The sequence below is a fragment of the Fundidesulfovibrio sp. YSD1 genome (assembly GCF_055397115.1).
Genome location: NZ_AP043666.1, coordinates 2,667,274 through 2,780,510, shown reverse-complemented (window position 1 = coordinate 2,780,510; position 113,237 = coordinate 2,667,274). Strand labels below are relative to the sequence as shown.

Here is a 113,237-nt window from a genome sequence, read left to right as displayed (position 1 = left end):
CGCCATCACCGGGGTGCTTCTCATGGTTGCCCTGGGCGTGGCCGCGCTCGGGGTCTCGGTGACGCTCACGGTGCGGGTGCTCGAGCGCTCCCGCCAGCTCTCCACGCTCTTCGCCTTGGGCGCGAGCGGCGGGCAGATGGCGCGCATGGTGCTCTTCGAGGCACTGCACCTGGGCCTTGCCGGGCTTGCGCTCGGGATCGCCGGGGGCGCGGGCCTGGCAGCCATCCTGGTCTACAGCGTCAACCGCCAGTCCTTTGGCTGGACGTTTCCCTACCTCACGGACTGGCGCGCCCTGGCCTTCTCGCTGCCCCTCGTGCTGGCCGCCGTGCTTCTGGCCGGGCCGCCCGCGTGCCGGGCCGCGCTCTCGCGCCCGCCCGCCCTGGCCCTGAGGGAGCGTTGAGATGAGGCTTCGCTTGGCGTCCCTTTGCCTCGCGTGGGCGCTTCTTGCCTTGTTTCCTGCGCTTTCCCGTGGGGAGGACGCCTTCACACCCGTGACCGGCCCCTGCGGCTTCACCTTCCCCCGCGACCACGGCCCGCATCCCGGGCACAAGACCGAGTGGTGGTACTACACCGGAAGCCTCGCCGCATCCGACGGCAGACGCTTCGGGTTCCAGTTCACCATCTTCCGCAGCCAGCTCGCGCCTTCGGGCGCGGAAAAGACCTGGCCGGACCCGCCCTCGGCCTGGCGCTCCAACCAGATCATGCTCGGGCACGCTGCCCTGACGGACGTGTCCGGGCGCAGGCACGTCCAGTCCGAGCGCGTTTCTCGCCAAGCCCTGGGCCTGGCCGGATGGGAGCAAGGGCCGGTGTCGGTCCGTTTCTTCCTGGGGGATTGGAATTTGGCGATCTCTCAAGGCGCGCACGCCCTCAAGGCCACCGGGGACGGCTTCTCGTTCGAGCTCGCGCTTTCGCCGCAAAAAGGCCCCGTGGCCCACGGAAACGGCGGCTACAGCCTCAAAGGCTCCCGGCCCGAGAGCGCCAGTTGCTACTACAGCTTCCCGCGCTTGTTCGTGAGCGGGTCCGTGACGACAGACGGCAAGACCGTCCCGGTCACTGGCCAGGCCTGGATGGACCACGAGTACTCGTCGGCCCCGCTGGAGCAGGGCATTTCCGGGTGGGATTGGTTCAGCCTGCGCCTGACCGGCGGGTGGGACCTGATGGTCTTCTTCCTGCGCACCGGGGACGGCTTCGCCGAGGCCTCGTCCGGGACGCTCATCGCGCCTGACGGCACGGCCACGCATCTTCCGCTTTCGGCCCTGATGCTCGCTTCCACCAGCACGTGGACCAGCCCGCGCAGCCAGGCCCGCTACCCCGCCGGCTGGAAGCTCGCGGCTGGCGGGCTCGAGCTCGAGATCACGCCCGAGGCCGCCGACCAGGAGATGAACACCCAGGGCTCCACCGGAGTGAACTATTGGGAGGGGCTCGTGCGCGCCAAGGGGACGAATAACGGGGAGCCCGTGACGGGCGAGGGCCATGTGGAGCTTACAGGCTACGACAAGCCGTTCACGGCGAGGTACTGAGGCTTCGGAACGCAGGCCGCCACGGCAAATGGACGCGGTGGGACCGGCCGGATATTCGGCCGCGCGGGGGGCGCGAAAGCGGCGCGTGTCCATCCCGCAGGGAATGCGAGGGGATATCTAGGCCGGCCCGGCCTTCTTCCCGGCGGCGAAGCGCGCGCTGGCGCTCACGAAGTTCACGGCCCAACGCGGCGAACCCAGGGCGTGGATGTGCGTGTAGGCCGCGAAGGTGTTGGCGCTGACCACGCCGTCCATGCCTTCGAGCATGCCCGAGCCCCTGTCCATCTCCAGGGCGAACGCGGGCCTCTCGCCGTGGCCGGTGTAGTACGACTGGGCCAGGCAGCGCGAGTAATGGAACTCGTGGCCTTTGACGAGCGCCCCCACCGGATGGAAGGGGTTTTCCGCCACCACCCTGGCCTGGGCGTAGCCCAGCCCCTGGGGCCGCGCGCAGAGCGTGGTGGCCAGGGGGAACACGCCCGCCATGGGGTAGATCTTGCCCTCGGCGTGCAACTCCTCGCAAAGGTACATGAAGCCGCCGCACTCGGCGTAGATGGGCATCCCAGCACGCGAAAATTCCAGCACGCGGGCGCGCACGGCCGCGTTGTCCGCCAGGGCCTGGGCCTGGGTCTCGGGGAAGCCGCCGCCCAGGTAGAGCCCGTCGAGGTCCGGCCAGGGCGCGTCCGAGAGAAGGCTCACCTCCACCAGCTCCGCGCCCGCGCGGCGCAGGGCCTCCAGGTTCTCCTGGTAGTAGAACCACAGGGCCGCATCCAGCACGTAGCCGATGCGCGGTTTTTCGTCCGTCACCGGGGAGGGCCAGATGTCCGCACTGTTTACGCGCAGATCAGGGGCCTTTCGCGCGATCTCCAGGAGCTTGGCCGTGTCGCAGCAGTCCCCCACGACCGAGGCGATGGATTCCAGGATGGCTTCCTGCCCCTCGTACTCGCGGTTGGAGATGAGCCCCATGTGCCGCTCGGGGATGGGGTTCTCGCGCAGCTTGGGCAGCGCGCCCAGCACCGGGACGCCCGTGTAGTGCTCGATGGTTTCGCGCAGGATGCGCCTGTGCCTGTCGCCCGCCGTGCGGTTCAGGATCACGCCCGCCAGGTCGAGCCCGGGTTCGAAATTGGCGCAGCCCTGCACCACGGCGGCCACGGTGCGGGTCATCTTGGTGGCGTCGATGACCAGGATCAGCGGGCAGGAGAGTTTTCGCGCCAGCTGGCTGGTGGAATAGGTGCCTGCCAGGTCCCCGCCGTCGAAGAGCCCCCGGTTGCCCTCCGTGAAGGCCAGGTCCGAGCCTTGGGCCTTGTGCGCGAACAGCGCGGCCATGACGTCCGGGTCCATGAGGAACGGGTCCAGGTTGCAGGCGGGACGCCTGACGGCAAGGCCCAGCCAGGCCGCGTCGATGTAGTCCGGGCCTTTCTTGAAGGGCGCGACGCCAAGCCCCTGGTTCACCCAGGCGCGCGTGAGGCCCAAGGAAACGATGGTCTTGCCGGAACCGCCGGAAAGACCGGCGAGCACGAGGCGGGGGATGCGGTACATGGAAGGATGGGGACCGTCCGGCCCCTTGAACTACTGACCACGCCCCGCGCCCCTCTTGCCGTCGGCATTCATGCCTGAGGGAAGACGGGCGCGGAACGCGGAGAAAATGTAGCTCCGAAGCGGCTTAGTCGCCTTCCTCGGTGGCGTGCTGCTTGCCAGCGCCCTTGAGGCCGATCATGGTGGTGGAGCCGGAGGACCAGTATTCCAGGGAACCCTCGGCGACCATCTGGTTGACCAGCTTGGAGACCTGCATCTTCTTCATGTCCGGCAGGAAGGCGTAGAAGTCCTTCAGGTAGAACTTGGACTTGTTGGTCTTGGCCTTCAGCGTATCGATGATATGCTGTTTGGCTTGTGCTTCGTCCATTCGGAACCTCGCTTTGGTTTCCGGGGGGCGCGGGCCTCACGGCCCGCGCCCCCCGGTATGGGTTGCCTAGAACTTGAAGTTGGTGGACTGACGCCAGGTGAAGTACGCCGGATCGCGGAAGTCGTCGATCAGGTGGTGCGTGAAGTCCAGCTCGCACTTCTCGAAGAAGCTCTCCCAGCCGATGCGCTCGGCCCAGTCGCCCAGGCGCTCGTACTTGTTGGCTTCGGCCGCGTACACTTCGATGATCTTCTTGACCACCTTGGCCAGGGTAGGCCAGCGGGGCGGCTCGTTGGGGATGAAGGCCACGGCGACCTTGGAGAACTTGGGCATGGAGATGCGGTTGGACACCTTGCCGCCGACCATGATGATCACGCCGTCGCCTTCCTGGTCGGAAAGGGGCAGCGAGGGGCACATGGTGTAGCAGTTGCCGCAGTACATGCAACGCTCGTTGTTCACCAGGATGGTGTTGACCTTGCGGCCGTCGGGCAGATCGGTCTTGCCGGGCTTCAGGGCGCCGGTGGGGCAGGAGGCGATCGCCAGCGGGATTTCGCAGAGGTTGTCGAGGTACTCGTGGTCGATGAGCGGCGGCTTGCGGTGGTAGCCCACGACGGCCACGTCGGAGCAGTGGCAGGCGCCGCACATGTTCAGGCAGCAGGCCACGGCCACGCGGACGATGGCGGGCATGCGCATGTTGGTGAAGTCATCAAAGAGCTCGTCCATGATGATCTTCACGGTGCCCGAGGCGTCGGTGGCCGGGGTGTGGCAGTGGACCCAACCCTGGGTGTGGACGATGTTGGACACGGAGGCGCCGGTGCCGCCGACGGGGAACTTGAAGGAACCCTTGTCGAACTTGCGGGAGTTCAGGTCGGCCTTCAGAGCCTTGGCGGTCTCCAGGGAAGGCGTCATGAACTCGATGTTGTTGCGGGTGGTCCAGCGCAGGTAGCCGTCGCAGTACTGCTTGGCGATGGCGCAGGCCTCGCGGATGTACTCGGTGGACACCAGGCGGGCGGAACCCACGCGCACGGTGTAGACCTTGTCGCCGCTTTCGGCTTCGTGAACCAGAAGGCCGGGCTCGAGGATCTCGTGGGAGACCCACTTGCCGTAGTTCTTCTCCAGGACCGGAGGCAGGAATTCCTTGAAGAACCGGGGTCCGATGTCGGAAATGCGGTTCTCCATCGGCTTGGCGGGATTGTACCCGGAAGAAACGAACGCCATGTGTTGTTCCCCCTTTTAGCGCTGGTGCAGTTTGCGGTATTCGTTGATGTCACGGGACCAGCCGCCGGGCACCTCGTCTTCCTTCCAGAAGATGTAGGGGTTGGTGCGGGGCTCCTTGACATGCTGGGCCATGGCCGGAATGCCGGTGACTTCCAGGACCTTCTGGAAGCCCAAGCGCTTCAGGGTCTCGCCCAGGCGCTCACGGTTCTTGCCTTCTTCCATCCACCAGTCCCAGATGTTCTCGATGACTTCCTTGATCTCGTCGTAGGGATCCTCGGCCGGGATGAAGGGCACGAGCAGGGAGCTCATCTGAGCGCCGTCCAGGATGGGCGCCTTGGCGCCGACCAGGATGGACGCGCCGCGCTCGTCACCCACGCGCAGGGCCTTGGGCATGACGTTGATGCAGTGCATGCAGCGGTAGCAGTTCTTGGTGTCGATCGCCAGCTTGCCGCCCTCGTAGCTCATGCACTTGGTGGGGCACAGGTCGATGACTTCCTTCTGGATGTCGAACTTGCCCCAGTCGCGGCCGGAGTGGGCGCCGCCGTTGGGCGGGATCTCGCCACCGACGTAGGCCTTCACGGCGGCCTGGTCGATCTTGATGTCGTCCTTCCAGGTGCCGATCACGGAGAAGTCGGAGCGGGCGATGGAGGCCACGCAGCCGTTGGGGCAGCCGTCGAACTTGAACTTGAACTTGTAGGGGAACTGGGGACGGTGCAGCATGTCCTGATACTCGTTGGTCAGAGTATGGCACATGTGCTGCGCGTCGATGCAGGCGAACTCACAACGCGACATGCCGATGCAGCAGGCAGGGGTGCGCAGGTTGGAGCCGGAACCGCCCAGGTCCTGGTTGTGCTTGTGGGTCAGCTCGTAGAAGATCTCTTCCAGCTGGGGGGTAGTGGTGCCCAGCCAGATGATGTCGCCGGTCGAGCCGTGCATGTTGGTCAGGCCGGAGCCGCGGAAGTCCCACAGGTCGCACAGCTCTTCCATGTAGTCGGCCTTGTAGAACAGGCCGGAGGGCTGAGCCACGCGCACGGTGTGGAAGTGGGCCACGCCGGGGAACCTTTCGGGCTGGTCGCAGTAACGGCCGATGACGCCGCCGCCATAGCCGAACACGCCGACGATGCCGCCGTGCTTCCAGTGGGTGGTTCCGTCGGTGTAGGACATTTCAAGCAGGCCCAGCAGATCGTCGATGACGTCCTCGGGGATCTGCAGTTCGATGCCCTTGGGGTTCTTGTGGCGAACTTCCGCGGCATGCTTCAAGTCTGAGACGAAGCTGGGCCACGGACCGCTCTCAAGCTGGTCCAGCAACGGGGTCGGGTGTTTGGCCATGTGTTCCTCCAAAAGAGTTGTAAGAGTTACAGCCCTGTTAACGAAAATCGCGCCCCGCCCTTGCGGATGCGACGTTTTCCCGACTTAAGCCCACGAACGCACGGCAAGCGCTCGTGGCGCGGCTCGACATGGGGATAAACAAGGATTAGAAGCATAAGAGATTACTGTCAATCCTCCAAGGCTACCACGCGCGTGAAGTTTCTAACATGCTTTCCACCGGGCTGCAAAGAAAATTCAACCCCGGCCCGCGCGGGCCGGGCACTTGCCGGGTTTGATCCCTTGCCCGGCGCGGCTTCACGCGTTATAAATTTCACAAGGAAACCATGACAAACTTCACCGACACCCCTTCCTGCCGCCGCTGCGGCGAGTGCTGCCTCAAGGGCGGCCCGGCCTTACACCGCGAGGACCTCGAACTGGTCCGCCCGGGGCTGATCGCCCGGGAAAGCCTGATGACGCTGCGCCGGGGCGAGCCCGTGCACGAGAACGTGGCCGGGGCCGTCGGGGGGCTCGCGGCCGAGGTCGTCAAGCTGGCCGGGGCCGGCGGCGGGCACGCCTGCGTGTTCTACGACCGCGCGGCGAAAGCCTGCCTGATCCACGGCAACAGCCCGGCCGAGTGCAGGGCGCTTTTTTGCGAGGACACCTCGGCCCTGGAGGCCATCTACCGGGAGGGACGGCTCACGCGGGCCGACCTGGTGGACACGGGCGGGGGGCTCTGGGAGCTGATCGAGTACCATGACGCGGCGTTCGGGGCGGGCGAGGCAGCGGGGCTTGCCCGGGAGGCCCGGGCCGGGGACAGCGCCGCGCTGGCCCGGCTGCGGGAGGTCATCCGGGCCGAGGCCGCGTTCAGGCGGGAGTTCGCCGCGAAGACCGGCGTTTCGGCCCGCGAGATGGACTTCTATTTCGGACGGGCGATGGGTGTCGTTTGCAAGCCGTTCGGCCTGCCGGAGGAAATCTGAAGGACAGTCCAGGGGGAGGCTTCTCCCCCTGGCCGCCCCTGAATTACTGCGGCTGCGTGACCTCGCCGCCTTTCTGCTGCGGATAATCGAACGCGCGGCGGCAGTAGATGATGCACCAGTCCGTCGCGTTGCCGATGGCGTGCTCGCAGTTGCGCATGGCGTTCTGGCGCATTTCGAGCATCTGGAGTTCGTTGCATCCCTTGATGCATTCCTCCTTGCTGGCGTGCTCCTGCTCCAGGTAGTCCCTGTAGGTCTGGCAGAGCGAGTCGTCCCAGCAGTCGTAGTCGATCTGGGCGGGCCAGCAGAATCCGTAGAACTCCCCTGGGGTCAGGGGGCGCTGGGCCCCGGCGCATCCGGCGGCGAGCGCGGCCAGCGCGAGGGCGGCGAGAATGCGGGAAAGCTTGCCGGTCATGGTTCCCCCTAGCTCTTCATGTTCACGTACTGGAGCGGCGTGGGCAGCTCCGAGGAGTTCAGCAGGCGCATCACGGCCTGGAGGTCGTCGATCTTCTTGCCGGTCACGCGGACCATGTCGTCCATGATCTGGGCCTGGACCTTGATCTTGGAGTCCTTGATGAGCCCGGTGATCTTGCGGGCGGTGTCCTTGTCCACGCCTTCCTTGACCTTGACCTCCATGCGCATGAGCGAGCCCCCGGCGGGCTTGGCCTCGCCGAACTCCATGAAGCGGGTGTCCACCTTGCGCTTGACCAGGTTGCCGATGAGCATCTCGCGCACGGCCTTGGCGCGCATCTCGCTTTCCGTGGTCACGGTGAGGACCTTGGTCTTCTTGTCCAGGCCGATCTCCGTCTTGGACCCCTTGAAATCGAAGCGGGTGGCGATCTCCTTGACCGTGTTGTTCACGGCGTTGTCCACCTCCTGCAGGTCCACCTTGCTGACGGCGTCGAAAGAAGGCATGATATACTCCTGTATTTCCGGAATTTTCTTGATGCTCTCCGCTTTTACCGCGTGCGGGCTCACTTGGCAAGCAGCAGGAGGAGGAGGCGGACATGAACGAACGCAGGGCGCGCCTCGTCTCCGGGGGCGCCACGGGGCCGGGGCCGGTGGTCTTCTGGATGCACCGCGACCACAGGGCGCGCGACAACTGGACGCTCTTGTTCGCAGCCGGGCTCGCGGCGCGTCTGGGACGCGGCTTCGTGGCCGCCCACTGCCTGGACCCCGCCTATCCGGCCGCCACGCCGGGGCATTTCAGGTTCCTGGTGGACGGGCTCAAAAAGACCGCGCGGGAGCTCGAGGCCCTGGGCGTGCCTTTCGTGCGCCTGCTGGGCGACCCGCCCGTGGAAATCGCCCGGCTGGCCGGGGAGCTTGGCGCGGCGGCCGTGGCGACGGACTTCGACCCCCTGCGCCACAAGCGGGCCTGGATGCGCCGGGCGGGCACGGCGCTCCCCTGCCCGCTTTACGAGGTGGACTCGCGCAACGTGGTCCCCTGCTTCGCGGCCTCGGACAAGGCCGAGTACATGGCCAGGACCATCAGGCCCAAGATCCACAGGCTGCTGCCCGAATTCCTTGAGGACTTCCCCGAGCCGCCGCGCCAGGCCGGGCACGTGCCCGCGATCCGGACGAGCTACTCCTGGGACGAGGTGGAGCGCGCCCTGCCCGGCCTGGCCGGGGCCAGGGCGCCAGGAGGGTTCGAGCCGGGCGAGGCCGCCGGGCTGGCCGCGCTCGGGCGCTTCGTGGACGCGGGGCTCGAGGGGTACGCGCAAAAGCGCAACGACCCCTCGCGGGACGGGCAGTCCGGGCTGTCGCCCTGGCTGCACTTCGGCATGCTCTCGGCCCAGCGCGCCGCGCTCGCGGTCTTCTCAAGCCGCGCCCCGGCCGCGGACAAGGAAGCCTTCGTCGAGGAGCTCGTGGTGCGCCGGGAGCTCTCGGACAACTTCTGCCTGTACAGGGAGGATTACGACCGAACCTCCTGCTTCCCGGACTGGGCCAGAAAGACCCTGGCCGCCCACGCCGGGGACCAAAGGCCCTACCTGTACGCGCGCGACGTCCTGGAGGCCGGGCGCACGCACGATCCGGCCTGGAACGCGGCCCAGCGCGAGATGCTCCTCACGGGCAAGATGCACGGCTACATGCGCATGTACTGGGGGAAGAAGATCCTGGAGTGGACCGCAAGCCCGGAAGAGGCCCTGGAGACGATACTGGCCCTAAACGACCGCCACTCCCTGGACGGGCGCGACCCCAACGGCTACGCGGGCGCGGCCTGGTGCGTGGGCGGTGTGCACGACCGGCCGTGGGGGGAGCGGGCCGTGTTCGGCACGGTGCGGTACATGAATTTCGCGGGGCTCAGGCGCAAGTTCGACGTGGAGGCCTACGCGGCCAAGGTGGCCGCGCTGGAGTGAGGAGCGTGCCCCGAATTCACGCGCCAGGGCTCGACATGTTCCGTTTATCCTGTATTGTTCCCGCAGGATGAGGACAAGTCCTTCCCGCAACGCCAAAACCACGCACGCCAACGATGAACAGAATGCTCTCCCGGAGACTGCACGCGATCATGCGGCGCTGGCGGCAAAAGGCGTCCTGCCAGGCGCTCAGGCTTCAGGACCTCGAGAGCTACTTCTCGTCGGGGGTGATCCTGCTGGCCGTGATCGACGCGAAGGGCAGGTTCCTGCGCCTTAACACGGCCTGGGAGGCGACCCTCGGCCACCCTCTCTCCGAACTGACCGGCATGCCCTACAAGGAGCTCGTCCACCCGGACGACCTCGTGACCACGGACGAAGCCATCGCGCACGTGCGCAAGGGGGAAAAGGTCAAGAGCTTCGTGAACCGCTACCGCCACAAGGACGGCTCCTACCGCTTCATCGAATGGGACGCCTCGATGCGAGGCGGTTGCTTCTTCTGCGGCGCGCGCGACGTCACGGAGGCTGTCACGGCCCGTGAGTTGCTGTGCGAGAGCGAGGAGCGCTTCCGCGCGCTCCTGGACACCATCGAATCCGTGTCCGTGCAGGGCTACTCCGCCGACGGCACCGTGCATTACTGGAACCCGGCCTCGGAAAAACTCTACGGCTACACCCGCGAGGAGGCATTGGGGAACAACCTGATCGAACTGATCATCCCTCCGCCCATGCGTGACGAGGTGCGCCAGGCCATCCGGGGCATGGCCGAGACCGGGCGGGCCATCCCGGCGGGGGAGCTGACGCTTATGCGCAAGGACGGCTCACCCGCGCCGGTTCTTTCCAGCCACGCCGTGATCAGGACCGCCAGCGGCGAGAGCGTCCAATACTGCATGGACGTGGACATCGCGCAGCTCAAGCGCGCGGAAGCCGAAACGGCCGCCTCGCTCGAGGAGAAGAAGGTGCTCCTGCGCGAAATCCACCACCGGGTGAAGAACAACCTCCAGATCATCTCCAGCCTGCTCTCGCTTCAGGAGCACACCCTGGACAGCCCGGAAGGCCGCGCCGCCCTCGCGGACAGCCGGGGCCGCATCGCCTCGATGGCCGCGATCCACGAGCAGCTCTACCGCTCCAATGACTTCGCCGGGATAGATGCGGCCGCCTACCTCAGGCAACTGCTGGCGAGGCTCGTGAGCTCCCACCGGGGCAAGCGCGAGATAAGCCTGGAGATCGAGGCGGAACCGGTCTTCCTGACCCTGGAACAGGCCATCCCCTTCGGCCTGGCCATGAACGAACTGGCCACCAACGCGATCAAGCACGGCTTCGCGGACCGCGACAAGGGCAGGATACGCGTGGCGGTGGAATTCACGGGAGGGCGCGTCGAGACGCTGATTGAGAACGACGGGCTCGAACTGACCCGCGACTTCGACCCGTTCGAGGCGCAGACCCTGGGCATGCGCCTCGTGACGTCGCTGGCCGGGCAGCTCAAGGGCCGGATCGCAGCAGGGCCTGGCCGCGACGGCGAGGGCGCCATGTTCCAGTTGAGCTTCCCGCTGGCCAAGCCTTGACGTGAGCGGATCAGACCGTGTGGACGTGGCCCGGCAGGGGGACGAAACCCGCGCCGTCCAGGAGGGCCTCCACCTCGGCCATGCTCCCGGCCCTGAGCCGGCGCTCAAGGTGCACCAATGCCAGGGCTCCGGGGCTGGTCACGCGCGCAAGCTCCGCGGCCTCGACCACGGAGCCGTGCCCCGGGTCGCCGGGCTCCAGCGCGAAGGCCTCCTGGACCACGAGCCCTGCTCCCCAGGCCAGGGCCAGGCACTCTGAAGCCGGGGCTCCGTCGCCGGAGTAGTAGAGGCTCGCGTCGTCGTCCTCAAGGCGCAGCGCCAGGCAGGGCTCGGCGTGGGTGGTGTAGGCCCCGGCCAGCGAAAGGCCCAGGACGTCCAGGCATTCGCCGGGCTCGCACTCGGCGTAGCGAATGGGGAAGTCCAATTTTTCCCGGAGGTTGGGATAGGCCAGATCCAGGGCCTTGGTCACGGCCATGCCCACGCCCGGGCGCCCGGCCACGACGAGCTCGCGAGTGCGCCCGGCCAGGCGCATGCGCGCGGCCAGGGCCGGAAAGCCGAGGAAGTGGTCGCCGTGGAAGTGCGAGAGCCACACGGCGTCGGGGCCGTCGGGCGAGGCGTCGAGCTTTGGTCCGTGCAGCCAGTAGGCGTGAGCGGCGGTGAAGCCGCAGTCCAGCAGCACCTCGCGGCGCTGTCCGTTCGCCGTGGCCTCCACCAGCAGGCTCGTGTTGGGCAGGGCCTCGTCGAAGGCCTCGCCCACCCCGCAAAACAGGACGCGCACGGGCTAGAATCCCTTGGAGCGCTTGCGCTCCTCCCAGCGGCCGTAGATGAAGCCGCAGAGGATGCCTATGATGCAGCTCAGGATGCACATGATCCCGAAGACGCCGATGAGGGCGTTGATCTCGCCCACGGTGCGCTTGCCGAAGAGCATCCGGGCGAAGGCGAAGAGCACCCAGATGATCATGCCCGCGTGGAAGCCGTAGAACAGGCCGTCCATCATGCGGTCGTGCACCTCGGTGGACTCGATGTAGCGGTAGCAGATGAGCTGGCTGATCACGCCGAAGAGCGTGATGGAGCCGAACGAGGCCAAAAACTGGATCAGGATGGTGATCACGGACGCGTACAAAGGGTCGTTCTTGAACACCGAGATCATAAACGCCGGGACGAGGCTCGTTATCCAGATGCCTCCGACGATCAGGTCGCTCCGGTGCGGGGAAAGAAAGGACGACGATTTTTCGCGCTTATTGGATTTGGGGAAGGTCATTGCGCTTTGCGGACTCCAGGAAAGGTCAGCGATTGCTCCCTGCCCTGCGCTAGCTACCGTCATCGCCACCGGAAAGCAAGCGGGGCTTGGCCCTTGCCAGTGAAAACCCCTGAGGCTATCCTGGGCCCGATGCGCACCCTCGTCACAGCCCTTCTGCTGGCCCTGGCCCTCCTGCGGCCCCAGGCCCACGCCGCCCAGGCGGCCGCCTCCCCCGAGGAAATGGAGGAGCGCGGCGGCCTCATACACAAATCCGGGGACTCCGCCCCCTATTCAGGCCAGGTGCAGGACCTCCACCAGTCCGGCAAACCCCGGCTGGAGGCCGTGTACTCCGGCGGCAGGCTCGTCTCCAGCAAGGTCTGGTACGAGAACGGCCAGATCGCGGAGGAAGTTTCCGTGGCCTCCGACACCTGGACCATCCGGCGCTACGGCGAGTCCGGCCGCCTGGAGGAGGAGACCGTGGCCGTGTTCCAGGGCGGGCGCAAGGTCTCGGAGAACACGAAGCTCTGGGGAGAGACCGGGCACGTGCGCACCGAGGCGGGCTTCAAGGGGGGCAAGCTCCACGGCCCGCTCAAGGAATACGACGACTCCGGGCAACTCGTGCGCGACGAACTCTACGAGCAGGGCAAACTGGTCAAGAAGATCAAATAGGAGCTCCCATGAAACGCATCCTCCTGGCCGCCCTGGCGGCCCTTGTCCTGGGCGGCTGCTCGGGAGAGGACCTCAAGAAGCAGCTCGCCCAGAAGAACCAGCTCATCGCGGCCCAGGAAGCCGAGATCAAGAAGATCAAGGACGACATGGCCGCCCGAGAGGCTGACCTCAAGAACCAGTGCGAGCAGCGCGTCCAGAAGCTCTCGGCCCAGCAGAAGCACCAGGTGGACACGTTGAACGCGCGCATCGCCCAGCTGACCAAGGCCAAGGAAGCCCAGGAGAAAAAGCCGGCCCCCGCGCCCGCCAAGGCCAAGAAAAGCTCCGGCGGGCGTTGACCGTGGCCGCCGGCCAAGCCGGACATACCCCGGCTGGCGAAGGTTTCTGGGAGCGCGTTCGCGCCCCGCGCTTCCGGGGCCCCTCCCCCCGCCTGCTCCTCTTCACCAGCGGCTACTTCCTGCAGCGCGAGATAACGTCCGCCTCGGCCCGCCTGGGCTGGGAGCTCTTCCAGCTGCCCCTGCCGCTGGGCGGCAGGCTCGAGAGCGGGTTCGTGGAGGCCCTGCTCACGGCGGCGGCCACGTTCAGGCCCGATTTCGCCCTCACCGTGAACCACCTGGGCCTGGACCGCCAGGGAGAACTCATGCGCCTGTTCGAGCGCATGGCCCTGCCCCTGGCCTCCTGGTTCGTGGACAGCCCAAGGCTCATCCTGCACGACCATCCGGGGCAGGCAAGCCCCTGGTGCGCGCTCTTCACCTGGGACGCCGACACGCTCCCGGGGCTTCGCGGCCTGGGCTTCGACCTGGTGAGCCATCTGCCCCTGGCCACGGACACGGCGCTCTTCGCCCCCGGCTGCCCAGGGCGCGGGCAGTGGCTCGCGGACGCGGGCTTCGTGGGCGACTCCATGGAAAGGCCCGTGGCCGGGCTCGCAAAGCGCCTTTCGGCCCACCCCGAGGCCAGGCGTGCGGCCCTGGCGGCAGCGGCGGATTTCGCGGCCTCGCCAGAGCGCGAGGCCCTTGGCTTCATGCGAAACGCCCGCCCGGACCTCGCCGCCCTGTGGGAAGCCCTGCCGGACGCCCAGGCGAGGCTCGACATGGAGCAACTGCTCACCTGGGAGGCCACGAGGCTCTACCGGCTGGAGCGCGTGCGCGCGCTTTTGTCCTTCTCGCCGCTCATCGCCGGGGACGGCGGCTGGATGAGGCTCCTGCCCCCGGGCGGCTGGCGGCTGCACCCTCCGCTCGACTACTACCGCGACCTGCCCGGGTTCTACCCGCGCTGCCGGGTCAACTTCAACGCCACCAGCCTGCAGATGAAGGGCGCGCCCAACCAGCGCGCCTTCGACGTCCCGGCCTGCGGCGGGTTCCTGCTCACCGACCGGCGCGAGCAGCTGGAGGCGCTGTTCGACCCGGAAACGGAGCTGGCCTGCTACGGCCCCCCGGAGGAGATACCGGCGCTCGCCCGCCGCTGGCTGGACGACCCCGGGGGACGCGAGCGCCTGGCCCGGGCCGCGCGCGCCCGGGTGCTCGCGGAGCACGACTACACCCACCGGCTGAAGGCCATGCTCAGGGCCATGCGCAAGAACTACGCCTAGCTGCCCGCCCAAAGACTCCCGCTGGCGGCGCTGCCCCGAGAAAGCCAAACCTTCGCGCGGCTGGGGACAAAACAAAAGGCGCGCTTTCGCGCGCCCGAAGCTGCACGGCGCTCGGAGGCCGGGCGCAAAAGAGGGAGAAGAACCCCGCGAGCCCTAGTACGGCCGGTTCCTGCGGCGCTCCTCGGCGTTGACGCTCTTGGCCTTTTCCCAGGCCAGCTTGTACTTCTCGGTGGCCTTGGCGATGCGGGCCTTGTCGCCCGAGGCCTGGGCCTCGGCCAGTTCGGACTGGGCCTGCTCGAGCTCTTTGATCGCGATGGACCTCTCGGCCTCGAAGGTCTCCATGGTCATGTACTGGAGGTTTCTCTCGTAGACCTCGTATTTCGAGCACCCGGACGCGGCGAAAACCACCGCGAGGGCGAAAAGCACGTATTTCATCGTGTCTATCCTGTCATGTTCGCTGTGTGGGAAAGAGGGAGAATAGCAGAAAGTGAACCCGTCCGTCCACACTCATGGCCGCGCGGGCGGGGCCGTCAATCCAGCATGTAGTTCATGGGGTCCACGGGCTGGCCGCTCACGCGCACCTCGTAGTGCAGGTGCGAGCCCGTGGTGCGGCCGCTCATGCCCGAAAGGGCGATGCGCGAGCCCCTGGCCACCTCGTCGCCCTCCTCCACCAGGGAGGACTTGAGGTGCGCGTAGATGGTGCTCACGCCGTGGCGGTGCTCCAGTTCGACCTTGAGCCCGTAGCCGGACTCGTAGCCCACGAAGGCCACCTTGCCGTCGGCCGGGGCCACGATGGGGCTGCCGACCGGCACGCCGATGTCCACGCCCTTGTGGTGGTCGCGAGAGCGGCCCATGTAGCGGTAGCCGAAGGCTGAATTGAGGTTGCCCCGCACCGGCCACAGCGACGGCCTGGCCGCGAACTCCAGGGCGCGCTCGCGCATGATCGAGGCGAGCTGGCGCTGCCGGGACTCCTGGAAGGCGATCTCCTCCACCAGGGCCCGGGCCATGGCCGTGAGCTGGCGGCCCAGGCGGCGCTCGTCGGCCGCGCCCGTCTCCATCATCCCGGCCGAGCCCACGCCGCGCACCTCGCCGGAGGCGTCGGAGAGGTTCGTGAATCCGGCGAGCTTGGAGTTGAGGGTGGCCACGGGGTCCAGCTCCCGGCGAAGCGAGGCCAGGCGCTCGTGCGCCACGAGCAGGTCGATGCGCTCCTTGGCGCGCTGGTGGCGGGCCTGGCGCACCTCCTGCCCCAGGGCGCGAAGCCCGGCCATCTCCGGCAGCCTGAAGGCCAGGTGCGCGGCCCCGGCCAGGGACAACGCGGCCACGAAGGCGGGCAGCCAGACGGGCAGCCTGAGCAGGCGGCGCAGGCGGCCGTCCCTGGTGCGGCGGTAGACGACGTAGCTCGCGGGCACCGCGCCTATTCCTCCAGCCAGGTCGCCAGCGCGGGGGGATCGAGGTCGAGTTCGTCCTCGGCGCGCAGGTCGCACGCGGCGTTCAGCTGAACCCCGCCCTGAAAGATGAATACCGGGGTGTCCGAAGAGACGACCACGGCGATGATGCCCGGGTGCATGGCCGTGAAGCGCATGGCCGAATTGAAGCGCGCCCCCCGGGAGCGGTCCTCGGACTCGACGGCCTTGCCGTCCAGCAGGCAGCCGAAGGCCTTGAGGCAGCTGCCCCCGGTGAGCAGCAGCGCGCCGTCGAGCTTGGCCAGGGACTTGGCCAGGTCCAGGAACTGCGGCTCGGAAAGGCACAGGGGCGGGTCCACGTGCTGGCCCGCGAGCACGGGCAGGGCCTCGCGCGGGTCCAGCACCAGGGAGCAGCCGAAGCCCTCCTTGCGGGCCTCGTCCACGATGGCGCTGACCACCTGGAAGAGCGAATGCCCCTGCTCGGCGGATATCTCGGTCTCCAGGAGCGCCTCCTCCAGGATCACCAGGTTGGGCTTGCGCGTGGTGGACTGGTAGGCCCCGTCCACGAAGCTGCACACGGGCTTGCCGCCCAGGCGCAAAAATCCGAAGCGGTCCTGGAAGTCGGCCGTGAGCCTCGAGGCCAGGCCGTTGGCCGGGCCGCTGACGCCGAGCACCCGTTCGCCGTCGCTCACCAGCCTGCGCATGGAGTTCTCCACGCTCAGAAGCAGCTTGCGCACGTGCTTGGCGTTGTGCAGGAGGGGCCGCTCGATCTCGGGGAAGCGCACCAGCCAGGGCACGTTGTCCGCGTCGGCGGGCTCCACGAAGACGATCCGCCCGGCAGGGGGCTGGCCCTCCTCGCGAGTGGTGGAGATGTCCAGCACGGCCTGGAGCACGGGATAGAGCGGGATGCGCGGAGGCCGGCCCAGGGTCCTGCTCATCTCCTGGAAGAGGTGGTTCCTTATGGCGTGCTGCTCGAAGGCCTCCAGGGCGTGCTTGGAGGCCGAGGTGAAGAACGCGCCCTCGGAGGCGTAGTCGTGGGCCAGAAGCCAGGAGGCGTGCTCCAGCCAACGCTCCGTGGGGCCGGTGGAGCACATGTTCGGGTGCAGCTCGGTGAACCACATCTGGTAGAAGAGCGGCTGGGAGTAGCCCCCGGCGCAGATGAGCCCGGTGAGGTGGAGCTTCTCGGCCCAGGAGGCCTGCCCGAAGGGCTTCATGGCCGCCGTGTCCGGGGCGTTGTCGCGCCAATCCTGGGATTCCAGGAAAAGTTTCGCCAGCTTGGGCTCGTGCCCGCGCAGAAGCCGCCTGGGGTCGAGCACCTTGAGGGGCGCGTCCCTGGTTTCGGCCATGACCAGCGCCACGCGGCTGGGCCCCGAGAACCTGGACAGGCCCTGGCGCAGCCCTTCGAGCACGTTGCGGGCGGATATCTGCTTGGCGGTGTGTAGGATCATGCTCCACGCGACGCTTATGGGCCAGGGGTCCCGGGGCGCGTTTCGCGCCCTGGGGGCGGGGTGCCGGGGGTGAGTGGGGATGGCGGTCCGCTAAAGACCCTGACCAAACGTCCGCTGCACTTGCTAACGCCAAACCTCGCCGCTTGGCAACCCCGCTCAGGCCCAGGGGCGGACCATGGTCAGGACGTTCTTGCCGCCCTTGCGCTCGAACCCGACCTTCTCCATCACCGCGCCCATGATGCGAAGCCCCCAGCCGCCCAGCGGCATCTCGTCGAGGTCGCGCCCGTCGGGCATGGGGGGCGTGACCTCCGGGAAGCGCTCGAAGCCCTTGCCCGCGTCGGCCACGGTCACGGTGAGCGCACCGGCCTCGAAGCGCAGGCCCACCTCCACCAGGTGGCCCGGCTCGCGCCCGTAGCCGTGGATGATGGAGTTGTTCACGGCCTCGCACACGGCCACCTCCACCAGGGAGGCGTCCTGGGTGGGGCCGGGCTCGCGCTCCAGGATTCCCCGGACCGCGTTGCCCACCAGGGACACGTTCTCCAGGGAGCTTCCGATGGCCAGGGCCAGGGACCGCGCGCCGCTCACGACCCGCCCTCCCCGCGCCGGGCCAGGGCCTCCACGGCGTCGTCCACCGTGGGGTAGAGCCCGAGGAGCCCTCGGTCCAGCTTGACCACCTCGAAGAGCCTGCGCACCTGGGGCAGCACGCCCGAGCAGGCCAGGCGGCCCTTGCCCGAGAGCGCGCGCAGGGCGCCCAGCAGCACGGCCAGCCCCGTGGAGTCCATGAAGCTCACGGCCGAGAGGTCGCAGACCACGAAGCGCTGCCCGCGCGCGAGCGCGCGCTCGAGCCTGTCGCGGAACGCGCCGCACCCGGCCGCGTCCAGCCTGGCGCCCAGGGGCGCGAGCACCGTGACGCCGTTCATCACGCTTTCCAGCACGTTCATGCGCCTCCTCCGCGGCCGCCCGGGGCGGCCAGCTCCAGAAGCAGGACCGAGAGGTCGTCCTGCGGTTTGGCCTTGCCGCCGAAAGCCTTGAGCCTGCGGCGCAGCGACTTCATCATTCCGCCGAGCCCGCCGGCCTGCCGGGCCGCGAGCCACTGCTCCAGGTTGTCCGCGCCGAAGCGCCCGCCCTCCGGCCCCTCGAACTCCGTGAGCCCGTCGGTGTAGAGCGCCAGGACGTCCCCGGGCTCGAGCAGCGCCTCGCCCTCCTCGAAGGGCATGAGCCCGCCCAGCCCGATGACAGTCCCGCCCGCGTCCAGGCGCGCAAGCCCCCCGCCCCTGCGCCTGAGCACCGGGGAGGGATGGCCCGCGCCGCAATAGTCGAGCTTGCCCGTGCCCAGGTCCAGGGTGAGGTAGAAGAGCGAGAAGTAGCGCCCGAAGCGCTCCAGGGGGAATTCCTCGTCCAGGGCCGCGAGCACGTCCCGGGGCCGGGCCGGGCCCAAACCCGCCCGGGAATGGAACTGGAGCGCCTGGGCGGCGGCGGCCGCCACCAGGGCCGAGGGCACGCCGTGGCCGCTCACGTCCAGGATGTAGGCCGCGATCACGTCCGGGCCCAGGGCCAGGATGTTGAAGATGTCGCCCCCGATGGCGGCGCTGGGCTCGAAGAGCCAGAGGGCGTTGTAGCGGGGGTCCTCGGGCAGGCCCTTGGGCAGGAGGCTCTTCTGGATCTCGGCGGCGGCGCGCAGGTCGCGCTCCAGGGCGGCCTGCTGCTCGGCCAGCCTGCGGGTGTAGCCGCGCTGGGCCTCCTCGGCCTGGCGCCTGGCGGTGATGTCGCGCAGGATGCAGGTCCGGAGCGACTTGGACGCGAACTCCACCGTGCTCACGGTGAGCTCCATGGGAAACGTGGAGCCGTCGGCGCGCACGCCCACGGCCTCCCGGCCGGGCCCGCCGTACGGCCCATGGGCCTGGTCCAGGGCTCCGGGGGCCACGTCCTCGAAGGCCAGCCCGTCAAGGCCCCCCTCGGGGCGGCCGAACATGGCCTCGGCCGCGGGGTTGGCCGTCTCGATGAGCCCGCGGCCGTCCACGGTGACGATGCCCTCGCCCGCGCCGTTCAGGATGGCCCGCAGCCTGGCCTCGCGCTCGGCCATGGCCTCCTCGGCCTTCTTGCGTCCGGAGATGTCCACGCCCACCAGGAGGTAGCCCTCCACGCCGTGGGGACCCTCAATGGCCGAGATGACGAGCTCCGCCGCGAACGAACCGCCGTCCTTGCGGTTGAGCGTCCATTCGCCGAAATCCTGCCCGCCCCGGCGGGCCAGGGCCGCGAGCACCCCCACCCCGGCCTGGCCGAGCTCCCTGCCGCGCCGGGCCAGCTCGTCCTCGTCCAGGAAGGCCAGGGGGGTTTCGCGGCCCTCCATCTCCTCCACCGTGAAGCCCAGCAGGTTCACCGCGCCCGGGTTGAACATGGTGATGATACCGCTAGGGCTCGTGGCCACCACGGCCACGCGGGAGGCGGCGGCCAGCACGCTCTTCAGGCGGGCGGAGAGCTCCTCCAGGGCCTGGAGCGCCATCTGCCTGGCCGTGGACTCCCTCCGCAATTCGGCGTTGAAGCGGATGACGTCCAGGGTGCCGCGCCTGAGCCGCTCGGCCTGCTCGTGCTCGGCGGTGATGTCGCGCGCCAGGAAGGCCAGGGCCGCCCCGTCCGGGTCCGCGTCCGGAACGGGCAGGACCGAGACCGCCAGCACGCGCCTGCGGCCCTCGCCGTGCCCGGCCTCCAGGAGGGCCGTGCGGGTCGCGCCCAGGGAGGAGGCGTCCTCGACCAGTTGCTCGAGCGCCATCCACTGGTCCTGAGGGAAGAACCCGGCCACGGGCTCCCCGGGCAGCGGCGGCCGGGAGAGCCCGAGCGGCGAGCCCGCCCCGGGCCCGGCCGCGACCACCCTGCCCGCGCCGTCCATGAGGATGGCGGCCAGGGCGTCGCTGCCCGCGAGGGCCCTGGCCAGGGCCATGAGCGTCGCCGGGGGGACGTCGCGGGCCTGGTCCGGCCCGGTGGTGGGCGATGAGTCCTTCACGCCCGGAGGTATAACCTGTTGGCCAGAAGAAACAATCCTCCCGCCAGGACGCGCCGCCACACGCTTCTTGCCTGCCCGCTCCGGGGCGTGCTATCCGCAGGGCGTAATTCCAACAGACATCCGGGGTTGAGCCGTGGAGGAATCAAACAGGCGAAAGGACTACAGGGTCCTGGTTCCGGGCGAACTCATCGAGGAGTTGGCCCTCTGGCCCTGCCCCGAGCAGGAATACGTCCGCCTGGGCGTCGAGAGGTTGGGCAGGCCCGAGTTCGCCCTCTCCTCGCGGGGGCCGGGGAGCCTTGCGGTGTCCGACCTCTCCATCCGGGGCATGGGCCTTCTCGTGAACGCGCCGGACGAACTGCCTCCCGGCCTTGCCGGGGCCACGGCCCTCTTCGCCTACATGCGCCTGGCCGACCCGGACAGCTGGGACCCCCACGGGGTGCTCAGCGTATTCGTCTACTGCTCCCTGGTGCGCACGGCGCGGCAAGGGGGCTCGCTTTTCCTCGCGTTGCGCTTTTTGCGCTTCGCCGTGGCGTCCCGCCTGGACAAGTCCTTGGATTTCCTGGACGCCCAGTCCTGCGGCGTCAACTCTCTGGCCAGATGGTGCGACAACGTCGCCAGGGGCCTCTACCACCCCGAGGCCCTCAAGCGCCCCGGCCTGGACATGGACGACCTGCTGGGCGAGATAGAACGGGCGCTGTCCAGTCCCGGCGGCGCCCCGAAGGAGTCCTGATGATCGCTTTGCTTGGCATATTCGTGGTGGTCGCGTGCGTCGCCGGAGGCTACTGGGTGGCCGGCGGCAAGTTCGGCGTGCTCTTCCAGCCCGCCGAAATCCTGGTGATCGGCGGCGCGGCCCTTGGCTCGTTCCTCATCGCCGCCACCCGCTCCACCCTCTCGGTGGTGCTCGCGAACCTGAAGGAGATCTTCTCGGGCCAGCACTACTCGCGCGAGGACTACGCCGAGGTCCTGAGCCTCCTGTCCCGGCTGCTCATCAAGATCAGGCGCGAGGGCCTGGCCAGCGTGGAGCAGGACATCGAGCACCCCGAATCGAGCGCCATCTTCTCCACCCACCGCCGCGTGCGCCAGGACGAGCAGGCCACGCGCTTCATCTGCGACACCTTCAGGGTCTACCTGGTCACGGGGGAGCCCGGCGAGATCGAGGGCATCATGCACGCGGACATCGAGTCCATGCACGCGCTCTCCTCGCTGCCCGCGTACAACATCTCCAAGGTGGCGGAATCTCTCCCGGGGCTCGGCATCGTGGCCGCGGTGCTCGGCGTGGTGCTGACCATGCAGAAGATCACCGCCCCGCCCGACGAACTGGGGCACTCCATCGGCGCGGCCCTGGTGGGCACGTTCCTGGGCGTGCTGCTCTGCTACGGGTTCATAGGCCCCATGGGCACCAAGCTCGAGAACCGCGCCCAGGAGCGCGAGGCCTTCTTCGGCGTGATCCGGGCCACCATCTCGGCCACGGCCCACGGGGCCACGCCCATGATCGCCATGGAGTTCGGACGCCGCAGCGTGCCCGAGATCTACCGGCCCACCTTCGAGGAACTGGAGAAGATCATCCGGGGCTGATGCGCCCGGGCGACCAAGGACCACGCGCATGAAGGGCCAAAAGAGCACGTTCGCGGCCAAGCCCGCCACAAGGCGGCACCGGGCCTTCCACGGAGGGAGCTGGAAGGTGGCCTACGCCGACTTCGTCACGGCCATGATGGCCTTCTTCCTGCTCATGTGGATCCTGAACATGATCCCCAAGGACGTGCAGAAGGCCCTGGAAACCTACTTCAAGTCCGATGGCGCGCCCGGCATCGGGGCCATCCACCCGGACCTGCCCCACACCGGCCCGCCCGAGACCAAGGCCGTGAAGCTCAGCGAGGAGCAGGCCGCGCGCTACGCCATCGCCATGCGCTTCAAGAAGATCATCACCGAGGACCCCTTCCTGAAGACCAGCTCCGGCGTCAGCTCCGACGACACGGGGGTGCTCCTGCGCGTGAACAACTCGCTCATGTTCAAGCCCGGCTCGGCCGAGCTCGCGCCCGAGGCCAAGAAGATCGTCGGCGAAGTCCAGGACGTTCTGCGCTCCTTCAACCTGAACCTCGTGGTGCGCGGCCACGCCCTGCCCGGGGAGTTCACGGGCGGGCCGTTCCCCTCCAACTGGGAGCTCTCGGGAGCGCGCGCCGGGGCCGTGGTGCGCGCCCTGCTCGAGGACAAGGCCATCTCCCCGGGGCGCATCCGGGCCGTCTCCTACTCCGACACCCTGCCGCTGGTGCCGCCGCTCAGCCCGGACAGCGAGGCCGTCAACCGCCGCGTGGAGTTCTATTTCCACCGGCCCGACGTCATGAACCGCAACGTTGTGAACTGATGCCCGCGAACCCGTCGCTCGCGCCCAGGACGAAGGTCTTCCTGATCCTGGCCGCCATCGCGGCCGGGACCATCGCGCTCTCCCTGGGCCTGGCCAGACTCTTCCACGCCGAGAGCGTGGAGGCCGTCCAGGAGCGCGACATCGCCAGGACCCTGGAACTGGCCTCCTCGCTCATCCGCGACCGCTACGGCGACCTCTCCGACAAGCGCCTGGATTCGATCATGGACAAGCGCTCGGCCCTGCGGCGCGAGCTGGGCCTCTACCTGGCCGAGGTCGAGGCGCTCCATTCCCTGGAGCTTCGCGGGACGATGACGCGCGCCCAGGCCCAGGCCGCCGCCGTGGAGACGGCCCGCCTGGCCTCGATCAAGGCGGGGGTGAACATCTTCGCCTTCGACGAAGGCTTCGCCGGGGTGGTGCACTCGGATCTGTCGCTGGCCGGGATGTCCTGGAAGGGGCTCAAGGGCGTCACCGGGAGCGGCGCGCTGGAAAAGGCGGCCCAGGTGGTGGCCCGCGACGGCTCGGACACCCTGCTCCTGTGGTGGCCCGGCGGCGACTCCGGGGTGGAGTCCAAGCACTTGGCGCGCCTGGCCTTCTTCGCCCCGTGGGGCTGGCACGTGGGCGCGAGCCTGGATTACGGCCGCCTGGAGGCCCGCGCCGTCCAGGACCGCAACCAGACCGTGCGCGACATCGTGGACTCGCTGGCCCGCATCCGCATGGGCGAGACGGGCAGGCTCTTCATCATGGACGCCCAGAGCCTGGCGTTCCTCCTGCCGCCTCCCGGCGGGGTCCCGCCCGAGTTCGCCGCCTCCCTGGAGCAGGCGTCCAGGCAGGCCCAACACCCCCTCGCGCGCGTCCCCTGGGGCGGGCCTGGCGCGGGCGGGATGGCTTTCGCGGTGTCCATCCCCGAAACGGGCTGGCACGTGGGCATGACCATGGAATCGCGCGAGCTGGGCCAGGCCTCCATGAACCTCGCCTGGCGGGAGGGCCTCGCGTTCGCCCTGGCCCTGGCCCTGGCCCTGGCCCTGGCCTGGGCAGCCGCCGGGCGCATCACGCGCCCGCTCTCCCGGCTCGCGGGCCTGGCGGCCGGCATCGACCCCGCCCGGGGGGCCTCGCCGGAGACCATCGCCGGGCTGCGCAGGGCCGCCCAGGAGGAGCGGGGCGAGGCGGGCGCCCTGGCCAGGGCCGGCGCGGACATCCTGGAGTCCCTGGGCACGACCGTGCGCGAGTTGGAGAACGCCTCCCAGGGCCGGGAGCGCTCCTCCCGCGAGCTCGACGACTCCAAGCGCGAACTGGAGCGGCTGAACGCCGAGCTTGAGAGCCGGGTCCGCCTGCGCACCGCCGCCCTGGAGGCGGCCAACCAGCGCCTGAAGAACAGCGAGGCCCGCTACAGGGGCCTGTTCACCGATTCGCCCGTGCCCTTCCTGGAGCTGGATTTCTCCGCCCTGGCGGCCTTCATGCGCTCCCCCGAGGTGCTGCCCGTCTGCGACCTGGAGGCGCTCTTCAGGAACAACCCCGACTTCGCCGCCGACTGCGCCAAGCTGGTCGGCGTGCTCGACGCCAACCCTGCGGCGATGGAGTTCGCCGGGGCGGCCAGCAAGGCCCTGCTGGTGGAGAAGATGGACTCGGTGCGCATCCCCGAAGCCTTCGCGCTCTTCTCGGGCATGGACAAGGCCCTCTCGGAGGGGGCCGCCTCCTACACCTGCGAGCTGGCGGTTCCCTCCCCGGGGAGGGAGCCGCGCCACTGCGTGGTGACCCTCAGGCCCCTGCCCGGCCACGAGCGCAGCCTGGACAGGGTGGTGGCCGCCCTCCAGGACATCACCGACATCCGCCGCGGCGAGGAGCGCCTGCGCGCCGCCCACGAGGAGGCCCGCGCCGCCAGCCGGGCCAAGAGCGAATTTTTGGCCAACATGAGCCACGAGATCAGAACGCCCATCAGCGCCATCCTGGGCCTGTCGGAGCTCTCCAGGCGCCAGACCGATCCGGCCAAGACCCACGTGCACCTGAGCATGATCTCGGAGGCCGCGCAGTCCCTGCTGGACGTGGTCGCGGACGTGCTCGCCCTCTCGCGCATGGAGTCGGGCAGGCTGGTGCTGGACGCGAAGCCGTTCGAGCTTTCCGACGCGCTCGAGAAACCCCTCGCGGCAGCTCGCGCGCAGTGCAGGCAGAAGGGCCTCGACTTCGAGCAGGACATCCCCGGCGACCTGCCCGGCCCCCTCCTCGGCGACCCGGCGCGGCTCGGCCAGCTGGTCTCCAAGCTGCTGGACAACGCCGTCAAGTTCACCCCGGCCGGCAGCGTGCGCTTCACGGTGGCGGCGAGCCCTTCCGGGGCGGGCGTCACCCTCCTCCTCCGCGTGCGCGACACCGGCGAGGGCGTGCCCCCGGACCAGGCTGGGGCCATCTTCGAGAGCTTCCGCCAGGCGGATTCCTCCTTCTCCAAGAAATACCAGGGCGCGGGCCTGGGCCTGACCATCTCCCGGGAGCTGGCCGCGCTCATGGGCGGCAGGATCTGGGTGGAGAGCGAGCCCGGCTTCGGCAGCGAGTTCTGCTTCGAGGCCGATTTCGCCCTGGCCGGGCAGGCGCGGAACCTTCCGCCCGAGCCCGCGCCCGAGCCCGCGCGCGAGGCCGCGCGCGAGGCCGCGCCGCGAACCGGCGCGGGCGAGCGCGCCGAAGCCGGGGAGGAGCCCACGGCGCGCGCTCCCGAGAGCTCCCAGTTGGAGGGGAACGGCCAGCCCGTGAACTCCCCGGCCGGGCGGGAAGCGCCCCGCGAGAAGGCCCGCAGGCTCCTTCGCGTGCTCGTGGCCGAGGACAACCCGGTCAACCGCCACGTGTTCACCGAGTTTTTGACCTCGCTCGGCCACGAGGTGGCCACGGCCTCGGACGGCCACGAGGCCCTGGAGGCGGTCGGCGCGGGCGGAGTCGATTTCGTGTTCATGGACGTGCAGATGCCCAGGCTCGACGGCGTGGAGGCCGTGCGCCGCATCCGCGACGGCTCGTGCGGGAGCCTGGCGGCTGACCTGCCCGTGGTGGCGCTCACGGCCTACGCCCTGGACGGCGACCGCGAGCGCTTCCTGGAGGCGGGCATGACCGGCTACCTGTCCAAGCCTGTGACGCTCGACGCCCTGAAGGAGGCCCTGCGCGCCTTCGACCCGGACACCGCGCCGGAGAGGGACGTCGAGGGCGGCCCAAGGGAAGAACTCGAGCCGCTCATGGCCGAGTTCGCGGCGTACATCCGCATGCGCGCGGACGAGGCGGGGGATTTCCTGGCTGCTGGGAACCTGGCCGAGGCGGCCAAGGCGGGTCACGACGTGAAGGGGTCGTCCATGGCCTTCGGCGTGCTCCCGGTGAACAAGGCCGGGGCCAGGCTGGAGGCGGCCTCGCGCGAAGGCGACGCGAGGGCCGCCGGGGAAGCCCTGAAAGCGGTCTACACGGCCCTTTCGGAACTGGAGAACGCCGCGCCCGCGAGCCCCCTCTCGATGGCGTAGACGATCATCTCGGCCGAGGTCCTCGCGCCGATCTTGCGCTTGATGTTCACCTTGTGCGCGTCCACGGTTTTGGGGCTCAGGTCGAGCTTCGAGGCCACCTCCTTGCAGGTGAGCCCGGAGGCCACCAGCGAGAGCACCTCCCGCTCGCGCTCGGTGAGCACGTCCGCCACGGCCGAGGCCGTGGCGGCCTGCCCCGAATTCACGAAGGAATCTATGAGCATCTGGGCGATCTCGGGGCAGACGTAGGGGCTGCCCCCGGCCACTGTCTCGATGGCGGCGGCCAGCTCGTCGCCCTTGACGTTTTTCAGCAGGTAGCCGTCGGCGCCGGCGGAAAGGGTCCTGCGCACGAGATCGGGCTCCATGTAGGCCGTGAGCGCCAGTATCCCGGTGGCCGGGCGCAGGCGCTTGATCTCGGCGATGGCCTCGGCCCCGTCCTTGCGCGGCATGGAGAGGTCCATGAGCACCACGTCGGGCTCCAGGGTCATGGCCAGTTCCACGGCCTCGACGCCGTCGCAGGCCTCGCCCGCCACCTGGAGGTGGGGGTGCGCGGCCAGCAGCACCTTGAGCCCCTTGCGCAGTATCTCGATGTCCTCGGCCAGAAGAATACGGATGGTCGCATCCGCCATGATGCCCTCCAGGGAAACGCTGCCTTTTCCATAGGCGTTCGCGTCCCTGGCGGCAATGGGAATAAGGAGAAAAGCGGGCGGGGGCTACTTGCCCTTGGACGCCTTCACGGCCTCCTCGAGCTCGGCGAAGCTCGGGCGGTGGTGGTTGGGGATGGCCCGTCTGCCGGCCTCCAGGGCCACGGGCGGAGGGTTGCCGCCCACGAACGCGGCCAGGGCGCACTTGACCACGATCAGACAGTGCTCGCCCTCCTTGGCCTTGGCCTCCATGCTCGCGGCGATGGGGCCGACGATGCCGTAGCACATGAGCACGCCCAGGAACGTGCCCACCAGCGCCGCGCCGATGTGGTGGCCGATGACCTCGGGCGGCTCGCTGATGACGCCCATGGTGATGACCACGCCGAGCACCGCGGCCACGATGCCGAGGCCCGGCAGCGCGTCGGCCATCTTGTTCACGGCCCCGGCCGGGGCCACGGCCTCGTGGGAGTAGGCCTCTATGTCGGCCTCCATGATGTTCTCGAACTCGTGCTGCTCGATGTTCACGGTGGAGAACACGCGCATGGTGTCGCAGACGAACTCCACTATGAACTTGTTGGACTTGTCCTTGAGGAAGGTGGTGAAGATCTGGCTCGATTCAGGGGCCTCGATGTCCTTTTCGATGGCCACCAGGCCCTCGCGGCGGATCTTCATGAAGAGCATCGAGAGCATGATGAGCATGTCCAGGAAGAAGGCCTTGCTGGTCTTGGAGGAGCCGAACACGCTCCCCAGGCCCTTGAGCGCGCCGATGACCACTTCCTTGGGATTGCCGAGCACCAGCGAACCGAACGCCGCGCCGAAAATGATGACCAGTTCCGCAGGCTGCCAGAGCACGCTGAAGTTGCCATGCTCGAGCATGTAGCCGAGGATGACCGCGCCAAAGACCATGGCTATGCCGATTATGGCGAACATAATCTCTCTTCGCTGCCTGCCGGTTTACTGTTTGCCCTTGATGGATTCGTCGTAAAGCCTTTCTATCTGCTGGTCCAGGATTTCCCGCTTCTCCCGGGGGATGGGCGACGCCGGGGGCGGAGGCGGCGCGGGCGGCTCCTGGGGCGTGGCGAAAATGTTGGCCGGCTTCTTGGACTCGGCCTTGCCGTTTCCGGGCTTGGCCTCCTCCTTGGGCGGCTTGGGCAGCTCCACCACCAGGCGGATGCGCCTGTTCTTGGGGTCCAGGGGCTTCTCGGGCAGAAGCGGGCGCGTGGCCGCGAAGCCCGCCACCATCCCGACGGAGTCCTGGGCCACGCCGTTCTTTTCGAGCTCGCGCCTGGCGGCCGCCGCCCGCTCCGTGGAGAGCTCCCAGTTGGTGAAGCGCTCCCCGGCGTAGGCGTAGGCGTCCGTGTGGCCCTCGATGGTCAGCTTGCCCTTGGACGCCTTGGCCGCCTGGGGGGCCACCAAGGCCATGGCGCGCCTGGCGTCCTGGGTGAGGTCGGCCTTGCCCAGGGCGAAAAGCGGCTTGCCCTTGGTGTCCTCCGTGACCTCGATCACCAGCCGGTCCGCCTCGGTCTTGACGATGATCTGTTCCTTGAGGTCCGGGGCCTCGGTCTCGATGGCCTCCTTCACGGCTTCGGCGGCCTTCTGGGCCTCGGACTTTTCCTGGGCCGGGCCGGCGGGCGTCTCGGAGATGGGCTCCACAATGGCCGGGGGGTTCTGGGGCTGGGCGATCTGGGAGAGGTCCGCCGCCGGGACGAGCCCGGGCTTGCCGCCGGTGTCCAGGAGGCTGAAGGACTGGAAATACTGGGCGATCTGCTCGCGCTTCTCCACGGTGACGGAGTTGACCAGCCACATGACCAGGAAGAACGCCATCATGGCCGTGACGAAGTCGGCGTAGGCCACCTTCCAGCTGCCGCCGTGGTGGCCGCCGTGGCCGCCCTTCTTCACCTTCTTGATGATGACTTTCTTTTGTTCCTTGTCCGCCATGGGCTCCCTTCCGTGGGATAATCACCGAAAATCAATGCAAGACGCGAGCCATGCAAGAGTTGCCGGACCCGGCCCCAAGATATAGGTCCCGCCGCTCCGCGAGGCAAGCGCGCCGGGCAGGGCCTGCGGACGGCGAACGAAAAAAGGCGGCCCATACGGACCGCCCTTTCTCGGAACGATGTCTTGAGGCGTCCGCTACGCCGCGGCAGGGACCACGCAGACGCGGGTCTTGACCTTGCGGTTGCGGATGTACTTCTCGTAGGAGACGGTGCCGTCCACCAGAGCGAAAAGGGTGTAATCCCTGCCCAGGCCGACGTTCTCGCCGGGATGGAACTTGGTTCCCAGCTGACGCACCAGGATGTTGCCGGCCTTCACGACCTGGCCGCCGTAGCGCTTCACGCCCCGGCGCTGTCCGGCGCTGTCGCGGCCGTTGCGCGAGCTGCCGCCTGCTTTTTTATGAGCCATGGTGAGCCTCCTAAGCCTGGATCGCCTTGATCTTCAGGGTGGTAAGGTCCTGGCGGTGGCCGGTCTTCTTGTGGGAGTCGTTGCGACGCCACTTGTGGAAGACCACGATCTTGGGGCCGCGCACGTGCTCGACGACCTCGCAGGTCACCTTGGCGCCGTCCACGTAGGGAGCGCCGACCTTCAGGCCACTGTCCTGGCCGACCAGGAGCACCTTCTCCAGGGCCACTTCGGCGCCGGCGTCAACCGTGAGCTTCTCAACGGTGATTTTGGCGCCCTCGACGACGCGGTACTGCTTACCGCCGGTTTCAATAATAGCGTACATGATAGACCTCCGCAAACGGGGAAGCAGTTCTTAAGAGGCGGACAAAAAAATGTCAACCCGTTTTTCGGATAAATGCGGATCTCGCCCGCGCGGGCGGTGGGCGCTTCCTCCCATGCCTCCCCTTGCTTCGCTCCGCGCGGGAAAGGTAGGGCAACTGGAAACTCTTTTGCCAACCCTTCCAATTCCTTACTCGTTCTGCTAATCGTCGCAGGCCTTTCAGTGAATCCCACGCGACATTCCGAAACAAGGAATCGGCATGAAGGCAATCAAAACAGATAGACGGGCTGCGTCGGTAAAGCGTGCTCCATCTTCGATGGCTCTCCTAACCGTCCTCTCCTTACTTGTTTCGTTCTGCATCACTTGTCAAGCATTGGCCGCACAGGAACAGGACAACGGCCCCATCAAGATCGCTATCCTGCAATTCGATTCGCTGAGCTCGGACGTAAAAGACAGCAACAAGGGTAAGATGGTTTCCGAATTCATGATAACGTCCGCAGTGAACATCGGAGCCTATGATGTCGTCGAGCGGGAAGCCCTGATGAAGATCCTTGACGAGATGGAGTTCGGGGCGCAGGGAAAAAGCTACTCTTCAGTCGCCCAGAAGATCGGCCAACTTTCCGGAGCGAAGTACGTCATATCCGGGTCCATCACGGGATACAACGACGCCATCCGCATCGACGCCCGCCTCATAAGGGTCACCGACGGGAAGATAGAGGCGGCGCATGGGTCCTTCACGAAAAACGACCTGGAAAGCATCTTCAACGCATCCAGGTTCATTATCGAAAAGCTCACGGAACTTTGCACGCCGACCACCGCGAAGATGGTCATCGGGCAAACCGCGTGGACCGCTCCGGAGGCAATGCTGGTCGGCAAGGACGAAAAGCTGTGGCTGAGCCCCAACTACAGCGTCCGGATGGAAAGAAATCCTAAATCCTGCCTTTCCGTCAAACGCATGGAGTCCGGATTCGAGGTCAACGTGACAAACTGCAACATGAAGTGGAAAACCCGTGACGACATAGACACGAAGCAACTGCTTCCCGTTGCGAACATCATTTACTGATACTGAACGCACACATCCGCGAGACTACGATGCACGCACTCCGCCAAGCCCTTGCATACGCCTCATGCCTGCTCCTGCTGCTTACGTTCGCCCTGCCGCCCGCCATGGCCCAGCAAGCGACCATCCCAAAGGGCCTCATCGACGACGGCACCGAGGAGAAACCCAAACCGAAGCCCGCACCGAAGACCGAAACACCGCAGCCCAAGCCGGCGGCTCCAAAGCCCAAACGCGTCGAGCCGGCCGCGGAACCCGTTCAGGCGGCCAAGCCCGCCCCCGCCAAGCGCGACGAATACACGACCGTATACACTGACGATTTTACCTCACCCGAGTTGACGTGGCCGGAGGTTGACACGAAAGACGCAACCATTCAGAAGCGGCACAATGGATACTACATCGCCCACAAGCGGTCAAAAGAGAGTTGGGTAACGTACAAATCGCTCGGATTCCGTCCAGACGACGATTTCGTGCTCGAAACGAAAATAATGAAGATTGATGGAACACAAACGCATGGATATGGAATAATCTGGGGGTACAACAAAGAACCGAGAAACTACTATCGTTTCACAATCACTGGAAATGGATCATACTGCATCGACAAGGTCATGGACGACAAGTACTCTGTCATCCAGGATTGGACTCCTTCGCCACACATCGTCAAAGGAAATGCGAGTCTCAACACTCTGACAATCAAGAAAACAGGCGACACAATCAACTTCATCATCAACGACAACCAAGTCGCCACGATGAGATATGAAAGGCCGAGCTACGCCAAGTGCGGGTTTTCCGTGGCCAACAGCCAATCCATCGAGGTCAAATCCATCACGTTCAAATCGAAGACGCCCTGATCCGCGTCAATCCCGGGCGAGAACAAGCACCTCCACCCGCGCGGCCCCGGCGGCGCGAAGCGCCCGGGACGCGGCCTCCAGCGTCGATCCCGTGGTCATCACGTCGTCCACCACGAGCACGTTTTTTCCTCCCACGAGTTCCCTCTCCGCCCTGAACGCCCCGGCCAGGTTGGCCTTGCGCGCCCTGGCCCCGAGCCTGCTCTGGGCCGTGGTGGCCCTGGTCTTGGCCAGCGCGTACGGCGCGAACCCCACGCCGAGCCCGGAAGCCACGGCCCGGGCCAGCTCCGCGCCCTGGTTGTAGCCGCGCGCCCAGAGCCTGCGCCAGTGCATGGGCACGGCGGCCACGACGTCCGGCCCGTGGGGCGAGAACCCGTCCACGCGCCCTCGGTGCAGGCGGTAGGCGTGCAGGGCCAGGTCGCCGAGCAGGGCCGCGCCCCGCAACCTGCCGCCGAACTTGAACCCGAGCACCGCCTCGCGCAGCGCGCCCCCGTACTCGCCGAAAAAGCCCATGGCGTCCCAGGGCCTGGGCTCCACGCGGCAGCGCCCGCAGCGCGTGGGCGCGCCCCACGGTTCCCCGGCCAGCTCGCCGCAGCCCGGGCAGTAGCCGCCCGTCCTGGGCGTGAACTCCCGCGAGCACGGCCCGCAGAGCCCGGGCCCGCCGGTGACTGCCCCGCAGAAGAGGCAGCGCGCCCCGGTCAGCTCCAGGACGAGCGCCCTGGGCACAAGCCTCGCGCAAAGGTCGCGCCAGTCCACGGGGCCTACCGCCGGAGCTTCGCCGCCTTCACGGCGCGGCACCGTTCCAGGCGTCCGAGGCGTAGCGGGCCACGCGCGCAAGCGTGGCCTCGTCCCCGGCCAGGTCGCCGGGGCCGTCGAAGCCGGGCAGGCAGAGCGGTTCGGCCAGGGCCGCGTTGAAGGGCTTGAGGAAGTAGCGCAGGGTCAGAAGCGACCCCTCGAAGAGCTTCTCCCCCCTGGGTCGCCCGGACACCAGGCAGGCGAAGGCCTGCCTGGTCTCGAGCGCATTCAGCACCGGGTCTCCCGCCAATTGCGCCGCGTAGTAGCGCTGCGCCCGGTCGATGAAGCCCTTGAACGCTCCGGGGAGGTGGTAGAAGTAGATGGGGGCCGTGAAGAAGAGCATGGGCGCGCGCACGATCAGCGCGAAAAGCGCCTCGGCCTCGTCGCGCTCCATGAGCACGCAGGCGTGCCCCACGCTTCTCGCGCAGGCCTGGCAGCCCCTGCAGGGCAGCACCGCGTGGTCGCGCAGGTGCGTGACCCTGGCCTCGACCCCGGCCGAGGCGAGCCCCCGGGCCAGGGCCTCGGCGGCGGCGTCGCTGTTGCCGCCCTTGCGCGGGCTGCAAGAGAGGACCAGGGGCGAGGCGTCGCGGCCGGGATTTCTGACGATGCTCTCCATGCCCGCCCCCTTGGCGTCAGGCCGTGAAGTCGCTGAAGTAGGGGTTGTGCAGCATCTCCTCGCCCACGGTGGTCTCCAGGCCGTGGCCGGGGTAGATCACGGTCTCGGGCGGCAGGGTGAAGATCCTGGTCTTCACGGAATCGAGGAGCGTCTGCATGCTCCCGCCCGGAAAATCCGTGCGCCCGACGGCCCGGTAGAAGATCACGTCCCCGGCGAAGACGACGCCCGCCCGAGGGAAATGGTACGAGAGGCTTCCGGCCGAATGCCCAGGGGTCGCGAGCACCCGGCAGTTCTGTCCCAGAAGCTCGATCTCGCCCTCTTCGAGGGGCCTGAACTCGAAGTCCTTCACCTTGGGGAAGCCCATGAACCCGCCCCGGCCCAATTCGCTTTCCATCAGGTAGGCGTCCCCGGCCCCGGCCAGCACTGGCGCGCCCGTGGCCTCGGAGAGCCTGGCCGCGCCGTAGACGTGGTCGAAATGCAGGTGCGTGAGCAGCACGTGGGTGAGCGCAAGCCCGTTGCGTTCGAGGTACTTGAGCATGGGCGCGGGATCGCCGCCCACGTCCACGGCCACGGCCGATCCGCCCTCGCTGGCCAGGTAGCTGTTGGTTTCCAGGGGGCCGATGGCGAAAGTCTCTATCTTCATGCGTCCTCATCTCCCACGGGCTCCACAAGGAGCGCGTCCATGGGCTTTCTCTCCGAGGAACCGCGCTTGGCGGGCCTGCCCACGGCCAGCACGGCCATGAGCTCGAGCTTGTCCTCGTCCAGGCCCAGCGCGGCGGTCACCTCGGGTTCACGGTTGATGATCTCGCCCAGCCAGACCGCGCCTAGCCCCAACGAATGCGCGGCCAGGAGCATGTTCTGCAGGCAGGCCCCGATGCCCTGGAGATCCTTGGCGCGGTTGTAGACCGTGCCCTTGTCCAGGAACACGCAGAAGAGCGCCCGGGCCTGGCGCACGATGTGGGCGTACTTGGTGTGGGCGGCCAGGGCCTCCTGGCGCGGCTCGCCCGCGCGCACCACCAGAAACCGCCAGGGCTGGTTGTTGAGCCCGCTGGGGGCCCAGCGCCCGGCCTCGAGCACGGCGGCCATCTCCGCCCCGGTCACGGGCTCCGCCGTGTAGGAGCGGACGCTGCGGCGCGAATGGATCGCCTCGAGCACAGGATTGCCGGTCATTGCTTGTTCCTCATGAGCCCGGCCTATAGCCCACGGCGCGAGGGCGCACAACCCCGCGCCCCTTGCCGCGCGCCCTGCCTGGCGCTACAACCCGGGACATGCGAGAAACCACCCCTCCCCTGCGCCCCTCGGGCGCCCGCCTGACCCGCCACGACCTCATCGCCGGCGAGCACGCCCTGAAGGACGCGCTCCAGGCCTTCGTGGATTTCAAGTCCTACAGCCTGTACTTCCCGCCGCCGGACACGCCCGGCGAGGAGCTGGAGGCGGTGTGGCTGCGCGGGGAGAAGAAGCTCCTGCTACCCCTGCGCCTGGACGGGGAGCTCATGGGCATGTTCATGGCCAGGGGGGTCAAGGCCGGGCCGGGCAAGGGCGCGCTGGCCATGCTCGTGGGCGCGGCCTCGCTGTGCCTGGAGAACCTCCTGCTGGCCAAGGCCTGCCGCACGGACCCGGTCTCGGGGCTTTTGAACCGCCAGTCGCTCCAGGCGGCCATGGAGCGCGAGATCGAGCTGGTGCAAGCCTGCATCCTGCCGGGCTCGGCCGACTGCCTGGACGCCCCGGGCGAGGCAAGGGGCGGCTTCGGGCTCGCGCTCTTCGACGTGGATTTCTTCTCCTGGGTCAACCAGAACTACGGCTACCTCTTCGGCGATTCCATCCTGGCCCGGCTGGGAGCGCTCCTGGCCGCCACCGCCCCGGGCGACGCCCTGTGCGCCCGGCTCGGCGAGGACGTGTTCGCGGTGCTCATGCCCGGGGCCTCGGCCTCGCGCTGCCAGGATCTGGCCGAGGCCTTCCGCGCGGCCGTGGCCGAGGAGGTCTTCGAGTACCCGGTCAACGGCGAGCGCATCCGCCTGACCGTGAGCGCCGGTTTCTCGCTCTACCCGCGCGACCTGCACGGCGGGCAGCTGGCCGCACCCACGGGCGAGGCCGCGCGCATCCTGGTGCAGAAGGCGCGCAAGACGCTCTCCTGCGCCAAGGACCTGGGGCGCGACCAGGTGATGAGCTTCTCGCGCCTCCTGCGCGAGGGCGGGCAGGTGCTGGAGCGCCTGCCGCTGGGGCGGCTCGCCGTGAGCCTCGGGCGCGCCGTGGACGCCAAGGAGGGCCAGCGCTACCTGGTGTGGTCGCCGCGCGCGGGCGGGGCGCACCCGCTGGTGCGCGGGGGCGAGCACCGCGTTTCCGGGCGCTACCCGGCCATGGTCAAGGGCGAGATCATCCTCATGGAGACCCAGGAGGACGTGTCCTTCGCCGAGGTGCTGCACCTCACCGACACCGCCTGGGACATCGAGCCCGGCGACCGCCTGCTCCTGGCCCAGGACCCGGAGGACCTCTTCGCGGCCGACGCCGAGCCCGCCGCGCCGCTGCAGCGCGACATGGTCAGCGGGCTTTTGGGCCACCGCGACTTCATCCGCCACCTGACCATCGCGCGCGAGGCCCAGAGCGTGTTCAGCCTGGCCCTGGTGCGCCTGCCCGACAGCGGCAAGGACCGCCAGGGCCAGGGCCTGTCGCCCGCCGAGGCCCGCGTGCAGGAGGTGGCCGCGCTGTGCCGCGAGGCCTTCGGGCAGGAGGCGCTGGGCGGGCGCTTCTCCACGGGCAGCCTGATCCTCTACGTGCCCGGCCACGACCCCGTGGCCCTGCGCTCCCGCTTCGAGGCCCTGATGGTTGCGGCCGAGGCGCGCCTGGGGCTCAGGCTGGCCATCGGCATCGCGGGCTATCCCTTCCTCAATTTCGGCAAGGCCGACGTGCTGGAGAACTGCCGCAAGGCCCTGGACCACTCGCTGCTCCTGACCGAGGGACAACGCCTGGCCGTGTTCGACTCCATCTCGCTGACCATCAGCGCGGACAGGCTCTTCACCGTGGGCGACGTGTACGGGGCCATCGAAGACTACAAGCTGGCGCTCCTCGCCGACGAGGGCAACCTGCTGGCGCGCAACTCCCTGGGCATCTGCCTGGCCAGGCTCGGGCGCATGCCCCAGGCCAAGGCCGAGTTCGAGCGCGTGCTGGCCAAGGACCCGAAGAACGTCATGGCCCTCTACAACCTGGGCCACGCCTGCCACCGCCTGGGCGAGGAGGCCTTGGCGCGCAAGGCCTTCCAGCGCTGCCTGAAACTCAATGCCCAGGACGTCTACAGCCTCTTGCGCCTGGGCCGGATGGCCGAGGAGTCCGGCAAGCTCGCCAACGCGCGCAAATACTACGAAAAGGCCGCCGCGCTCCCGCCGGGCAGGGGCATGACCATGCGCCACCTGGCGCGCGTGGCCCTGGCCCAAGGCCGCGCGGGCGAAGGCCGCGAGTTCCTGCACCAGGCCCTGGTGCACGACCCCAAGGACGCTTTTTCGCTGAACCTCCTGGCCCGGCTCTACCTGGACGAAGGCGAAGACCCGGCCATCGCCGAGGCCCTGGCGCGCCAGAGCGCGGCCCTGCGGCCCGACCAGAAGCAGTTCTGGCGCGACCTCTCCCGGGCCCTGGACAAGCAGGGCAAGACCGAGGAGGCCAGGCAGGCCATGGCCCGCGCTTAGAGGCACAAGACTGGAGAGGGCGCTGCCCTCTCCAAACCTCTCCCGCCAGGGGGATGATCCCCCTGGACCCTCAATGGCTTCGCGGGCATCACCGCCCACCTGAAATAATCGAATGCCCCGTGAGCCGCGCAAAAGCGCGGCTCACGGGGCATTCGAATTGTTTGAATAATTAACCCCTCGCCGCTTGCGGCGACGGCGGTCCGCCGGGGCAAGCGCCGCCTTGGGCGCGGTCCCGGCGGTTCCCTCCCCGCGCCCCAGGCGTCTGCGTCACCGGCTCCCTGGCCCACCGCAACTTGTCCGCGCCCCGGTCCGGGCCAGCCGGTGAAGCCCGCGAAGCTGAACGCCGGGGTCTGGGGGCAGGCATCTGCCCCCAGCGGGTGCAGGGCGGAGCCCTGCTCTTCTCTTCCCCCTCTTACTCTCTTACGCCTTGAACAGGCGCAGCCTGAGCGCGTTGGACACCACGGACACCGAGCTCGCGGCCATGGCCGCTCCCGCGATCATGGGGGAGAGGGTCGGCCCGCCGAACGCGTGCAGCAGCCCTGCGGCCACGGGGATGCCCAGCACGTTGTAGGCGAAGGCCCAGAACAGGTTCTGCCTGATGTTTCGCACCGTGGCCTTGGAGAGCGCCAGGGCCGTGACCAGCGAACGCAGGTCGCCGCGCATGAGCACCACGTCGCCGGTCTCGATGGCCACGTCGATGCCCGTGCCCATGGAGACGCCCACGTCGGCCTCGGCCAGGGCCGGGGCGTCGTTGATGCCGTCGCCGACCATGGCCACCTTGAAGCCGCGCGCCTTGAGCTCGCGGACCTTCTCGGCCTTTCCCTCGGGCGTGACCTGGGCGAAGACCTCCTCCACCCCGGCCTTTTCAGCCACCGCGCGCGCCGTGCGCTCGTTGTCGCCCGTGAGCATCACGGTGAGCACGTTCATGGCCTTGAGCCTGGCGACCACTTCCGCCGCCTCGGGGCGAAGACCGTCGGCCACGGCCAGCACGCCGAGCGCCCGGGTTCCGGCCGCCACGAAGAGGGGCGTCTTGCCCTCGGCCGAGAGGCGCTCGCCCGCGTCCAGGAGCTCGCGGGGCATCTCCACGCCTTCACCGGCCAGCCACTGCGCGCGGCCGACCAAGGTGCGCACGCCGCCGGTCACGGCGGCCACGCCCTGGCCCGGGACCGCCTGGGCGTCGGAGGCCGGGGGCAGCGCGAGCCCTCGCGCCTGGGCCGCTCCCACCACGGCCTGGCCCAGCGGGTGTGCGGAGAGAGCCTCGACTGCCGCCGCGCGGGCCAGCAGCTCGGTCCCGGCAACGCCCTGGGCGGGTACGGCGTCGGTGAGTTCGGGCTTGCCCTGCGTCAGCGTGCCGGTCTTGTCCAGGACCACGGCGTTCACCCCGGCTGCGGCTTCCAGCGCGCCGCCGCTTTTTATCAGCACGCCGAGCGCCGCGCCCCGGCCAGTGCCCACCATGATGGACGTGGGCGTGGCCAGGCCCATGGCGCACGGGCAGGCGATGACCATCACCGAGACGAAGATGCGAAGCGAGAAGCCCCAGCCTTCCCCGGCGGCCAGCCAGGCCAGTGCGGAGAGCGCGGCCAGGGCCATGACGGCGGGCACGAAGTAGAGGCTCACGCGGTCGGCCAGGCTGGCGATGGGGGCCTTGGAGCCCTGGGCTTCGCGCACCAGGCGCACGATGCGCGCGAGCACCGTGTCCCGGCCCACGCGCTCGGCGCGCACGGTCAGCGCGCCCAGGGCGTTGAGCGTGCCGGAGGAGACGCGGTCGCCCGGGTTCTTGGCCACGGGCACGCTCTCGCCCGTGAGCATGGACTCGTCCACCTCGGAGGCCCCTTCGGCCACCACGCCGTCCACGGGCACGCGCTCGCCCGGGCGCACCAGGAGCATGTGCCCGGGGCGCACCTGGCTCACGTGCACGGTCTTTTGTTCGCCGTCCTCGACGAGCGTGGCCGTGTCCGGGGCCAGGGCCACGAGCGCGCGCACCGCCTCGGTGGTGCGCGCCTTGGAGCGGGCCTCGAAGTACTTTCCCAGGCTGATGAGCGCCACGATCACGGCGGCGGACTCGTAGTAGAGCTGGTGCACGGTGTGCTGCGGGTCGATGCCGAGAAGAATCTCGGCCGTGCTCCAGAGGGACGCCAGGAAGGCAGCGCCCGTGCCCAGGGCGATGAGCGAATCCATGTTCGGGCCGCCGCGCAGAAGCGCGGGGACGCCGTCCAGGTAGAAGCGCCGCCCCAGCCAGAGGAGCGGCGCGGTGAGCGCGAGTTGCAAGAGGGCGTAGGCGGCCGGGGACGCGTGCGGAGAAATGGCGTCCGGCAGGGGCAGGCCGATCATGGGCCCCATGGCCAGCACCAGCACCAGGGCGCCGAGGATCAACTGGGGGGCGAGCATCCTGCGCTGCGCCTCCAGGCGGGCCTCGGCCTCCCTGCGGCGGGACTCGAAGAGTTCCTCGTCCTCGTCGGGCAGAGGTTCGGCCGTGAAGCCGAGTTCCTGGATGCGCCCGATGACCACGTCCAGGGGCGGGCCTCCGGGCGAAAGCTCGAGCTCACCGGTCTCGTCGGCCAGGTTCACGCGCATGCCCGCCACGCCCTCCATGCCGCCCACGGCCTTCTCGATGCGGCTGGAGCAGGAGGCGCAGTGCATGCCGCCGATGGCCAGGCGCGTTACCGACGCCGGTTTCGGGGGCACGAGCTCGAAGCCCAGGTCCTTGATGCGCGCGGCCATGTCGTCAAGCGTCACCTTCGCGGGGTCGAAGCTGACCTGCATGGTCTCGGAGGCCAGGTTGACCACGGCCTCGGCCACGCCGTCCATGGCCCCGACCACGCGCTCGATGCGCCCGGAGCAGGACGCGCAGTGCATGCCCCTGATGGCTACGGTGCGTTTTTCCATGATCGTTTCCGCCTATTTGAGGAAGCGCGAGAGCGCGGTTTTGACTTCGTCCAGCAGTTCCTCTCGCGTCAGGGGTTTGGCGCTCTCGTGCTCGGAGCCCGTGCCGTGGCCGAGCACGCACGTCTCCAGGTGTTTCGTCAGCAGTTCCACGCCCAGGGCGTCCAGGGCCGAGCGCGCGGCCGCGATCTGGTTCAGGATGTCCACGCAGTAGCGTTTCTCGGCGAGCATGCGCTCGATCCCGGCCACCTGGCCCGAGACGCGCCTGACCCTGTCCATCAGCTTCTTTTCCGGCGAGCAGCAATCCATGGGAATCCTCCAGGAGGGATACCCCCTCGGGGTATAAAGATACCCACTGGGGGTATGCTGTCAAGGCCGGGCGATTCGGCGTTGGCTCCGTGGGGGAAGTCTGGTAGGGGTCGCGCTCCCATGCCGCCCACCGAAAGAGTGCTGATCCTGGCCGCCCACGGCTCCTCGCATCCCGCCGCGCGCGGGGCGCTGGAGGCGTTCGCGGCCCTGGCCGCCGCGCGCAGGCCGGAGCTTTGCGTGCGGCTCGCGCGCACGGGCTCGCCCAGGCCCGTGGGGCACGGGTCCGGCAGCCCCGGGCCGGGGCTCGGGGAGGTGCTGGCCGGGCTCGACGACGGCGTCAGGGACATCCGCGTACAGTCGCTGCACGTGATCGCGGGCGGGGAGTTCGACAGGATGCGCCGGATGATCGAGGAGCACGCCGGGCGCTCGGGCGCTGGCTACAGGCTGGCCGGGCCGCTTCTCTCCGGTCCCGGGGACGCCCCGGCCGTGGCCAGGGCGCTGGCCGGGTGCCTGGGCGCGGCGGCAGGCCCGGACAGGGCCGTGGTGCTCATGGGCCACGGCACCACCCACGACGCGCAGGAGCTCTACCGCGCGCTCTCCGGGGAACTCGGCGCGGCGCTGCCGGGCGCGAGGCTCGGGGTGCTTGAGGCAGCCGATCCGGACGATCCGCTCTCGATCCGGGCCATCGCCAGGGACTTGCAGGGTCGCGGCGTCCGGGAGGCGGTGCTCGCGCCCTTCCTCACCGTGGCCGGACGCCACGCGCACAAGGATCTGGCCGGGGAGCAGGAAGGATCGTGGTTGAGCGTGCTGGCCGCGCACGGCGTCGCCTGCACGCCCGACCTGGCCGGGCTCATCGAAAGAAAAGCCTTTTCCGAGGCCTGGCTCGACTCCATCGACGCCCTGGCCGGACCAGCCGACGCATTCGGGCGTTGACGGCTCGCGCGTCTGAGCGGCGTCACCCGCCGTTTCCGCCCAGCCACCCCTTCCTTCTGAAATAGAAGAGCATCCCCACTGCTACCCCGCCCATCAGCGCGAGCGCCGCGTAATACCCGTAATCCCATTCCAGCTCTGGCATGTGCTTGAAGTTCATTCCGTAGAGTCCGGCCAGGAACGTCAGCGGAGTGAAGAAGCTGGCGAACATGGCCAGCACCTTCATTATCTCGTTCATCTTCAGGCTGATGTTGGAGAGGTACAGCTCCACCATGCCCGAGAGCATGTCCCGGAACGTTTCCACGGTGTCCATCACCTGGATGGTGTGGTCGTAGAGGTCGCGCAGGTAGAAGATCGTCTCCGGCGCGATCAGCTCCGTGCCGCCCTTCTCGAGCCTCGCCACCACCTCGCGCAGGGGGAAGATGTGCTTGCGCAGGTACAGGGCCTCGCGGCGCAGGTCGTTGAGCGTCTCCAACTGCTCGGGGCGCGGGCGCGCCAGGAGCTTTTCCTCCACTTCCTCGATGTCCTCGCCCATGCGCTCCAGCACCACGAAGTAGTGGTCCACGATGGCGTCCAGCAGGGCGTACATCAGGTAGTCCGGCCCGAGCGAGCAGGTGCGGCCCTTCTGGCCCAGGATGCGCTTCCTCACCTCGCCGAACACGTCCCCGCCGGAGCGCTCCTGGAAGGTGAGCAGGTAATGCCTGCCCAGGACGAAGCTGACCTGCTCGTCTTCGACCGTGCGCTCCTTCTCGTTGTAGGTGAGCATCTTGAGGATGACGAAGATGGAGCCGTCGGCCAGTTCCTCCATCTTGGGGCGCTGGCCCGTGTGCAGGATGTCTTCCAGCACCAGGGGGTGGATGCCGAAGACCTTGGCGGCCTGCTCGTTCACGGCCATGTCGTGCAGGCCGTCGATGTTGATCCAGGTGTTGCGCGGGCCGTCGCCGAAGCAGGCGCACTCGCCCAGGTCGGCGGGCTTCACGGACTCGGCCCCGGAGGCGTCGTAGGTGATCATTTCGATGTCCACCGGCCCGGAGCGCTCCACGCCCACGTACATGGGCGAGCCGGGCGGGCGTCCGGCGGTCTTGCTGCGGCGGCGCAGATAATCGAACATGCGGGGCGGCTCCTTGGTCTTCCGGGGATTCTCCCCGCTTTCCTACGCGCGCGCCAGGAAAAAGGAAACCGCCGGGAAAGCCCGGTCCGTGTACCGCGCGGAAGCGAGCCGGCCCGGTCCGGTTCGTTTCCGGCTCATTATATTCGCACGAACAGACAAGACGAATTCTGTCGCCGATACGATTTCGTGTTCTCCCACCTGGATAACAAAGCCCGATGAAGATAGCCTAACCCACTGTTTCCATTAAACCGCCCACGGAGGGAGGGATTCATGCGTCCGAAGCGCCTTGTGCTGTCGTTCCTGGCGTTGGTGATGCTGGCCGGTTGCGGGCAAGCATCGAAAAAGGCGAACGAAATTGCTGACCAGAACCTCTACAAGGAGGTCCAGTACGCCAACGCCGGGCAGCCCGGCCCGACGGTGCTCGTCCTGCCCGGACAGGTATCGGCGACCAACTACGAATTCCTGGCCCGGGTGTCGCCTGACTCCCTGCGCGACTTCGCCGAAGCGGAAATGGGCAAGTGCAATTTCAAGGTGCTGGACAACGCCGAACAGCAGGCCATGTTCCGCGAGATCGCCGTGGCCGCCAACCTGGGCGACGCCTCGGTGGCCTCCAAGTTCAAGAAGTTCAAGCTCACCCCGCCCCAGTGGCTGGTCAGCTTCGATATCGTGGGCGTGCAGGCCCGCTCCACGGGCTTCAAGCACCTGGACAAGCAGATGGCCGCCATGGCCGGTTCGTTCATGGGCAGCATGCTCCTGGGCGACCTGGGCTCCAAGGCTGGCGGGGCGGCCCTGGGCTCCATCTCCTCGGCCGAGGAGCAGCGCGAATGGACCGTCACCATGCGCTACCGCATCCTGGACGGGGCCGGCGGCGAACTTCTCCACGAGGGACAGTTCACCGATTCCACCACGGTGTTCCGCGAGATCAAGGGCTTCATGGGCTTCGACCAGGCCCAGGCGGGCGGCGTGCAGATCTTCCGCTCCGCGCAGAGCCTGGTGCAGGCCTCCATCAAGGACATGGACGAGAAGCACAAGCTCCCGGCCGCCGCCGAAGCCGAACAGGTCAAGGCCAGGCACGCCAAGGTGATGGCCAAGGCCCCGGCGGAGCGCGAGGGCAAGCCCGGCAGGAAGGACGCCCCGGTCCGGCAGGCCTCGTCCGCCGTGGCCTGCACCACCACGGCCGTGGGCGGCGTGTCCTGCCTGCTGCCCAGCACCTGGCAGGCCGGCAGAATCCCCTCCGTGCGCGAGGCGGCCCTGGCCGCCAACCCGAACATCGCCATGCTTGAGGACAAGAACAACCCCGGCAAGAAGACCGCCATGTCCGGCATGGCCGAGGCCCTGATGGTCCAGGCCGCCGGGCCGCTGGTGACCCTCACCGCCCCCGGCGGACCGCTGGCCGGCGCGGGAAGCGGCGCGGCCCTGACCGGGCCGGGACTGGAAGGCAGGATGCTCGTGCTGCCGGGCATGGCGGGCAAGGCCGACCCGGCGGCCGTGCAGGGGCTCCTGGAGAAGCACTTCCAGCAGTCGGCCTTCGCCGAGGGCCTGGGCGTGGAGGTGGTGGACGCCAAGTCCGGCAAGAGGCCCATCGCGGTGTACAAGTTCATCAAGGTCGAGCGGCGCAAGGTGGAGAAGGACGCGGGCCCGGCCGTGGGCGGCGACGACAAGGGCCGGGAGGACAACACCAAGACCGTCTCCATCCCGCACTACCACAACATGGCCGTGAGCGTGGCGCCGCGCGGCAACGACCTGGTGGTGGCGCTGATCATCGCCCCCGAAGACTCGTTCATCCCCCAGCTCGAGGGATTCAAGCAACTCGTGTCCTCGATCTGACGCCTCACGGCCGGAAGCGCGAAAAGCACGACCGGCGCGGGGCATGGCCCCGCGCCGGTTTTTCCTTTTCCGGCGGGCCGGGCGCGCCGCGCCGCCCGGAGCGGCTGTCCAAACTGTAATCACCCGGGGAGCGCATTCCCGGCCTTCCCGCCTTGACTCTTCGGGGCGGGGCGCTCATAGGGCGGCCACAAGCTTCCCGAAAAAGGACGACACCCCTTGGACAGTAGCAGCCCTCACCCTGAGAACTTCCTGACGGCAACGACGCCGCGCGCCTGATCCCTTCCTTTTCGGACGCCTCGCCGTTGCCCCAGGGCAAAGACGCGACGAGGCACCGGCATGACTCTCGAAAACTCCCTGGCCCTCAAGGGGCCGAAGAAAGGCTTCGCCCCGAACCTCTGGGACGTCGCAGCCTTCGGCATCGTCCTGGGGGCGTTCGCCCTGGCCGCGCACGGAGCGCGCCAGACCCTCCAACCGCTGGAAGAGGCGCAGCAGGCCGCGCTCTCGCTCGACCCCCGGATGCTGCCCGAATACGCGCTGCGCACCACGCTGCGCATGTTCGCGGCCATGGCCGCCTCCCTGGCCTTCACCTTCACCTACGCCACGCTGGCGGCCAAGAGCCGCAGGGCCGAGATGCTCCTCATCCCGGCCCTGGACGTGCTCCAGTCCGTGCCGGTGCTTGGGTTCATCTCCTTCACCGTGGCCGGGTTCATGGGGCTCTTCCCGGGCAGGGCGCTGGGGGCGGAGCTGGCCTCGGTGTTCGCCATCTTCACCAGCCAGGCCTGGAACATGGCCTTCAGCTTCCACCAGTCCCTGCGCACCGTGCCCAAGGACCTCGCCGAGGCCGCGCGCGTGCTGCGGCTTTCGGCCTGGCAGCGCTTCTGGCGGCTGGAAGCCCCCTTCGCCATGCCCGGGCTGATCTGGAACGCCATGATGTCCATGTCCGGCGGATGGTTCTTCGTGGTGGCCTCCGAGGCCATCGCCGTGGGCGACACCACGCTGCGCCTGCCGGGCATCGGCTCCTACGTGGCACTGGCCATCGAACGCCGCGACCTGGCCTCGGTGGGCTGGGCCGTGCTGGCCATGCTCGTCGTGATCGTCATCTGCGACCAATTGATCTTCCGGCCGCTGGTGGCCTGGGGGGACAAGTTCCGCTGCGAGCTCTCGGCCTCCCAGGCGGCCCCGGGATCGTGGTTCCTGGACCTGGTCCGGCGCACTCGCCTGTTCAGGACGCTCCTCTCCCCCCTGGGCTGGGCCGCCGACAAGGCCGTCAACTTCAGGCTGCCGGCCCCGCGCGCCCTGCGTCCGCCGAGGGCCGCGCGCCCTGCCGGAGCCTGGGGCGAGCGCATCTGGCGCGCCGCCTGCGTGCTGGCCGGGCTCTCCGGCATCGCGCTGGCCGTCCGGTTCCTGTCCCAGGGGCCGGGGCTCTCCGAGATTCCGGGCGTCCTGGCCCTGGGACTCGCCACCCTGGCGCGCGTGCTCGTGCTCATCGCCCTGGCCAGCCTGGTCTGGGTGCCGGTGGGGGTGTTCATCGGGCGCAGGCCGCGCCTCAGCGCCGCCGTGCAGCCCGTGGCCCAGTTTCTGGCGGCCTTCCCGGCCAACCTGCTCTTCCCGGCGGCCGTGGTGGTCATCGTGCGCTTCGACCTGGCCCCGGACGTGTGGCTGAGCCCGCTGATGATCCTGGGCACCCAGTGGTACATCCTCTTCAACGTCATCGCCGGGGCCTCGGCCCTGCCGGGCGACCTCATGGACGCGGCCTCGAACCTGCGCGTGGGCGGCCTTCTTCGCTGGCGAAGGGTGATCCTGCCGGGCATCTTCCCCTACTACATCACCGGCGCGGTCACGGCCAGCGGCGGCTCCTGGAACGCCAGCATCGTGGCCGAGGTGGTCCAGTGGGGCGGAACCACGCTCACGGCCCACGGGCTCGGGGCCTACATCGCCACGGCCACGGCCGAGGGCGACTTCCACCGCATCGTGCTCGGCATCGCGGTGATGTCCTTCTTCGTCATCTCCCTGAACCGGCTGCTGTGGCGCCCGCTCTACGCCTACGCCGCGAACCGCTTCACCCTCGATTAGGAGGCCCGCCATGACCACCCGTTTCCGCTCCGAATCCGCCGGGCGCCTGCTCGAGCTCTCCGGCATCCGCAAGACCTACCCCAAGCGCGACTCGGGCGACCTGCTCGTGCTGGACGGCGTGTCGCTGACCCTGCGCGAGGGCGAGATCGTTGGGCTGCTCGGCCGCTCGGGCTCGGGCAAGTCCACCCTGCTGCGCATCGTGGCCGGGCTCGTGAAGCCCAGCGGCGGGACGGCCGCCTGGCAGGGCGCACCGCTCACCGGCCCGGCCGAGGGCGTGTCCATGGTCTTCCAGACCTTCGCGCTCTTCCCCTGGCTCACCGTGCTCGAAAACGTGGAGCTGGGCCTCGAGGCGCAGCACCTGCCCGGGGACGCCTGCCGCTCCCGCGCCCTGGCCGCCATCGACCTGGTGGGCCTGGACGGCTTCGAATCCGCCTACCCCAGGGAGCTCTCCGGCGGCATGCGCCAGCGCGTGGGCCTGGCGCGCGCCCTGGTTGTGCACCCGAGGCTTTTGCTCATGGACGAGCCCTTCTCGGCCCTGGACGTGCTCACCGCCGAGACCCTGCGCTCGGAGCTCATCGACCTGTGGATCGAGGGGCGTATGCCCATCGGGTCCATCGTGCTGGTCACGCACAACATCGAGGAGGCGGTGCTCATGTGCGACCGCATCCTGATCTTCTCCTCCAACCCGGGCACCGTGGCCCATGAGATCAAGGTGGCCCTGCCCCACCCGCGCAGGCGTGCCTCGCCCGAATTCAGGGCGCTTGTGGACGACATTTACGGGCGCATGACCGCCAAGGCCCCCGAACCCGGGGAAGCGGCGCGCGCGGCGGAAGGCTTCCCGGGCGTTGGCATCGGCATGGCCCTGCCGGACATCTCAACCGAGAAGCTGGCGGGCCTGCTCGAGACCGTGGCCGCGCCGCCCTTCGACGGCGAAGCCGACCTGCCCAGGGTGGCCGAGAAGCTGCACATGGAGGTGGACGACCTCTTCCCCATCGCGGAGACGCTGCAGCTCATGCGCCTGGCCGAGGTGGACGCGGGCGACATCCGCCTGACGCCCCCGGGCAGGCGCTTCGTGGAGGCCGACGTGGACGGCCGCAAGACCATCTTCGCGGACCAGCTGGTGGAACACGTGCCCCTGGCCGCGCTCATCAGCGACGTGCTGGAGGAGCGCGCCTCGCACAGCGCGTCCTTCGCCAGGTTCAGCGAGGAACTCGAGGACTTCATGTCCGAAAAGAAGGCCCGGCAGACCCTGCGCGCGGTCATCGCCTGGGGCCGCTACGCCGAACTCTTCGCCTACGACGAGACCGCCAGCCGCTTCAGCCTGGAAAACCCGGCGTAAACGGGGAGGCTCCGCCGGAGAGGGCGCTGCCCTCTCCGGACCTCTCCCGGCAGGGGGGTGACCCCCCTGCACCCGCAATTGCTTCGCGCCGATCACCGGTTGCATGAAATGGCCGCCCCTCCGGCTGGAAGCGAGCTTCCAGCCGGAGGGGCGGCCATTGCATGGTTATGGTGAAACCCGCGAAGCCGTCGCCGGGGTCTGGGGGCAGGCACTGCCCCCAGCGGGTCCAGGGCTTAAGCCCTGGTCTGTCCTGGCTACCCCTGGTCGGCCCAGCGGATGAGCCCCAGGGAGTGCGAATCGAGAAGCAGCGGGTGGTGCGGCAGGATGCGCACGGTGTAGCCGAAGCGTCCGGCCTCGATGGGCATCACCTCGCCGCTGAACACCTGCCAGCCGTCGTCGGTCTTGGCTCCTGGCTGCATGATGGTGGTCTCGCGCTGGGTGAACTTGCCCTCGAAGTCCACTGGGCCGGAGTAGATCTCCACGCGCACGTCCTGGGGCCGGATGCCGTTCAGGCTGATGTCGGCCGAAACCACGATGGGCTCGCCCACGAACACCTGCTGCGGCTCGGCGGCGCGCACGTTGCGGATGGCCAGGCTGGACCACTTGGTCATCATCTCCATGCGCCACTGGGCCAGGTCCTTGGCGGCGGTGAAGTCGTCCTTCACGAGCCTGTTGTAGTTCTCGATGGCGGGCACGTAGGCCACCTTGGCGTAGTCCTCCACCATGCGATGGGAGGAGAACAGGGGCCCGAGCGTCTGGATGGAGTCCTTCATCTTCTTGATCCAGGCGCGCGGCAGGTTGCCGTGGCCGCGTTCGTAGAAGGTGGGGATGATCTCGTTCTCCAGCACGTTGTAGAGCGTCTGGGACTCCACGAAGTCCTGGTACTGGGCGTCTTCGTACTCCTCGCCCAGGCCGATGGCCCAGCCGATGGAGTTGTCGGCCTTCCAGGCCTCGGCCCACCAGCCGTCCAGGGTGGAGAAGTTGAGCACGCCGTTCATCATGGCCTTCATGCCCGAGGTGCCGCAGGCTTCCAGGGGCCTGCGCGGCGTGTTCAGCCACACGTCGCAGCCCTGGTACATGTAGGAGGCCACCTCCATGTCGTAGTCTTCCAGGAAGACCATGCTGTAGCGGCACTCGGGGGTGTTGCACAGGGCCACCAGCTGCTGGATGAGCTTCTTGCCCTCGTTGTCGTGGGGGTGGGCCTTGCCCGCGAAGATGAACTGCACCGGGCGCGGCGACTCGGAGATGATCTTGATCAGGCGCTCCTGGTCGGAGAGCAGCAGCGTGGCGCGCTTGTAGGTGGCGAAGCGGCGCCCGAAGCCGATGGTCAGGGCCTGCGGGTCCAGGACCTCCTCGGCCATCTGGAGCTCCTTGCGCTTGGCCCCGCGCACGAGCAGCTGGTCGTGCAGCTTGCGGCGCACGTAGTCGATCAGGCGTTCGCGCAGGCGCTCGTGGGTGCGCCAGAGTTCGGCGTCGGAGATGGCCTCGATCTGGTCGAACACGCGGGCGCAGTCCGGGTCCTCCCGCCAGTTGGAGCCCATGTAGCGGTCGAAGAGCAGGGCCATGTCCGGCGCGACCCAGGTAGGCGCGTGCACGCCGTTGGTCACGGAGCCGATGGGCACGTCCTCCACGGGGTACTGCGGCCAGACGCGCTTCCACATGTTGCGCGAGACGTGGCCGTGCAGGAGCGACACGCCGTTGCTGATGCGCGAGAGGCGAAGGGCCAGCACGGTCATGCAGAAGGGCTCGGCGTCGTTGCGCGGGTCTTCGCGCCCGAGCGCCAGGAACACCTTCCAGGCCAGGCCCAGCTTGCGGGCGTAGTCCTCGAAGTAGGGCTGCATGAGGTCCGGCGGGAAGCGGTCGTTGCCCGCCGGGACCGGGGTGTGCGTGGTGAAGATGGACGAGGAGGCCACCAGCTCGGCGGCGGACTCGAAGGTCAGCTTGGAGTCCTCCATGAAGCGGCGGATGCGCTCGAGCCCCGCGAAGGCCGAGTGGCCCTCGTTCATGTGGATGACCTTGGGCTTGAACCCCAGGGAGTCCAGGGTCTTGATGCCGCCGATGCCGAGGAGGATCTCCTGCCACAGGCGCATCTCCAGGTTGCCGCCGTAGAGGCGCGTGGTGATCTGCTTGAAGTGCGGCGGGTTCTCCGCGATGTTGGTGTCGAGCAGGAAGAGGCTTATGCGCCCCACCGCCACCTTCCAGACCTGGGCCAGCACGGTGTCGCCCTTCAGGTCCACGGCGATGAGCAGGCGCTTGCCTTCGGCGTCGGTGGCCAGGGCCATGGGCATCTGCTCGAAGTCGTAGATGGGGTAGCGCTCCTGCTGCCAGCCGTCGGGGGTGAGGTACTGGCGGAAGTAGCCTTGCTGGTAGGCGATGCCGATGGCCACCAGGGGAAGCGAGAGGTCGCTTGCGGACTTCAGGTGGTCCCCGGCCAGGATGCCCAGGCCGCCCGAGTAGATGGGCAGGGCCTTGGACACGCCGTACTCGAAGCTGAAGTAGGCGATCACCGGCTCCTTGTTCTCCCCTTCGGGGAAGGGGATGGCGGTGGTCGTCTTGGAGAGGTAGTGCTCCAGGTTCTTGCGCATCTCCCCAAGGCGGTCCAGGAAGAACTGGTCTCCCGCCAGGCTCTCCAGGGTGCGCTGGGGCAACCTGTTGAGGAAGGCCACGGGGTTGGTTTCGCATTCGCGCCAGAGCTTCTGGTCCACCTGCGCGAAGAGCTCCGCGATCTCGGTGTTCCAGGAAAACCAGCAATTGTAGGCCAGCTCCCAAAGCGGTTTCAGCTTGGGAGGAAGTTTGGGGACGACGCTGTAGACACGCAGGGGCTGCATGGAAGCTCCTCAAAGACGGTTTCGTAGCGTGAACACCATGCCAGTCCTTTCCGGAAATGGCAAGAATGACCCGGACAAGCTGGGCTCGTGCCAATTTTCCTCTTTTGCGCCGGGGGCAAACGCGCTAGGGAGGATGACGCCGCCACGGCGTCCAAGGAGAATACGTGAACACCGACGCGCAGCAAACCCGGATGAAGGTCAAGTTCCTCCATCCCGTCTGGACCGAGCACCCCCTCGAGCAGGCCACGGCCGGCTCGGCGGGCATCGACCTGCGCGCCGCCATGGACGTCCTCTCGGTGGACATCCCGCCCGGCGGGCGGCACGCCTTCGGCACGGGAGTGGCCATCGAGATCTGCGAGCCGGGCCTGGCCGGGTTCGTCTTCTCCCGCTCCGGCCTCGGGGCCAGGGAAGGGCTCGTGGTGGCTCAGGGCGTGGGCGTGATCGACCCCGACTACCGGGGGGAGGTCACGGTCTGGCTGCTCAACACTTCGGAAAACCACAAGACCGTCGCGCGTGGAGAGCGTATTGCCCAGCTCGTCGTCATGCCCTTCCGGCCAGCCCGGGTGGAGATCGTGGACGAACTGGGCGAAACCTGCCGAGGCGCGGGCGGATTCGGCCACACCGGCAAGGTGTGAGAGCGGGGGGCAAGCCCCGCCCAGGCCTGTTCCCGGCGCGGCGCCGCCGGGGCTTTCCCGTAGCACCGAAACGCTTTTGACTTCGCCGCGCCCGCGAGGCGCGACGGGTTTTGAGGTTGCCATGAACGAAAAATTCGAAGACTTGAAATCCCGGACCGCCGCGTCCGTCATGAACACCTACGGCCGCTATCCCTTGGCCCTGTCCAGGGGCAAGGGATCGACCCTCTACGACCTCGAAGGCCGCGAATACCTGGACCTGCTGGCGGGCATCGCCGTCACCGGCCTGGGCCACTGCCACCCCGAGGTCACCGAGGCCGTGTGCAAGCAGGCCGCCAGGCTGGTGCACGTCTCCAACCTGTTCTTCCAGGAGCCGCAAGTGGACCTGGCCGAGGCCCTGCTCGCCACCTGGGGGCCCGGGCGCTGCTTCTTCTGCAACTCGGGGGCCGAGGCCAACGAGGGGGCCATCAAGCTGGCCCGCAGGTACATGCGCAAGGTCAAGGGCCAGGACCGCTACGGGATCGTGAGCCTCACCGGCTCCTTCCACGGCCGGACCCTGGCCACGCTCACGGCCACGGGCCAGGACAAGGTCAAGGACGGCTTCGCCCCCCTGCCGGAAGGCTTCGCCACCGTGGAGGCGGGCGACCTGGAGGCCATGGCGGCCGCCGTGAACGACACCACCGCCGCAGTGATCCTGGAGGTCGTCCAGGGCGAGGGCGGCGTGAAGCCCTTCACGGCCGAATACCTGCAAGGCGTCCAGGCCCTGTGCCGCGAGAAAGGCGCACTCTTCATCGTGGACGAGATCCAGACCGGCATGTGCCGCACCGGACGCTGGTGGGCGCACCAGCACTTCGGTCTCGCGCCGGACATCGTCACCGTGGCCAAGGCCCTGGCCAACGGCCTGCCCATGGGCGCGGTGATGGCCACGGAAGAGGTCGCGGCCGGATTCGAGCCGGGCAGCCACGCCACCACCTTCGGCGGCACGCCCCTGGTGTCGGCCGCCGCGATCAAGACCGTGGAGATCCTCAAGCGCGACCGCATGGACGAGCGGGCCGCCCGCATGGGCGACTTCGCCTTGGCGCTCTTCGAGGACGTGGCCGAGGAGAACCCGGGCAAGATCCGCCAGGTGCGCGGGCTCGGGCTGATGATCGGCATCGACCTTGCCGTGGACGGGCAGGCCGTTTGGGAAAAGCTCCTGAAGCGCGGCTTCATCCTGAACCTGACCCAGGGCACGGTGCTGAGGCTCTTGCCACCCTTGGTCATCGGGCAGGAGGAGCTCACGCGCTTCGCCCAGGCCCTCTCGGCCGTGCTGTCCGAGGCGTAGGCAACAAGAATCGCGCGGGCCGGGCCCAACGGGTCCGGCCTTTTTCGACCCCGCCACTTCAAGGCATCCATCACTTTTCACGGAACAATCGCCATGTCCCAACTGCTCAAGATCGAGATCACCCTTCCCGGCACCCTTTCGGAACAGGAACTGGAAACCCTGGGCGAGGACGTCTCCGCCTGGTTGTCCGGCAACTCCCTGCAGGGCTGGGAGGAGCTGACTGCGCCCGCCACGCGCGACGTGACCTTCCGCTTCTACCTGGAGCCCCAGTCGCCCCTGGCGGCAGTGGCCGGGGATTTCGTGGCCTCGCGCTGGCCCATGGCCCGCTTCGAGACCCAGGCCCAGGAGCAGCAGGACTGGTCCGCCGCCTGGAAGGAGTTCTTCACGCCCATCGACATCGGCGGGCGCTTCGAGATCGTGCCGCCCTGGCTGGCCGACTCCGACCACCACGGCCTGGAGCCCATCGTCATCGAGCCCAAGATGGCCTTCGGCACCGGCCACCACGCCACCACGGCCCTGTGCCTGGGCGGCATCGCCAGGCTGATGGAGTCGGGGCGGCTCAAGAAGGGCGACACCTTCCTGGACCTGGGCACGGGCTCGGGCATCCTGGCCATAGGCCTCGTGAAGCTCGGCTGCGTGGGCCTGGCCGTGGACATCGACCCCCAGGCCGTGTTCTGCGCCGCCGAGAACCTGGAATTGAACGGCCTGCCGCCCTCGGGCTCGCCCGGCGCGCCCGTGCGCCTGGCCGTGGGCGGGCTCGAGAGCCTGCACCCGGGCATGGCCTTCGACTGCATCGTGGCCAACATCCTGGCCCAGCCGCTGATCGACATGGCCCCGCACCTGCTTGGGCACCTGAAGCCCGGCGGGGCGCTCATCCTCTCGGGCATCCTGACCACCCAGGCCCAGGCCGTGGCCGACGCCTACGTGCGCCAGGGCATGCCCGAGCCCGTACGGGAGGACAGCGGCGAGTGGAGCGGGCTCTTCTGGACCTAGCGCGGCCCCGGCCGGTCCGCCTCAAGGCGGGCGGCGGCTTTACCTTGCCACGGCGGGCTGATAGGTTCGTGAGGCTTTGCATGTTCGAAGCCCCGTAAAGCGCGATCCGGGGCGGTTCGCGCCGCATCAGGACCCAAGGAAAATGGCCAAGAAAATCCTCGTTTGCGCCGGGACCAGGCCGGAGGCGATCAAGCTCGCCCCGCTGGTCAGGCAGTTGCGCGCCCGCCGGGGCGATTTCAGCGTGACCCTGTGTTCAACGGGCCAGCACCGCGAGATGCTGGCCCAGGCCTTCGCCGACTTCGGCCTCCAGCCCGACCTCGACCTGGGCGTGATGACCCCCGGCCAGACCCTGGCCTCCCTGAGCGCCAGGCTCTTCACCGCCGTGGACGGCCTACTGGAGAGCGAACGCCCGGACGCGCTGCTCGTGCAGGGCGACACCACCACGGTGATGGTGGCTGCGCTCTGCGCCTTCTACCGGGGCGTGCCCGTGGGGCACGTGGAGGCGGGGCTCAGGAGTTTCGACCGGCGCGCGCCCTTCCCAGAGGAGGTCAACCGCCGGGTGGCGGGCATCGCGGCCGACCTGCACTTCTGCCCCACCGGCCTGGCCCGGGACAACCTGCTGCGCGAGGGCACGCCCGAGGCGGACGTGTTCGTCACCGGCAACACCGTGGTGGACGCGCTCATGCTCACGGTGGAGAGCGTGCGCGCAAATCCCCGGCCCTTTCCCCCCGAGGTCGCGCGAGCGCTGGAAGGCGGGCGGCGCATGGTGCTCGTCACCGGGCACCGCCGCGAGAGCTTCGGCGAGGGTTTCCGGGACATCTGCAGGGCCATCGCCGAGCTTTCCCGGCTGCACCCGGACACGCGCTTCGTCTACCCCGTGCACCTGAACCCCAACGTGCAGCAGCCGGTGAACGAACTGCTCGGCGGCTGCCCCGGCGTGGTGCTCACCGCGCCCATGGCCTACAAGGATTTCGTGCAGCTCATGGACGCGAGCCACCTGATCCTCTCCGACTCCGGCGGCATCCAGGAGGAGGCCCCCACGCTCGGCAAGCCCGTGCTGGTCATGCGCGAGGTCACGGAGCGGCCCGAGGGCGTGGCCGCGGGCACGTCCACGCTGGTGGGCACCGACGTGGAGACCATCGTGCGCGAGGCGGGCAGGCTGCTCACCGACGCGCAGCACCACGGGCGCGTGGCCGCCATCGCCAACCCCTTCGGGGACGGCCGGGCCTGCGAGCGTATCGCGGACATCCTGGCCAAGCGCCTGGGGGGCAACTGAGCATGGACGCCTCCTTCCGTTCGGAGCTTTTCGAAAGGCTGGCCGCGTTCCTGGGCCATGGCGCGAGAATTCTGGAAATCGTCCCGGACGGCGTGGACGGGGCCGTGGCGCGCGAGGCCTTCGCGGCGCTCGAGCCGCGCTGGACGGCCATCGGCAACCGGCCCGGCCCCGGAATCGAGTGCCTGCTCGACGGCGCGCGCGTCACCGAGGTCTTCGCGCGGGGCTCCTTCGACGCCGTGGTGGCCCTGGACGCGCTCGGGGGCCGCGGCGACTGGCGCAGGGCCGCGATCGAGGCGCTCCGTGCGCTCGCGCCGGGCGGGGTCATGCTTCTTGGCGAGGGCGGCGCTACGAGCCTGTGGCGCTTCGGCCTCGAAAACCTCGAAGCCGTGGCCGGGGCGGCCGGCGAACTGCTCGCGTCCGTCCGGGAAGGGGGCGACCAGGGTCTGGACACGGCCTGCGCCGTGGTCCTCAGAAAAAGTGCGAGTTGGGAGGACAAGGCCTTCGGGGGCGCGCTCGAATCCGTCCACCCGCTCCCGGCCCCGGGCGTGAAGCAGGAGGAGCTGGAGTTCGAGGGCGCCGTGCTCTTCGACCAGCACAGCCGCCTGCACGTCTGCGGCGAGATCCTCGCCAAGGTCGCCAGGCCCGGCGACTCCGTGCTGGACGTTGGCTGCGGCCCCGAGTGCCTGCTGGGCGGCTACCTGCCGGACCTGCGCGTGACCTACCTCGACCCGCTCATCGCCCGGAACGAATTCAGGAGCGTGAACCAGATCGCGGGCGGCATCGATTCGCCCGAGGTCCAGGGCCGCACGTTCGACCACGTGACCGCCATCGACGTGATCGAGCACGTGCCCGTGGGCAAGCGCGAGGAGTTCCTGCGCAGGGTCTCCTCCCTGGCCGGAGAGACCCTGGTGCTGCTCTTCCCCTCCTCCGACGGCACCCGGGCCAGAGAGGTGGACGACGCGGTCAACGCCCTCTTCCGGGAAATCTTCGGCCACGAATACCCCTGGCTGGACGAGCACATCTCCCACGGCCTGCCCTCCTGCTCTTGGGTGGAGGAAACGCTCGGGAACCTGGGCTGGCACTGCAGCAAGCGCCACCACGGCAACGCGGACATGCTGGCCTGGCTGCTCCCGGTGATCCTCGTGCTCTGGGAAACCCCCAGGACGCGGCCCGCGGCGCTCCGGATAAGCCAGAAGTTCGTCGCCTCCATGGGCGACCTGGACCACTGCCCGCCCTTCTACAGGACCTGCCTCGTCGCCTCCCGGGGGGCCGCCCGGGACCTCACGAGCGCCTTCCACCCCTCCTGCGGCTTCTTCGAGGAGCGCTGGCGCGACTTCCGGGATTTCGTCGAGGCCGAGCTCGCCGGACTGCACCAGTGGCAGGCCGAAGCTGCGGCCGGGCGGCTCAGGCCCGGCGGACCCGGCGCTGTGGACGCCGGCCGTGCCTACCCGAAAGATCTGCAGGCCATTTCCGGGTTCGAGCAGCTGTCGCAGAAGTACGAGGCCTGCCAGGCGGAACTGGCCAACACCAGGCGCGAGCTCATGGACATGTCCGAGTGGGCGTCCTGGATGAAGCGGCGGCTCGACGTGGTGGACAGCATCCCGCAACTCAACCGCCTGCTTACGGCCTATTCCCTCCTGCGCCAGGGCCCCAGGCAGTTCGCGCGCGGGGTGGCCATGAAGCTGCGCTCCACCGGCCTGGCCCAGACCTTCCTGCGGGCCGCCCGGCGCAAGGCCGCCTCCGAGCTGTTCGAGAGCGTCAAGGCCACGGGCAGGGTCGTGGTGGTCTTCCCGATCATCCCCTGGAGCCTGCGCTGGCAGCGCCCGCAGCAACTCCTGACCCGCGTCGCCGAACGCGGCCACACGGTGGTCTACCTCTCCATGAACCTGGCGCCGCGCGGCGAGGAGTACGCGGACGAGGCGCAGGCCCGGGAGGAGGTCAGCTTCACGAAGCTCCACCCCGGCGTCTTCGAGGTCAGCCTACGCAGCCGGACGCATTGCGTGCTCTACGAGAACTGCCTGAAGGACGGCAACCTGCGCAACGTGCTCATGGGCCTCTCCGCCACCCTCGAGGAATTGAACGTGCGCGAGCCGGTCCTCCTCGTGCAGTTCCCCAGCTGGCACTCCCTGGCCAAGCCCCTGCGGGACCGCTTCGGCGGCTCCCTGGTCTTCGACTGCATGGACGACCACAGCGGCTTCGAGAACACCAAGCCCGACGCCCTCCAGGCCGAGGAGGATCTCCTGCGCGAGGCCGACCTCGTGCTCGCCTCCTCGGACCTGCTCTTCGACAAGGCCAAGGTCCTGAACGAAAACGTGCTGCTGGTAAATAACGGTACCGAGTTCGAGCACTTCCACGACCCCAGGCGCAACGGGGAGCTGGACCGCCTGGCGGACCGCCCGGTGATCGGCTACTTCGGGGCCATCGCCGAATGGTTCGACGTGGAGCTCCTTGCCCATTGCGCCAAGGCCAGGCCGCAATGGAACTTCGTGCTCATCGGCTGCCACACGCACTGCGACGTGAGCGCGCTCGAGCGGCTGGGCAACGTCCACCTGCTGGGCGAGAAGAAATACGCCGAGCTGCCGGGGTACCTCGCCTACTTCACGGTCTGCACCATCCCGTTCCAGCTCACGCCGCTCATCCTGGCGACCAACCCGGTGAAGTTCTACGAGTACCTGAGCGCGGCCAAGCCCGTGGTCTCGGTCAACCTGCCCGAGCTCCAGCCCTTCCGGGACATCTGCTATCTGGCGAAGGACAAGGAGGACTTCCTGGCCAAGCTGGACGCGGCCGTGGCCGAGAAGCCCGACAAGGCGCTCACGGACAAGCGGCTCGCCGTGGCCAGGAGCAACTCGTGGGACAACAGGGTGGAGACGATCCTCGCCTCGAAGGCCTTCGCCAAGCGCTAGTGTTGCGCCCTCGAAATGAATAAACACTCATTTCGAGGGCAATCAATTGGAATAATTATTTCCGTCCTCGAAAAACATCCTCATGCCTTTCAAGGACGCGACACGAGCGGGGCGGGCCGGTTCTCACCGGCGGAGGCTTGCGGCGCGTTCAGCGCCTCTTGATCACCAGATAGCTGCCGATGCGCTTGGCTCCCTGCACGTCGAACTGCCGCTCCAGGCGTTCGTTGACGCAGGCCTGCGCCTTGGCCTTCTCCTCCGGCGGCAGGTACGAAAGCAGGCCCGCCGGCTCGACGGAGCCGTCGGGGCGCTGCGTGTACTCGATGACCACGTACTCGGCGTCGTCCATCCCTTGCGGGTAATAGTAGAGCGTCCTGTCCTTGTACAAGGCCGAGATGGCCGGATAGACCATGGAAACCGTCGAGCCCTTGGGCACGGCCTCCTCGAGTTGGCCGCGCACCATGCGCGTGTGCGCGAAGAACGAGGACTGCGGGGCCTTGAGGTAGTCCTCGGTCCATTCCGCCAGCCTGGGCAGCGTGTTGTACCTCGGGATGTTGCGCAGGCTCGCCAGCCCGAACTTGTCCTGGTCCGGAAACGGCGACACCGTGAGCGCCAGGAGCAAAACTCCGGCAAGGGACGCGTACGCGCCGTACCGCCTGGTTGCGCTGCCGCGCGCCCAGGCCCAGGCCCGTGAAATCCCCATGAGGGCAGCCCAGGTGAGCACCGGCATGTAGAAGGAGTGGTAGTGTGTGGGCCAGCCCGTCTTCTCGCCTCCGCCCATGGAGCCCATCACGTTGGGGGCCATGGCCACCAATGCGATGCCCAGGGCCCGCCAGTCGAAAGCCGCGCAGAAGAGCAGCGGGGAAAGCACCAGGAACATGAGCCCGATGTTGCGCAGCGACTCCGGATTGGTCAGGAACGACAGCGAGAGTATCGAACTGAGGAACGAACCCGTGTACTCGGAGATGAGGAAGAACTTGACCACGGCCATGCTGAACGCGGCCAGCGCGCAGCCGAAGGCGATCAGGGCGTTGCGCCTGGGCTTGTCGCGCCAACAGTACAGCACGGCATAGAGGACCAGGACGATGCCGGCCATCAGCCCGGCGCGGTCCACGGTGGCTGCGGCGAGCACTCCCAGCAGGTAGAACGGCCAGCGGAGCCTTTTCCCGGCCAGGCAGCAGAGGCACCCCAGGAAGAGCGGGAGAAAGAACCGGTCCGGATAGGGTTGCCCCGACGAGAGCGACAGCGCCCACGGGGGCATCGACATGAGCGTGAGGCAGAAGAGCGCGGTCACGGGCCAGCCCAGCCCCAGGCGGCGGGACAGCGCGGCCGCCACGGGGATGAAGGCCCACAGGGCCAGGGCGTTCAAAAACAGGGCGACCGTCTCCCCGGAGAAGAACGCCGTGAGCGGAGCCCAGAGGTAGATGATGAAGTAGGTGTGCCGCCGGAACTGGTTGATCGGCTCCAGGGAGAAGGGCCCGAAGTCGCGCGCGCAGATCGAATCGGCCGAGGCGCTCAGCACCTGGTTCTGTTTGTCGTAGAAATAATAGAGCATCTTCGCCTTGATGTCGGAATACGGGAGGCCCTTGGTCCAGGCCGCCTCGACGCACTCCGCGAGGCACGCCGTGTCGTCGGCGCTGAGGACGAGGTACTGCGAGCGCAGGAAGGAGCTCCATAACGCCACCGCCGCGAAGACCGCCCCGGCGCCGTACAACGCCAGGCGCCGAAAACGCCCCTTGGAGCCCTGAAGGACCGGCTCCTTGCCTTCGATCTCGTGTTCTGGATTCATCTCTTTATCGCGGAAGAACCGCCGGGCCTTCCGGAGGTAGGGTAATTTGTGTTCCGCCGGGACGCTCGTCCCGGCCCCGTGGCGCGCGCACTGTTTGCCACGGGCCTGCCCGGCGCGTCCAGGGCCTAGGCGGTCTTGTCGAACCGGCAAAAGACGTGCGCGGGCTTCAAGAGGTAGCGCTGCGGCTCCTTTTCGCACTCCACGAGCCGGAAGGACTGGGCCTCCAGAAGCGCCCGGAACCGGGCCCCGTAGACCCTCTCGGGGATGATGTACATGTAGGCTATGCGGTCGCGCAGTGCGGATTCGTCGAAGCCGCTGCCGCCGTAGACGGCCTTGGCCACGCGAAGTATCAGCGCGTCCAGCCACGGCCCCCGGACGGCCCCGGCCAGCCTGCGCACGAGAAAAAGCGCCCGGTTGCGAAGGCAGTCCGAAGGCATGGAGAAAAGAAGCGTCCCCCCTGGCCGGACGGCCCGGCCCAGGGCGCGCGCCAGGGCCTGCGTGTCGCCCGGGATGAGGTGCAGGGTGGAGTCCGAGATGACGACGTCGGCTGCCTCGCCCCGCCACGCGAGGAAATCCGCCTCCTCGAAGGCGGCGTTCCCGCCGCGCTCCGCGCAGGCTTCCCGGGCGGAGCGCACGTTGCCCGGCGAGATGTCCACCCCGTGAAAGCTCGCCGCGCCGAATTCCCCGGCCAGCCGGAGGATGTGCCCCCCCGTGCCGCACCCCACGTCGAGCAGGCGGAACGGCTCGCCCGCCGCGCGAACGCGCCGCACCTGCCCGGCGAAGAAATCGGCGCGCAGGGCGTTGGTTTCGAACCGCGACTGCTGGAACGTGTCACCCATGGGCCCCTCCCGGCCCGGCCAGGGCCGCCGCGTGGACGCGGGCGACCTCGTCGGGCGTGCTGAAGCTGAAACGCGGCGAGGCCGCCAGGTATTCGAGAAAATCGCGGTACGCCCCGAAATACTTCGGATGCCCGCTGAAGCGCCGCTCGCAGTGCGTCAGGTGCACCACCACCCCGCCGGAGTCGGCGATGCGCTGCGCGCATTGCTTCCAGATCTCCAGCACCTGGCGCGGCGAATGGCCGAGAAAGCGCAGGCTGCCGTCGCGCGGCATGCTGAGGGGAATCTCCAGGATACCCTGGGCCATGAAGGGACGCGCGCTGGCGCAGCCGTTGTTCGGGATGGGGAAGAGCCCGCCCGAGGTCGGGATGCTGCTGTCGTGGGCGTAGAGCGGCCCGAGGTCGCCAAGCAGGCCGCGCGTGCGCAGAAGCGAAGGCGCGCGGTAGCCCGTGGGGGAGTACGCGGCCAGGGCCGCGCGGCCCTGCTCCAGGCGCTGGCGGCGCGAGCCCTCCTCGGCGAAGGCCGTGGTGTTGCTGTGGTCGAAGCCGTGCACGCCGATCCCGTGGCCCCGGGAATGAACTTCGCGCAAGAGCCCGTGGTCCAGCGGATACTTGAGGGGCACGACGTAGCTGTAGGAGCGCGCGCCCACGGCCTCCTCCGCGTCCAGGAAAAACGCGGCGAGATTTTCGAGGCCCTCGGCCGAGTCAAGGTCGTGGGTCAGGAGCACGGGGGTGACGCCCCCCGCGGGCCTTTCCCCGGCGGCCAGGTCGGCCAGGAAATCCGCGCTCAGGTCCAGCGGCCAGCCCGGGAACTCCGCCCAGACCCGCTGGCTGCGGCGCTTCACCCGCCCGATGCAGGAGGCCACGAGGCTGCGCACCCATTCGGGCACGCGCTGGTAGGAGAAACCCGTGCGCGAGGACAGCGGCTTCGTTTCGGTGTAGGCGCGCAGATCGCGCAGCTCAGCGCCCCAGCCCGCGTCCCAGGCGAAATCCCCGGGGATGGACAGGGCCCCGTCCCGCCCCAGGAAGCGCCCGAGCCCGCCCTCCTCGAGCATCCGGTCCGTGAGCGCCACCTCCAGGCCCTCGGCCCAGGCCGCCCGTGCCGGAGCCTTGCGGACAAGCGCCCTACGCGTCTCCATCGGCTGTTCCTTCCCGTGCCGCCCCGGCCTCGCCGCCGATGCGGTCGGCGATGAAGAACGTGGGCCGCTGGACCGATTCCAGATAGATGCGCGAAAGGTATTCGCCCATGAGCCCCATGCAGAAGAACTGCACGCCGAAGAAGAACGATATCCCCAGCATGATGCTCGGCCAGCCCGGCATGCGGCTGCCGTAGAGCAGCCAGTTGAGCACCAGGTACGCCGAGAAGGCGAAGCTGAGAAGCGAGATGCCGATGCCCGCCCAGGTCATGAGCCGCATGGGCAGGCCGGAAAAGCCCACCAGGGTGTCGTACATGGCCTTGAGCATGCGCCCGAAGTTCCAGCCTGAGCTGCCGTGCCTCCTGGCCTCGCGGTCGTAGTCCACCACGTCCTGCCTGAAGCCCGTCCAGGCGATCAGGGCGAAAGTGATCCGGGTGTGCTCGCGGAACTGGCGGTAGCAGTCCACGACCTTGCGGTCGGCCAGCAGGAAGCTGCCCGTGGCGAACTTGGAGTGCCTGGGCATGGCGTGGCGCTTGAGCAGCTCGTAGAACATCTGGCTGCAGAACTTCCTGAACGTCCCGTCCGCCCTGCTGCGCCGCCTGCCCCAGACGATCTGCGCGCCCCGCCGCCACTTCTCGACCATTTCCAGCACGGCCGAGGGCGGGTCCTGCAGGTCGCAGGACAAGACGACCATGGCGTCCGCGTCGCCGTTGGCGAAGCCCGCGCTGAGCGCGGCGTGCGGCCCGAAATTGCGCGAGAGCCTGATGGCCTCGAAGCGCTGGTCGCGCGAACAGATGCCCTCGATGATCTCCCAGGAGTCGTCGCGGCTGCCGTCGTCGATGAAGAGCACCCGGAAGTCGCAGTCCTCGCGGTCCATCAGTTCGGCGCGCACGCGGCGCTCGTACTCCGGCAGGCCCTCGTGCTCGTTGAACACCGGCGTCAGCAGCAGCACCGTCGGCTTCGCGCCGCCCTTGCCTGCCGTCACGGCGTCAGCTCCATGCGAACAGTCCCAACGCGCCCTCCCAAGCTCATGACTCGCCCCGCCAGGGCTCGAACCCGGGGCCCAGCATGGCGAAGAGCTCCCGGTTGGGCCCTTCGAAGTAGGCGTCGAGGGCCTTGCGGTCCTTTTCCGAGAGCCGCTCCTGGCTTTCGTCCACCGCCGGGTTCACGTCCCCCAGGCCCAGGCCGTCCCCGGGGCGGACCTCGACGCCCAGGAAGTCGTGCACCTTGGTCATGAGCCCGGCCGGGTCGCGGATGATGTCCTCGAAGTTGAGGCAGAGGATCCGTTCGCGGGGGAAGAGGTCGAAGTAGGGCTTGAGCTGCCTGGCGTAGAGCCCGCGCGAGAGGTAGGCGTGGGGCCGCACGAAGCGCAGCCGTTCGGGGAGGTCGCGCCCGCGCTGCTCCTCGAGCTCCATGGCCCGCTCGAAGGTTTCCGGCTCGTGCCCGTGCTGGCGCGACCACAGGTAGTTGGAGTGCGCCCTGGCCCCGGGCTCGCGCAGGAGGAACATCAGCTTGACGTCCGGGAGGTTTGCGTGGATGCGCCCCGCGCTTTCGGGGTTCTCCAGGTAGTAGGTGTCCTTTTCCCCGGCCACCGCGCCCTCGGGCACGTCCGCGAACCAGGTGCGCAGGTAATGGTCCATGCCCTTGGCGTAGATCTCGTCGATGTGGAAGAACTTGGGCTCGGGCACGAAGGGCCTGGCCATGTACACCCGGGGGTGCCGGTCCAGGGCCTCCACCAGCCAGGTGGTGCCCGCCCTGGGGGCTCCGCCGATGATGAAATGGGGGATGGCGCTCACGGGTTACTCCTCGCTTTCCTGAAGCCCGCCCTCTTCGCCGAGGAAGCGGGGCATGCTGAGCCAGACGAGCTTTTGCCCGCCCGTGGCCAGGGATTTGTCGATGTGCACGGCCTGGACCCGGCCCATGACCCAGTTGTGGGTCCCCAGGTTCTGGATGGAATGGACCTTGGCCTCCAGGCTGATGGGGCACTGCCTGAGGATGGGCGGCTCCACGTAGCGGGACGGGGCCTTGGTGAAGCCAGCCTTGGCGAACTTGTCCGTACCGTCGCGGCCGGTCAGGCTGCCGCAGATGATCACGCGCTTGGTCATCTCGGAGGACATGCAGGGCACGTTCAGGGTGAATTCCGGGTGGGCCTCGAGCAGGTCCAGCGAATAGCGCGGGCCGTTGCCGCGCGTGGAGCGCTCGCCCCCGAACACGGGGAAGCCCACGGTGAAGGGATGCGCGCAGGTCACGACCATGCAGGAGATGGTCATCACGTTGCTTCGCTCGCGGTTGCCCGTGACCAGAAACCCGATGGACGTGGGGAAGAACGTGGGCCACCAGGCCCCGTAGCTTTCCTGGGGCACGTCCCGGATGTCCTTGAACAGGGTGTCCCCGTCGTCGTCCCAGTGGGAGAAGTCGGAATCGGGGAGCGGATAGACGTATTTCGGCGAGTATGATTTACCCATGGCGAGACAGTTTCCTCGTTTGGCGTTGCAGGCCGCCGGATTCGCGGCTTTTTTAGCGCCACAGCGCCTTCTCCAGGCACTCGGCCACGTAGGCCACGTCGTCCGGCGTCATCTCGTGGTGCAGGGGCAGGATGATTCCCGCGTCGCGCGCCTGTTCGCTGGCCGGCAGGCAGCCCTTTTCCCAGACGCCCGCGTAGGGCGGCTCCAGGTGCGCGCACATCACGCCCCGGCGCGTGCCCACGCCCTTGTCCAGAAGCTCCTGCATCACCGGGACCTGGAGCGCGGCGTCCTCGATGCGGATAAAGTAGCTCTGCCAGTTGGTGCGCGCCCATTCGGGCTCGCGCTGGAGGGAGACCCCGGGCAGCGCGGCCAGGGCCTGCCCGTAGAGCCGCGCCAACTCCCGGCGGCGCGAAACCATCTCCGGCAGGCGCTTCAACTGCTCCACGCCCACGGCGGCCTGGATGTCCGTCATGCGGTAGTTGAAGCCCGCGACCAGATAGTCCTCGAAGACCACCTTTCCCGCGCCGTGCCTGGCCGCGTCGGACAGGCTCATACCGTGCTGGCGCAGCAGCCTGAACTGCGCGTCCGCGCCCGCGTCCGTGTAGGTCAGCATGCCGCCGTCGCCGGTGGTGACGATCTTGCGCGGATGGAAGCTGAAGCAGGCCGTGCGCCCGTGGGGCTTGCCCACCGGCTCCCAGGTGGCCCCGCCGTCGAGGCTCAGCGCGCTGCCGCAGGCGCAGGCCGCGTCCTCGATGAGGGGAATTCCGTGGCGTCCGGCCACGGCCAAAAGCCCGGCCAGGTCGGCGGGCATGCCCAGCTGGTGCACGGCCAGGACGGCCCCCAGGCGGCCATAGGGCTCGCGAAGCCTCTCGAACAGGCTGCCGGGCACGGCGAAGCGAGCTGCGTCGACGTAGCGCAGGCCCTGCTCCGTGGCCTCGAACTCCCTCTCGATGACCCGGGCCAGGGTCTTGGGGTCCATGTTCAGGGTGTCCGGGTCGATGTCCACGAACACGGGTTCCGCGCCCACGGCCCGCACGGCGTTGGCCGTGGCGATGAAGCTGTGGCTCACCGTGAGCACCACGTCGCCGGGCCCGACCCCGCACTCGGCCAGGGCCATCTGCAACGCCACCGTGCAGTTGGACACGGCGCAGGCGCGGGCCGCTCCGGTGAGCGCGGCGAAATCGTCCTCGAAGCGTTTCACGCGCGGGCCCTGGGTCACCCAGCCGGAGAGGACCGCCTCGGCGGCGGCGGAAGCTTCCTCCTGGCCGAGCCAGGGTTTGGCGAAGGCGACCTTTCTCATGCCTTGCCGCCCTGCCCGGTGCGCTTCTCCGGCAGCCAGTCCTCGCCCGGGAAGTTCACCCAGCTGGCGGCGGTGCTCACGGACTCGACCACCTCGGGCGTGAGCTCCACGTTCCGTCTGAACCAGTCCACGGTCCTGGCCAGGCCCTCCTTGATGGAGACCGAGGGGGCCTCGCCCAGGAGTTCGCGCAGGCGGGAGTTGTCGCCGTAGAGGCGCAGCACGTCGCTCGGCCTGCCTGGCAGGAAGCTCGGTTTGGCCCCGGAGCCGGTGACCTCCAGGATGAGCGTGGCGATGTCGCGGATGGAGACCTCGTCGCCGTGGCAGAGGTTGAACGTCCCGCCCACGGCCTTGTCGCACTCCAGCAGGCGCACGAGGAAGTCGGCGGTCTCGGCCACGTAGGTGAAGTCGCGGGTCTGCGAGCCGTCGCCGTAGACCGTCAGGGGCAGCCCGGCCAGGGCCTGGAGGATGAAGCGGGGGATGACCTCGCCGCTGATGCCCTCGTAATGCTCGCGCGGGCCGTAGTTGTTGTGGGGCCTGACGATGACGGTCTCGAGCCAGCCCGCGCGCTGAAACACCTGGGTGTAGTATTCGCCGGTGAGCTTGGACGCGCCGTAGATGGTCTCGGGCTTGAAGTGGTAGTCCTCGGGCATGGGCACCACGTCGGCCGTGCCGTTGACCTCGGAGCTCGAGCAGTACAGGTAGCGCCGCACCCCGGCCGCGCAGGCGGCTTTCAGGGTATTGAGCGTGCCCGTGGCGTTGACCTCGTGGACCTCGGTGGGCCTGCGCAGGCTCAGGCGCACGTTGCGGCAGGCCATGTGGAAGACGAAGTCCATGCCCCGGAAGGCGTCCATGAGGGCGCCCTCGTCGCGGATGTCCAGCTCGGCCACGGTCACGGCCGGGTTGGACGCCTGGAGGACCAGATTATCCCTGTCCCCGGTGGAGAAGTCGTCCACCACCAGCACCTGGTTGCCAAGCCCGGCCAGCCTGTCCACCAGGTGACTGCCTATGAATCCCGCGCCGCCGGTGACGGCGACGCGCGCGCCCGTGATCTTCATGCCTTGCCTCCGAAAGCCCCGACCTCGGCGATGACCCGGTCAACCTGGTCCTCGCGCATGCCCGGGAAGAGCGGCAGGCTCAGGAGCTCGCTCGCGGCGGCCTCGGCGCGGGGGAAGTCGCCCTTGGAGAAGCCCATGGAAGCGTAGCATTCCTGGAGGTGCAGCGGGATGGGGTAGTGCAGGCCGGTCTGGATGTTCTTTTCGCCCAGGTGGGCCGCCAGGGCGTCGCGGTCCGCCAGGTGCACGACATAGAGGTGCCGCGCGGGCACGTTGCCGGGCAGCACGGCCACCGTGCGCAAAAAGCCCATGGAGGAGAAGGCCTGGTCGTAGCGGTCCGACACGGCCCGGCGCTGTTCGTTCCAGCCGGCCACGTGGGGGAGCTTCAGGCGCAGAAAGCCCGCCTGCACGGCGTCCAGGCGCGCGTTGGTGCCTTCGAGCTTGTGTACGTACTTGCGCGCCTGTCCGTGGTCGCGCAGCATCTTCATCGTCTCCATGGCCTTGGCGTCGCCGGAGGTGACGGCCCCGCCCTCGCCGCAGGCCCCGAGGTTCTTGCCGGGGTAGAAGCTGAACGCGCCCGCGTCGCCCAGCGACCCGGCGGGCTTGCCCTCGAAGGTCGCGCCGTGGGCCTGGCAGGCGTCCTCCACGATGAAGAACTCGTACTTGCGGGCCAGGGCGCGCAAGGCCCCCATGTCCACGCACTGGCCGTACAGGTGCACCGGGACCACGGCCTTGGGCCTGGGCGAACGCTTCAGGCGCTCTTCCAGGAGGTTCATGTCCATGAGGCTGGTGGCCGGGTCGATGTCCACGAACTCGAAGCGCGCCCCGGTCTGGGAGATGGCCTCGGTGGTGGCGATGAACGTGTTGGGCACGGTGACGACGGTGTCGCCCGGGCCCACGCCCAGGCCCTGCAGGCCCAGGCGCACGGCGTCGGTGCCGCTGGCCACCGCGGCGCAGGCCGGAGAGCCGCAGAACGCCGCGAATTCCTCTTCGAAAAGGCTCACCTGCTTGCCGCCGATGAAGCCGGACGTGTCCAGGGCGTCGGAGAGCACCTGGAGCATGGCGGGCTTGAGGGGCTTGTGCAGCAGGGCCAGGTCCAGGAACGGGATCACTTCATATGTATCGGTCACTCGAGTTCCACTCCGTTTTCGTCGATGTGGCGCAGGATGCGCGCCGGGTTGCCGGCCACCACCGCCCTGGGCGGGACGTCTCGCGTGACCACGCTGCCCGCGCCGACGATGGCCTCTTCGCCCACGGTCACGCCGCACAGGATGGTCGCGTTGCTGCCGATGGAGGCCCGGCGGCAGATCCTGGTGGGGACGCACTGCCAGTCCGAGCCGCCCTTCTTGGACCCGTCGCGGTTGGAGGAACGGGGAAAGCGGTCGTTGGTGAACATGACGCCGTGGCCGATGAAGGCCTCGTCCTCGATGGTCACCCCGGAACAGATGAAGGAATGGCTCTGGATCTTCACCCGGTCGCCCACCACCACGTCGCGCTGGATCTCCACGAAGGTGCCTATGGTGCACTCGTCGCCGATGACGCAGCCGTAGAGGTTGGCGAACCCGACAAGGCGCACGTCCCTGCCCAGGCGGACATCAGGCGCTATCTTCAGCAGGCCCTCGCCGCTCACAGGGCCACCCGCCTGCCGCCGTTGGCCAGCGACTCCTTGGAGGCCTCCAGGATGCGCACCACCTGGGCTCCCTCGCTGGCCCCGGCCAGGGGCCGGGTCCTGCCCACGATGCAGTCCACGAAATGGCGCGCCTCCACGCCGAGCGCCTCCTGGTGCAGAAGCTTGGGGGCCCACATGTCGCCGGTGCGGTAGTCCACCTTGACCTTGTTGATCGAATCCGGGTCGTTGGAGATGAGCACGCCCTTGTCGTAGACCTTGACCTTCTCGCTGGCCTCCAGGTCGTCCCAGACCACCATCTTGTTGGTCCCGGCGATGAGGGTCTTGCGCACCTTCACGGGCGCCAGCCAGTTGAAGTGGAAGTGCGCCACCATGCCGGTCTCGTATTCGAGGTGCAGGTAGGCGACGCTCTCCATGCAGGCTCCGCCGTGGCAGGCCCCCATGGCCTGCACCGAGACGGGCGGGGTGTCCACCAGGTGGCTCAGGATGGCCAGGTCGTGCGGGGCCAGGTCGTGGATGACGTTCACGTCCTTCTGGAACAGACCCAGGTTGATGCGCACGGAGTCGAAGTAGAGGATGTCGCCCAGCACCTTGCTGTCCACGAGTTCCTTGATCTTCTTCACGGCCCCGGTGAAGAGGAAGGTGTGGTCCACGGCGATGATTCGCCCCAGGGACTCGCCCAACTCCATGAGCTCCAGGGCCTCTTCGTAGGTCTGGGTGAAAGGCTTTTCCACCAGGATGTCCTTCCCGGCGAGCAGCGCCTGCTTTGCGAGGGGGTAGTGGTGGGAGACGGGGGTGGCGATGAGGATGGCGTGGATGTCCGGGTCGTTCAGCAGTTCGTTGTAATCGGCGGTCACGTGAGCCGAGGGATACAACTGTTTCGCCGCTGCTGCCCGTTTCGGTTGTTGTTCGCAGATGGCTGCGAGCCGGACTCCTTCCTGTATTGCGAAATTTCTTGCGAGATTCGGTCCCCAGTAGCCAAAACCGACAAGCCCTATTCCCTTCACGCCATTCTCCCTCTCAGACTGGAAACCAGCCTTTGTTTGATTGCAAACATTATCAATGTCGCGCTGGTTCCGTCAAGGACGCAGCCAGGGGACCGAAGCGTCGCCCGCTTCGGCCGGGCAGCCGGGGACGCATGGAACTTCCCCTCTCTCTTCGCCGTCACGGATTTACAAACTCCCGGAAGCGGTTTACAGGCCCAAGGCAAGGACCGCTTCATCTCACCTCAAAAGGATCATCCGACATGCACCTGAACAAACGTGTGCTCGTCACCGGCGGCGCGGGCTTCCTGGGTTCCCATCTCTGCGAGCGCCTGCTCGCCGAAGGCTGCGAAGTCATCTGCCTGGACAACTACTTCACCGGCACGAAGCTCAACATCCAGCATCTGATGGACAACCCGAATTTCGAGCTTCTGCGCCACGACGTCACCTTCCCCCTCTATATCGAGGTGGACCAGATATACAACCTGGCGTGCCCCGCCTCGCCCATCCACTACCAGTTCGACCCGGTGCAGACCACCAAGACCAGCGTGCACGGGGCCATCAACATGCTCGGCCTGGCCAAGCGCGTGAAGGCCACCATCATGCAGGCCTCCACCTCCGAGGTCTACGGCGACCCCTCCGTGCACCCGCAGCCGGAGTCCTACTGGGGCAACGTCAACCCCATCGGCTTCCGCTCCTGCTACGACGAGGGCAAGCGCTGCGCCGAGACCCTCTTCTTCGACTACCGCCGCCAGCACAACCTGAAGATCAAGGTCGTGCGCATCTTCAACACCTACGGCCCGCGCATGCACCCCAACGACGGCCGCGTGGTCTCCAACTTCATCGTGCAGGCCCTGCAGGGCAAGCCGCTCACCGTGTACGGCGAAGGCCAGCAGACCCGCTCCTTCTGCTACGTGGACGACCTGATCGACGGCTTCGTGCGCTCCATGAAGACCCCCGACGAGTTCACCGGCCCGGTGAACCTGGGCAACCCCGGCGAATTCACCATCCTGGAGCTGGCCAAGCTGGTGATCGAGTACACCGGCTCCAAGTCCAAGATCGAGTACCGCCCCCTGCCCGCGGACGACCCCAGGCAGCGCCGCCCGGACATCACCCTGGCCAAGAGCGCGCTGGGCTGGGAGCCCACGGTGAAGCTGGCCGACGGCCTGAAGAAGACCATCGAGTACTTCGACTGGTTCCTGAAACGCTAACGCGGCTACAGTGAAAATACTCCGGCGGGCGATTGCGCCCGCCGGGCCGAACCCGGCATCGTGCACGGCGGCCCCGGCATGATGCCGCTTCGCGTGGGGCGCGCCCCCGCGCCAAGCGCCCAAGACGCTAAGGATTTCCGGGAGTAGACCATGGCAGACAGCCCCTTGTTCTCAGTCATCGTGGCCTTCAAGGAGCCGGGCATCGAGGTGGAGGAATGCCTGCGCCACCTCTTCGAGTCGGTGGAAACCAATTATGAGGTGATCCTCCTGCCCGACAGCCCCATGGCCGAGGTCAAGGGCCTCTACGCGCACCCCTCCGTGCGCATCGCGCCCACCGGCGACGTGGGCTCGGCCCGCAAGCTCGACGCCGGGGCCTTCGCCTCGGAAGGGCGCTACCTGGCCTTCATCGACGACGCCTGCCGCCCGGAACCCTACTGGCTCACCTACGCCCGCCAGGCCTTCGAGCGCGAGGCGAACCTCGCTGCCGTGTGCGGCCCGGCGCGCACGCCCGCATCGGCCCCGTTCGTGGCCAGGGCCTGCGCGGCCTCGGCGTATTCGCGCTTCACGGGCGGCCATCCCCGGCGCCTGCTGCCCGTGCCCCCGCGCGGCGACGTGGGAGCCTGGCCCGCCTTGAACCTCGTGGTGCGCCGCGACGCGGTCAAGCTGACCGACGGCGTGGCGGCCTGCGGCCGGGACGCTTCGGACACTGGCTTCAGCAAGGCGCTCGCCGCCAAGAGCCTCGGGCGCATCCTGTACCTTCCCGAACTGCTCGTCTGGCGCGCGGGCGAGGCCGACCTGTGCGCGCACCTGAAGCGGGCCGGGGACGCCTCGGCCAGGCGCGGGCACGAGGCCCGCTTGAGCCCCGGCGCGGTCTGCAAGTGCGCCTACCTGCCCCCCCTGCTGCTTCTCATGCTGGTCCCCGGGCTCTTCGTGCTGCCCTGCTGGCTCCTGGAGGCGGTGTTCTTCGTCTACGGCGCGCTGGTGGCGCTCGGCGCGGCCGACACCCTGCGCCACGAGTCCCTTGCCGTGACCCTGGCCGCCGTTCCGGTGACCGTGCTCACGCACTTCTGGAGGGGCTGGAGGTTTTTGCGCGGCTGGTTCGCCAAGGACCTCCCGTCCGTGACCCGCGGACAGTGAGCCACGCCCCCTCGCGCCTTTCGGCCCTGGCCTGGGGCTTGGCCGTGGCCGCGCGCCGCTCCCTCGGGCGCTGGCCCGTTTGCGAGCGCCTGATCCAGCGCCTGCGCCGGGCCTTTCCGGGCCTGAAGCCGCCCGTGGCCGCGCCCCCGCCCATGCCGGGGGGCCAGCCCGAGGCCCTCGCCGAGCCCCTTCCCTTCGTCGATTACGAGGAGGCGTCCGCTCGCGACGTGCTGGCGCTTCTCGCACCGGGCGACAGCGCCTTGCCCGCCGGATGGCTGGCCGGGCAGCCGGGACGCCGCTTCTTCGCGGTGTCGCCCGAGGCGGACCAGCCCCCCGGGGCGCGGCAGGAAGGCCCGGGGCTTTGGCGCGTGAGCCTGCCCTGGCCGGGTGGAAAAGGCCTGGAGGACGCCCCCCTCGACGAGGCCCGCACAGTGGCGCTTCTGGAATTTTTCGACACCTTGCGCAGGGAGCACGGCCTGGTCGAGGCCTCGGTCCTGCCGCTCTCCCCCGCCTGGGAGCCCCTGGCGGACGCCCTGCGCGACGCCTCCGGCTGGCCCCGCGTCGAGCCCGGCGCAGGGGAAAGCCTCGACGACGCCCTGCTCCGGGCGCTGCCTTCGGCGTCCATCGTCATCGTCACCTACAACAACCTCGCGTACAACAAACTCTGCCTGGAGAGCCTGCTGCGCCACCGGGGCTACCCGAACTTCGAGATCATCGTGGTGGACAACGCCTCCGCGGACGGCACGCCGGACTTCCTGCGCGAGATGGAGGCGGCCCACCCGGAGATCACGGCGATCCTGAATCCGGACAACAGGGGCTTCGCGGCGGCCAACAACCAGGGCCTGGCCGTGGCCAGGGGCGAGCGTCTGGTGCTGCTGAACAACGACACCGTGGTCCCTCGCGGCTGGCTGACCCGGCTCCTGCGCCACCTGGAGGACCCTTCCGTTGGCCTGGCCGGGCCGGTGACCAACTCGGCGGGCAACGAGGCGCGCATCCCGGTTTCCTACTCGAGCCACCTGGAGGTTCCGGGCTTCGCCCTGGCCCACTACGCCAGGCACCCCGCCCCCGAGCGCTTCGACATCGCGGTGCTGGCCATGTACTGCGTGGCCATGCGCCGGGACGTGTTCGAGCGCGTGGGGCCTCTTGACGAACGCTTCGGGGTGGGGATGTTCGAGGACGACGACTACGCGCACCGGGTGCGCCTCGAGGGGCTGCGCGTGGTCTGCTGCGACGACGTCTTCGTGCACCACTTCGGCGAGACGTCCTTCAACAAGCTCAAGACCGACGGCCGCTACAGGGCGCTCTTCGAGGAGAACCGCGCCAAGTTCGAAAGCAAATGGGGCGTGGCCTGGAAGCCCCACACCTACCGCAAGGAATTCTCAGGGTAACGACAGCGGGGCCAGGTGCGGCCACTTGCGGCCGTACGCCCTGAGGGCGTCGACCAGCGGCCCGCCCTTCCCGGGGGTTGTCATGGTCAGCCGGTAGCCATGCACCACGACCGGCACGTCCGTGTGGCTCGTCAGGTAGAGAAGCCCCCTGACGGCACCCTCCGGCGCGGTGAGCCCGTCCCGGGCCATCTCCACCGGGCCGCCCTCCCGGGGCACGGGCGCGGGCAGCAGGGACACGCCCAGAAACCCGCCTTTCTCGTCGTGCCAGTTCACCTGGAAGCGCACGATCGCCTCCCCGGCCCCGTCAGGCGCGGCCTCCACGCGCAGCGCAAGGGAATAGACCGCCCCCGGGGCCGCCTCGAAGGGCAGCAGCCTGGGGTCAGACACGGTCACGCGCGCGGGTTCGGCCAGGCTTTCTTTCAGCACCGTCACGGGGCGTTTCCTGATCCTGTAGAGCACGTAGTTCTGCGATTCGCGAAACACCTCCAGGCGGTCCGCGATGACGGACGGATGCAAGGAGGCCACGCCCCGCAGGCTCGGGGCCTTGCCGTAGAGCAGGTAGTCGAAGGATTGCAGCAGGGTCTCCGGAGTGAGGACCTTCCTCTCCAGAAGCTCCAGGACGAAGCTGTTGTGCCACGTGAGCGAGTAGAGCTGGCCCTTGAACACCCCCCGGAACTCCTCGTTGAAGGCGAGCACCCACGTCTTCTTGTCGTCGACGCTCGAGAGCACCTCCATCACCGGGTTGTCCACCCACTCCGCCGCGCGCGGATGAAAATACGCGGGCGAGAAGTGCGCCATGCCCGGGGCCTTGGCCAGGTAAACCGCGCACGGGGCCGTGAGGGCCGCCGCCGCGAGTACTGCCACGGCCTGGCGGAGCCGGGGCGGGCGCAGGCGCGAGAACGCGGTGTCGAGCGAGGCGGCCACCAGCGGGATGGTCAAGAGAAACGCCGGGAGCAGGTAGCGCGCGTTGCGCGACTGCATGAGCGCCAAGGCGAAGCTCGCCGCGCACAAGAAGCAGACCAGGGCGTACTTCCGCCTGTACCGGGTGAAAAACGGCAGGAACGCGGCGGGCAAAAGCAGCAGGTGGTAGCCCAGGCCGCCGGGGGCCATCTCGATGAACCTGTCCGTGTGGAAGACCATGCGCCACAGCGCCGTGAACCCGTAGCCCAACTCGCTCTTGCCGAAGGGGTCGGGGAAGGCCTCGCGCGGGAAATACGGGCTCTGGAACACGTTGTTCATGGCCGGGAAAAACGGGTTGCCGGTCTTGTGCCAGATGACCAGCACGGAGGGCAGCGCGGGCAGCAGGAAAAGCGCGAGCATGGCCGCCGCGCGCAGGCACGTCTTGCCCGGGCGAACGAGCCCCCGCCGGGCGGCCAGCGCCAGCGAGAACCCCAGGGCCGAGAGCGCCGGGACGGCCAGCGAGACGATGCTCGGCTTCACGAACAGGGCGCACCCGAAGAGAAACCCGCACGGCGCGGCCGCGCGCGCGGCCACGCGCCATCCGCGCACCAGCAGGAGCACGGCCGGAAAGGCGTACAGGCAGACCACCATGTCCACGTAGAGGATGCTGGACAGCATGAACACCAGCGGCGTGGCCCCGACCAGGAGCACCACCAGGCGCTGCGCGAAGCGTCCGGGCGCGACCTGGCGGGTGACGCGCATCAGGCACAGGCAGGCGGTGAGCCCTGCCGCCACCTGGACGTAGACCATGGCCGAATGCCCGCCCAGGGTCAGCAGGTACAGGTAGAGCATGTGCGCGCCCAGGGCGAAATCCCCGTACACGATGGAGCGGACGACGTTGTAGTCGTAGTGCGTGTTGTTCAGGATGTCCCAGGGGATGGCCACGTGCTTGGTCAGGGCGTCGTAGGCCGATATGGGGGCGCTGGCCTTGAGCGTCCAGAAGAAGGCCACGGCCAGGAAGAGGCAGGCGCAGAGCCTGTCGCCGGAGGCGAAGCGCGCGAATATCCTGCCCGCCTGCCCCAGGTGGCGCGACAGGGCTTCGCGCCGCCAGAGGATCACGGCGGCCGAGAGCACGAGGAAGAGGCTCTGGGAACGCAGGCTGCCGAACGTGCTCAGCCAGACCAGGAGCGCGAGGACCCCGAGCCCCGAGGCGAGGCGCGCCAGCAGGGCGTCCCCGGCCTTCAGCCCCCGGAGCGGGACGAGCCCGCCCAGGGCCAGGCCCGTGAGCAGCATGAGCCCGGCGAGCGCCAGGTCGAAGATTATGTTCAGGTAGACCGCGTAGAGCCCCACGCAGGCGAGCAGGGCCAGGGGCAGGCCCGGCGCGGCGCCGTGGCGCGGCCCCGGTCGCGGCGTGGTCCTTCCTGCTGTGCGCCCAGGCATCCCCGTCCCCCCGGCCCTACCCGGCCAGTTCCATGAGCAGTTCGCGCACCGCGCGGGCGTCGCGCTCGCCCAGCAGCGCGCGGAGCCTGTCCATCCGGGCGTCCAGGCCGCCCGGCACGTCTAAGGGCTCGTTGGCCTTCATGATCTTCGGATGCGGCGTGCCCTCGGCGTTGCTGCTGGCGATGAGCAGCTCCTCGTAGAGCTTCTCACCCGGGCGCAGGCCCGTGAACACGATCTCCAGGTCCCCCCCGGGGTTGGCCTCGGTGCGCTCGGAATAGCCCGCGAGCCGGACCATCTTGCGGGCCAGGTCCGCGATCTTCACGGGCTCGCCCATGTCCAGCAGGAATATCTCGCCGCCCTCGGCCATGCTCCCGGCCTGGATGACCAGTTCCACGGCCTCGTGGATGGACATGAAGTAGCGCGTCACCTCGGGGTGCGTCACGGTCAGCGGCCCGCCGCGCGCGATCTGCTCCTTGAAGAGCGGGATCACGGAACCCGAGGACCCGAGCACGTTGCCGAAGCGCACCGCGCAAAAGCTCTGGCCGCTCCCCGCGTCCTGGGCGCGCCTGGCGAAGCCCTGCACCACCAGCTCCGCCCAGCGCTTGGTCGCGCCCATGACGTTGGTGGGCCGCACGGCCTTGTCCGTGGAGATGAGCACGAAGGTCTTGACCCCGGCGTCATAGGCTGCCCGGGCCAGGATCATGGTGCCCAGCACGTTGTTGCAGGCCCCCTCGACCACGTTGCCCTCCACCAGGGGCACGTGCTTGTGGGCCGCCGCGTGGTAGACCGTCTGCACGCCGTGCTCCGCGAAGAGCTGCGACACGAGCCCTTTGTCCTTCACCGAGCCCAGCACGGGGACCAGCAGCATCCCTTCCGGGGCGTGCAGGGCGCGCTCGATCTGGTAGAGAGCGAACTCGTTGGCCTCCAGGAGCACCAGCCGGGAAGGCCCCAGGGCCATGATCTGGCGGCAGAGCTCCGAGCCGATGGACCCGCCAGCGCCCGTCACCAGCACGGACTTGCCCGTGACGCAACGCCCGAGCAGGTCGGGGTCGGCCTCCACCATGTCGCGCCCCAAGAGGTCGCCGATGTCCACCTCGCGCACCATCTTCACCAGGTAGCGCCCGTCGGCCAGCGACGTCACCGAGGGCAGAATGCGCGCCCGGACCGGGAACTGCTCCAGAAAGTCCAGGATGCTGCGCATCTTGGCGACCTTGGCCGAGTGCTGCGTGACGATCACGTCGTTGATCTCGAAGCGCTTGATGAGCATGGGCAGCTCGGAAAGCGCGTAGACCCGCAGGCCGTCCACGTCCTTGCCCTGGAGCGCGGGGTTGTCGTCCAAAAAGCCCGCGGGGAAGAGCTCGCGCCCGCAGCGCAGCGACGTCGCCAGCTGCCGCCCGGCCATGCCCGCGTCGTAGATGAGCACCTGCTTGCCCGAGAAGCGCCTGCGCGTGGGCGTCCACAGGGCCCAGCGCGCCGCGAAGCGCGTGCCGCCCACCAGGACCATGCCCATGAGCCAGTACAGCACCGGCACCGAGCGCGGCAGCCCCTCCGCGCCGGTGATCTGCGTCATGAAGGCCAGCACGGCCCACATCAGCGCGGCCAGGGACATGCCCTTGATCACCAGGAGAAGCGCCTGCTCGCCCACGTAGCGGATGACCGAGCGGTAGAGCCCGAGCGCGAGAAACACGGGCAGGCCCAGCACGGGCGCCATCAGCATGAGCAGCACCTGGTAGTGGTTGGGCTCGAAGAGGTAGCCGAAGCGCAGCGTGTAGGCGGCCCAGGCCGCGAAGAAAAGCGAGGCCGCGTCGGTGGCGAGCATCAGGCCCATCTTGGCGGGCCTGGGCAGGGTCACCAGCGAGTTGAACAACCGTTCCAAAAGCCTATAGAGCATGATCCGGCCTTCCAGCGCCTGCCGCGAAAGCGGCGGCGGCCAAAGGGACATACGCCAGAGAGACCCAGGCAGCCGTCCAGCCGGGCCAGCATTGGCAGGCCCACGCCAGGGGGGCCAGCCAGAGCATATCCACCGCCAGCAGAAGAAGCGTCACCCTGAGGTGACCGGCCTTGCGCGGCCCCTGCCAGCGCCGGGAAAGCCGCTGGTAGGCGTGGCTGCGGTGGGCCTGGCGCCAGGGTTCCCCGCGCGCCATGCGCGCGAGGAGCGTCACCGTGGCGTCGGCCACGAACGCGGCCCCGAGTATGGCCCACGCGCCCGGGGCCATCCACCCGGCCCGCACGGTGGCGAGTGCCAGGGCGAAGACCATGAACGCGGCCCAGGTGCTGCCCACGTCGCCCATGAAGATGCGCGCCGGCGGCCAGTTGAGGGCCAGGAACCCGGCCACGGCCGAGGCCAGGCAGACCATGGCCCCCACCTCGCCGGACGCCCCGGAGGACGGGTCGGCCAGCACGCACAGCACGGACGCGGCCACGAGCATGAACACGGCCTGCGCCGAGGCGATGCCGTCGATGCCGTCCATGAAGTTGAACAGGTTGACCCACCATGCGCCCGCGAGGAGCGTACACCCGGCCAGTGCCCAGGCCGCGAGCCCACCCCAGGGGCGCAGCTCCGGCCAGCCGGGCACGTTAAGCACCGTCAGCAGCCCGGCGCACACCGCGAGCTGCACGCCGAAGCGCACCCTGGCCGAGAGGTGGCGCACGTCGTCCAAGTACCCGGTCACGGCCAGGGGGGCGGCCAGGCCCAGGGCCGCCCAGAGCCAGGGCGAGCCCTGCCAGGCGAACCAGGCCGTGGCGACGGTCCCGGCCGCAACGATGCCGAGCCCACCGCCGCACGGGGTGGGCTTCTCGTGGCTGGAGCGGTGGTTGGGCTGCTGCACGAGCCCGAGTCTGCCCGCCCGGCCGAGCACCCACAGGGCCACCGCCCAGGAGGCGAGCGCGCTGGCCGCGCTCATGGGCACGAGCGCGCTCACGGGCGCACGTCCTCGGGCGTGAGCTCGAACCGGCCCGGGTCGAAGCCGAAATCGCGGGCCGCGTCGTCGTGGCCAAAGTCCATGTCGCGGTTCATGCGCTCGGCCATGGCCGCGCTCCAGCCCCGGCAAGGGGGCAGCAGGCGCGCGAGCCCCACGGCCGCACGGATGAGCCCGAGCGGCACGGGCACGAGCCTGGGCGCGCGGCCCATGGCCCGGAACACGGCCTCGGCCATCTCGCGGTAGGTGAGCGTGCTGGCCCCGGAGATGTCGTAGGCCCGGCCGGAGACCCGGGCGAAGAGGGCCCGGGCGCAGGCGGCCGCCACGTCGCGCGCGTGCACGGGGCGGCGCTTGCCCGAGGCCTGGCCGAACACGGGGAAGAAGCCGAACCGGCGGATGAAGCGGGCCATCTGGGCGATGTTCTTGTCCTCGCCGCCGCCGTAGATCAGGGTGGGCCGAAGAATCACCCACTCCACGCCCCGCGCCCCGGCCCAGCGGGCGAGCTCCTCCTCGGCCGAGGCCAGCCTGCGGGCGACCTCCTGCTCGGCGGGGTCGGACGAACCTGATTTGGTGTACAGGCTCGTGGAGGAGACCGCCGCCACCCGGCGCGCGCCCAGGACCTCCAGCAGCCCGAAATGTTCCGGAAGGCACCAGATGGGCGCGGCGCAGACCCACAGGGGCACGGATTCCCCCACGGCGGATGCGGCCAGGGGCTCGCCCCCGGGTTCCGGAAGCGTGAACCAGCGCGCGGGATCGCCCCCTTCCGGGGCGCCACGGCGCGAAAACGCGGCGACCCGCGCCCCCGAAGCCGCAAGCAGGGGCGTCAGGCGACTGCCCACCAGACTCGTGGCCCCGATCACCCCCACCATGGAGCCGGCCGCGCTAGGCACGCGCAAGCCCCGCCCGGGCCAGGAGGCCCTTCGCACCCGACAGGCAGGCCAGCGCGGCGAAGCGCAGCCACACCCCGGCCACCACGAGCCCCCAGAGCGCCCTCGGGTAACGGTCGCGGTAGAACTTGCGGTAGAAGCGGACCATGCCCTTGTGCTTGTGCCACTCCACGAACAGGCGCAGGCCCTCTCCGCACGCGCCCTTCACGTGCGTGACCGGCGCGTCCGGCACGAAGAGCACCTTCCAGCCCTTGAGGTGGAAGCGCATGCACCAGTCCAGGTCCTCGCAGTGCAGGAAGTAGCCTTCGTCCCAGGCCCCCACGTCCTCCACGGCCTCGCGCTTGACGAGCATGCACGAGCCGGACACGGCCTGCACCTCCACGGTCGCGTGCGGCAGGGGGTCCTGGTGGCGCTGGAAGTCGCGCAGGAACCCGGAGAGGCCGAACGCCTTGACGAAAGCCTTGCCCGGGGTGGGGAAGTCGCGCCTTCCGCCGGGCTGCTCCGTGCCGTCCGGGTTCACCACGAACCCGCCGGCCATGCCCGCGCGCGGATCGGCCCCGAGGGCGGCGGCCAGGCGGCGCAGGGCCCCAGGGTCCAGCACGCTGTCGGGGTTCAAGAAGAGGATCATCGGGGCGGACGTGGCCGCGAGCCCGGCGTTGCAGGCCTTGGCGAAGCCCAAATTGCTCGCGTTGCGGATCACGCTGACGCGTTCGGCCGGGACGGTCCTGGCGAGCTCGGCCAGGCTGGCGTCCCTGGAGGCGTTGTCCACCACGACCACGCGCGCGGCCCCGGCGGCGAGGATGGACGCCACGCAGCCGGACAACAGCCCGCCGGCGTTGTAGTTCACCACCACCGCGTCGCACTCAGGGGAGGACGAAGGATGCGTCAAAGCGGGCCTCCCAGGAATTTTCGGCGCGAAAGTCCATGATCTCGTCCACGCCGCACCGCCAGGACAGCGCCGCCTCCGCGATCCGCGAGGGGTGCGCGTCCCTGTCCAGGATGAACACCCCGGGTTCGGACCGCCGCAGGGCCATTTCGCCGAATCCCGTCGAAACGACTGGCAATCCCAGTGAGCGATACTCGTAGTACTTGATCGGGTCAACCGAGGCCGTGAGTTCCGTCAGCTTGAAGGGGATCAGGCCCGCGGAGAACTCGCGCATGAGGAGCAGGGCCTCGGCGTGGGCGCGGGGGGGCAGAAGCTCCACGTTGCCCGGCAGCGGCCCCGGAGGCGGCACGTGCACCGGGCCAACCAGGCGCACGGACACGCGCGGATTGGCCTCGGCCAGGGACGTGACCAGCCCCCAGTCGAACCAGTGCCCGATGGTGCCCACGTAGCCGAGCACGGGGCGCGCGTCCGGAGGACCCGCCAGCCTGGGCTGCGGCAGCCGGTCCGAGGCGCAGGCGTTGAGCGCCTTGGAGAGCCTCCCCGCGTGGCGCGCGAAGCGGCGCGAAAGCTCGGTGGAGGACACGACGATCCTGTCCGCGCGGTCCTCCACCGCGCTCTCGCAGCGCTGCATGGAGCGGCGCGAAAGCCCGGTGTAGAACGCCGGGAAGTTGTCCATGGCGTCGTAGAACGAAGGGACGCCCGGGTGCCTGGAGAGGATCTCCAGGGCCAGGCGCGACGGTTTTCCGACGCCGAGCACCGCACCCCCGCCGGAGACGAACGCGTCCACCTCCCGGAGCACGCCGCGCCACAGGGGCCTGTTGGCCTGGCGCAGGCCGGGCAGGGGCTCCACGGGAAAGGACCTGGGGCGCAGCACGCGCTCGGCCCCGGGCGCGTGCCCACGGGGCGGGCAGGCCGCCACGGGCCGCTCCAGGCGGCACAGCCTGCGCAGGTCGGAGGCGTCGGGCAGGCGCGTGGGATAGGGATCGATCCAGAGCACCGATGCGCCGTGCCGCACCCGGCACCACTCCACGAACTGGTGGGGACGCTGGTCGAAGCTGTCCCATGGAACGGGAGAGAGATATACAAGGCGCATCGCGCCGTACATAATCCACAGGTCATCCAAGATCAATAGCGCCCGCCGGCCTTGCTTGCTTCTTTGCGGTCCGGCCACGGCGTGACGCAATCGTTACCGTCGCGGCTGCGTTCCGCTGTTGCTCTTTGGCATGTTTTATGAGATTATTCTATGTCATGCTGTTGCCGGAAACATGCCCTGCGGCATTCCGGCCCAGGCGGGCGTCCGCCCGCACAGCGAAGCCATCATCCCCTCCCGGAGGTCGCCTGGGTGCATCCTGAAAACATTGTGGTCGTCATTCCCGCGTACAATCCGCTGCCGCGCCTCGCCGACATCGTCCGGGAACTGGCGGACCAGCCCGTGCGGGCCATCGTGGTGGTCAACGACGGCAGCCACGTCTCCAGGGCCTCGGTGTTCAAGGATGTCGCGGCGATCTCGCCCAAGATCACGGTGCTCACGCACGGCGTGAACCTGGGCAAGGGCGCGGCCCTGAAGACGGCCTTCAACCACGTCCTGGTCGAGCACCCGGACGCCCTGGGCGTGGTGACCATGGACGCGGACGGCCAGCACCGCATCCCGGACGCCATGAACCTGGTCCGGGCCCTGGCGGCCCGGCCGGACACGCTCTTCATCGGGGCGCGAGCCTTCTCGGGCGAGGTGCCCCTGCGCAGCCGCTTCGGCAACACGCTCACGCGCCAGGTGTTCAAGCTCCTGGTGGGCAAGAACCTCACGGACACGCAGTCGGGCCTGCGGGGCATCCCCCAGAACCTTCTGCCGAGGCTCATGCTGGTGAGCGCCCGGGGCTACGACTTCGAGTTGGACATGCTCATCGAATGCAAGATGAACCAGGTGGACATCCGCGAGGTGCCCATCGAAACCATCTACGAGGACGGCAACCCCACCTCGCACTTCAATCCCTTCCTGGATTCGCTGCGCATCTACCTGGTCTTCATCCGTTTCACGCTGTCCTCCACGCTCTCCTCGGTCATCGACTACATCATCTTCCTGATCACGTTCATGCTGTTCAACGAGCTGCTCCTCAGCCAATTCATGGCGCGCTTCGTAGCGGGAGTGGTCAACTGCATGATGAACTACAAGTTCGTCTTCAAGTCCGACAGGAAGTTCGTCATAACGTTGTCGCTGTATTTCTCCCTCCTCACGTTCATGGGCTTCGTCTCCTACGGGCTGATCAGCTTCATGACGCAATACTTCGGCATCAACACGCTCCTGGCGAAACCCATAGCCGAAGTGACCCTTTACATCTTCAACTTCATAATCCAGCGGGACTTCATCTTCCTCCGGAAGCCTGTCCTCGAAAAATAAGGCCGATGAACCGCCCCATGGCCATCCGCGAGAGGACCTGATGCCCCAGACCCTGGACGACGACGCGCTCAGGCGCGAGGCAGCCCACCTGCACCGGGCCTTTTTCGGCGGCGACCCGCCCCCCGAGGTGGCCGCACGCTACGCCGCGGCCTGCCGGGCCTGCCTCTCGGGCGCCGACCCGCGCGAGGAGCGCGCCGTGGCCGAGGTGGTCCGCCTCAGGCTCGACCCCGAGGCCGTGGAGTTCGCCCTGCGCCTGCGCGGGAAAAGGCTCCTGACCAAGAAGATCCAGGCGCTCTTCTACCTCTGCGAGGTCCGCAAGGACTACCTGGGCCATTTCTTCAACACCGGCGAGCCCCGCCCGGCGGCGATCCTGCGCCTGGCCGGCGCGCTGGCCACGGCCGCCTTCAAGGCCGCCAAGGGGTTTGTCCTTGTCGCACGACACCGGCTTGGTTGAGACGATCATCATAGGCAGCGGCGCGGCAGGGGCCTCGGCCGCGCTGGGGCTCGCCCGGGCGCAGGAAAAGCCGGTCATGCTCGACGTGGGCTATCCGCCGGAGCCCGTGCCCGGCCTGGACGGGAACATCTTCGAGGTGCGCAGGCGCTCCCAGGACCTCTTCGGCTGCCTGGTGGGCGAGAACTTCGAGAGCCTGCACAACCTGCACAAGCGCAAGATCAGCCTGAAGCTCAAGTCCCCGGGGCTTCAATACATCATCAAGGACAGCGAGCGGCTCTCCCCCGTGAGCGAGGCCCGCAACTTCGAGGGCGTGATGAGCTTCGCCCAGGGCGGGCTGGCCAACGCCTGGGGCGCGGGCGTGTTCCGCTTCAACGACGCGGACCTGGAAGGCTTCCCGCTCACGGCGGACGAACTGGCCCCGCACTACGCCGAGCTCACCGAGCACGTGGGCATCTCCGGAACCTCCGACGACCTGGACCCCTGGTTCGGCCCGGCCCAGGGGCTTTTGCCGCCGCTTGAGCTCTCGCGCATCGCCACCCGGCTCTTCGGCGGCTACGCCCGCCACCGCGAGCACTTCCGCGCCCAGGGCCTGGCCATCGGGCGGCCCAGGCTGGCCGTGGCCTCCGTGGACCACCGGGGCAGGCGGCGCTACGACTACGAGAACCTCGAATTCTTCAAGCCGCACCTGGAGGCGGTCTACTCGCCCGCGTTCACCGTGCGAGAACTGGCCGAAAAGGGCGAGCTGGACTACCGGCCCGGCGTGCTGGTGGAGCGCTTCGTCGAGCACGGGGACCACGTGGAGGTCCTGGCCAGGGGCGCGGACTCGGGCGAGCCCATGCGCTTTCTCGCCCGCCGCCTGATCCTGGCCGCGGGCGCGCTCAACTCGGCCAAGCTGGTGCTGGCCAGCCGGGGCGACACCTCCACTCGCCTGCCGCTTCTGGACAACCCCATGGCCTGCGTGCCGCTCTTCCACCTGCCGCTGGTTGGCGCGCGCTTCGAGCCGAGGGAGTCGAACCTCGGCCAGGCCTGCATCGTGTACGAAGGCGCGGACAGGCTCGTGCAGGGCACCTTCTACGGCACGGGCGGCCCCCTGCGCACGGACATGCTCTTCGATTTCCCCCTGACCGTGGGCGCGAACCTGGCCGCCGCGCGCTATCTCGCCCCGGCCATCGGCGTGTTCATGCTCTTCTACCCCGGCAGGCAGGACCCGGACAGCTTCCTGCGCCTGACCCCCGAGGGCAGCCTGGACATCTCCTTCGCGCCCCAGCCCAAGGGGCCGGCCGAGAAGGCCGTGATCAAGGCCTTCCGCAAGATAGGCTTTTACGGCCACCAGGCCCTGTGCATGTACCCGGCCATGGGCCAGGGCATCCACTACGCCGGGCTTCTGCCCATGCGCCGCAACCCCGGCCGCTACGAGACCGACCGCTGGGGCCGCCTGGAGGGGTCGGACAAGGTCTACGTGGTGGACGGCGCCTGCTTCAGCTCCCTGCCCGCCAAGAACCTGACCTTCACGGTCATGGCCAACGCCCTGCGCATCGCCGGGGACATCGTCGCGGGGCGCGCGTGAAGGTCTTCATAACCGGCGTCACCGGCTTTTTGGGCCAGGCCCTGGCGCGCGACCTGGAAGGCGCGGGCGCGCTCGTGGCGGGCTCCTCCTCCAGGCCCCGCGCGGACGAAGCCGGGCGGGCGCTTCCGCTGAGCCTCGGCGACCCGGTGGAGCCCGGGATGTTCGAGGGCGCGGGCGCGGTGGTGCACTGCGCCTGGGACCTGCGCCCCGGTTCCATGGAGCGCAACGTGCAGGGCACGCTGGCCGCCCTCGCGGCCGCGGCCGAGGCCGGAGTGGCCCGGCAGGTATTCGTGAGCTCGCACTCCGCGCGCGAGGACGCCGTGGGCGAATACGGCCGGGGCAAGTTCGCCCTGGAGGCCGCCTTCCTGGAGGCCGGGCACGCCGTGGCGCGCCCCGGGCTCGTGGCCGGGCCGGGCGGGCTTTTCGGGCGCATGTGCGCGACCCTGGCCACGGCGGCCGTGGTGCCGCTCATCGCCGGAGGCAGGGATCAGGTGGCCCTGGTGGGGTTGGCCGACTGCCTGGCGGCCCTTCGCGCGCTGACCCTCGAGGGCCGCCCCGGGGCCTGGAACCTCCTGACCGAGGAGTTCGTCAGCCAGCGCAAGCTGGCCGAGGCCGTGCTGGCCCGGCTCGGGCGCACGGCCCCTATCGTCGCGGTGCCCGAGGGCCTGGCCATGGCCGTCGCCCGCGCGGCCACGGCGTTCGGCCTCCGGCTGCCCTTCAGCGCGGAGCAGATCGAGGCCATGCGCCTGAACCGCCGCCCCGTGCACGTCTCGCACCTCCGGCGCTTCACGGCCGGATACACGCCCCTGGAAGAGATCGTCGCCGCCGCCCTGCCCGCGTCAAATCCTTGATCGCCAGGCGGTGCTCCGCCCCGCACACCCCGGCAGGACGCTGTCCTGCACCTGCCAGGGCAGTGCCTGCCCCTGGACCCGGCGATAGCTTCGCGGGCTTCACCGGTTGCTCTGGCCTGGATCGCAGGCAAAGCCCTCGTTCGGCACGGATGTTGCTTATTGATTTCGCGCGCCTGCGGCGGTAACAGCCCGCCCTGCCGCGCGTTTCCGCATTTCGCGCATCAAGGAGCACCGCATGTCTGTCGCCATCGTCACCGGCTCGGCCGGGCTGATCGGTTCCGAAACCGTCCGCTTCTTCGCGGGCAAGGGCTTCGACGTCGTGGGTATCGACAACAACCTGCGCAAGACCTTTTTCGGCGAGGACGCCTCCACCGAGTGGAACCGCCAGCGACTGGAGCAGGATCTGCCCAACTACACCCACTACGACGCAGACATCCGCGACAACGAGGCCATCTCCCGCATCCACGCCCGCTACGGCAAGGCCGTCTCGGCCGTGATCCACTGCGCGGCCCAGCCCTCCCACGACTGGGCGGCCTCGGACCCGTTCATGGACTTCTCGGTCAACGCGAACGGCACGCTGGTGATGCTGGAGAACTTCCGCAAGCACTGCCCCGAGGGAGTGTTCATCTTCACCTCCACCAACAAGGTCTACGGCGACACGCCCAACCACCTGCCCCTGGTGGAGCTGGAGAAGCGCTTCGAAATCGCGCCCGGGCACAAGTGGGAGGGCGGCATCGACGAGACCATGTCCATCGACCAGACCAAGCACAGCCTCTTCGGGGCCTCCAAGGTGGCGGCCGACGTGCTCGTGCAGGAATACGGGCGCTACTTCGGCCTGAACACGGGCGTGTTCAGGGGCGGTTGCCTCACGGGCCCGGCGCACTCGGGCACCATGCTGCACGGCTTTTTGTCGTATCTCATGCGCTGCTGCATCACCGGGAAGAAATACTTCATCTACGGCTACAAGGGAAAGCAGGTCCGCGACAACATCCACTCCTTCGACCTGGTGAACTCACTGTGGCACTTCTTCGAGAAGCCCCGCGTGGCCGAGGTCTACAACATCGGCGGCGGGCGCTACTCCAACTGCTCCATGGCCGAGGCCATCGACCTGTGCCAGGAGATCACCGGCCGGGAGATGAACGCCCAGTACGACGAGACCAACCGCATCGGGGACCACATCTGGTGGATCTCCGGGCTCTCCAAGTTCGAGGAGCACTACCCCGGCTGGAAGATCACCTACGACGTACCCAGGATTCTTCAAGAAATTCACGAGGTGCAGAAGGACGTGATGGACGCCGGCGCGGCCGGGGCCTGCTAGCGGCCCGTTGAATAAACCCCGCTGACTGCGTTGCCTCGGAAAAGCCAAACCCTCACGTATGCGAAATACGCATCGGGCTTGGCTTTTCCTCGCGCCTTGCCAGCCGGCTTTTTGAACGGACCGCGGGAATAGGTCTTTTCAAACGCGCGGCGGGCGGCCCGGGGAAAACCGCCCCTTGACCGCGACGATCCCGGCCAGGGCCGCCAGCACGAACACCGGGTCGAACGGGTTGCGGAACTGGATCACCGTGTCCGTGCCCGCGTAGGTGGCCAGGAGCATCGCCAGGCTCGTCCCGTAGAGCCAGCGCACTGCCTGGCAGCGCGGCGAGCGCTCGGTGAAGGCCAGCAGCCCGGCCAGCCCCGCCACGAAGAACCACGAGGACGCCTTGGCCAGCGCGGCCCAGGCTTGCGCCGCCAGCGGACCGGGGCGCACGGCCCTGAAGAAGTCCGGGTAGCGCTCCAGATAGTCCTGCTCGGCGGCCCGCACGGCCTGGACGGTGCGAGGGTCCGGCGCGAAGCGCCCGGAGCCGGAGGAGAGCCAGTACACGCTGGAGCTCCCCAGAATTTCCACCTCGCCCGGCAGCCCGGGCTTGCCCATCCCCAGAATCCCCTTGTGGCGCGTGGCGGCTTCCGGCTCCGGCCAACGCTCGCGCACCTTGCCGAAGATGTCGAACTCGTCGCTGGAAAAGACCAGCCACAACGAGTCGCGCACGCCCGCCAGGTACTGCCGGGGATTGCGCGCCAAGGCCTCCAGCGCGGCGTAGCGCAGCGTCGAATACCCCGAATCCCAGCCGAAGGCCCTGTCGCTCAGGCCGACCAGGTCCGCGAACATGAAGCTGTCCCCGGCGGAAAAGAACAGCTCCAGGTCCACCTGCTTCTCCCTGTACTCCTTGCGGGGCAGGAGGTCCCTGGCCACGGCCGAGGCCAGGGCCTGTGACGCCGGGCCGTTCAGTGGGTCCAGGGCCCGCTCCAGGATGAACAGGCGGTAGGCCGGGATGATGGCGGCCCCGCCCCTGGCCACGGTGAACTGGCCGTAGCGCAGCCCGTTGTGCGCGGCCCAGGAGGCGCACAAAAGCGCGAACGTCAGCAGGAACGCCCCGCAGAGTTTGATCCGCGCCCTTGCGGCGATCCCGGGCAGAAAGAGCGCGCCCAGCCCCAAAAGTCCGAAAAGCTGCCCCGAGGGCCGGATCATGGCCAGCACGAAGCAGAGCGCGCCCAGCCCGGCCCAACGCCGGGGCGTGGGCCTGTCGAAGGCGGCCAGGGCGGCCGCAGCGAGAAAGGCCACCCCCGCGCAGAAGGGGCTCTCGCTGGACACCGTGCGCCAGACCAGGTTGTAGGACGGAATGAGGCAGAGCACGGCCAGCAGGGCCACGGCCACCGCCGTTCCCCAGCGCAGCCGCACCGCCCGGGCGAGCACGGTCAGGCTCGCGGCGAAGAGCGCGCAAAGCCCGGCCTCCACCAGGGCCAGCCCGCCCAGCGAGTCGAGTAAACCGAAGAACAGGGGAGCGCCCGGCGTCCTGTAGAGCATGAGCAGGTGGTCCACCGGCTCGGGCAGGAAGAGCTGCGCGTAGTAGGACATGTAGGTCAGGAAGTCCCGGCCCTGCTGCACGCTGTTCACCAAACCCCAGGCCTGGTGCGCGGCCGCCAGGCACGCGAAGGCGAGCGCGTCGGGCAGCACGGCGCGGGCCAAGCCGCTTGGGCGCGGAGGGCTCGGAAGCGCTTGCGGGGAAGGTTTCTTCATGCGCCGGGCAGGATAGCCGCCCGCCGGGGCCTTGCCAAGTCCGGGCTCAGCAGTCCCGGCAGACCCTGTCGCGGCCTTCGCGCTTGGCCTTGTACAGGGCGGCGTCGGCCCTGGAGGCCAGATCCTCGAAATCCTCGCGGCCCAGTTCGGCCACCCCGAAGCTGGCCGAGACGCTCACCCCCTCCACGGGGGAGAACCCGCGCAACGCGGCGCGCAGCCTCTCGGCCATGACGCAGGCGGCCTCCAGGCCGGTCTGGGGCATGATCACCGCGAACTCCTCCCCTCCCCAGCGCCCGAATGTGTCCACGTCGCGCATGACCTCCCGGCAGCGCATGGCCACGGCCGCGAGCACCGCGTCGCCCACGGCGTGTCCGTGGGTGTCGTTGACCGCCTTGAAGTGGTCCAGGTCGAAGACGATCAGGCAGAGGGGCTGGCCGTAGCGCCGCGCGAGGCGCATGTCGTGGCGCGCGGTCTCGACCAGCTTGCGCCTGTTGGCCAGGCCGGTGAGTTCGTCGGTGTTGGCCAGTTCCTCAAGCCTGGCGCGCGCCTGGTCGAGCTCGCGCTCCATGCGCTCCTGGGTCAGGGCGATGAAGCCGTAGACCACGAGCACCGCGCAGAACACCGTCATGAGCGACACCGCCCCCATGAGCGGGTCATCCGAGAGGACCTCCGCGTAGGGGGGGCTCGTGGCGGCAACGCCCGCCCGCACCGTCAGCGTGGCGGAAGAGTACAGCAGGGCCCCCGAAAGAAGCGGCTGCGCGGAATAGCGCGCCTTGCCCCTGAGCCCGGCGAGGAGGGGCTCCACGGCCGCGCTCCCCAGGATGAAGGCCATACCCAGGCTCAGGCAGGCGATGCGCATGTTCAGGTCGTCGTACGCGAAGAAAAACCAGTAGCACCCGGCCAGGGCCACGACGGCCACGCCCAGGTTGATTTTCGCGAAGCGACCGCCCTGATTGTAGGAGTGGAAGCGCGCGATCCCCTGGCGCACCAGCAAGGCGTGGGCCAGAAGCAGGGGGTTGGCCAGCACCGCGGGAAGCGTCTGCTCGCCGTAGCCGGAGCGCAGGAAAAAGCCCGTGAACCCGGCCACCCAGCACAGCTGGGCCAGGGTCCAGCAGCGGAACCCCGGATAGGTTTTGCGGGTCAGGTAGGTGTGCAGGAGCACCAGGCCCAGCGCCGCGTGGAGCACGAGCCCGATCAGGGCGATGGTGGTGGTGTCGAGGATGGGCATGAACGGCTGTCCCAAAATCCTGATGCGGCTTCGCTGGCTCCCTGGCGCATTCCCCCCCGGCAATTCATCACCTCGGGGGGAAAGGGCGCGCACGGCGGGAACCCGGCCGGTTCAATCTTCCTTGTGTTTCGAGGGGGGGATGCGAGACTCGCAGGGCACCCCGGCCTGGCACAGCCCGCAGCTGTTCACGGGCACGCCCATCTGGGAGCTCTCCACGTGCGGGGAGGTGATCTCGCGGATGTAGCGCTTGCAGGCCACCTTGTCGTGGCCCAGGCGCGAGATGGCCTTGGCCGGGCAGCGCTCGGCGCAGGCCAGGCACTTGCCCGTGGTGTGAAACAGGCAGTAGGCCCGGTGGTTCATGCCGTAGGGCCTGGGAGTGGAGGGAAGCGCCAGGCGCGCCACCACCGAGCCCACGCGCACGGCCTTGCCCGCCGGGGTGATCAGCCCGTCGGAAAGCCCGAACGTGCCAAGGCCGCAGGCGAAGGCCGCGTGCCGCTCGGACCAGGTGGAGGCGTAGCCGTGCCGGTCCGACACCTCCCTGCGCCACTGGGGCATGAGCGCCGGGGCCACGGCGCGCACCCCGGCTTTGGCCAGCCTGCGCACCAGTTCCACGCGCATGAACTCGTTGAAGCCCTCGCCGTGCAGGCGGGCCTGGCTCCAGCGCTTGGAGGGCATGCCCTTGGCCTTGCGGTGGTCGCCCTTGGTGGCCTTGGTCTGGGGCAAGACCCAGGAGATCACGGTCAACTCCCCGGGGGCGGGGTCTTCGTCGGGGAAAGCGAGGCGGAAGGCGTCGAGCGGCCTCCAATGGAAGGGGCCGATATCCTCGGAGATGCACTCCCAGGCTTCGTCCCCGCCGGAGCAGAAGCCCACCAGCGGCGTGTCGAAGGCAGGCTCGGGAAACTGCGGGTCCAGCCGGTTTTCCCGTGAAGTGGACAATTCAAGGAGGATATCCTGGATATCAGCGGCCTTAAGCATCGGCAATCCGCTATCCACCACCTCAGAGGTTGTCAATGCCCTGGCCGAATCAGACCTACGAGGATTCGATTGGTCTTCTTTGCAGGACGTCCCAGGACCAGGAAAGGCGCGGGGCGGCAATTTCCCGGCACGAAATGTTAGCGCCCGTCACGAAGGCCGTTTCGGCCCCCTCTCGACCCAAGCCCGTTTTTCTGTCATGTTCCGCCACTTCGCAAAGCACCGGGAGGTTTTTTTCATGTCCTCAGCGCAACGCCGCATGTACATCTTCCTCCTCGTCGCCACCATCGCCTCCCAGGTGGGCATGCAGGGCTGGGTGACGCTCATCAACAACTTCGCCGTGGACGCGGCCGGGCTGGACGCCTTCGGCATGGGCCTGGTGCAGTCCGTGCGCGAGGTCCCGGGGTTTCTCTCGCTCCTGGTCATCTACCTGCTCCTGGTGTTCACGGAGCACCGCGCGGCCGCGCTCTCCGTTTTGGTGCTGGGCCTGGGCGTGTCCATGACGGGCTACCTGCCGAGCTTCTGGGGCATCGTGTTCTCCACGCTGATCATGTCCACGGGCTTCCACTACTACGAGACGCTCAACCAGTCGCTCTCGCTTCAGTACTTCAGCCTGGAGATGGCCCCGGTGGTGCTCGGCAGGCTGCGCGCGGCCTCGGCCCTGGCCAACATCGCCGTTGGCGCGGCCGTGTTCGCCCTGGCCACGCGCATGGACTACAAGCACATCTTCCTGCTCATCGGCGGGGCCGTGACGCTCATGGGCCTGTGGGCCGTGTTCCAGGACCCGTCGGACAAGTCCCTGCCGCCGCAGCACAAGCGCATGATCCTCAGAAGCCGCTACTGGCTCTTCTACGCGCTCACGTTCCTTTCCGGGGCGCGCAGGCAGATCTTCATGGTCTTCGCGGCGTTTCTGCTGGTGAAGAAGTTCGAGTATTCGCTCATGGCCATGAGCGCGCTCTTCGTGGTGAACAACCTCGTGGCCTGGGTGGCCAACCCGATCATCGGGCGCATGATCAACCGCTTCGGCGAGCGCGCGCTCATGAGCGTCGAGTACGTCACGGCCGCGCTGGTCTTCACGGTCTACGCCTACACCGACTCGCACATCCTGGCCGGGGCCATGTTCATCCTGGACAACCTGGCCTTCAACTTCGCGGTGTGCATCCGCACCTACCTGCAGAAGGTGGCGGACAAGCCCGACATCGCGCCCTCCTCGGCCGTGGGCTTCACCATCAACCACGTGGCCGCGGTGTTCATCCCGGCCATGGGCGGCTGGCTGTGGACCATAGACTACCGCATCCCCTTCCTGGCCGGGGCCGTGATGAGCGTGATGAGCCTGGGGCTCGCCCAGATGGTCAGGACCGGGCGCAACGGCTGATCGCTTCCTAATCGCGCGCCGCTCTGTTACGCCTGCCGCGAGCACCGCTCACGGAGGCATTCTGGCGATGAAGAAATACGACGGCGCGATCCTTGTCACCGGCGGGGCCGGTTTCGTGGGCTCAAACCTGGCCATGGCCTTCAAGGCCCGCTACCCCGGCCAGGAGATCCTGGTCCTCGACAACCTCAAGCGCCGGGGCTCTGAGTTCAACCTGCCGCGCCTGGCCGACGCGGGCATCAAGTTCCTCCACGGCGACATCCGCAACCCCGAGGACCTGCGCTTCGAGCGCAAGATCGACCTGCTCCTCGAATGCTCGGCCGAGCCCTCGGTGCTGGCCGGGTTCGGCGGCAGCCCGGAATACCTGGTGAACACCAACCTCACGGGCACCATCAACTGCCTGGAGATGTGCCGCGCCCACCGCGCCGACGTGGTGTTTCTCTCCACCAGCCGCGTCTACGCCTACGATCCCCTGAACGCCGTGCCCCACGCCGAGGGCGAGACGCGCTTCGTGTGGTCCGTGGAGGAAGGCCCCCGGGGCTGGTCCCCCGTGGGCGTGGCCGAGGACTTCCACATCTACGGGGCCAAGTCCATGTACGGGGCCACCAAGCTCTGCTCGGAGTTCGTGCTGGAGGAGTACCGGGCCATGTACGGGCTGCGCGGCGTGGTGAACCGTTGCGGCGTGATCGCCGGGCCGTGGCAGTTCGGCAAGGTGGACCAGGGTGTGTTCTCGCTGTGGATGCAGGCCCACCACTTCGGCAGACCGCTCGCCTACATAGGCTTCGGCGGCAAGGGCAAGCAGGTGCGCGACCTCATGCACCCGGACGACCTCTTCGACCTGATCGAGTTGCAACTCGGCGACTGGGCCACGGCCGACGGCGGAATCTTCAACGTGGGCGGCGGCCTGGACGTGAGCCTGTCGCTTCTCGAGACCACCATGCTCTGCCGCGACATCACGGGCAACACGACAGAGATCGCGGCCCGGCCCGAGAACCGCCCGGCGGACATGGCCATCTACGTCACGGACACGGCCAAGGTGCGCCGGGCCTTCGGCTGGGAGCCCAGACGCGGCGCGCGCGAAATCCTCGAGGACCTGCACGCCTGGGTCAGGAAGCACGAACGCGAGCTCGCCCTGCTGGCCAAGCTCTAACCACCCGCCGGCACAATCAAAAAACGGGGCCGGACGATCCCGTCCGGCCCCGTTTCAAGCGCGTATCCAGCCCTTTTCTAGAGCTGCCCGGGCTCGCACCCGCACGTGCCCACGTAGGTCACGCGGTCGGCGTACTCGGCCTTCTTGCCCTTGTTCCAGCGCGACACCGGGCGGTAGTAGCCCACGATGCGCGTGAACACCTCGGCCTCCTCCCCGCAGGTGGGGCACTCGAAGTGCTCGCCGGACATGTACCCGTGCTCCTTGCACACGCTGAAGGTGGGCGTGATGGAGAGGTAGGGGATCTTGGTCATGCGGAAGGCCTTGACGATGAAGTTCTTGAGCGCTTCGGTGTCGGCCACGGCCTCGCCCAGGAAGGTGTGGAACACCGTGCCGCCGGTGTAGAGCGGCTGGAGCTTGTTCTGGTGCTCGAGCGCGGCGATCACGTCCTCGCACAGGCCCACGGGCAGATTGGTGGAGTTGGTGTAGTACGGGGTGCCGTTGCCCGAGGCCTGGATGTCCGAATAGAGGTTCTTGTCGATCTTGGCCAGGCGGTAGCTGGTGCCCTCGGCCGGGGTGGCCTCAAGGTTGTAGAGGTGCCCGGTTTCCTCCTGGAAGCGGCTGGTGATCTCGCGCAGGTGGTTCAGCGTGCGCGTCATGAGCCTGATGCCCGCGTCGGTCTCGATGCCCTTGCCCAGGATGTTCAGGCAGGCCTCGTGCCCGCCCACCAGGCCGATGGTGGAGAAGTGGCCCTTGTAGCCGTTCTTCAGGTAGCGCCCCGAATAGGGGAACATGCCCTTGTCCAGGTTGTCCTGGATGAGCTTGCGCTTGAACTCCAGGGCGTCCTTGGCCAGGGCGGCGTACTCGCCCACCAGATCCAGGAAGTCCTCCTCGCCGTGGGCCAGATAGGCGAGCTTGGGCAGGTTGAGCGTGACCACGCCGATGGAGCCGGTCAAATCGCCCGCGCCGAAGAGCCCGCCCACCTTGTTGCGCAGTTCGCGCAGATCCATCTGCAGGCGGCAGCACATGGAGCGCACGTCCTCGGGGGAGAGGTCGGAGTTGATGAAGTTCTGGAAGTAGGGCGCGCCGTACTTGGCCGTGAGTTCCAAAAGGCTCGACCCGATGGGCGACTCCCAGGGGAAGTCCTCGGTGACGTTGTAGGTCGGGATGGGGAAGGAGAAGATCTGCCCGAAGTAGTCGCCCTCGGCCATGACCTCCAGGAAGGCCTTGTTGAACATGTCCATCTCGGCCTGGAAGTCGCCGTAGACCGCGTCCTGGAGCTTGCCGCCGATGATCACGGCCTCGCCCGCCACGTGCTTGGGCGGGGTGAGGTCGAAGCTCAGGTTGGTGAACGGGGTCTGGCCGCCCCAGCGCGAGGTGGTGTTCAGGTTGAACACGAACTTCTGCACGGCCTGGCGCACCTGGTGGTAGGTGAGCTTGTCGTGGCGGATGAACGGGGCCAGGTAGGTGTCCACGTTGTTGAAGGCCTGGGCCCCGGCCCACTCGTTCTGGAGCGTGCCCAGGAAGTTGACCATCTGGCCAAGCGCCGAGTCGAAGTGCCTGGCCGGCCCGGCCGAGGAGCGGCCCTCGAGGTTGAAGCCCTCGAGCAGCAGGTCGCGCAGGCTCCAGCCCGCGCAGTAGCCCGCCAGGCCGAAGGAAAGGTCGTGGATGTGGAAGTAGCCGTGGTCGTGGGCGGCGCGGACTTCCTCGGGATATTTCTCCAGGGCGTAGCGGGCCTGCACCGTGCCCGAGAGGTGCAGCATGAGCCCCTGGAAGGAGTGGGCCATGTTGGCGTTCTCGGCCACGCGCCAGTCGGCCTTGGAGAGGTAGTTGTCTATGGTGTCGGAGATGTCCAGGTAGGCGGCCTTCTGCTCGCGCAGGGCGCGCCTCTTCTCGCGGTAGATGATGAAGCGCTTGGCCACGTCGTAGAGGCGCGACTCCATGAGCACGCGCTCGACCATGTCCTGCACGTGCTCCTGCCTGGGCACATCCGCTCCGGCCAGCTTCTCCTCCACCTTCCGGGCGAGGCGCTTGGCGAGAAGGGGGTCCTGGATGCCGCTGGCCTTGAGGGCCTTAAGGATTGCCTGGGATATCCGCTCGAGCGACCAGGTCTCCAGACATCCGTCGCGCTTCTCTATCTGCAGGGGCATGCGTGGTCTCCTTGCCGCCGGGGGGCGGCACGTAGAGTTGTTCCTTGAGTGCGAAACCCTCCGGCAGCTGACGCCGGGCGGCGCGCACGTCCTCCGGGGAGAGCCCCGGAACGAGGGTGATGCGGAAAAGAAATGATTGCGGGCGTTCGCTCGCCATGGCGAACACCTGGGCAAGCGCCCCGGCTGCCTCGGCGGGCGAGACGGCCCCGCCGGTGAGCGCGGGGTAGCGCTCCCAGGGGCCCTTCACGTCCACGGCGAACACCGTGGCGGGCGAGCGCTCGAGCACCCGGGCGATCACGTCCGGGCGCATGCCGTTGCTGTCCACCTTAACGGGGAGGCCGAGCGCGGCGAGCTCCTCCACCAGGCCGGGCAAGCCCGGGTCCAGGGTGGGCTCGCCCCCGCAGACCACCACGCCGTCAAGCCAGGCTTTGCGCGCACGCAGGGCCTTCAGCACCGCGCCCGGGTCCAGGACCGGGTGGCGCGAAGGGGTGAACGCGAGCGTTGCGTTGTGGCAGGTGGGGCAGCGCAGGTTGCACCCCCCCAGGAAGAGCACGGAGACGCTCTTGCCGGGCCAGTCGCACAGCGACAGGGGCGTCACTGCCCTGACCCTGGCCCTTGGGGCCTGGTCTTCGCGGCGGGGAGGTTGCGGTTCCATGCTCATAGGCGGTCCGGGTTCAAGTAGCAGATGCAAAGGCCTGGCAAAAGCAAAAAAGATTTCGCTATGCCAGTTAGTTACGGATTTCCAAATCCACGGCGGCCGCGAAGGCGCGCCAGTGCTGCGTTTGTCAAATACGAAAAATAATACGCCCCGATCGGGTGGTGGCGTCCTGGTGCGGGAGAGCCCGCCAGGACGAAACGCGGGAACCATGGCCCGTTCGCGGAGCCTGGCCGATCATCCCCGGATACGTCTTCTGACTTCCGGCCGGGTGGTGCGCGGAGGCCTTCCCGGGTTCTCACCCAGTGGCTCCCCGCCCGTTTTCGTGCCGGTTACAGCAGCGCGCCTGTGACGGATTCACACCGTCTTCCGTTTTCCGGGGCGTACTCGCGAAATGTATGAGCCTCCCCAGGGGGAGTCAAGTTAAAAATTACAACGGCTCTATTCGCCTGACTTTTTTCTCCAGGGCTTCTCTTCCCCGGCCCTCAGGCGGCGGATGTTGTCCTTGTGCTTGGCGATGATCAGCGCGGCCACCACGGCCGTGACCGGCACGGGCGCGAACCCGGAGGCCGCCCACACCGTCACGGGCAGGCTGGCCGCCAAGAGGAGCGACCCGGCCGAGACGAAGCCCGTGAGCGCGATGGTTCCGGCGCAGGCGAGCCCGGAGACCACCGTGGCCCAGGGCGAGAGCGCCAAAAACGCGCCTATGGCAGTGGCCACGCCCTTGCCGCCCTTGAAGTTCAGAAACACCGGGAACATGTGCCCGCCCACGGCGGCCAGGGCCGCAAGCGACGGGTAGAACGCGCCCTCGGACATCTGCCAGGCCACGGCCACGGGCACGAATCCCTTGAGCGCGTCGCAGACCAGGGTGAGGACGCCGAGTTTCGTTCCGCAGAGCCTGGCCACGTTGGTGGCCCCGATGTTGCCGCTGCCGGCGGCGCGCGGGTCGATGCCCCGCGCGGCCTGGGCGATGAAAAGGCCGAAGGGGAAGGAACCGGCCAGGTAGGCCAGGGCGAGCCAGAAAAGCTTGGCGATCACGTGCTGCTCCTTGCGTGCTGTCTTGCCTGGGGCGCTGCCCGCGCCGTGGTGTCCGAAATCTGCCAGAGCGTGGCCTCGCGGTCAACGAAGCACACCCGGCCGCCATTGCAAGCGCTCAAGGCGCGGCATTGCGGGACGCCCAGCCCCCGTGGGCGGACTCCGCGCGGGCGGCGAACCCGGCCGGTCCCTACGCCCCCTGGCCGAACAGGTCGCCCACGTCGGGCTTGTCCTCGGCCTCGCGCGCGCCCGTGACCCGGAACTCGTTGGTCAGCGGGTCCACCTTGCCGATCTTCAGCCAGTAGCGCTGGCCGGGCTGCGCGCGCCCGCCCAGGGTGTCGCTGCCCGCGCGCACGAACAACTGGATCTCCGTCATCATCAGGCTGGCGAACGGGCCGCAGTCCTCCAGGGCCACGGCCTCGAACTCCCGCTCGCGGCCGTGCTCGCGCAGGAACGCGAGCTTCCAGTATCTGGGCCTGAAGCGCTGGATCTGGCCCACCGCGTCCAGGCGCGCGGAGAGGACGGGCAGCATGGCCGCCAACTCCTCGCGCGAAAAGCGCGGGGAGCCCGAGGCCAGGAAGGCCTCCACCTGGGCCAGGTTCACGAAGTCCGAGATGCGCCGAAGCGGCGAGGTGATGGGGCTGTACGCGTCGGCCGCCAGGCTCGCGTGCCTGGCCGGGCGCACGTCCAGGCTGGCCGGGGCCAGCTGCTTGACCACGCGGTGCATCTCCACGGGGTCGGTCCAGATCCCGGCGTAGCCGTGGGGGATGGAGATGTCCTGGGTGCGGTGCAGAAGCGGCACGGCCTTCTCCTGGGCCCAGGCAGCCACCGAGGCGTTGGCCAGGATCATGAGCTCGCTCACGGCCATCTGGGCCTCGGGGTGGTCCGGCGAGGGGGTGATCTCCACGCTCACCGAGTCCATGGGGCCTGAAAGCGATATCTTGGGCTCGGGCCTGTCCATGACCACGGCCCCGCGCTCCACGCGCGCCCGCCTGAGCACGGCGGCCAGAGCGGCCGCGCCCGCCACGCCGGGTTCGGCGGTCCCGGAGGCGAGGGCCTCCTCCACGAACGCGTAGGTCAGGTTCCCGGCCACACGCACCCAGCCGAGCCTGGGGGTGAACTCCGCCGTGTTCCCGGCTTCGTCCAGCACCCAATCGAGGATGAGCGCAGGGCGGTCCTCCCCGGCAACCAGGCTGTAGAGCCCGCAGCCGAGCGTCTCGGGCAGCATGTGGCTGGCCCCCTCGGGCAGGTACAGGCTGGACGCGCGCTCGGACACGGCGCGCCCGAGCGGGCTTTCGAAATCCCAGGAGAGCGTGGGCCTGGCCAGGGCCATGCTCACCTTCCAGCCCGTTGGGGTCTTCTCCACGTGGAAGGCGTCGTCGATGTCCCTGGTGGTGGGCGAGTCGATGCTCACGAAGCGCGCGGGGTCCGGGGCCTGCCTGGCCGCCTCGAAAGCCTCGCGCAGGGCCCCGGCCTCGCGGGCGAAGGCCTCGCTCCAGGCGTCGCCCGGGGCGTACCCGGCCCGGTCCAGGAGCACGTTGTGGTGCCGGTCCACGATGCCCCACTCCATGGCCAGGATCAGGGCCTGGGCGGGGTGCTCGGGCAGGCCCTTGCGCAGGCTCTGCCAGAGCGGGGCCAGCTCCTGGCTGTCCGGATCGGCCATGACCCCGCGCAGAAGGGCCTGAAGCTTGGCCGAGGCCCCCGGGTCCAGCTGGGCGGCCAGCTTGGCCGGGTCCTTGCGCCTGCCCGAGGCCCAGCCGCCCCAAAGCTCCTGGAAGAAGGCGTGGCCCGCGTTGACCACCAGCTCGCGCTCGCGCGCGGCGTCCTGCTCGGCCAGGCGCTTCTCCACGGTCTCGGCGGGGTGGACCTCGAAGTTGGGCGGCTGGAACCTGAAGTGCGTCTTCACGGCGAGCAGCGCGCGGCCCATGGCGGCCACGCGGTCCACGTCCGGGTCCTCGAAGACGAGCCCGGCGAACCACACGGCGGAATTCTGGCTGACCTCGCCCTGGGCCAGCTCCCAGATCTCCAGAGGGTCGATGGACCTGGCCAGGTCCTCGCGCCTGGCCGCGTGCTCGCGCAGTTTCTCGAGCATGGCCTCGCGGTTGAAGCTGCCCTCGAAGCGCGGCCCGATCCAGGGCAGCAGGCGCGAGGCCGTGAGCTTGGTCTCACGCTTGTTCAGGGTGTACAGGCGCAGCTTGTCGCCCGAGGCTTCCTCCACCCAGGCCACATGGGGCTCGTTGCCCTGGAGGAATTCCACGAGGCAGCCGGGGGTGGGGATGGTTTGCATGGACGGATGTCTGGTCAAGTTCGGGACGCCTCCGGCGACGAAAAAAGATGGCCGCTCGCGCGGCGCGTGAAAACAGGATCGAACCGGCCCCGGGCGGATCATTGATCCGCCCGGGGCCTTGGACGCTAATGCTTGAACGAGCGCTGCCCGGTGAAGACCATGGCCACCTGGGGCGAGGCCTCGTTGACCGCCTGGATCACTTCCCAGTCGCGGATGGAGCCGCCGGGCTGGGCGATGGCGGTCACGCCCTGGGCCAGGGCCAGGTCCACGCCGTCGCGGAAGGGGAAGAAGCCGTCGGAGACCAGCACGCTGCCGGGCAGCCCGCCCCGCTCAGCCTTGGTGGTTTCCTCGATCTCGGCCAGGGAGGCGGCCAGGGCTTCGTCGTGGGCGGCCTTGGCCGTGAGCTCGTAGATGGAGAGCTTGTGGCGCTCGAAGGCCAGGAGGTCGGCGTACTTGGTGTAGGCCTTGCGGATGGTCAGCTGGACCACGCCCACGCGGTCCTGCTCGCCGGTGCCGATGCCCACGGTGGCCCCGTCGCGGGCGAAGATCACCGAGTTGGAGGTCACGCCCGCCTCCACGGCCCAGGCGAAGAGCAGGTCGTCGGCCTCGGCCGGGCTTGGCGCGCGGGCCGTGAACACCGCGCCGTCCTTGGTCTGGGTCTTGGCCGGGAGGAAGTCGCCCGCCGAAAGGATGCGGTTGCGGAAGGAGAACTGCACCACCACGCCGCCGTCCATGAGGCTTTTCACGTCCAGGAAGGGCTCGCCCGCGTATTCGGCCAGGTGCGCGATGCCCGGCAGGGCGATGATGCGCAGGTTCTTCTTGGCCTTGAGGATATCGAGCGCGGCGGGCTCGAAGTCGGGCGCGGCCACCACCTCGAAGTACCCGGCGGAGATGAGCTCGGCCGTGGCCTTGTCCAGGGTGCGGTTGACCACGATGGCCCCGCCGAAGGCCGCGATGCGGTCGGAGAGGTTGGCGCGCTCGAAGGCCTTGGCCAGGCCCTCGGAGGTCCAGGCCGCCCCGCAGGGGTTGTTGTGCTTGAGGATCACGGCCGCGGGCTTGGCCGAAAGGTACTGGAGGATATTGAGCGCGTTGTCCACGTCGGTGAGGTTGGTCTTGCCCGGGTGCTTGCCGGACTGGATCAGGTGCTCCTCGGTGATGGCGGAGACGAGCCCGCGCTTGGGGCCCCTGAAGGCCACGCCGCCGAGTTCCAGGCCGCCCTCGGCCAGCTGGTAGAGCGCGGCGGGCTGGTCCGGGTTCTCGCCGTAGCGCAGGCCCTTGGCCTCGCCGTCGATGGTCCAGGTGCGCTTGACGAACTTCAGGGTCTGGCCGCCCAGGGTGATGGTCATGTCCCCCGGGAAGGGGTCCTCCTGGATGGTGGTGTACATCTTCTTGAGATCGCTCATGATCGGCTCCGTTTATTCGTGCTGGGACCCAGCAGATAGCACGCCCGGCCCCGGGCGGCAAACGGGCATTGGCCGCGCCGGGTTTTCGTGGTACGCGGCTCCTCGCGCAATGCGCGCGGAGGTACCGTGGAAAAAGTTCTGGTGAAGCTGGCCCGGCAGCTCAACAATTACGACGAGGCGTCCCTGACCAGCATGTGGGAACGCTACGCCGAGCAGGTGAAACGCTTCGAGCCCTCCAAGAGGTGGGAGGAGGCCGTGCTCATCCTCTCCATGATCCAGGCCGTGCGCTTCAAGAACCAGCTCTTCAACCTGAACTGGTCCGAAGGCCGCGCCCCGGGCGAGACGCCCCCCAAGAGCCTGATCGAGGCCGTGCCCAGCCACCACGGCGAGCCTCAGCCCGCCAGGGCCGCGAACAAGCCCAAGGCCAAGGTGCTCTCCTTCAGGTCCAAGGAAGAGCCGGAGGCTCCCGCTACGGAGTAGCCCCGGGGTCCTTGCCCTCTTCCAGGCCTTGCTGATCCTTCCGCGCCTCTTCCTCCGTCCGCGCTTCGTCCCTTGCCCCGGCTCGCGGCGCCGTCTCGTCCGCCGTCCCGGCCTCGGCCTGCGCTTCGGCCCGGGTCTCGCCCCCGGCCTGCGGCGCGCCCTCTTCCCCGCCCTGCCCAGGGGCCTCCTGCCCGGTTGCTTCCGGGGCGAACGAGGGGAATTCCTCGTTGTCCAGGAGCACCCAGGTCAGCTCGTGCTTGTTGTTGTGCAGGTGCACCAGGCGCGAACCGGGGTAGGCCCAGAACTTGGCGGCGGTCTCATGGTCGGTCGCTCCCTGGAACTTCAGCGTGCACACGAAGTTGCGCACCTTGCCGAAGGTGCGCCAGCGGTCCACGAGCCTCCAGAGCCTGTCCGGATAGCAGACCACGTCGCAGAAGAACCAGTCCACGGGGCCGACCTCGCGCGGGTCCAGGGCGAAGGCCGAGAGCATGCGGTAGTCCACGCCGGGCATGGCCTCCACGCGCGGTTCCAGCGGGGCCTTGTCCACGGCCAGCACGCGGCAGCCCAGGCTCGCCAGCACCCAGGTCCACCCGCCGGGGCTCGCGCCCATGTCCAGGCAGAAGCTGCCCGGGCTGGGCGCGGCCTCCAGGAGCGTGAAGAGCTCCCAGAGCTTCAGGTAGGCGCGGTTGGGCGGGTCCTTCCTGTTCTCCACGAACTGCACCTCCCCGTGGGGGAAGGGGCTCGAGCAGGTGGGCGAGGCCACGATCAGGTCGCGCTCCAGGAGCGTCCAGGACCCGAGCGGCGAGCGCGGGGGCGGCGTGCCGATGTGCACGGGCTTGGGCTTCACGGCCGGCAGCTGGGCCTCGATGAGCCGGGCGCGGCGGTGGTGCTTGGTGGACCAGAGCGCCCAGTTGCGCTGCAGGGCGCGCAACTTGTTGGCTCCGTCGGTGATGGAGTCGATGCGGATGCGCTGCGGGTCGAGCCAGATGTTCTGGGCCCAGGCCACGGGGCGCGGCGGGCCGGGCGCGAACACGAGGCGGTCCACCACCTCGGCCACGTCGCCCAGCTCGTAGACGAGTTCGTTGGTGAAGCCCTTGGGGGCGAGATAGACTGTGAATTCCATATCTTTGAGGCCCTCAAGCGGGGCGGTTGGCCGTGATCGGCTCCGGGGCGGGTTTTGCCTCCCCCCCGGCCAGCCTAATTCGTTGACAACGCTGGTGGGGTTTTTTACGCAAAAAAGCCTTTTGTGAAAGTGCTAACTTCCGGCCCTCCCGGGCCGAGGCGACAATAACCGACGCAGGCCCGGAGGGACGCTCTCCCTCCGGCGGCCCCGGGCCTTGCCCGGGCCGGGTCCGGGGCCAAGCCCCGGAGCGCTGCTCCCTGGAGGATCAATGGCTGGCATGGTGGTTCACGGCGCCCAGTGGGGCGACGAGGGCAAAGGCAAGATCGTCGACCTGCTCACCGAGCGGTCCGCGCTCATCGTCAGGTTCCACGGCGGCAACAACGCTGGCCACACCCTGGTGGTGGGCGGCGAGAAGACCGTGCTGCACCTGATTCCCTCGGGCATCCTGCACGGGGGCAAGCGCTGCGTGATCGGCGCGGGCGTTGTGCTCGACCCGGAGGTGTTTCTGGCCGAGGTGGACAAGCTGTCCTCCAAGGGCGTGGACATGTCCCCGGCGAGGCTGGCCGTGAGCCTGCGCACCCACGTGATCATGCCTTACCACAAGATGCTCGACGCGGCCCGCGAGGCCGCCAAGGCCGGCGGCAAGATCGGCACCACCGGGCGCGGCATCGGCCCCTGCTACGAGGACAAGGCCGCGCGCGTGGGCATCCGCGCCGGAGACTTCCTCGACGAGAAGCTCCTGGCCGAGAAGATCGAGCACGCCCTGTCCGAAAAGAACGCCCTCTTCTCGGGCCTCTACGGCATGGAGCCCCTGGACGCCTCCAAGGTGCTGGCGGAACTCCTGCCCCTGGCCCGGCGCGTGGCCCCCTACCTGGCGGACGTCCCGGCCATGATCCAGGAGGCCCTATCCTCCGGCGGGGGCGTGCTCTTCGAGGGCGCGCAGGGCACCCACCTGGACATCGACCACGGCACCTACCCCTTCGTCACCTCTTCGAGCTGCCTGGCGGGCAACGCGGCCGCCGGGTCGGGCTGCTCGTTGCGCGATGTCGGCGAGGTGATCTCCGTGGTCAAGGCCTACACCACCCGCGTGGGTTCCGGCCCCTTCCCCACGGAACTGAGCTGCGCCGACGGCGAGCACCTCCAGAGCGTGGGCGCGGAGTTCGGCGCCACCACCGGCCGCAAGCGCCGCTGCGGCTGGATGGACATGGTGGTGCTGCGCGAGGCCGTGCGCCTGAACGGCACCACCGGCCTGGCCATGACCAAGCTCGACGTGCTGGGCGGGCTGGACACCATAAAAATCTGCACGGCCTACCGCTACGAGGGCCAGGACATCCTCTACCCGCCCCAGCGCGAAGGCGCCCTGGGCCTGGTGGAGCCGGTGTACGAGTCCCTGCCCGGGTGGAAGGACGACGTGAGCGTCTGCCGCAGCTTCGGCGAGCTGCCCGAGGCCGCGAGGCGCTACGTGGAACGCGTGGAGGAGCTCTCCGGGGTGCGCGCGAGCATCATCTCCGTGGGTCCGGACAGGGCGCAGACCATCTACAGGGACTGATCATCCGTGGACGCCGCCTTCTTCGGGCTGCCCGCCCGACAGGACCTGGCGAGGCGGCGCATGGACCAACTGGCCGGGAACCCGCCGCAAGTGCTCGTCCTGGAGGGCGGCTCCGCCTCGGAACGCGAGGCGGCCGCCCTCTATTACGCGGCGGCCCTCAACTGCGGCTCCCCGGGCGCGTGCGGAACCTGCGAGCCCTGCGTGCAGATCAGGGACAAGGTCCACATGGACCTGGTCTTCCTGGACGGGGCCGAGCAGTCCATCAAGGTGGACGACATCCGCGACGTGCGCCAGAAGGTGGGCGAGCCCCCGCGCGGCGGCGGCCACCGCGTGGTGGTGCTCACCGAGGCCCAGAGCCTGACCCTCCAGGCGGCCAACGCCCTGCTGAAATCCATGGAGGAGCCCAGGCCCGGCAACTGCTTCGTGCTCCTGGCCCCGCAGCGCGAGAGGCTTCTGCCAACGCTGGTCTCGCGCTCCTGGGTGCTCACCCTGGCCTGGCCCGCGCCCGGGCAGGCCACCTGCGCGCTGCCGGAGAACGAGGTCTGCGGCTCGGAATGGCTCGACGCCATGGAGCGCTTCTGGCGCACGGGCCAGGGGCTCTTCGGGCTCACGGCCTCCAAGGCGAAGCTCACGCGCAACGCGGCCCAGCAGATCGTGCTGGCGCTCTCCAAGGAGCTCACCGACATCCTGGCCGGGCGGCCCCAGACCCCGCTGGCCGCGCTTCTGGGCGAGCGCCTGGGCCTAAGCGGGCTTCGCCGCCTGGACATCCTGCTCGAATCCGCCCAGGAGGCCCTGGTGGGCCAGGTGAACCCCACGCTGACCATGGAATGGCTGGCCACGCGAGTAGCCCTGTGGCTGCGCTGAAAAAACCGCGCGGTGTCCGTTCCTTTCGTGTGCGCCCGCTGTTCCTTTCCTGTGCGTAACGTCTCCATGCCCTCTTCACCAAAGAGAATCTCCTGAACCCCCAATGCAGGGCGGACGCAACACGCACGTTTCGCCATGCCCCCCCACGCACTGCCCCGCCCCGTCCCCCGGCGTTCCAGGCCGCGCGCCGCCAAGGCCACTCCGTCAGCCGCCCCGGAACGTTCCTCCCAGCGGAATAACCCCCACGCGCAGGCCTCGTAGCGAAAAAAACACAGCCCCCCCTGTTCATTTTTTCCATTTCCCTTTATGTTGTGACTGGAAGACCTGGAAAGGCTATGAACTCAGTGCGCACCATTTCAGCTTTGCTTGCCGTTTTCACGCTCCTGCTTCTGCCCGGCGCGCGCACGGGGGACGGCGCGTCCCCCGTGCGCCTGGGCATGGCCCTCAGCCTGAGCGGGGAGGCGGCGCGCATGGGAAGCTCCAGCGAAAAGGGCGTGCGACTCTGGGTGGACGAGGTCAACGCCCGCGGCGGCATCCTCGGCCGCCAAGTGGAACTCAAGGCAGTGGACGACCATTCCGACCCCGCGCGGACAGTGGAGGCCTACCGGCAACTCGCCTCGGGCGGCGCGGACCTCCTGATCGGCCCGCCCGACAGCAGCGCCTCCCTGGACGTGCTCCCCGTGCTCAAGCAGGCGGGCATGCCCTGCGTGTTCCCCATGGCCGTGTCCGACACTCTCTGGGAGGACGCCAGGGGCCTGGCCTTCGGCGTGTTCTCCCCGGCCGCGGACTGGCCCGCCGGGTTCTTCGAGATCTTGTCGCGCTCGGGCGCGTCCAGCGTGGCCATCCTCGCCGTGGACCACCCCAACCCGTCGAGAATCCTGTCCATCGCGGAGAAGTGGGCCAGGCGCTACGGCGTGGAGCCCACGCTTCAGCTCGCCCTCGCCGCGGCGGAGCTTCCGGCGGCCATCGAGCGGCTCAAGGCCGCCAAGGCCGACGCCGTGGCGGTCTGGGGCTGCGAGAGAGCCTCCGTGGCCGCCGTGAAGGCCCTCGGCAAGGCCGGGTGGCTGCAGGGCCGGTCGGCCTACGTGTCCTCCAGCCTGGCCTCAGGGGCGCTCCTGACCCTGCCCGCCAGGGAGGTGGAGGGGGTTTTCACCGCCCTGCCCTGGGACATCCGCGCCTCGCAGGCCTTTCCGGACGGGCCGCGCTTCGTGCGCGCCTTCAGGGCCGCCCACGGCCAGGACCCGGACTACATGGCCGCCGCGTCCTACGCGGCCTGCCAGGTGATCGAGGCCGCTGTGGCCAGGGCCCGCGCGCTGGACAAGGAAAGCCTGCGCCAGGCCCTCTCGGGCCTGGAGACCCTGACCGTCATGGGGCGCTACGGCGTGGCCCCCTCGGGCATGCAGCTGCGCCAGATGCCCCTGACCCTGCAATGGCAGAAGGGCAAGCGCGAGGTGGTCTGGCCCGAAACCATGCGCACGGCGCTTCCCGCAGTGGCGAGGTGACGGATGGTGTTCAACAGGCTCTCCTTCCGGCTGGCCCTGCCCGTGGTGGTGGGGGCGCTCGCGCTGTGGGGCGTGCTCGGGCTCATGGCCCTGGACGCCATCTCGCGCTTCGCCAGCGAGCGCGCCGAGCGCGGCCTTGGCAGCCACGCCCGCGAGGTGAGCGACATCCTGGGCGACTCCTACGACCACCTGCTCCTTTCCGGCAAGGCCAACGACCCGGCCGAGCAGCGCGTGGCCAGGGGCAGGACGCTCTCCAGGCTCGAGAAGCACCTGCGCCTGACCGGCACCCCGGCCGTGGTGGTGGACGACAAGGGCTCCATCCTGCTCAGCCACATGATCGCCGCGCCCGGCCCCCTGGCCGACCTGCGCCTGCCGCCGGACACGGCCGTGCTGGTCGAGCAGGGGGGCTTCAAGCGCTTCGTCTACCAGATCGACTCCTCGCTCTGGGGCTGGCGCGTCATGCTGGCCGAGGGCGGCTCCGAGTACGCGCGCGTCTCGCGCGAGATCACGGCCATGTACCTCCAGGCCGGGGCCGTGCTGGTGGTCGTGCTGGCGGGCTTCTTCTACTGGATCAGGCGCACCGTGGCCTGGCCGGTGAAGCACATCGCCCGGGCCCTGGAAAAGGGCGAGCGCCCGGTGTTCGAGGGCATCGAGGAGTTCGCCTCGCTCACGCGCTCCATCGGCCGGATGATGGACTCGCTGGCCGAGCGCGAGCGCCTGGTGCGCATCGGGCGCACCTGGTACCGCCAGATGTTCGAGTCCGCGCCGGTGATGATGTTCACCCTGACCTCGCGCGGCTGGTTCGGCGGCGTGAACCGCAGCCTGTGCGACCACACGGGCTTCAGCCGGGAGAAGCTCCTCTCGAGCCCCGCGTCCGAGATCCTCTCCGTGGACAGGCACTACCTGGAGGCCCTCTGGAAGGGCCTGCCGCTCCGGCAGGTGGAGGCCCAGCTGCGCACGTCCCGGGGCGCGGCCAGGCAGGTGGTGCTGGACGCCCTGCTCACCGAGGACCACTCGGGCGAGCGCGTGGTCCTGGCCGTGGCCACGGACGTCACCGACCGCCTGAAGAGCGAGCGCGAGCTCATCGCGGCCAAGGAGGCGGCCGAGGAGGCCAACCTGGCCAAGAGCGAGTTTTTGGCCAACGTCAGCCACGAGATCCGCACGCCCCTAAACGGCGTGCTGGGCATGCTCCAGCTCCTGGAGAAGTCGGCCCTGACCGCCCGCCAGCAGGGCTGGGTGTCCAACGCCCTGGAGTGCGGCAGGTCGCTGCTCACCCTGCTTGGCGACATCCTCGATTTTTCGAGCCTGGAGGCAGGCAACCGCCAGTGCGTGCTGGAACCCTTCGCCCCGGGCGGGATACTCTCCGAGATCGCCCAGCTCTACTCCCGCCAGGCCCAGGCCAAATCCCTCGCGCTCACGGTCCAGGCGGACCCGTCGCTCCCGCGCACGCTCATGGGCGACGGGGGCAGGCTCAGGCAGGCCCTCTTCAACCTGACGGGCAACGCCGTGAAGTTCACCGGATCGGGCTCCGTGACCCTCGCGGTGGAGCCCGTGGCCTCGGACGAGACGGGCGTCACGCGCCTTCTCTTCACCGTGCAGGACACGGGCATCGGCATCGCGGAGCAGAAGCTGGCGGTCATCTTCCAGCCCTTCACCCAGGCCGACGGCTCGCACACCAGGCGCTACCAGGGCGCTGGCCTGGGCCTGGCCATCGTCAAGCGGCTGGTGGAGCTCTGGGGCGGAACGCTGGAGATCGACACCGCGCCCGGCGAGGGCACGGCAGTTCGCTTCACCATGCCCGTGCACCAGGCCCCGGAAGGGACCCAGGCCCCCCTGGCCGCCCCGGCCTACCCGGACGAGAGGCAGGCGGGCGGGCGCGTGCTCCTGGCCGAGGACGACCCCATCAACACGGTGATGACCATGGACATGCTCGAAAGCCTGGGCTACCGCGCCACCATCGTGGAGAACGGCGCGCAGGCCCTGAAAGCCCTGGCCCAGGAGGACTTCGACTGCCTGCTCATGGACATCCAGATGCCCGAGATGGACGGGCTGAGCGCCACGCAGACCATCCGCGCCTCCCAGGGCCTGGGGGAGAAGACGCGCGTGCCCATCGTGGCCCTGACCGCCCACGCCCTGCCCGGCGACCGCGAGCGCTTCCTGGCCGCGGGCATGGACGACTACCTGGCCAAACCCGTGGAATACGACGACCTGGCCGGGGTGCTCGCCCGGGCCATGAGCAAGCCCTGGCGGCAGCGGCCCACCTGATCCCCGCCCCCCTATCAAGCCCCGGCGAAAAGCGTTAGGCTCCGGCCCATGGAAAAGCACCTCTGCATCCACGGCCATTTCTACCAGCCCCCGCGAGAGGACCCCTGGCTGGGCGCCATCCTGCCCGAAGGCAGCGCGGCCCCGAGCCTGGACTGGAACCGGCGCATCACCCGCGAGTCCTACGCGCCCCTGGCCCGGGCCAGGCGCCTGGACGGCTCCGGGCGCATCCGCGAGGTGATGAACTGCTACGAGTGGCTGAGCTTCAACGCCGGCCCCACCCTGCTCTCCTGGATGGCCTCCGCCGACCCGGACACGGTGCGCCTGATGGTGGAGGCCGACCGCGCGAGCCTCGCCCGTCTGGGCCACGGCAACGCCATGGCCCAGGTCTACCACCACCAGATCCTGCCCCTGGCCAGCCAGCTGGACAAGGAGCTCGAAGTCTCCTGGGCCGTGGACGACTTCACGGCCCGCTTCGGGCGCGCGCCCGAAGGCATGTGGCTCGCCGAGACCGCCGTGGACCTGGCCACCCTCGAGGTGCTCGCCGCAAACGGCCTCTCCTTCACCGTGCTGGCGCCCGGCCAGGCCAAGGCAGTCGGGCCCCTGACCAACGGCCAGTGGACCCCGGTGGACGCCTCCACACTGGACATCCGCCTGCCCTACCTGGTCAAGCTGCCCTCGGGGCGCTCCATCAGCGTGTTCTTCTACGACGGCCCGCTCTCCCAGGCCGTGGCCTTCGAGCGGTTGCTGGCCGACGGCGAGGGCTTCTGGCGCAGGCTCTCCCAGGCTGCGAGCCCGGGGCTTTTGGCCCTGGCCACGGACGGCGAGACCTACGGCCACCACTTCACCTTCGGCGAGATGGCCCTGGCCTTCGTGCTGGACCAGGCCCGCCAGGGCCGCGACGGCGTGAAGCTGACCAACTTCGCCGCCTTCCTGGCCGCCAACCCGCCAAGGATGCAGGTGAAACTGCACGAGCCCTCGGCCTGGAGCTGCGCCCACGGCGTGGAGCGCTGGCGCTCTGACTGCGGCTGCTCCACGGGCGGCCACCCCGGCTGGAACCAGCGCTGGCGCGCCCCCCTGCGCTCGGCGCTCCAGCGCGCCAAGGACCTGGCCGACCAGCACTATTTCCAGGCCGGGGCTTCGGTCTTCGCGGACCCGCGCGAGGCCCTGACAGCCTACGGCAAGGTCCTGGCCGGGCTCACGGACCAGGACGTGTTCGCGGCCGCGCACTTCAGGAAGAAACTTTCGAAAGCGGACCAGGCCAGGGCCTGGAAGCTCCTGGCCATGCAGCAATGGGGGCTTTCCTCCCTGGCCAGTTGCGCCTGGTTCTTCGACGAGATCTCGCGAATCGAGCCGGTCAACGCCCTGACCTTCTGCCTGCGGGCCATGGAACTGGCCCAGCGCACGGACGGGCCGGACATCGAGCCCGAGCTGGTCTCCATCCTCGAGCAGGCCGTGTCCAACATCCCCGAGTTCGGCGACGGGGCCTTGATCTGGCGCACCATGGTCAAGCCGCGCCAGGAGTCCCGGGCCTCGCTAACGGCCCAGGCCCTCCTGACCCTGTGGGCGGGCGGGCGCATGCCCGCGCCCGGCGAGTCCGCCGAGGCGGCCTGGCCCGGGGTGCGCGTGTCCGTGACGCCCTCCTCGCCATGGGAGGGCAAGGCGTCCATCTCCTGGGCGCTGGAGACCGGCTCCGAGGACGTGGCCTGGAAATGGGACGGGCTTGAGGCCCGGGACGACGTCCTGGCCTGCCCGGTGTCCGTGTCCTGGCCCGGGGGCGGGGAAGCCTTCGTGCCGCGCTCCCTGCCCGTGAACAAGCGCCAGGGCCTGGCCGACGCCTTCGCCGTGGCCGCCTCGGACGAACTCTGGGAGGCCGCGTCCAAACGCATGGCCGCTGGCGCGCCCCTGGTCACGGAGCTCCAGGAGGCGCAGGCCACCATGACGCTGGCCCCGCGCTGGGCGGGCATGTGGGCCGCGCTGGCCTGGGCCTACGTCTGGGGGCTTGACGTTTCGGGCAAACGGCGCGAACTGCTGCTGGCCTTTCTGCGCCAGAGCTGCGGCTGCGGCTTCGAACGCGCCGGGCTGATGGAGCGTGTGAACGCCCGCGCCCTGGCCGAGGCCGGGGGGGCGTCGCCCGACTGGGCCGCGCTCTCGCTCATGGTGGAGCGCGTGCGCGAACTGGGCCTGCCCGAGGACTGGTGGGCCCTGCAGAACCTCCTCTGGGACAACCCGCCAACCGGCGCGCAGGCGCGCGCCTTTGCCATGCTGATCGGATTTAGCGAATGAAAGTGAAAGACATACCGCTCAAGGAACGCATCATCTTCGCCCTGGACGTGGACAGCGCGGACGAGGCCCTGCGGCTCGTCGGCACGCTCGGCTCCACGGTGGGCTACTACAAGGTCGGCCTGCAACTGTTCCTGGCCGAGGGCTTCGGGCTGGTGGAGCGCATCATCGGCATGGGCCACAAGCTCATGCTCGACCTCAAGTTCCTGGACATCCCCCAGACCACGGGCATGGCCATGCGCGAGGCCGCCAGGCGCGGCGTGCACCTGGCCACCATCCACGCCCACGTTTCGAGCGTGACGCGCGCGGCCGTGGCCGAGGCCGGGACAGCCAAGGTGCTGGGCGTCACCGTGATGACCAGCTACGGCGAGGCCGAGCGCGCCGAACTGGGCTATCCGGGCACCATCGAGAATCTGGTGCGCGACCGCGCGGGCATCGCCCTGGCCGCCGGGTGCGCGGGCGTGGTGGCCTCGGCGCGCGAGGCAGCCATGCTGCGGAGCGTCTACGGGGATGATTTCCTGATCGTGACCCCGGGCATCCGCCCGGCGGACCACGCCGCCAAGGACGACCAGACCCGGGTGATGACGCCGGCCAGGGCCATCGCCGCAGGAGCCGACCACCTGGTGGTGGGCAGGCCCATCGCCCGCGCAGGCGACCCGGCGGCCATGGCGGCGCGGATGCTCGAAGAGGTGGCGGAGGTCCTGGGCTAGGGCGGATTTTACTGGAGAGGGCGCCGCCCTCTCCAGACCTCTCCCGGCAGGGGGTTGATCCCCCTGCACCCTCTATTAGCTTCGCGCAGCTCTCCGCTACTCTTGCTCCCCGGCGACCCACCGCTCCCAGGCCGCCCTGGCGCGCGCCGCGTAGAGCGCCTTGCGCGAGTCCTTCTTGGCGCGCTCGGTGAGCTCCGGCGTGAGCCCGTAGTTCACGTTGGAGGGCTGGAAGTTCTTGGCGGGCCTGGCCAGATGCGCGAGCAGCGCGCCCAGCGCGGTCTCCACGGGCGGGGCGGTCAGGCCCTTGGCCAGGTGCAGCCCCAGCCACAGGCCGCAGGCCGCGCTCTCCACGTAGCCCTCCACCCCGGTGATCTGCCCGGCCAGGTGCACGCCCGGGCGGGCGATCAGTTCCAACGAGGCGCTCAGCACCTTGGGCGCGTTCACGTAGGTGTTGCGGTGGATGGAGCCCAGGCGCGCGAACTCCGCGTTCTCGAGCCCCGGGATCATCCGGAAGATGCGCTCCTGCTCGGGGTACTTGAGCTTGGTCTGGAACCCCACCATGTTGTAGGTGGACTGATCCGCGTTCTCCGGGCGCAGCTGCACCACGGCGTAGGGACGCCTGCCTGTGCGCGGGTCTGTCAGCCCCACGGGCTTGAGCGGGCCGAAAACCAGGGTCTTGAAGCCGCGCTCGGCCAGGGCCTCCACGGGCATGCAGCCCTCGAAGTGGATCTCCTTCTCGAACTCGCGCGGCACCACCTTCTCTCCGGCCAAAAGCGCGGCGTGGAAGGCCTCGTACTCGTCCTTCTCCATGGGGCAGTTGAGGTAGTCGCCCTCGCCCTCCTCCCAGCGCGACTGCGAGAACACCCTGGTTCGGTCGATGGAGTGCGCGTGCACGATGGGCGCGATGGCGTCGTAGAAGTAAAGGCTGCCCGAGCCTATGGCCTCGGCCAGGCTGGCCGCCAATTCCGGCGAGGCCAACGGCCCCGCCGCCACCACGATCTTGTCGAACCCGGCCAGGGCGGGGTCGGCGAGCGAGGCGACCTCGCGGCGCTCAAGCGTTATCAGGGGCTCGGCCTCCACGGCGCGGGTCATCTCGCGGGCGAAGAGCTCGCGGTCCACCGCCAGGGCCTTGCCCGCCGGGACCGCCGTGGCCCTGGCCGCGCGGATCACCTCGCTGCCCAGGCTCTCCATCTCGCGCTTGAGAAGGCCGACTGCGCTGTCGGCCTCGTCCGAGCGCAGCGAGTTGGAGCAGACCAGCTCCGCGAGATCCGCCCCGGTATGGGCCGGGCTCGAGCGCTGGGGCCTCATCTCGTAAAGCGTCACCTTCATGCCTGAGCGCGCCAGCGCCAGGGCGCATTCGCACCCGGCCAGCCCGCCGCCGATCACCGCGAACGTCGTCACCGTTCAGAGCCTCCTTGCCATGACTTGGCGAAAACCGTAGATTTACGGACCCGACGCCTGGCTCACAAGGGAAAAATGGAACCGCTCCTTCGCCTCGAATCCCTGCGCACGGTCTTCGACACCGCCGCCGGGCCCGCCACCGCAGTGGACTCGGTCAGCTTCGACCTCGCCCAGGGCGAGACGCTGGGCCTGGTCGGCGAATCGGGCTGCGGCAAGACCGTGCTCTCGCTCTCCATCCTGGGCCTCACCCCGCCGCCGGGGCGGCTGGCGGGCGGGCGCGCGCTGTTTTCCGGGCGCGACCTCGCGGCCATGGCCCCGGAGGAGCTCAGGCGCGTGCGCGGGGCCGAGATCGGCATGATCTTCCAGGAGCCCATGACCTCGCTCAACCCAGTGATGCGCGTGGGCATGCAGGTGGCCGAGCCGCTCATGCTCCACTCCGGGCTGACGAAGCGCCAGGCGCTTTCGAGCGCGGCCGGGCACCTGGCCCGCGTGGGCCTGCCCGACCCGGAGCGCACCCTGGCCGCCTACCCGCACGAACTCTCCGGCGGCATGCGCCAGCGCGTGATGATCGCCATGGCCCTGGCCTGCGGCCCCAAGCTCCTCATCGCGGACGAGCCCACCACCGCGCTCGACGTGACCATCCAGAAGCAGATCCTGGAGCTCATGGACTCCCTGGCGCGCGGCCAGGGGCTCTCCATGCTCCTCATCACGCACAACCTGGGCGTGGTGGCCCGCACCTGCGACCGCGTGGGCGTGATGTACGCGGGCAGGCTCGTGGAGCTCTGCACCGTCCAGGACCTTTTCGCGGGCTCCCTGCACCCCTACACCCAGGGGCTCATGGCCTCGCTGCCCAGGCTCGGCTCGCGCCACGTGCGCCTGAGGCCCATCGAGGGCGCGGTGCCGCCGCTCACGGCCCTGCCCCCGGGCTGCCACTTCCACCCGCGCTGCCCCCACGCCTTCGAGCCTTGCGCCAAGGACATCCCGCCCATTTTCCGGCCCGCGCCCGGGCGCGAGGTGCGTTGCTGGCTGCACGCCGGGGAGGCCGCCGCATGAGCGCGCCCTGCCTGGAATTCAGGAACGTTCGCAAGACCTACAGCACCAGGCGCGGTTTTTTGGGCAAGGTGCACGAGGTCGCGGCCGTGGCCGGGGTGGACCTGGCCGTGGCCCCGGGCGAGACGGTCGGGCTCGTGGGCGAATCCGGCTGCGGCAAATCGACGCTGGCGCGCATGGCCGTGCGCCTGGAGCCGCCCACCAGCGGCGAAATCCTTATCGAGGGCAAGGACATCTGGCACGACCCGGGCATCCCCGGGCGCATGCCCGAACTCGCCCAGATGGTCTTCCAGGACCCCTTCTCCTCGCTGGACCCACGCATGACCGTGGCCCAGTCCGTGGGCGAGGGCTTGGCCGCGCGCGGCGCGGGCGACAAGGCGTCTCGGAAAAGGCGCGTGCTGGAGCTCCTGGACATGGTCGGGCTGACCCCGGCCCACGCGGACCGCTACCCGCACCAGTTCTCCGGCGGGCAGCGCCAGCGCGCCGCCATCGCGCGGGCCCTGGCCCTGAACCCCAGGCTGGTGGTCTGCGACGAGCCGGTCTCTGCCCTGGACGTGTCCATCCAGGCCCAGGTCATAAACATCCTGGAAGACCTCAAGAACCGCCTTGGCCTGACCTACCTCTTCATTTCTCACGACCTGGCCGTGGTCAGCCACCTGAGCGACCGCGTGGCCGTGATGTACGCGGGCA

97 protein-coding genes and 1 riboswitch (2 of these 98 only partly in view) are annotated in these 113,237 nt (G+C 68.8%); of the genes, 43 read left to right on the top strand and 54 right to left on the bottom strand.

The window, feature by feature from the left end; genetic code table 11:
* Both ACZ5V4_RS13015 and ACZ5V4_RS13010 read left to right on the top strand, forming a co-directional pair.
* A protein-coding gene (locus tag ACZ5V4_RS13015; protein ID WP_464315290.1) for an ABC transporter permease crosses the window boundary here: on the top strand, nt 1-400 show its 3' end. 2,165 nt of this gene lie to the left of the window's left edge; 400 of the gene's 2,565 nt are visible here — the last part of the coding sequence; its start codon lies beyond the left edge, outside the window; it ends in the stop codon at nt 398-400.
* 91 nt (nt 401-491) lie between these two features.
* Nucleotides 492-1,520 carry a lipocalin-like domain-containing protein gene (locus tag ACZ5V4_RS13010; RefSeq protein ID WP_464315289.1) on the top strand — a complete coding sequence of 343 codons (1,029 nt, stop codon included), beginning with the start codon at nt 492-494 and terminating at the stop codon, nt 1,518-1,520.
* Nucleotides 1,521-1,637: 117 nt separating this feature from the next.
* On the opposite strand, the gene ACZ5V4_RS13005 is transcribed toward ACZ5V4_RS13010, so the two are convergent.
* The 4 genes from ACZ5V4_RS13005 to dsrA form a co-directional block, all read right to left on the bottom strand.
* Nucleotides 1,638-3,053: a cobyrinate a,c-diamide synthase gene (locus tag ACZ5V4_RS13005; protein WP_464315288.1), complete on the bottom strand. Its 1,416-nt coding sequence runs from the start codon at nt 3,051-3,053 to the stop codon at nt 1,638-1,640.
* Nucleotides 3,054-3,177: 124 nt separating this feature from the next.
* Nucleotides 3,178-3,417 carry a dissimilatory sulfite reductase D family protein gene (locus ACZ5V4_RS13000; protein WP_464315287.1) on the bottom strand — a complete coding sequence of 80 codons (240 nt, stop codon included), beginning with the start codon at nt 3,415-3,417 and terminating at the stop codon, nt 3,178-3,180.
* A 66-nt stretch (nt 3,418-3,483) separates the two neighbouring features.
* Nucleotides 3,484-4,632: a dissimilatory-type sulfite reductase subunit beta gene (gene dsrB, locus ACZ5V4_RS12995; protein WP_464315286.1), complete on the bottom strand. Its 1,149-nt coding sequence runs from the start codon at nt 4,630-4,632 to the stop codon at nt 3,484-3,486.
* A 15-nt stretch (nt 4,633-4,647) separates the two neighbouring features.
* Nucleotides 4,648-5,961, bottom strand: a complete 1,314-nt coding sequence (dsrA, locus tag ACZ5V4_RS12990) for a dissimilatory-type sulfite reductase subunit alpha (protein WP_464315285.1) — start codon at nt 5,959-5,961, stop codon at nt 4,648-4,650.
* Between the two features lie 323 nt (nt 5,962-6,284).
* Here dsrA and ACZ5V4_RS12985 point away from each other — a divergent pair, with 323 nt between their 5' ends.
* Nucleotides 6,285-6,917 (top strand): YkgJ family cysteine cluster protein, encoded by a 633-nt coding sequence (locus tag ACZ5V4_RS12985; RefSeq protein ID WP_464315284.1) that lies wholly within the window; start codon nt 6,285-6,287, stop codon nt 6,915-6,917.
* A 43-nt stretch (nt 6,918-6,960) separates the two neighbouring features.
* On the opposite strand, the gene ACZ5V4_RS12980 is transcribed toward ACZ5V4_RS12985, so the two are convergent.
* Nucleotides 6,961-7,329, bottom strand: a complete 369-nt coding sequence (locus ACZ5V4_RS12980; protein ID WP_464315283.1) for a hypothetical protein — start codon at nt 7,327-7,329, stop codon at nt 6,961-6,963.
* Nucleotides 7,330-7,337: 8 nt separating this feature from the next.
* Nucleotides 7,338-7,829 carry a YajQ family cyclic di-GMP-binding protein gene (locus ACZ5V4_RS12975; protein ID WP_464315282.1) on the bottom strand — a complete coding sequence of 164 codons (492 nt, stop codon included), beginning with the start codon at nt 7,827-7,829 and terminating at the stop codon, nt 7,338-7,340.
* Nucleotides 7,830-7,921: 92 nt separating this feature from the next.
* On the opposite strand from ACZ5V4_RS12975, the gene ACZ5V4_RS12970 reads away from it, so the two are divergent.
* Both ACZ5V4_RS12970 and ACZ5V4_RS12965 read left to right on the top strand, forming a co-directional pair.
* Nucleotides 7,922-9,271: a deoxyribodipyrimidine photo-lyase gene (locus ACZ5V4_RS12970; protein WP_464315281.1), complete on the top strand. Its 1,350-nt coding sequence runs from the start codon at nt 7,922-7,924 to the stop codon at nt 9,269-9,271.
* Nucleotides 9,272-9,393: 122 nt separating this feature from the next.
* A complete protein-coding gene (locus ACZ5V4_RS12965) occupies nt 9,394-10,827 on the top strand; it encodes a sensor histidine kinase (RefSeq protein ID WP_464315280.1) in 1,434 nt (477 codons plus the stop codon).
* 10 nt (nt 10,828-10,837) lie between these two features.
* On the opposite strand, the gene ACZ5V4_RS12960 is transcribed toward ACZ5V4_RS12965, so the two are convergent.
* Together ACZ5V4_RS12960 and ACZ5V4_RS12955 are read right to left on the bottom strand one after the other, a co-directional pair.
* Nucleotides 10,838-11,602: an MBL fold metallo-hydrolase gene (locus ACZ5V4_RS12960; protein WP_464315279.1), complete on the bottom strand. Its 765-nt coding sequence runs from the start codon at nt 11,600-11,602 to the stop codon at nt 10,838-10,840.
* Between the two features lie 3 nt (nt 11,603-11,605).
* Nucleotides 11,606-12,085 carry a hypothetical protein gene (locus ACZ5V4_RS12955; RefSeq protein ID WP_464315278.1) on the bottom strand — a complete coding sequence of 160 codons (480 nt, stop codon included), beginning with the start codon at nt 12,083-12,085 and terminating at the stop codon, nt 11,606-11,608.
* 129 nt (nt 12,086-12,214) lie between these two features.
* Between ACZ5V4_RS12955 and ACZ5V4_RS12950 the strand changes: the two genes are divergently transcribed.
* The 3 genes from ACZ5V4_RS12950 to ACZ5V4_RS12940 are packed head-to-tail and all read left to right on the top strand — an operon-like array spanning nt 12,215 to nt 14,318.
* Complete coding sequence (locus tag ACZ5V4_RS12950) at nt 12,215-12,733, top strand: toxin-antitoxin system YwqK family antitoxin (protein ID WP_464315277.1); 519 nt, start codon at nt 12,215-12,217, stop codon at nt 12,731-12,733.
* A gap of 8 nt (nt 12,734-12,741) precedes the next feature.
* Nucleotides 12,742-13,068: a lipoprotein gene (locus ACZ5V4_RS12945; RefSeq protein ID WP_464315276.1), complete on the top strand. Its 327-nt coding sequence runs from the start codon at nt 12,742-12,744 to the stop codon at nt 13,066-13,068.
* A gap of 2 nt (nt 13,069-13,070) precedes the next feature.
* Complete coding sequence (locus ACZ5V4_RS12940) at nt 13,071-14,318, top strand: glycosyltransferase family protein (protein WP_464315275.1); 1,248 nt, start codon at nt 13,071-13,073, stop codon at nt 14,316-14,318.
* Between the two features lie 153 nt (nt 14,319-14,471).
* On the opposite strand, the gene ACZ5V4_RS12935 is transcribed toward ACZ5V4_RS12940, so the two are convergent.
* From ACZ5V4_RS12935 to ACZ5V4_RS12910, 6 genes are all read right to left on the bottom strand, one after another.
* A complete protein-coding gene (locus ACZ5V4_RS12935) occupies nt 14,472-14,753 on the bottom strand; it encodes a hypothetical protein (protein WP_464315274.1) in 282 nt (93 codons plus the stop codon).
* A gap of 95 nt (nt 14,754-14,848) precedes the next feature.
* Entirely contained in the window at nt 14,849-15,727 is an 879-nt protein-coding gene (locus ACZ5V4_RS12930; RefSeq protein ID WP_464315273.1) for a M23 family metallopeptidase, read from the bottom strand.
* A gap of 5 nt (nt 15,728-15,732) precedes the next feature.
* Complete coding sequence (locus tag ACZ5V4_RS12925; RefSeq protein WP_464315272.1) at nt 15,733-17,169, bottom strand: DNA integrity scanning protein DisA nucleotide-binding domain protein; 1,437 nt, start codon at nt 17,167-17,169, stop codon at nt 15,733-15,735.
* A 156-nt stretch (nt 17,170-17,325) separates the two neighbouring features.
* A complete protein-coding gene (locus ACZ5V4_RS12920) occupies nt 17,326-17,754 on the bottom strand; it encodes an ATP-binding protein (RefSeq protein WP_464315271.1) in 429 nt (142 codons plus the stop codon).
* Entirely contained in the window at nt 17,751-18,110 is a 360-nt protein-coding gene (locus ACZ5V4_RS12915) for an STAS domain-containing protein (protein ID WP_464315270.1), read from the bottom strand. Before ACZ5V4_RS12915 ends, ACZ5V4_RS12920 begins: the two co-directional genes overlap by 4 nt.
* Nucleotides 18,107-20,170 carry a SpoIIE family protein phosphatase gene (locus ACZ5V4_RS12910; RefSeq protein ID WP_464315269.1) on the bottom strand — a complete coding sequence of 688 codons (2,064 nt, stop codon included), beginning with the start codon at nt 20,168-20,170 and terminating at the stop codon, nt 18,107-18,109. The genes ACZ5V4_RS12915 and ACZ5V4_RS12910 overlap by 4 nt, the downstream gene beginning before the upstream one ends.
* Before the next feature lie 133 nt (nt 20,171-20,303).
* Here ACZ5V4_RS12910 and ACZ5V4_RS12905 point away from each other — a divergent pair, with 133 nt between their 5' ends.
* Genes ACZ5V4_RS12905 through ACZ5V4_RS12890 form a run of 4 tightly spaced genes read left to right on the top strand, consistent with a single transcriptional unit; the run spans nt 20,304 to nt 26,014 of the window.
* Nucleotides 20,304-20,900, top strand: a complete 597-nt coding sequence (locus tag ACZ5V4_RS12905; protein WP_464315268.1) for a hypothetical protein — start codon at nt 20,304-20,306, stop codon at nt 20,898-20,900.
* The gene (motA, locus tag ACZ5V4_RS12900) at nt 20,900-21,745 is read left to right on the top strand and encodes a flagellar motor stator protein MotA (RefSeq protein ID WP_464315267.1); all 846 of its coding nucleotides are present in this window, start codon (nt 20,900-20,902) and stop codon (nt 21,743-21,745) included. Before ACZ5V4_RS12905 ends, motA (ACZ5V4_RS12900) begins: the two co-directional genes overlap by 1 nt.
* A gap of 28 nt (nt 21,746-21,773) precedes the next feature.
* Nucleotides 21,774-22,532 (top strand): flagellar motor protein MotB, encoded by a 759-nt coding sequence (locus ACZ5V4_RS12895; protein ID WP_464315266.1) that lies wholly within the window; start codon nt 21,774-21,776, stop codon nt 22,530-22,532.
* Complete coding sequence (locus ACZ5V4_RS12890; RefSeq protein WP_464315265.1) at nt 22,532-26,014, top strand: response regulator; 3,483 nt, start codon at nt 22,532-22,534, stop codon at nt 26,012-26,014. Before ACZ5V4_RS12895 ends, ACZ5V4_RS12890 begins: the two co-directional genes overlap by 1 nt.
* Here the strand turns inward: ACZ5V4_RS12890 and ACZ5V4_RS12885 are convergent.
* From ACZ5V4_RS12885 to rplU, 5 genes are all read right to left on the bottom strand, one after another.
* Nucleotides 25,954-26,640 (bottom strand): response regulator, encoded by a 687-nt coding sequence (locus ACZ5V4_RS12885; protein ID WP_464315264.1) that lies wholly within the window; start codon nt 26,638-26,640, stop codon nt 25,954-25,956. The two genes, ACZ5V4_RS12890 and ACZ5V4_RS12885, sit on opposite strands and share 61 nt — an antisense overlap.
* Before the next feature lie 84 nt (nt 26,641-26,724).
* A complete protein-coding gene (gene motA / locus ACZ5V4_RS12880) occupies nt 26,725-27,585 on the bottom strand; it encodes a flagellar motor stator protein MotA (protein ID WP_464315263.1) in 861 nt (286 codons plus the stop codon).
* 24 nt (nt 27,586-27,609) lie between these two features.
* On the bottom strand, nt 27,610-28,593 hold the full coding sequence (locus ACZ5V4_RS12875) for a flagellar motor protein MotB (RefSeq protein ID WP_464315262.1): 984 nt from the start codon (nt 28,591-28,593) through the stop codon (nt 27,610-27,612).
* 195 nt (nt 28,594-28,788) lie between these two features.
* Nucleotides 28,789-29,058, bottom strand: a complete 270-nt coding sequence (gene rpmA, locus ACZ5V4_RS12870; RefSeq protein WP_464315261.1) for a 50S ribosomal protein L27 — start codon at nt 29,056-29,058, stop codon at nt 28,789-28,791.
* A gap of 10 nt (nt 29,059-29,068) precedes the next feature.
* Entirely contained in the window at nt 29,069-29,380 is a 312-nt protein-coding gene (gene rplU, locus ACZ5V4_RS12865) for a 50S ribosomal protein L21 (RefSeq protein WP_464315260.1), read from the bottom strand.
* A gap of 256 nt (nt 29,381-29,636) precedes the next feature.
* Between rplU and ACZ5V4_RS12860 the strand changes: the two genes are divergently transcribed.
* A complete protein-coding gene (locus ACZ5V4_RS12860) occupies nt 29,637-30,440 on the top strand; it encodes a FlgO family outer membrane protein (protein WP_464315259.1) in 804 nt (267 codons plus the stop codon).
* A gap of 29 nt (nt 30,441-30,469) precedes the next feature.
* Nucleotides 30,470-31,285 (top strand): hypothetical protein, encoded by an 816-nt coding sequence (locus ACZ5V4_RS12855; protein ID WP_464315258.1) that lies wholly within the window; start codon nt 30,470-30,472, stop codon nt 31,283-31,285.
* Nucleotides 31,286-31,291: 6 nt separating this feature from the next.
* Here ACZ5V4_RS12855 and ACZ5V4_RS12850 read toward each other — a convergent pair whose 3' ends face one another.
* From ACZ5V4_RS12850 to ACZ5V4_RS12835, 4 genes are read right to left on the bottom strand one after another with little or no spacing between them, the layout of a single operon-like run.
* Complete coding sequence (locus ACZ5V4_RS12850) at nt 31,292-32,038, bottom strand: phosphoribosyltransferase family protein (protein ID WP_464315257.1); 747 nt, start codon at nt 32,036-32,038, stop codon at nt 31,292-31,294.
* Between the two features lie 28 nt (nt 32,039-32,066).
* A complete protein-coding gene (locus ACZ5V4_RS12845; protein ID WP_464315256.1) occupies nt 32,067-32,693 on the bottom strand; it encodes a flavodoxin family protein in 627 nt (208 codons plus the stop codon).
* 16 nt (nt 32,694-32,709) lie between these two features.
* Nucleotides 32,710-33,336, bottom strand: coding sequence for an MBL fold metallo-hydrolase (locus ACZ5V4_RS12840; RefSeq protein WP_464315255.1), 627 nt, complete (start codon nt 33,334-33,336; stop codon nt 32,710-32,712).
* Complete coding sequence (locus ACZ5V4_RS12835; RefSeq protein ID WP_464315254.1) at nt 33,333-33,863, bottom strand: nitroreductase family protein; 531 nt, start codon at nt 33,861-33,863, stop codon at nt 33,333-33,335. The genes ACZ5V4_RS12840 and ACZ5V4_RS12835 overlap by 4 nt, the downstream gene beginning before the upstream one ends.
* Before the next feature lie 98 nt (nt 33,864-33,961).
* On the opposite strand from ACZ5V4_RS12835, the gene ACZ5V4_RS12830 reads away from it, so the two are divergent.
* A complete protein-coding gene (locus ACZ5V4_RS12830; protein ID WP_464315253.1) occupies nt 33,962-36,370 on the top strand; it encodes a diguanylate cyclase domain-containing protein in 2,409 nt (802 codons plus the stop codon).
* Between the two features lie 420 nt (nt 36,371-36,790).
* On the opposite strand, the gene ACZ5V4_RS12825 is transcribed toward ACZ5V4_RS12830, so the two are convergent.
* Together ACZ5V4_RS12825 and ACZ5V4_RS12820 are read right to left on the bottom strand one after the other, a co-directional pair.
* Nucleotides 36,791-39,256 carry a heavy metal translocating P-type ATPase gene (locus tag ACZ5V4_RS12825; RefSeq protein WP_464315252.1) on the bottom strand — a complete coding sequence of 822 codons (2,466 nt, stop codon included), beginning with the start codon at nt 39,254-39,256 and terminating at the stop codon, nt 36,791-36,793.
* 12 nt (nt 39,257-39,268) lie between these two features.
* Complete coding sequence (locus tag ACZ5V4_RS12820) at nt 39,269-39,562, bottom strand: metal-sensitive transcriptional regulator (RefSeq protein WP_464315251.1); 294 nt, start codon at nt 39,560-39,562, stop codon at nt 39,269-39,271.
* A gap of 120 nt (nt 39,563-39,682) precedes the next feature.
* On the opposite strand from ACZ5V4_RS12820, the gene ACZ5V4_RS12815 reads away from it, so the two are divergent.
* Nucleotides 39,683-40,495, top strand: coding sequence for a sirohydrochlorin cobaltochelatase (locus ACZ5V4_RS12815; protein ID WP_464315250.1), 813 nt, complete (start codon nt 39,683-39,685; stop codon nt 40,493-40,495).
* A gap of 22 nt (nt 40,496-40,517) precedes the next feature.
* On the opposite strand, the gene corA is transcribed toward ACZ5V4_RS12815, so the two are convergent.
* Nucleotides 40,518-41,603, bottom strand: coding sequence for a magnesium/cobalt transporter CorA (corA, locus tag ACZ5V4_RS12810; RefSeq protein WP_464315249.1), 1,086 nt, complete (start codon nt 41,601-41,603; stop codon nt 40,518-40,520).
* 270 nt (nt 41,604-41,873) lie between these two features.
* Here corA and ACZ5V4_RS12805 point away from each other — a divergent pair, with 270 nt between their 5' ends.
* The 3 genes from ACZ5V4_RS12805 (at nt 41,874) to ACZ5V4_RS12795 (ending at nt 46,842) form a co-directional block, all read left to right on the top strand.
* Complete coding sequence (locus ACZ5V4_RS12805; RefSeq protein WP_464315248.1) at nt 41,874-43,430, top strand: hypothetical protein; 1,557 nt, start codon at nt 41,874-41,876, stop codon at nt 43,428-43,430.
* A gap of 336 nt (nt 43,431-43,766) precedes the next feature.
* Complete coding sequence (locus ACZ5V4_RS12800) at nt 43,767-45,503, top strand: ABC transporter permease (RefSeq protein WP_464315247.1); 1,737 nt, start codon at nt 43,767-43,769, stop codon at nt 45,501-45,503.
* 10 nt (nt 45,504-45,513) lie between these two features.
* On the top strand, nt 45,514-46,842 hold the full coding sequence (locus ACZ5V4_RS12795; RefSeq protein WP_464315246.1) for an ABC transporter ATP-binding protein: 1,329 nt from the start codon (nt 45,514-45,516) through the stop codon (nt 46,840-46,842).
* Between the two features lie 254 nt (nt 46,843-47,096).
* Here the strand turns inward: ACZ5V4_RS12795 and glgP are convergent, their stop codons facing one another.
* Nucleotides 47,097-49,670: an alpha-glucan family phosphorylase gene (gene glgP / locus ACZ5V4_RS12790; protein ID WP_464315245.1), complete on the bottom strand. Its 2,574-nt coding sequence runs from the start codon at nt 49,668-49,670 to the stop codon at nt 47,097-47,099.
* Between the two features lie 191 nt (nt 49,671-49,861).
* On the opposite strand from glgP, the gene dut reads away from it, so the two are divergent.
* From dut to ACZ5V4_RS12765, 5 genes are all read left to right on the top strand, one after another.
* Entirely contained in the window at nt 49,862-50,305 is a 444-nt protein-coding gene (gene dut / locus ACZ5V4_RS12785; RefSeq protein WP_464317831.1) for a dUTP diphosphatase, read from the top strand.
* A gap of 121 nt (nt 50,306-50,426) precedes the next feature.
* Complete coding sequence (locus tag ACZ5V4_RS12780) at nt 50,427-51,626, top strand: acetylornithine/succinylornithine family transaminase (protein ID WP_464315244.1); 1,200 nt, start codon at nt 50,427-50,429, stop codon at nt 51,624-51,626.
* 93 nt (nt 51,627-51,719) lie between these two features.
* Nucleotides 51,720-52,619 carry a 50S ribosomal protein L11 methyltransferase gene (locus ACZ5V4_RS12775; protein WP_464315243.1) on the top strand — a complete coding sequence of 300 codons (900 nt, stop codon included), beginning with the start codon at nt 51,720-51,722 and terminating at the stop codon, nt 52,617-52,619.
* A gap of 142 nt (nt 52,620-52,761) precedes the next feature.
* Nucleotides 52,762-53,895: a non-hydrolyzing UDP-N-acetylglucosamine 2-epimerase gene (gene wecB, locus ACZ5V4_RS12770; RefSeq protein ID WP_464315242.1), complete on the top strand. Its 1,134-nt coding sequence runs from the start codon at nt 52,762-52,764 to the stop codon at nt 53,893-53,895.
* Nucleotides 53,896-53,897: 2 nt separating this feature from the next.
* Nucleotides 53,898-56,798, top strand: a complete 2,901-nt coding sequence (locus ACZ5V4_RS12765; protein ID WP_464315241.1) for a hypothetical protein — start codon at nt 53,898-53,900, stop codon at nt 56,796-56,798.
* 148 nt (nt 56,799-56,946) lie between these two features.
* Here ACZ5V4_RS12765 and ACZ5V4_RS12760 read toward each other — a convergent pair whose 3' ends face one another.
* The 11 genes from ACZ5V4_RS12760 to ACZ5V4_RS12710 all read right to left on the bottom strand — a co-directional run bounded on the left by ACZ5V4_RS12760 (nt 56,947) and on the right by ACZ5V4_RS12710 (nt 68,006).
* Nucleotides 56,947-58,584: a hypothetical protein gene (locus ACZ5V4_RS12760; protein ID WP_464315240.1), complete on the bottom strand. Its 1,638-nt coding sequence runs from the start codon at nt 58,582-58,584 to the stop codon at nt 56,947-56,949.
* A 125-nt stretch (nt 58,585-58,709) separates the two neighbouring features.
* Complete coding sequence (locus ACZ5V4_RS12755) at nt 58,710-59,423, bottom strand: class I SAM-dependent methyltransferase (protein WP_464315239.1); 714 nt, start codon at nt 59,421-59,423, stop codon at nt 58,710-58,712.
* Complete coding sequence (locus ACZ5V4_RS12750; RefSeq protein ID WP_464315238.1) at nt 59,416-60,558, bottom strand: polysaccharide deacetylase family protein; 1,143 nt, start codon at nt 60,556-60,558, stop codon at nt 59,416-59,418. The genes ACZ5V4_RS12755 and ACZ5V4_RS12750 overlap by 8 nt, the downstream gene beginning before the upstream one ends.
* The gene (locus ACZ5V4_RS12745) at nt 60,545-61,540 is read right to left on the bottom strand and encodes a glycosyltransferase family 2 protein (protein ID WP_464315237.1); all 996 of its coding nucleotides are present in this window, start codon (nt 61,538-61,540) and stop codon (nt 60,545-60,547) included. Before ACZ5V4_RS12745 ends, ACZ5V4_RS12750 begins: the two co-directional genes overlap by 14 nt.
* A 43-nt stretch (nt 61,541-61,583) precedes the next feature.
* Nucleotides 61,584-62,351: a sulfotransferase family protein gene (locus ACZ5V4_RS12740; protein ID WP_464315236.1), complete on the bottom strand. Its 768-nt coding sequence runs from the start codon at nt 62,349-62,351 to the stop codon at nt 61,584-61,586.
* A gap of 3 nt (nt 62,352-62,354) precedes the next feature.
* Nucleotides 62,355-63,020, bottom strand: coding sequence for a flavin reductase family protein (locus ACZ5V4_RS12735; RefSeq protein ID WP_464315235.1), 666 nt, complete (start codon nt 63,018-63,020; stop codon nt 62,355-62,357).
* Between the two features lie 52 nt (nt 63,021-63,072).
* Nucleotides 63,073-64,320, bottom strand: a complete 1,248-nt coding sequence (locus ACZ5V4_RS12730; protein ID WP_464315234.1) for a DegT/DnrJ/EryC1/StrS family aminotransferase — start codon at nt 64,318-64,320, stop codon at nt 63,073-63,075.
* Nucleotides 64,317-65,375 carry an NAD-dependent epimerase/dehydratase family protein gene (locus ACZ5V4_RS12725; protein ID WP_464315233.1) on the bottom strand — a complete coding sequence of 353 codons (1,059 nt, stop codon included), beginning with the start codon at nt 65,373-65,375 and terminating at the stop codon, nt 64,317-64,319. Before ACZ5V4_RS12725 ends, ACZ5V4_RS12730 begins: the two co-directional genes overlap by 4 nt.
* Nucleotides 65,372-66,502, bottom strand: a complete 1,131-nt coding sequence (locus ACZ5V4_RS12720) for a DegT/DnrJ/EryC1/StrS family aminotransferase (protein WP_464315232.1) — start codon at nt 66,500-66,502, stop codon at nt 65,372-65,374. The genes ACZ5V4_RS12725 and ACZ5V4_RS12720 overlap by 4 nt, the downstream gene beginning before the upstream one ends.
* Nucleotides 66,499-67,002 carry an acyltransferase gene (locus ACZ5V4_RS12715; RefSeq protein WP_464315231.1) on the bottom strand — a complete coding sequence of 168 codons (504 nt, stop codon included), beginning with the start codon at nt 67,000-67,002 and terminating at the stop codon, nt 66,499-66,501. The genes ACZ5V4_RS12720 and ACZ5V4_RS12715 overlap by 4 nt, the downstream gene beginning before the upstream one ends.
* Nucleotides 66,999-68,006 carry a Gfo/Idh/MocA family protein gene (locus tag ACZ5V4_RS12710; protein WP_464315230.1) on the bottom strand — a complete coding sequence of 336 codons (1,008 nt, stop codon included), beginning with the start codon at nt 68,004-68,006 and terminating at the stop codon, nt 66,999-67,001. The genes ACZ5V4_RS12715 and ACZ5V4_RS12710 overlap by 4 nt, the downstream gene beginning before the upstream one ends.
* A 239-nt stretch (nt 68,007-68,245) precedes the next feature.
* Here ACZ5V4_RS12710 and ACZ5V4_RS12705 point away from each other — a divergent pair, with 239 nt between their 5' ends.
* The 3 genes from ACZ5V4_RS12705 to ACZ5V4_RS12695 all read left to right on the top strand — a co-directional run bounded on the left by ACZ5V4_RS12705 (nt 68,246) and on the right by ACZ5V4_RS12695 (nt 71,718).
* Complete coding sequence (locus ACZ5V4_RS12705) at nt 68,246-69,193, top strand: UDP-glucuronic acid decarboxylase family protein (protein WP_464315229.1); 948 nt, start codon at nt 68,246-68,248, stop codon at nt 69,191-69,193.
* A 150-nt stretch (nt 69,194-69,343) separates the two neighbouring features.
* Complete coding sequence (locus ACZ5V4_RS12700; RefSeq protein WP_464315228.1) at nt 69,344-70,330, top strand: glycosyltransferase; 987 nt, start codon at nt 69,344-69,346, stop codon at nt 70,328-70,330.
* The gene (locus ACZ5V4_RS12695) at nt 70,327-71,718 is read left to right on the top strand and encodes a glycosyltransferase family 2 protein (protein ID WP_464315227.1); all 1,392 of its coding nucleotides are present in this window, start codon (nt 70,327-70,329) and stop codon (nt 71,716-71,718) included. The genes ACZ5V4_RS12700 and ACZ5V4_RS12695 overlap by 4 nt, the downstream gene beginning before the upstream one ends.
* Here the strand turns inward: ACZ5V4_RS12695 and ACZ5V4_RS12690 are convergent.
* From ACZ5V4_RS12690 to ACZ5V4_RS12665, 6 genes are read right to left on the bottom strand one after another with little or no spacing between them, the layout of a single operon-like run.
* Entirely contained in the window at nt 71,710-74,058 is a 2,349-nt protein-coding gene (locus ACZ5V4_RS12690) for a hypothetical protein (protein ID WP_464315226.1), read from the bottom strand. The genes ACZ5V4_RS12695 and ACZ5V4_RS12690 overlap by 9 nt on opposite strands.
* A gap of 16 nt (nt 74,059-74,074) precedes the next feature.
* Complete coding sequence (locus ACZ5V4_RS12685) at nt 74,075-75,949, bottom strand: polysaccharide biosynthesis protein (RefSeq protein WP_464315225.1); 1,875 nt, start codon at nt 75,947-75,949, stop codon at nt 74,075-74,077.
* On the bottom strand, nt 75,939-76,979 hold the full coding sequence (locus ACZ5V4_RS12680) for an MraY family glycosyltransferase (RefSeq protein WP_464315224.1): 1,041 nt from the start codon (nt 76,977-76,979) through the stop codon (nt 75,939-75,941). Before ACZ5V4_RS12680 ends, ACZ5V4_RS12685 begins: the two co-directional genes overlap by 11 nt.
* Nucleotides 76,976-77,866 carry an NAD-dependent epimerase/dehydratase family protein gene (locus tag ACZ5V4_RS12675; RefSeq protein WP_464315223.1) on the bottom strand — a complete coding sequence of 297 codons (891 nt, stop codon included), beginning with the start codon at nt 77,864-77,866 and terminating at the stop codon, nt 76,976-76,978. The genes ACZ5V4_RS12680 and ACZ5V4_RS12675 overlap by 4 nt, the downstream gene beginning before the upstream one ends.
* Nucleotides 77,859-78,752: a glycosyltransferase family 2 protein gene (locus tag ACZ5V4_RS12670; RefSeq protein WP_464315222.1), complete on the bottom strand. Its 894-nt coding sequence runs from the start codon at nt 78,750-78,752 to the stop codon at nt 77,859-77,861. Before ACZ5V4_RS12670 ends, ACZ5V4_RS12675 begins: the two co-directional genes overlap by 8 nt.
* Nucleotides 78,727-79,842: a glycosyltransferase family protein gene (locus tag ACZ5V4_RS12665; RefSeq protein WP_464315221.1), complete on the bottom strand. Its 1,116-nt coding sequence runs from the start codon at nt 79,840-79,842 to the stop codon at nt 78,727-78,729. Before ACZ5V4_RS12665 ends, ACZ5V4_RS12670 begins: the two co-directional genes overlap by 26 nt.
* Nucleotides 79,843-80,091: 249 nt before the next feature.
* On the opposite strand from ACZ5V4_RS12665, the gene ACZ5V4_RS12660 reads away from it, so the two are divergent.
* The 5 genes from ACZ5V4_RS12660 to ACZ5V4_RS12640 all read left to right on the top strand — a co-directional run bounded on the left by ACZ5V4_RS12660 (nt 80,092) and on the right by ACZ5V4_RS12640 (nt 85,334).
* Nucleotides 80,092-81,144, top strand: a complete 1,053-nt coding sequence (locus ACZ5V4_RS12660; RefSeq protein ID WP_464315220.1) for a glycosyltransferase — start codon at nt 80,092-80,094, stop codon at nt 81,142-81,144.
* 40 nt (nt 81,145-81,184) lie between these two features.
* Nucleotides 81,185-81,598 carry a hypothetical protein gene (locus ACZ5V4_RS12655; protein WP_464315219.1) on the top strand — a complete coding sequence of 138 codons (414 nt, stop codon included), beginning with the start codon at nt 81,185-81,187 and terminating at the stop codon, nt 81,596-81,598.
* Nucleotides 81,591-83,165, top strand: coding sequence for a GMC oxidoreductase (locus ACZ5V4_RS12650; RefSeq protein WP_464315218.1), 1,575 nt, complete (start codon nt 81,591-81,593; stop codon nt 83,163-83,165). The genes ACZ5V4_RS12655 and ACZ5V4_RS12650 overlap by 8 nt, the downstream gene beginning before the upstream one ends.
* The gene (locus ACZ5V4_RS12645) at nt 83,162-84,016 is read left to right on the top strand and encodes an NAD-dependent epimerase/dehydratase family protein (protein WP_464315217.1); all 855 of its coding nucleotides are present in this window, start codon (nt 83,162-83,164) and stop codon (nt 84,014-84,016) included. Before ACZ5V4_RS12650 ends, ACZ5V4_RS12645 begins: the two co-directional genes overlap by 4 nt.
* A 235-nt stretch (nt 84,017-84,251) precedes the next feature.
* The gene (locus tag ACZ5V4_RS12640) at nt 84,252-85,334 is read left to right on the top strand and encodes an NAD-dependent epimerase/dehydratase family protein (protein WP_464315216.1); all 1,083 of its coding nucleotides are present in this window, start codon (nt 84,252-84,254) and stop codon (nt 85,332-85,334) included.
* A 138-nt stretch (nt 85,335-85,472) separates the two neighbouring features.
* On the opposite strand, the gene ACZ5V4_RS12635 is transcribed toward ACZ5V4_RS12640, so the two are convergent.
* The 3 genes from ACZ5V4_RS12635 to ACZ5V4_RS12625 form a co-directional block, all read right to left on the bottom strand.
* A complete protein-coding gene (locus ACZ5V4_RS12635) occupies nt 85,473-87,023 on the bottom strand; it encodes a hypothetical protein (RefSeq protein WP_464315215.1) in 1,551 nt (516 codons plus the stop codon).
* Between the two features lie 97 nt (nt 87,024-87,120).
* The gene (locus tag ACZ5V4_RS12630) at nt 87,121-88,302 is read right to left on the bottom strand and encodes a GGDEF domain-containing protein (RefSeq protein WP_464315214.1); all 1,182 of its coding nucleotides are present in this window, start codon (nt 88,300-88,302) and stop codon (nt 87,121-87,123) included.
* A gap of 111 nt (nt 88,303-88,413) precedes the next feature.
* Nucleotides 88,414-89,238, bottom strand: coding sequence for a 4Fe-4S ferredoxin (locus tag ACZ5V4_RS12625; protein WP_464315213.1), 825 nt, complete (start codon nt 89,236-89,238; stop codon nt 88,414-88,416).
* 274 nt (nt 89,239-89,512) lie between these two features.
* Here ACZ5V4_RS12625 and ACZ5V4_RS12620 point away from each other — a divergent pair, with 274 nt between their 5' ends.
* A complete protein-coding gene (locus ACZ5V4_RS12620) occupies nt 89,513-90,649 on the top strand; it encodes an MFS transporter (RefSeq protein ID WP_464315212.1) in 1,137 nt (378 codons plus the stop codon).
* Between the two features lie 67 nt (nt 90,650-90,716).
* On the top strand, nt 90,717-91,796 hold the full coding sequence (locus ACZ5V4_RS12615; RefSeq protein WP_464315211.1) for an NAD-dependent epimerase/dehydratase family protein: 1,080 nt from the start codon (nt 90,717-90,719) through the stop codon (nt 91,794-91,796).
* A 77-nt stretch (nt 91,797-91,873) separates the two neighbouring features.
* Here ACZ5V4_RS12615 and ACZ5V4_RS12610 read toward each other — a convergent pair whose 3' ends face one another.
* From ACZ5V4_RS12610 to ACZ5V4_RS12590, 5 genes are all read right to left on the bottom strand, one after another.
* A complete protein-coding gene (locus ACZ5V4_RS12610) occupies nt 91,874-93,943 on the bottom strand; it encodes a ribonucleoside triphosphate reductase (RefSeq protein WP_464315210.1) in 2,070 nt (689 codons plus the stop codon).
* Entirely contained in the window at nt 93,867-94,598 is a 732-nt protein-coding gene (locus ACZ5V4_RS12605) for a radical SAM protein (protein ID WP_464315209.1), read from the bottom strand. Before ACZ5V4_RS12605 ends, ACZ5V4_RS12610 begins: the two co-directional genes overlap by 77 nt.
* A 229-nt stretch (nt 94,599-94,827) precedes the next feature.
* A riboswitch (cobalamin riboswitch) is annotated at nt 94,828-95,026 on the bottom strand.
* A gap of 13 nt (nt 95,027-95,039) precedes the next feature.
* Nucleotides 95,040-95,636 carry a glycerol-3-phosphate 1-O-acyltransferase PlsY gene (gene plsY / locus ACZ5V4_RS12600; RefSeq protein ID WP_464315208.1) on the bottom strand — a complete coding sequence of 199 codons (597 nt, stop codon included), beginning with the start codon at nt 95,634-95,636 and terminating at the stop codon, nt 95,040-95,042.
* Between the two features lie 187 nt (nt 95,637-95,823).
* Entirely contained in the window at nt 95,824-97,938 is a 2,115-nt protein-coding gene (locus ACZ5V4_RS12595; protein ID WP_464315207.1) for a ribonuclease catalytic domain-containing protein, read from the bottom strand.
* 107 nt (nt 97,939-98,045) lie between these two features.
* Nucleotides 98,046-99,323 carry an IMP cyclohydrolase gene (locus tag ACZ5V4_RS12590; protein ID WP_464315206.1) on the bottom strand — a complete coding sequence of 426 codons (1,278 nt, stop codon included), beginning with the start codon at nt 99,321-99,323 and terminating at the stop codon, nt 98,046-98,048.
* 126 nt (nt 99,324-99,449) lie between these two features.
* On the opposite strand from ACZ5V4_RS12590, the gene ACZ5V4_RS12585 reads away from it, so the two are divergent.
* The gene (locus ACZ5V4_RS12585) at nt 99,450-99,803 is read left to right on the top strand and encodes a hypothetical protein (RefSeq protein ID WP_464315205.1); all 354 of its coding nucleotides are present in this window, start codon (nt 99,450-99,452) and stop codon (nt 99,801-99,803) included.
* Here ACZ5V4_RS12585 and ACZ5V4_RS12580 read toward each other — a convergent pair.
* A complete protein-coding gene (locus tag ACZ5V4_RS12580; protein WP_464315204.1) occupies nt 99,793-100,926 on the bottom strand; it encodes an SAM-dependent methyltransferase in 1,134 nt (377 codons plus the stop codon). The genes ACZ5V4_RS12585 and ACZ5V4_RS12580 overlap by 11 nt on opposite strands.
* 268 nt (nt 100,927-101,194) lie before the next feature.
* Here ACZ5V4_RS12580 and ACZ5V4_RS12575 point away from each other — a divergent pair, with 268 nt between their 5' ends.
* From ACZ5V4_RS12575 to pyrF, 6 genes are all read left to right on the top strand, one after another.
* Nucleotides 101,195-102,475, top strand: a complete 1,281-nt coding sequence (locus ACZ5V4_RS12575; RefSeq protein WP_464315203.1) for an adenylosuccinate synthase — start codon at nt 101,195-101,197, stop codon at nt 102,473-102,475.
* 6 nt (nt 102,476-102,481) lie between these two features.
* Nucleotides 102,482-103,339 carry a DNA polymerase III subunit delta' gene (locus tag ACZ5V4_RS12570; protein ID WP_464315202.1) on the top strand — a complete coding sequence of 286 codons (858 nt, stop codon included), beginning with the start codon at nt 102,482-102,484 and terminating at the stop codon, nt 103,337-103,339.
* A 335-nt stretch (nt 103,340-103,674) separates the two neighbouring features.
* The gene (locus ACZ5V4_RS12565; protein WP_464315201.1) at nt 103,675-104,841 is read left to right on the top strand and encodes an ABC transporter substrate-binding protein; all 1,167 of its coding nucleotides are present in this window, start codon (nt 103,675-103,677) and stop codon (nt 104,839-104,841) included.
* 3 nt (nt 104,842-104,844) lie between these two features.
* Nucleotides 104,845-107,106, top strand: a complete 2,262-nt coding sequence (locus ACZ5V4_RS12560) for an ATP-binding protein (RefSeq protein WP_464315200.1) — start codon at nt 104,845-104,847, stop codon at nt 107,104-107,106.
* Nucleotides 107,107-107,154: 48 nt separating this feature from the next.
* On the top strand, nt 107,155-109,389 hold the full coding sequence (locus tag ACZ5V4_RS12555) for a DUF3536 domain-containing protein (protein ID WP_464315199.1): 2,235 nt from the start codon (nt 107,155-107,157) through the stop codon (nt 109,387-109,389).
* Nucleotides 109,386-110,096 carry an orotidine-5'-phosphate decarboxylase gene (gene pyrF, locus ACZ5V4_RS12550; RefSeq protein ID WP_464315198.1) on the top strand — a complete coding sequence of 237 codons (711 nt, stop codon included), beginning with the start codon at nt 109,386-109,388 and terminating at the stop codon, nt 110,094-110,096. Before ACZ5V4_RS12555 ends, pyrF begins: the two co-directional genes overlap by 4 nt.
* A 96-nt stretch (nt 110,097-110,192) precedes the next feature.
* On the opposite strand, the gene trmFO is transcribed toward pyrF, so the two are convergent.
* Entirely contained in the window at nt 110,193-111,497 is a 1,305-nt protein-coding gene (gene trmFO / locus ACZ5V4_RS12545; protein WP_464315197.1) for a methylenetetrahydrofolate--tRNA-(uracil(54)-C(5))-methyltransferase (FADH(2)-oxidizing) TrmFO, read from the bottom strand.
* A 75-nt stretch (nt 111,498-111,572) separates the two neighbouring features.
* Here trmFO and ACZ5V4_RS12540 point away from each other — a divergent pair, with 75 nt between their 5' ends.
* Nucleotides 111,573-112,550 (top strand): ABC transporter ATP-binding protein, encoded by a 978-nt coding sequence (locus tag ACZ5V4_RS12540; RefSeq protein WP_464315196.1) that lies wholly within the window; start codon nt 111,573-111,575, stop codon nt 112,548-112,550.
* Nucleotides 112,547-113,237 carry the 5' portion of an ABC transporter ATP-binding protein gene (locus ACZ5V4_RS12535; RefSeq protein WP_464315195.1) on the top strand. It continues 266 nt past the right edge of the window, so only the first 691 of its 957 coding nucleotides appear in the window; the start codon lies at nt 112,547-112,549; its stop codon lies off the right edge, out of view. The genes ACZ5V4_RS12540 and ACZ5V4_RS12535 overlap by 4 nt, the downstream gene beginning before the upstream one ends.

Coding starts and splice junctions, on each gene's coding strand:
- ACZ5V4_RS13005 (WP_464315288.1), bottom strand. CDS start 3,053: ATGTACCGCATCCCCCGCCTCGTGCTCGCCGGTCTTTCCGGCGGTTCC.
- ACZ5V4_RS13000 (WP_464315287.1), bottom strand. CDS start 3,417: ATGGACGAAGCACAAGCCAAACAGCATATCATCGATACGCTGAAGGCC.
- dsrB (WP_464315286.1), bottom strand. CDS start 4,632: ATGGCGTTCGTTTCTTCCGGGTACAATCCCGCCAAGCCGATGGAGAAC.
- dsrA (WP_464315285.1), bottom strand. CDS start 5,961: ATGGCCAAACACCCGACCCCGTTGCTGGACCAGCTTGAGAGCGGTCCG.
- ACZ5V4_RS12985 (WP_464315284.1), top strand. CDS start 6,285: ATGACAAACTTCACCGACACCCCTTCCTGCCGCCGCTGCGGCGAGTGC.
- ACZ5V4_RS12980 (WP_464315283.1), bottom strand. CDS start 7,329: ATGACCGGCAAGCTTTCCCGCATTCTCGCCGCCCTCGCGCTGGCCGCG.
- ACZ5V4_RS12975 (WP_464315282.1), bottom strand. CDS start 7,829: ATGCCTTCTTTCGACGCCGTCAGCAAGGTGGACCTGCAGGAGGTGGAC.
- ACZ5V4_RS12970 (WP_464315281.1), top strand. CDS start 7,922: ATGAACGAACGCAGGGCGCGCCTCGTCTCCGGGGGCGCCACGGGGCCG.
- ACZ5V4_RS12965 (WP_464315280.1), top strand. CDS start 9,394: ATGCTCTCCCGGAGACTGCACGCGATCATGCGGCGCTGGCGGCAAAAG.
- ACZ5V4_RS12955 (WP_464315278.1), bottom strand. CDS start 12,085: ATGACCTTCCCCAAATCCAATAAGCGCGAAAAATCGTCGTCCTTTCTT.
- ACZ5V4_RS12950 (WP_464315277.1), top strand. CDS start 12,215: ATGCGCACCCTCGTCACAGCCCTTCTGCTGGCCCTGGCCCTCCTGCGG.
- ACZ5V4_RS12945 (WP_464315276.1), top strand. CDS start 12,742: ATGAAACGCATCCTCCTGGCCGCCCTGGCGGCCCTTGTCCTGGGCGGC.
- ACZ5V4_RS12935 (WP_464315274.1), bottom strand. CDS start 14,753: ATGAAATACGTGCTTTTCGCCCTCGCGGTGGTTTTCGCCGCGTCCGGG.
- ACZ5V4_RS12925 (WP_464315272.1), bottom strand. CDS start 17,169: ATGATCCTACACACCGCCAAGCAGATATCCGCCCGCAACGTGCTCGAA.
- ACZ5V4_RS12915 (WP_464315270.1), bottom strand. CDS start 18,110: ATGAACGTGCTGGAAAGCGTGATGAACGGCGTCACGGTGCTCGCGCCC.
- motA (WP_464315267.1), top strand. CDS start 20,900: ATGATCGCTTTGCTTGGCATATTCGTGGTGGTCGCGTGCGTCGCCGGA.
- ACZ5V4_RS12895 (WP_464315266.1), top strand. CDS start 21,774: ATGAAGGGCCAAAAGAGCACGTTCGCGGCCAAGCCCGCCACAAGGCGG.
- ACZ5V4_RS12890 (WP_464315265.1), top strand. CDS start 22,532: ATGCCCGCGAACCCGTCGCTCGCGCCCAGGACGAAGGTCTTCCTGATC.
- ACZ5V4_RS12885 (WP_464315264.1), bottom strand. CDS start 26,640: ATGGCGGATGCGACCATCCGTATTCTTCTGGCCGAGGACATCGAGATA.
- motA (WP_464315263.1), bottom strand. CDS start 27,585: ATGTTCGCCATAATCGGCATAGCCATGGTCTTTGGCGCGGTCATCCTC.
- ACZ5V4_RS12875 (WP_464315262.1), bottom strand. CDS start 28,593: ATGGCGGACAAGGAACAAAAGAAAGTCATCATCAAGAAGGTGAAGAAG.
- rpmA (WP_464315261.1), bottom strand. CDS start 29,058: ATGGCTCATAAAAAAGCAGGCGGCAGCTCGCGCAACGGCCGCGACAGC.
- rplU (WP_464315260.1), bottom strand. CDS start 29,380: ATGTACGCTATTATTGAAACCGGCGGTAAGCAGTACCGCGTCGTCGAG.
- ACZ5V4_RS12860 (WP_464315259.1), top strand. CDS start 29,637: ATGAAGGCAATCAAAACAGATAGACGGGCTGCGTCGGTAAAGCGTGCT.
- ACZ5V4_RS12855 (WP_464315258.1), top strand. CDS start 30,470: ATGCACGCACTCCGCCAAGCCCTTGCATACGCCTCATGCCTGCTCCTG.
- ACZ5V4_RS12845 (WP_464315256.1), bottom strand. CDS start 32,693: ATGGAGAGCATCGTCAGAAATCCCGGCCGCGACGCCTCGCCCCTGGTC.
- ACZ5V4_RS12840 (WP_464315255.1), bottom strand. CDS start 33,336: ATGAAGATAGAGACTTTCGCCATCGGCCCCCTGGAAACCAACAGCTAC.
- ACZ5V4_RS12835 (WP_464315254.1), bottom strand. CDS start 33,863: ATGACCGGCAATCCTGTGCTCGAGGCGATCCATTCGCGCCGCAGCGTC.
- ACZ5V4_RS12830 (WP_464315253.1), top strand. CDS start 33,962: ATGCGAGAAACCACCCCTCCCCTGCGCCCCTCGGGCGCCCGCCTGACC.
- ACZ5V4_RS12825 (WP_464315252.1), bottom strand. CDS start 39,256: ATGGAAAAACGCACCGTAGCCATCAGGGGCATGCACTGCGCGTCCTGC.
- ACZ5V4_RS12820 (WP_464315251.1), bottom strand. CDS start 39,562: ATGGATTGCTGCTCGCCGGAAAAGAAGCTGATGGACAGGGTCAGGCGC.
- ACZ5V4_RS12815 (WP_464315250.1), top strand. CDS start 39,683: ATGCCGCCCACCGAAAGAGTGCTGATCCTGGCCGCCCACGGCTCCTCG.
- corA (WP_464315249.1), bottom strand. CDS start 41,603: ATGTTCGATTATCTGCGCCGCCGCAGCAAGACCGCCGGACGCCCGCCC.
- ACZ5V4_RS12805 (WP_464315248.1), top strand. CDS start 41,874: ATGCGTCCGAAGCGCCTTGTGCTGTCGTTCCTGGCGTTGGTGATGCTG.
- ACZ5V4_RS12800 (WP_464315247.1), top strand. CDS start 43,767: ATGACTCTCGAAAACTCCCTGGCCCTCAAGGGGCCGAAGAAAGGCTTC.
- ACZ5V4_RS12795 (WP_464315246.1), top strand. CDS start 45,514: ATGACCACCCGTTTCCGCTCCGAATCCGCCGGGCGCCTGCTCGAGCTC.
- glgP (WP_464315245.1), bottom strand. CDS start 49,670: ATGCAGCCCCTGCGTGTCTACAGCGTCGTCCCCAAACTTCCTCCCAAG.
- dut (WP_464317831.1), top strand. CDS start 49,862: ATGAAGGTCAAGTTCCTCCATCCCGTCTGGACCGAGCACCCCCTCGAG.
- ACZ5V4_RS12780 (WP_464315244.1), top strand. CDS start 50,427: ATGAACGAAAAATTCGAAGACTTGAAATCCCGGACCGCCGCGTCCGTC.
- ACZ5V4_RS12775 (WP_464315243.1), top strand. CDS start 51,720: ATGTCCCAACTGCTCAAGATCGAGATCACCCTTCCCGGCACCCTTTCG.
- wecB (WP_464315242.1), top strand. CDS start 52,762: ATGGCCAAGAAAATCCTCGTTTGCGCCGGGACCAGGCCGGAGGCGATC.
- ACZ5V4_RS12765 (WP_464315241.1), top strand. CDS start 53,898: ATGGACGCCTCCTTCCGTTCGGAGCTTTTCGAAAGGCTGGCCGCGTTC.
- ACZ5V4_RS12760 (WP_464315240.1), bottom strand. CDS start 58,584: ATGAATCCAGAACACGAGATCGAAGGCAAGGAGCCGGTCCTTCAGGGC.
- ACZ5V4_RS12755 (WP_464315239.1), bottom strand. CDS start 59,423: ATGGGTGACACGTTCCAGCAGTCGCGGTTCGAAACCAACGCCCTGCGC.
- ACZ5V4_RS12750 (WP_464315238.1), bottom strand. CDS start 60,558: ATGGAGACGCGTAGGGCGCTTGTCCGCAAGGCTCCGGCACGGGCGGCC.
- ACZ5V4_RS12735 (WP_464315235.1), bottom strand. CDS start 63,020: ATGGGTAAATCATACTCGCCGAAATACGTCTATCCGCTCCCCGATTCC.
- ACZ5V4_RS12730 (WP_464315234.1), bottom strand. CDS start 64,320: ATGAGAAAGGTCGCCTTCGCCAAACCCTGGCTCGGCCAGGAGGAAGCT.
- ACZ5V4_RS12725 (WP_464315233.1), bottom strand. CDS start 65,375: ATGAAGATCACGGGCGCGCGCGTCGCCGTCACCGGCGGCGCGGGATTC.
- ACZ5V4_RS12705 (WP_464315229.1), top strand. CDS start 68,246: ATGCACCTGAACAAACGTGTGCTCGTCACCGGCGGCGCGGGCTTCCTG.
- ACZ5V4_RS12700 (WP_464315228.1), top strand. CDS start 69,344: ATGGCAGACAGCCCCTTGTTCTCAGTCATCGTGGCCTTCAAGGAGCCG.
- ACZ5V4_RS12690 (WP_464315226.1), bottom strand. CDS start 74,058: ATGCCTGGGCGCACAGCAGGAAGGACCACGCCGCGACCGGGGCCGCGC.
- ACZ5V4_RS12685 (WP_464315225.1), bottom strand. CDS start 75,949: ATGCTCTATAGGCTTTTGGAACGGTTGTTCAACTCGCTGGTGACCCTG.
- ACZ5V4_RS12665 (WP_464315221.1), bottom strand. CDS start 79,842: ATGCGCCTTGTATATCTCTCTCCCGTTCCATGGGACAGCTTCGACCAG.
- ACZ5V4_RS12655 (WP_464315219.1), top strand. CDS start 81,185: ATGCCCCAGACCCTGGACGACGACGCGCTCAGGCGCGAGGCAGCCCAC.
- ACZ5V4_RS12640 (WP_464315216.1), top strand. CDS start 84,252: ATGTCTGTCGCCATCGTCACCGGCTCGGCCGGGCTGATCGGTTCCGAA.
- ACZ5V4_RS12630 (WP_464315214.1), bottom strand. CDS start 88,302: ATGCCCATCCTCGACACCACCACCATCGCCCTGATCGGGCTCGTGCTC.
- ACZ5V4_RS12620 (WP_464315212.1), top strand. CDS start 89,513: ATGTCCTCAGCGCAACGCCGCATGTACATCTTCCTCCTCGTCGCCACC.
- ACZ5V4_RS12615 (WP_464315211.1), top strand. CDS start 90,717: ATGAAGAAATACGACGGCGCGATCCTTGTCACCGGCGGGGCCGGTTTC.
- ACZ5V4_RS12610 (WP_464315210.1), bottom strand. CDS start 93,943: ATGCCCCTGCAGATAGAGAAGCGCGACGGATGTCTGGAGACCTGGTCG.
- ACZ5V4_RS12605 (WP_464315209.1), bottom strand. CDS start 94,598: ATGGAACCGCAACCTCCCCGCCGCGAAGACCAGGCCCCAAGGGCCAGG.
- ACZ5V4_RS12590 (WP_464315206.1), bottom strand. CDS start 99,323: ATGAGCGATCTCAAGAAGATGTACACCACCATCCAGGAGGACCCCTTC.
- ACZ5V4_RS12580 (WP_464315204.1), bottom strand. CDS start 100,926: ATGGAATTCACAGTCTATCTCGCCCCCAAGGGCTTCACCAACGAACTC.
- ACZ5V4_RS12575 (WP_464315203.1), top strand. CDS start 101,195: ATGGCTGGCATGGTGGTTCACGGCGCCCAGTGGGGCGACGAGGGCAAA.
- ACZ5V4_RS12565 (WP_464315201.1), top strand. CDS start 103,675: ATGAACTCAGTGCGCACCATTTCAGCTTTGCTTGCCGTTTTCACGCTC.
- ACZ5V4_RS12560 (WP_464315200.1), top strand. CDS start 104,845: ATGGTGTTCAACAGGCTCTCCTTCCGGCTGGCCCTGCCCGTGGTGGTG.
- ACZ5V4_RS12555 (WP_464315199.1), top strand. CDS start 107,155: ATGGAAAAGCACCTCTGCATCCACGGCCATTTCTACCAGCCCCCGCGA.
- pyrF (WP_464315198.1), top strand. CDS start 109,386: ATGAAAGTGAAAGACATACCGCTCAAGGAACGCATCATCTTCGCCCTG.
- ACZ5V4_RS12540 (WP_464315196.1), top strand. CDS start 111,573: ATGGAACCGCTCCTTCGCCTCGAATCCCTGCGCACGGTCTTCGACACC.